At 53.5% G+C, this 89683-nt stretch carries 154 protein-coding genes (1 of these 154 only partly in view); 139 read left to right on the plus strand and 15 right to left on the minus strand.

Going from position 1 to position 89683, the window contains the following annotated elements; genetic code table 11:
- From ACODR9_RS04090 to ACODR9_RS04130, 9 genes are all read left to right on the plus strand, one after another.
- On the plus strand, window positions 1–41 hold the final stretch of the coding sequence (locus ACODR9_RS04090) for a hypothetical protein (RefSeq protein WP_488807752.1). 235 nt of this gene lie to the left of the window's left edge; only the last 41 of its 276 coding nucleotides appear in the window; its start codon lies off the left edge, out of view; the stop codon is at window positions 39–41.
- 196 nt (window positions 42–237) lie between these two features.
- Entirely contained in the window at window positions 238–762 is a 525-nt protein-coding gene (locus ACODR9_RS04095; RefSeq protein ID WP_488807753.1) for a hypothetical protein, read from the plus strand.
- The gene (locus ACODR9_RS04100; protein ID WP_488807754.1) at window positions 755–1303 is read left to right on the plus strand and encodes a hypothetical protein; all 549 of its coding nucleotides are present in this window, start codon (window positions 755–757) and stop codon (window positions 1301–1303) included. Before ACODR9_RS04095 ends, ACODR9_RS04100 begins: the two co-directional genes overlap by 8 nt.
- Window positions 1293–1592, plus strand: coding sequence for a hypothetical protein (locus tag ACODR9_RS04105; RefSeq protein ID WP_488807755.1), 300 nt, complete (start codon window positions 1293–1295; stop codon window positions 1590–1592). The genes ACODR9_RS04100 and ACODR9_RS04105 overlap by 11 nt, the downstream gene beginning before the upstream one ends.
- Complete coding sequence (locus ACODR9_RS04110) at window positions 1589–2002, plus strand: hypothetical protein (protein ID WP_488807756.1); 414 nt, start codon at window positions 1589–1591, stop codon at window positions 2000–2002. Before ACODR9_RS04105 ends, ACODR9_RS04110 begins: the two co-directional genes overlap by 4 nt.
- 238 nt (window positions 2003–2240) lie before the next feature.
- Entirely contained in the window at window positions 2241–3329 is a 1089-nt protein-coding gene (locus ACODR9_RS04115) for an ATP-binding protein (protein WP_488807757.1), read from the plus strand.
- Window positions 3329–3724, plus strand: coding sequence for a hypothetical protein (locus tag ACODR9_RS04120; protein WP_488807758.1), 396 nt, complete (start codon window positions 3329–3331; stop codon window positions 3722–3724). The genes ACODR9_RS04115 and ACODR9_RS04120 overlap by 1 nt, the downstream gene beginning before the upstream one ends.
- Window positions 3725–3822: 98 nt before the next feature.
- Window positions 3823–4374, plus strand: coding sequence for a hypothetical protein (locus ACODR9_RS04125; RefSeq protein WP_488807759.1), 552 nt, complete (start codon window positions 3823–3825; stop codon window positions 4372–4374).
- Window positions 4375–4418: 44 nt separating this feature from the next.
- Window positions 4419–4595, plus strand: coding sequence for a hypothetical protein (locus ACODR9_RS04130; RefSeq protein WP_488807760.1), 177 nt, complete (start codon window positions 4419–4421; stop codon window positions 4593–4595).
- 126 nt (window positions 4596–4721) lie between these two features.
- Here the strand turns inward: ACODR9_RS04130 and ACODR9_RS04135 are convergent, their stop codons facing one another.
- The 7 genes from ACODR9_RS04135 to ACODR9_RS04165 all read right to left on the minus strand — a co-directional run bounded on the left by ACODR9_RS04135 (window position 4722) and on the right by ACODR9_RS04165 (window position 7554).
- Window positions 4722–4922, minus strand: coding sequence for a hypothetical protein (locus ACODR9_RS04135; RefSeq protein WP_488807761.1), 201 nt, complete (start codon window positions 4920–4922; stop codon window positions 4722–4724).
- Complete coding sequence (locus ACODR9_RS04140; protein WP_488807762.1) at window positions 4892–5164, minus strand: hypothetical protein; 273 nt, start codon at window positions 5162–5164, stop codon at window positions 4892–4894. The genes ACODR9_RS04135 and ACODR9_RS04140 overlap by 31 nt, the downstream gene beginning before the upstream one ends.
- 234 nt (window positions 5165–5398) lie before the next feature.
- The gene (locus ACODR9_RS04145) at window positions 5399–5722 is read right to left on the minus strand and encodes a hypothetical protein (protein WP_488807763.1); all 324 of its coding nucleotides are present in this window, start codon (window positions 5720–5722) and stop codon (window positions 5399–5401) included.
- Window positions 5723–5726: 4 nt separating this feature from the next.
- Window positions 5727–6104 carry a hypothetical protein gene (locus ACODR9_RS04150; RefSeq protein ID WP_488807764.1) on the minus strand — a complete coding sequence of 126 codons (378 nt, stop codon included), beginning with the start codon at window positions 6102–6104 and terminating at the stop codon, window positions 5727–5729.
- The gene (locus ACODR9_RS04155) at window positions 6104–6919 is read right to left on the minus strand and encodes a hypothetical protein (protein WP_488807765.1); all 816 of its coding nucleotides are present in this window, start codon (window positions 6917–6919) and stop codon (window positions 6104–6106) included. Before ACODR9_RS04155 ends, ACODR9_RS04150 begins: the two co-directional genes overlap by 1 nt.
- Window positions 6919–7341 (minus strand): hypothetical protein, encoded by a 423-nt coding sequence (locus tag ACODR9_RS04160; protein ID WP_488807766.1) that lies wholly within the window; start codon window positions 7339–7341, stop codon window positions 6919–6921. The genes ACODR9_RS04155 and ACODR9_RS04160 overlap by 1 nt, the downstream gene beginning before the upstream one ends.
- A gap of 18 nt (window positions 7342–7359) precedes the next feature.
- Window positions 7360–7554, minus strand: coding sequence for a hypothetical protein (locus ACODR9_RS04165; RefSeq protein ID WP_488807767.1), 195 nt, complete (start codon window positions 7552–7554; stop codon window positions 7360–7362).
- Window positions 7555–7943: 389 nt separating this feature from the next.
- On the opposite strand from ACODR9_RS04165, the gene ACODR9_RS04170 reads away from it, so the two are divergent.
- From ACODR9_RS04170 to ACODR9_RS04290, 25 genes are all read left to right on the plus strand, one after another.
- A complete protein-coding gene (locus tag ACODR9_RS04170) occupies window positions 7944–8627 on the plus strand; it encodes a tyrosine-type recombinase/integrase (RefSeq protein ID WP_488807768.1) in 684 nt (227 codons plus the stop codon).
- Window positions 8628–8653: 26 nt separating this feature from the next.
- Window positions 8654–9031, plus strand: coding sequence for a hypothetical protein (locus ACODR9_RS04175; protein WP_488807769.1), 378 nt, complete (start codon window positions 8654–8656; stop codon window positions 9029–9031).
- 6 nt (window positions 9032–9037) lie between these two features.
- Entirely contained in the window at window positions 9038–10009 is a 972-nt protein-coding gene (locus ACODR9_RS04180) for a virulence RhuM family protein/type II toxin-antitoxin system death-on-curing family toxin (RefSeq protein ID WP_488807770.1), read from the plus strand.
- 342 nt (window positions 10010–10351) lie between these two features.
- A complete protein-coding gene (locus ACODR9_RS04185; RefSeq protein ID WP_488807771.1) occupies window positions 10352–10519 on the plus strand; it encodes a hypothetical protein in 168 nt (55 codons plus the stop codon).
- A 67-nt stretch (window positions 10520–10586) separates the two neighbouring features.
- Window positions 10587–10871 carry a hypothetical protein gene (locus tag ACODR9_RS04190; protein WP_488807772.1) on the plus strand — a complete coding sequence of 95 codons (285 nt, stop codon included), beginning with the start codon at window positions 10587–10589 and terminating at the stop codon, window positions 10869–10871.
- A 167-nt stretch (window positions 10872–11038) separates the two neighbouring features.
- Window positions 11039–11350 (plus strand): hypothetical protein, encoded by a 312-nt coding sequence (locus ACODR9_RS04195; RefSeq protein WP_488807773.1) that lies wholly within the window; start codon window positions 11039–11041, stop codon window positions 11348–11350.
- 20 nt (window positions 11351–11370) lie between these two features.
- On the plus strand, window positions 11371–11607 hold the full coding sequence (locus tag ACODR9_RS04200) for a hypothetical protein (RefSeq protein ID WP_488807774.1): 237 nt from the start codon (window positions 11371–11373) through the stop codon (window positions 11605–11607).
- The gene (locus tag ACODR9_RS04205; protein WP_488807775.1) at window positions 11604–12152 is read left to right on the plus strand and encodes a tyrosine-type recombinase/integrase; all 549 of its coding nucleotides are present in this window, start codon (window positions 11604–11606) and stop codon (window positions 12150–12152) included. The genes ACODR9_RS04200 and ACODR9_RS04205 overlap by 4 nt, the downstream gene beginning before the upstream one ends.
- An 89-nt stretch (window positions 12153–12241) precedes the next feature.
- Complete coding sequence (locus ACODR9_RS04210) at window positions 12242–12493, plus strand: type II toxin-antitoxin system prevent-host-death family antitoxin (RefSeq protein WP_488807776.1); 252 nt, start codon at window positions 12242–12244, stop codon at window positions 12491–12493.
- Window positions 12483–12785: a type II toxin-antitoxin system RelE family toxin gene (locus tag ACODR9_RS04215; RefSeq protein ID WP_488807777.1), complete on the plus strand. Its 303-nt coding sequence runs from the start codon at window positions 12483–12485 to the stop codon at window positions 12783–12785. Before ACODR9_RS04210 ends, ACODR9_RS04215 begins: the two co-directional genes overlap by 11 nt.
- Window positions 12782–13150: a hypothetical protein gene (locus tag ACODR9_RS04220; RefSeq protein WP_488807778.1), complete on the plus strand. Its 369-nt coding sequence runs from the start codon at window positions 12782–12784 to the stop codon at window positions 13148–13150. Before ACODR9_RS04215 ends, ACODR9_RS04220 begins: the two co-directional genes overlap by 4 nt.
- A gap of 25 nt (window positions 13151–13175) precedes the next feature.
- On the plus strand, window positions 13176–13394 hold the full coding sequence (locus ACODR9_RS04225; RefSeq protein ID WP_488807779.1) for a TrfB-related DNA-binding protein: 219 nt from the start codon (window positions 13176–13178) through the stop codon (window positions 13392–13394).
- Window positions 13395–13475: 81 nt separating this feature from the next.
- The gene (locus tag ACODR9_RS04230; protein ID WP_488807780.1) at window positions 13476–13763 is read left to right on the plus strand and encodes a hypothetical protein; all 288 of its coding nucleotides are present in this window, start codon (window positions 13476–13478) and stop codon (window positions 13761–13763) included.
- Window positions 13764–13835: 72 nt separating this feature from the next.
- Window positions 13836–14009 (plus strand): hypothetical protein, encoded by a 174-nt coding sequence (locus ACODR9_RS04235; RefSeq protein WP_488807781.1) that lies wholly within the window; start codon window positions 13836–13838, stop codon window positions 14007–14009.
- Between the two features lie 96 nt (window positions 14010–14105).
- The gene (locus ACODR9_RS04240) at window positions 14106–14330 is read left to right on the plus strand and encodes a hypothetical protein (RefSeq protein ID WP_488807782.1); all 225 of its coding nucleotides are present in this window, start codon (window positions 14106–14108) and stop codon (window positions 14328–14330) included.
- Window positions 14331–14365: 35 nt separating this feature from the next.
- On the plus strand, window positions 14366–14677 hold the full coding sequence (locus ACODR9_RS04245) for a hypothetical protein (RefSeq protein WP_488807783.1): 312 nt from the start codon (window positions 14366–14368) through the stop codon (window positions 14675–14677).
- Between the two features lie 31 nt (window positions 14678–14708).
- The gene (locus tag ACODR9_RS04250) at window positions 14709–14942 is read left to right on the plus strand and encodes a hypothetical protein (protein ID WP_488807784.1); all 234 of its coding nucleotides are present in this window, start codon (window positions 14709–14711) and stop codon (window positions 14940–14942) included.
- Window positions 14943–14961: 19 nt separating this feature from the next.
- Window positions 14962–15258 carry a hypothetical protein gene (locus ACODR9_RS04255; protein ID WP_488807785.1) on the plus strand — a complete coding sequence of 99 codons (297 nt, stop codon included), beginning with the start codon at window positions 14962–14964 and terminating at the stop codon, window positions 15256–15258.
- Between the two features lie 305 nt (window positions 15259–15563).
- On the plus strand, window positions 15564–15788 hold the full coding sequence (locus tag ACODR9_RS04260) for a hypothetical protein (protein WP_488807786.1): 225 nt from the start codon (window positions 15564–15566) through the stop codon (window positions 15786–15788).
- A 307-nt stretch (window positions 15789–16095) separates the two neighbouring features.
- Window positions 16096–16251, plus strand: coding sequence for a hypothetical protein (locus ACODR9_RS04265; RefSeq protein WP_488807787.1), 156 nt, complete (start codon window positions 16096–16098; stop codon window positions 16249–16251).
- 55 nt (window positions 16252–16306) lie between these two features.
- Entirely contained in the window at window positions 16307–16885 is a 579-nt protein-coding gene (locus ACODR9_RS04270; RefSeq protein ID WP_488807788.1) for a hypothetical protein, read from the plus strand.
- Window positions 16886–16927: 42 nt separating this feature from the next.
- A complete protein-coding gene (locus ACODR9_RS04275) occupies window positions 16928–17176 on the plus strand; it encodes a hypothetical protein (RefSeq protein ID WP_488807789.1) in 249 nt (82 codons plus the stop codon).
- Window positions 17177–17243: 67 nt separating this feature from the next.
- A complete protein-coding gene (locus tag ACODR9_RS04280; protein WP_488807790.1) occupies window positions 17244–17738 on the plus strand; it encodes a hypothetical protein in 495 nt (164 codons plus the stop codon).
- A 22-nt stretch (window positions 17739–17760) separates the two neighbouring features.
- Window positions 17761–18051: a hypothetical protein gene (locus ACODR9_RS04285; RefSeq protein WP_488807791.1), complete on the plus strand. Its 291-nt coding sequence runs from the start codon at window positions 17761–17763 to the stop codon at window positions 18049–18051.
- A gap of 239 nt (window positions 18052–18290) precedes the next feature.
- A complete protein-coding gene (locus ACODR9_RS04290) occupies window positions 18291–18464 on the plus strand; it encodes a hypothetical protein (RefSeq protein ID WP_488807792.1) in 174 nt (57 codons plus the stop codon).
- Window positions 18465–19214: 750 nt separating this feature from the next.
- Here the strand turns inward: ACODR9_RS04290 and ACODR9_RS04295 are convergent.
- Window positions 19215–19502, minus strand: a complete 288-nt coding sequence (locus ACODR9_RS04295; RefSeq protein WP_488807793.1) for a hypothetical protein — start codon at window positions 19500–19502, stop codon at window positions 19215–19217.
- 118 nt (window positions 19503–19620) lie between these two features.
- On the opposite strand from ACODR9_RS04295, the gene ACODR9_RS04300 reads away from it, so the two are divergent.
- The 19 genes from ACODR9_RS04300 to ACODR9_RS04390 all read left to right on the plus strand — a co-directional run bounded on the left by ACODR9_RS04300 (window position 19621) and on the right by ACODR9_RS04390 (window position 28662).
- Window positions 19621–19953, plus strand: a complete 333-nt coding sequence (locus ACODR9_RS04300) for a hypothetical protein (protein ID WP_488807794.1) — start codon at window positions 19621–19623, stop codon at window positions 19951–19953.
- A 130-nt stretch (window positions 19954–20083) separates the two neighbouring features.
- A complete protein-coding gene (locus ACODR9_RS04305; protein WP_488807795.1) occupies window positions 20084–20413 on the plus strand; it encodes a hypothetical protein in 330 nt (109 codons plus the stop codon).
- 385 nt (window positions 20414–20798) lie between these two features.
- Window positions 20799–21086 (plus strand): hypothetical protein, encoded by a 288-nt coding sequence (locus ACODR9_RS04310; protein WP_488807796.1) that lies wholly within the window; start codon window positions 20799–20801, stop codon window positions 21084–21086.
- A 20-nt stretch (window positions 21087–21106) separates the two neighbouring features.
- Complete coding sequence (locus ACODR9_RS04315) at window positions 21107–21418, plus strand: hypothetical protein (protein WP_488807797.1); 312 nt, start codon at window positions 21107–21109, stop codon at window positions 21416–21418.
- 180 nt (window positions 21419–21598) lie between these two features.
- Window positions 21599–21796: a hypothetical protein gene (locus tag ACODR9_RS04320; RefSeq protein ID WP_488807798.1), complete on the plus strand. Its 198-nt coding sequence runs from the start codon at window positions 21599–21601 to the stop codon at window positions 21794–21796.
- 65 nt (window positions 21797–21861) lie between these two features.
- Complete coding sequence (locus ACODR9_RS04325) at window positions 21862–22137, plus strand: hypothetical protein (RefSeq protein ID WP_488807799.1); 276 nt, start codon at window positions 21862–21864, stop codon at window positions 22135–22137.
- 141 nt (window positions 22138–22278) lie between these two features.
- A complete protein-coding gene (locus tag ACODR9_RS04330; RefSeq protein ID WP_488807800.1) occupies window positions 22279–22539 on the plus strand; it encodes a hypothetical protein in 261 nt (86 codons plus the stop codon).
- A 13-nt stretch (window positions 22540–22552) separates the two neighbouring features.
- Complete coding sequence (locus ACODR9_RS04335; protein WP_488807801.1) at window positions 22553–22735, plus strand: hypothetical protein; 183 nt, start codon at window positions 22553–22555, stop codon at window positions 22733–22735.
- Between the two features lie 482 nt (window positions 22736–23217).
- Complete coding sequence (locus tag ACODR9_RS04340) at window positions 23218–23559, plus strand: hypothetical protein (protein WP_488807802.1); 342 nt, start codon at window positions 23218–23220, stop codon at window positions 23557–23559.
- Window positions 23560–23590: 31 nt separating this feature from the next.
- Window positions 23591–23788 (plus strand): hypothetical protein, encoded by a 198-nt coding sequence (locus ACODR9_RS04345; protein ID WP_488807803.1) that lies wholly within the window; start codon window positions 23591–23593, stop codon window positions 23786–23788.
- Window positions 23781–24008, plus strand: coding sequence for a hypothetical protein (locus tag ACODR9_RS04350; protein WP_488807804.1), 228 nt, complete (start codon window positions 23781–23783; stop codon window positions 24006–24008). Before ACODR9_RS04345 ends, ACODR9_RS04350 begins: the two co-directional genes overlap by 8 nt.
- 100 nt (window positions 24009–24108) lie before the next feature.
- Complete coding sequence (locus ACODR9_RS04355) at window positions 24109–24330, plus strand: hypothetical protein (RefSeq protein ID WP_488807805.1); 222 nt, start codon at window positions 24109–24111, stop codon at window positions 24328–24330.
- A 60-nt stretch (window positions 24331–24390) separates the two neighbouring features.
- A complete protein-coding gene (locus tag ACODR9_RS04360; RefSeq protein WP_488807806.1) occupies window positions 24391–24900 on the plus strand; it encodes a P-loop NTPase family protein in 510 nt (169 codons plus the stop codon).
- A gap of 50 nt (window positions 24901–24950) precedes the next feature.
- On the plus strand, window positions 24951–25376 hold the full coding sequence (locus ACODR9_RS04365; protein ID WP_488807807.1) for a hypothetical protein: 426 nt from the start codon (window positions 24951–24953) through the stop codon (window positions 25374–25376).
- A 344-nt stretch (window positions 25377–25720) separates the two neighbouring features.
- Complete coding sequence (locus ACODR9_RS04370; protein WP_488807808.1) at window positions 25721–26455, plus strand: ATP-grasp domain-containing protein; 735 nt, start codon at window positions 25721–25723, stop codon at window positions 26453–26455.
- A gap of 12 nt (window positions 26456–26467) precedes the next feature.
- Complete coding sequence (locus ACODR9_RS04375; RefSeq protein ID WP_488807809.1) at window positions 26468–26833, plus strand: hypothetical protein; 366 nt, start codon at window positions 26468–26470, stop codon at window positions 26831–26833.
- 41 nt (window positions 26834–26874) lie between these two features.
- Entirely contained in the window at window positions 26875–27276 is a 402-nt protein-coding gene (locus ACODR9_RS04380) for a hypothetical protein (protein ID WP_488807810.1), read from the plus strand.
- Window positions 27277–28091: 815 nt separating this feature from the next.
- On the plus strand, window positions 28092–28316 hold the full coding sequence (locus ACODR9_RS04385; protein WP_488807811.1) for a hypothetical protein: 225 nt from the start codon (window positions 28092–28094) through the stop codon (window positions 28314–28316).
- A 52-nt stretch (window positions 28317–28368) separates the two neighbouring features.
- On the plus strand, window positions 28369–28662 hold the full coding sequence (locus ACODR9_RS04390; RefSeq protein ID WP_488807812.1) for a hypothetical protein: 294 nt from the start codon (window positions 28369–28371) through the stop codon (window positions 28660–28662).
- Window positions 28663–28722: 60 nt separating this feature from the next.
- On the opposite strand, the gene ACODR9_RS04395 is transcribed toward ACODR9_RS04390, so the two are convergent.
- Window positions 28723–29118 (minus strand): helix-turn-helix transcriptional regulator, encoded by a 396-nt coding sequence (locus ACODR9_RS04395; protein WP_488807813.1) that lies wholly within the window; start codon window positions 29116–29118, stop codon window positions 28723–28725.
- Between the two features lie 207 nt (window positions 29119–29325).
- Here ACODR9_RS04395 and ACODR9_RS04400 point away from each other — a divergent pair, with 207 nt between their 5' ends.
- The 81 genes from ACODR9_RS04400 (at window position 29326) to ACODR9_RS04800 (ending at window position 81788) form a co-directional block, all read left to right on the plus strand.
- Window positions 29326–30270 carry a hypothetical protein gene (locus ACODR9_RS04400; RefSeq protein ID WP_488807814.1) on the plus strand — a complete coding sequence of 315 codons (945 nt, stop codon included), beginning with the start codon at window positions 29326–29328 and terminating at the stop codon, window positions 30268–30270.
- A 277-nt stretch (window positions 30271–30547) separates the two neighbouring features.
- Window positions 30548–31606, plus strand: coding sequence for an ATP-grasp domain-containing protein (locus ACODR9_RS04405; RefSeq protein ID WP_488807815.1), 1059 nt, complete (start codon window positions 30548–30550; stop codon window positions 31604–31606).
- A 143-nt stretch (window positions 31607–31749) separates the two neighbouring features.
- Entirely contained in the window at window positions 31750–32157 is a 408-nt protein-coding gene (locus tag ACODR9_RS04410; protein WP_488807816.1) for a hypothetical protein, read from the plus strand.
- A 17-nt stretch (window positions 32158–32174) separates the two neighbouring features.
- Window positions 32175–32381 carry a hypothetical protein gene (locus ACODR9_RS04415; RefSeq protein ID WP_488807817.1) on the plus strand — a complete coding sequence of 69 codons (207 nt, stop codon included), beginning with the start codon at window positions 32175–32177 and terminating at the stop codon, window positions 32379–32381.
- 342 nt (window positions 32382–32723) lie between these two features.
- A complete protein-coding gene (locus tag ACODR9_RS04420) occupies window positions 32724–32954 on the plus strand; it encodes a hypothetical protein (protein WP_488807818.1) in 231 nt (76 codons plus the stop codon).
- Between the two features lie 183 nt (window positions 32955–33137).
- Complete coding sequence (locus ACODR9_RS04425) at window positions 33138–33377, plus strand: hypothetical protein (protein WP_488807819.1); 240 nt, start codon at window positions 33138–33140, stop codon at window positions 33375–33377.
- 30 nt (window positions 33378–33407) lie between these two features.
- Entirely contained in the window at window positions 33408–33986 is a 579-nt protein-coding gene (locus ACODR9_RS04430) for an NUDIX hydrolase (protein WP_488807820.1), read from the plus strand.
- Window positions 33987–34047: 61 nt separating this feature from the next.
- The gene (locus tag ACODR9_RS04435; RefSeq protein WP_488807821.1) at window positions 34048–34509 is read left to right on the plus strand and encodes a hypothetical protein; all 462 of its coding nucleotides are present in this window, start codon (window positions 34048–34050) and stop codon (window positions 34507–34509) included.
- 13 nt (window positions 34510–34522) lie between these two features.
- Complete coding sequence (locus tag ACODR9_RS04440) at window positions 34523–34741, plus strand: hypothetical protein (RefSeq protein WP_488807822.1); 219 nt, start codon at window positions 34523–34525, stop codon at window positions 34739–34741.
- A gap of 11 nt (window positions 34742–34752) precedes the next feature.
- Window positions 34753–34968, plus strand: coding sequence for a hypothetical protein (locus ACODR9_RS04445; RefSeq protein ID WP_488807823.1), 216 nt, complete (start codon window positions 34753–34755; stop codon window positions 34966–34968).
- On the plus strand, window positions 34968–35813 hold the full coding sequence (locus ACODR9_RS04450; RefSeq protein ID WP_488807824.1) for a hypothetical protein: 846 nt from the start codon (window positions 34968–34970) through the stop codon (window positions 35811–35813). The genes ACODR9_RS04445 and ACODR9_RS04450 overlap by 1 nt, the downstream gene beginning before the upstream one ends.
- A gap of 179 nt (window positions 35814–35992) precedes the next feature.
- Window positions 35993–36157: a hypothetical protein gene (locus ACODR9_RS04455; protein ID WP_488807825.1), complete on the plus strand. Its 165-nt coding sequence runs from the start codon at window positions 35993–35995 to the stop codon at window positions 36155–36157.
- A gap of 257 nt (window positions 36158–36414) precedes the next feature.
- Window positions 36415–37101 (plus strand): hypothetical protein, encoded by a 687-nt coding sequence (locus tag ACODR9_RS04460; RefSeq protein ID WP_488807826.1) that lies wholly within the window; start codon window positions 36415–36417, stop codon window positions 37099–37101.
- 273 nt (window positions 37102–37374) lie between these two features.
- Window positions 37375–37623, plus strand: coding sequence for a hypothetical protein (locus ACODR9_RS04465; RefSeq protein WP_488807827.1), 249 nt, complete (start codon window positions 37375–37377; stop codon window positions 37621–37623).
- A gap of 15 nt (window positions 37624–37638) precedes the next feature.
- On the plus strand, window positions 37639–37869 hold the full coding sequence (locus ACODR9_RS04470; protein WP_488807828.1) for a hypothetical protein: 231 nt from the start codon (window positions 37639–37641) through the stop codon (window positions 37867–37869).
- Window positions 37870–38149: 280 nt separating this feature from the next.
- Entirely contained in the window at window positions 38150–38437 is a 288-nt protein-coding gene (locus ACODR9_RS04475; RefSeq protein ID WP_488807829.1) for a hypothetical protein, read from the plus strand.
- 170 nt (window positions 38438–38607) lie between these two features.
- A complete protein-coding gene (locus ACODR9_RS04480) occupies window positions 38608–39039 on the plus strand; it encodes a hypothetical protein (RefSeq protein ID WP_488807830.1) in 432 nt (143 codons plus the stop codon).
- A 2-nt stretch (window positions 39040–39041) separates the two neighbouring features.
- Window positions 39042–39329, plus strand: a complete 288-nt coding sequence (locus tag ACODR9_RS04485; RefSeq protein ID WP_488807831.1) for a hypothetical protein — start codon at window positions 39042–39044, stop codon at window positions 39327–39329.
- Between the two features lie 115 nt (window positions 39330–39444).
- On the plus strand, window positions 39445–39732 hold the full coding sequence (locus ACODR9_RS04490) for a hypothetical protein (RefSeq protein ID WP_488807832.1): 288 nt from the start codon (window positions 39445–39447) through the stop codon (window positions 39730–39732).
- Window positions 39733–40124: 392 nt separating this feature from the next.
- Window positions 40125–40499 (plus strand): hypothetical protein, encoded by a 375-nt coding sequence (locus tag ACODR9_RS04495; protein ID WP_488807833.1) that lies wholly within the window; start codon window positions 40125–40127, stop codon window positions 40497–40499.
- Between the two features lie 41 nt (window positions 40500–40540).
- On the plus strand, window positions 40541–40873 hold the full coding sequence (locus ACODR9_RS04500) for a hypothetical protein (protein ID WP_488807834.1): 333 nt from the start codon (window positions 40541–40543) through the stop codon (window positions 40871–40873).
- 233 nt (window positions 40874–41106) lie between these two features.
- Window positions 41107–41250, plus strand: a complete 144-nt coding sequence (locus ACODR9_RS04505; protein WP_488807835.1) for a hypothetical protein — start codon at window positions 41107–41109, stop codon at window positions 41248–41250.
- Between the two features lie 39 nt (window positions 41251–41289).
- Window positions 41290–41655: a hypothetical protein gene (locus ACODR9_RS04510; protein ID WP_488807836.1), complete on the plus strand. Its 366-nt coding sequence runs from the start codon at window positions 41290–41292 to the stop codon at window positions 41653–41655.
- 168 nt (window positions 41656–41823) lie between these two features.
- Complete coding sequence (locus ACODR9_RS04515) at window positions 41824–42117, plus strand: AbrB/MazE/SpoVT family DNA-binding domain-containing protein (RefSeq protein ID WP_488807837.1); 294 nt, start codon at window positions 41824–41826, stop codon at window positions 42115–42117.
- The gene (locus ACODR9_RS04520) at window positions 42110–42613 is read left to right on the plus strand and encodes a type II toxin-antitoxin system VapC family toxin (RefSeq protein WP_488807838.1); all 504 of its coding nucleotides are present in this window, start codon (window positions 42110–42112) and stop codon (window positions 42611–42613) included. The genes ACODR9_RS04515 and ACODR9_RS04520 overlap by 8 nt, the downstream gene beginning before the upstream one ends.
- A gap of 187 nt (window positions 42614–42800) precedes the next feature.
- Entirely contained in the window at window positions 42801–43778 is a 978-nt protein-coding gene (locus ACODR9_RS04525; protein WP_488807839.1) for a hypothetical protein, read from the plus strand.
- Window positions 43779–43820: 42 nt separating this feature from the next.
- Window positions 43821–44657 carry a prepilin peptidase gene (locus ACODR9_RS04530; RefSeq protein ID WP_488807840.1) on the plus strand — a complete coding sequence of 279 codons (837 nt, stop codon included), beginning with the start codon at window positions 43821–43823 and terminating at the stop codon, window positions 44655–44657.
- Between the two features lie 14 nt (window positions 44658–44671).
- Window positions 44672–45298: a hypothetical protein gene (locus ACODR9_RS04535; RefSeq protein ID WP_488807841.1), complete on the plus strand. Its 627-nt coding sequence runs from the start codon at window positions 44672–44674 to the stop codon at window positions 45296–45298.
- The gene (locus ACODR9_RS04540; protein WP_488807842.1) at window positions 45295–45753 is read left to right on the plus strand and encodes a hypothetical protein; all 459 of its coding nucleotides are present in this window, start codon (window positions 45295–45297) and stop codon (window positions 45751–45753) included. The genes ACODR9_RS04535 and ACODR9_RS04540 overlap by 4 nt, the downstream gene beginning before the upstream one ends.
- 15 nt (window positions 45754–45768) lie before the next feature.
- A complete protein-coding gene (locus ACODR9_RS04545) occupies window positions 45769–45972 on the plus strand; it encodes a hypothetical protein (RefSeq protein WP_488807843.1) in 204 nt (67 codons plus the stop codon).
- Entirely contained in the window at window positions 45969–46664 is a 696-nt protein-coding gene (locus tag ACODR9_RS04550; RefSeq protein WP_488807844.1) for a hypothetical protein, read from the plus strand. The genes ACODR9_RS04545 and ACODR9_RS04550 overlap by 4 nt, the downstream gene beginning before the upstream one ends.
- A gap of 2 nt (window positions 46665–46666) precedes the next feature.
- Window positions 46667–47065, plus strand: coding sequence for a hypothetical protein (locus ACODR9_RS04555; RefSeq protein ID WP_488807845.1), 399 nt, complete (start codon window positions 46667–46669; stop codon window positions 47063–47065).
- A 59-nt stretch (window positions 47066–47124) separates the two neighbouring features.
- A complete protein-coding gene (locus ACODR9_RS04560; RefSeq protein ID WP_488807846.1) occupies window positions 47125–47640 on the plus strand; it encodes a hypothetical protein in 516 nt (171 codons plus the stop codon).
- A 2-nt stretch (window positions 47641–47642) separates the two neighbouring features.
- On the plus strand, window positions 47643–47867 hold the full coding sequence (locus ACODR9_RS04565; RefSeq protein WP_488807847.1) for a hypothetical protein: 225 nt from the start codon (window positions 47643–47645) through the stop codon (window positions 47865–47867).
- Between the two features lie 208 nt (window positions 47868–48075).
- A complete protein-coding gene (locus ACODR9_RS04570; protein WP_488807848.1) occupies window positions 48076–48270 on the plus strand; it encodes a hypothetical protein in 195 nt (64 codons plus the stop codon).
- Complete coding sequence (locus ACODR9_RS04575) at window positions 48257–48517, plus strand: hypothetical protein (protein ID WP_488807849.1); 261 nt, start codon at window positions 48257–48259, stop codon at window positions 48515–48517. Before ACODR9_RS04570 ends, ACODR9_RS04575 begins: the two co-directional genes overlap by 14 nt.
- Window positions 48518–48554: 37 nt before the next feature.
- Window positions 48555–48800, plus strand: a complete 246-nt coding sequence (locus tag ACODR9_RS04580) for a hypothetical protein (RefSeq protein ID WP_488807850.1) — start codon at window positions 48555–48557, stop codon at window positions 48798–48800.
- Between the two features lie 13 nt (window positions 48801–48813).
- On the plus strand, window positions 48814–49179 hold the full coding sequence (locus ACODR9_RS04585; RefSeq protein ID WP_488807851.1) for a hypothetical protein: 366 nt from the start codon (window positions 48814–48816) through the stop codon (window positions 49177–49179).
- A gap of 57 nt (window positions 49180–49236) precedes the next feature.
- Window positions 49237–49431: a hypothetical protein gene (locus tag ACODR9_RS04590; protein WP_488807853.1), complete on the plus strand. Its 195-nt coding sequence runs from the start codon at window positions 49237–49239 to the stop codon at window positions 49429–49431.
- Between the two features lie 1134 nt (window positions 49432–50565).
- Window positions 50566–53151 (plus strand): CRISPR-associated helicase Cas3', encoded by a 2586-nt coding sequence (gene cas3 / locus ACODR9_RS04595; RefSeq protein WP_488807855.1) that lies wholly within the window; start codon window positions 50566–50568, stop codon window positions 53149–53151.
- A 2-nt stretch (window positions 53152–53153) separates the two neighbouring features.
- On the plus strand, window positions 53154–54668 hold the full coding sequence (casA, locus tag ACODR9_RS04600; RefSeq protein ID WP_488807857.1) for a type I-E CRISPR-associated protein Cse1/CasA: 1515 nt from the start codon (window positions 53154–53156) through the stop codon (window positions 54666–54668).
- Window positions 54665–55231: a type I-E CRISPR-associated protein Cse2/CasB gene (gene casB, locus ACODR9_RS04605; protein WP_488807858.1), complete on the plus strand. Its 567-nt coding sequence runs from the start codon at window positions 54665–54667 to the stop codon at window positions 55229–55231. The genes casA and casB overlap by 4 nt, the downstream gene beginning before the upstream one ends.
- Window positions 55224–55862, plus strand: coding sequence for a type I-E CRISPR-associated protein Cas6/Cse3/CasE (gene cas6e, locus ACODR9_RS04610; RefSeq protein ID WP_488807859.1), 639 nt, complete (start codon window positions 55224–55226; stop codon window positions 55860–55862). The genes casB and cas6e overlap by 8 nt, the downstream gene beginning before the upstream one ends.
- Window positions 55863–55882: 20 nt before the next feature.
- Window positions 55883–56902 carry a type I-E CRISPR-associated protein Cas7/Cse4/CasC gene (gene cas7e / locus ACODR9_RS04615; protein ID WP_488807861.1) on the plus strand — a complete coding sequence of 340 codons (1020 nt, stop codon included), beginning with the start codon at window positions 55883–55885 and terminating at the stop codon, window positions 56900–56902.
- Window positions 56903–56911: 9 nt separating this feature from the next.
- Complete coding sequence (gene cas5e / locus ACODR9_RS04620; protein ID WP_488807862.1) at window positions 56912–57625, plus strand: type I-E CRISPR-associated protein Cas5/CasD; 714 nt, start codon at window positions 56912–56914, stop codon at window positions 57623–57625.
- 1008 nt (window positions 57626–58633) lie between these two features.
- A complete protein-coding gene (locus ACODR9_RS04625) occupies window positions 58634–58894 on the plus strand; it encodes a hypothetical protein (protein WP_488807863.1) in 261 nt (86 codons plus the stop codon).
- A gap of 245 nt (window positions 58895–59139) precedes the next feature.
- Complete coding sequence (locus tag ACODR9_RS04630) at window positions 59140–59364, plus strand: hypothetical protein (protein ID WP_488807864.1); 225 nt, start codon at window positions 59140–59142, stop codon at window positions 59362–59364.
- A 146-nt stretch (window positions 59365–59510) separates the two neighbouring features.
- Window positions 59511–60209 carry a hypothetical protein gene (locus ACODR9_RS04635; RefSeq protein ID WP_488807865.1) on the plus strand — a complete coding sequence of 233 codons (699 nt, stop codon included), beginning with the start codon at window positions 59511–59513 and terminating at the stop codon, window positions 60207–60209.
- A gap of 127 nt (window positions 60210–60336) precedes the next feature.
- A complete protein-coding gene (locus ACODR9_RS04640; protein WP_488807866.1) occupies window positions 60337–61281 on the plus strand; it encodes a hypothetical protein in 945 nt (314 codons plus the stop codon).
- A 152-nt stretch (window positions 61282–61433) separates the two neighbouring features.
- Complete coding sequence (locus ACODR9_RS04645) at window positions 61434–61958, plus strand: hypothetical protein (protein WP_488807867.1); 525 nt, start codon at window positions 61434–61436, stop codon at window positions 61956–61958.
- Between the two features lie 44 nt (window positions 61959–62002).
- Window positions 62003–62530, plus strand: a complete 528-nt coding sequence (locus ACODR9_RS04650; RefSeq protein ID WP_488807868.1) for a hypothetical protein — start codon at window positions 62003–62005, stop codon at window positions 62528–62530.
- 236 nt (window positions 62531–62766) lie between these two features.
- Entirely contained in the window at window positions 62767–63009 is a 243-nt protein-coding gene (locus ACODR9_RS04655; protein ID WP_488807869.1) for a hypothetical protein, read from the plus strand.
- Window positions 63002–63256: a hypothetical protein gene (locus tag ACODR9_RS04660; RefSeq protein WP_488807870.1), complete on the plus strand. Its 255-nt coding sequence runs from the start codon at window positions 63002–63004 to the stop codon at window positions 63254–63256. The genes ACODR9_RS04655 and ACODR9_RS04660 overlap by 8 nt, the downstream gene beginning before the upstream one ends.
- A 115-nt stretch (window positions 63257–63371) precedes the next feature.
- Window positions 63372–63794: a hypothetical protein gene (locus ACODR9_RS04665; protein WP_488807871.1), complete on the plus strand. Its 423-nt coding sequence runs from the start codon at window positions 63372–63374 to the stop codon at window positions 63792–63794.
- A gap of 66 nt (window positions 63795–63860) precedes the next feature.
- Window positions 63861–64355: a hypothetical protein gene (locus tag ACODR9_RS04670; protein WP_488807872.1), complete on the plus strand. Its 495-nt coding sequence runs from the start codon at window positions 63861–63863 to the stop codon at window positions 64353–64355.
- 203 nt (window positions 64356–64558) lie between these two features.
- The gene (locus ACODR9_RS04675; RefSeq protein ID WP_488807873.1) at window positions 64559–65398 is read left to right on the plus strand and encodes a hypothetical protein; all 840 of its coding nucleotides are present in this window, start codon (window positions 64559–64561) and stop codon (window positions 65396–65398) included.
- Between the two features lie 46 nt (window positions 65399–65444).
- Window positions 65445–66530 carry a hypothetical protein gene (locus ACODR9_RS04680; RefSeq protein ID WP_488807874.1) on the plus strand — a complete coding sequence of 362 codons (1086 nt, stop codon included), beginning with the start codon at window positions 65445–65447 and terminating at the stop codon, window positions 66528–66530.
- A complete protein-coding gene (locus ACODR9_RS04685; RefSeq protein ID WP_488807875.1) occupies window positions 66527–66907 on the plus strand; it encodes a hypothetical protein in 381 nt (126 codons plus the stop codon). Before ACODR9_RS04680 ends, ACODR9_RS04685 begins: the two co-directional genes overlap by 4 nt.
- Window positions 66908–66930: 23 nt before the next feature.
- A complete protein-coding gene (locus ACODR9_RS04690) occupies window positions 66931–67485 on the plus strand; it encodes a hypothetical protein (protein WP_488807876.1) in 555 nt (184 codons plus the stop codon).
- Window positions 67478–67744 carry a hypothetical protein gene (locus ACODR9_RS04695; protein ID WP_488807877.1) on the plus strand — a complete coding sequence of 89 codons (267 nt, stop codon included), beginning with the start codon at window positions 67478–67480 and terminating at the stop codon, window positions 67742–67744. The genes ACODR9_RS04690 and ACODR9_RS04695 overlap by 8 nt, the downstream gene beginning before the upstream one ends.
- 56 nt (window positions 67745–67800) lie before the next feature.
- Window positions 67801–68961 (plus strand): Fic family protein, encoded by a 1161-nt coding sequence (locus ACODR9_RS04700; RefSeq protein ID WP_488807878.1) that lies wholly within the window; start codon window positions 67801–67803, stop codon window positions 68959–68961.
- A gap of 75 nt (window positions 68962–69036) precedes the next feature.
- Window positions 69037–69324, plus strand: a complete 288-nt coding sequence (locus tag ACODR9_RS04705; protein ID WP_488807879.1) for a hypothetical protein — start codon at window positions 69037–69039, stop codon at window positions 69322–69324.
- 103 nt (window positions 69325–69427) lie between these two features.
- On the plus strand, window positions 69428–69658 hold the full coding sequence (locus ACODR9_RS04710) for a hypothetical protein (RefSeq protein ID WP_488807880.1): 231 nt from the start codon (window positions 69428–69430) through the stop codon (window positions 69656–69658).
- Window positions 69659–69801: 143 nt separating this feature from the next.
- A complete protein-coding gene (locus tag ACODR9_RS04715; protein WP_488807881.1) occupies window positions 69802–69984 on the plus strand; it encodes a hypothetical protein in 183 nt (60 codons plus the stop codon).
- A gap of 10 nt (window positions 69985–69994) precedes the next feature.
- Window positions 69995–70192: a hypothetical protein gene (locus ACODR9_RS04720; RefSeq protein WP_488807882.1), complete on the plus strand. Its 198-nt coding sequence runs from the start codon at window positions 69995–69997 to the stop codon at window positions 70190–70192.
- 232 nt (window positions 70193–70424) lie between these two features.
- Window positions 70425–71453 (plus strand): GSU2403 family nucleotidyltransferase fold protein, encoded by a 1029-nt coding sequence (locus ACODR9_RS04725; RefSeq protein WP_488807884.1) that lies wholly within the window; start codon window positions 70425–70427, stop codon window positions 71451–71453.
- A gap of 38 nt (window positions 71454–71491) precedes the next feature.
- Entirely contained in the window at window positions 71492–72460 is a 969-nt protein-coding gene (locus ACODR9_RS04730) for a DNA sulfur modification protein DndB (protein ID WP_488807885.1), read from the plus strand.
- A gap of 112 nt (window positions 72461–72572) precedes the next feature.
- Window positions 72573–73553: a DNA sulfur modification protein DndB gene (locus ACODR9_RS04735; RefSeq protein WP_488807886.1), complete on the plus strand. Its 981-nt coding sequence runs from the start codon at window positions 72573–72575 to the stop codon at window positions 73551–73553.
- Between the two features lie 1016 nt (window positions 73554–74569).
- Window positions 74570–75406: a hypothetical protein gene (locus tag ACODR9_RS04740; protein ID WP_488807888.1), complete on the plus strand. Its 837-nt coding sequence runs from the start codon at window positions 74570–74572 to the stop codon at window positions 75404–75406.
- A gap of 1112 nt (window positions 75407–76518) precedes the next feature.
- On the plus strand, window positions 76519–76773 hold the full coding sequence (locus ACODR9_RS04745) for a hypothetical protein (RefSeq protein ID WP_488807890.1): 255 nt from the start codon (window positions 76519–76521) through the stop codon (window positions 76771–76773).
- Entirely contained in the window at window positions 76763–77236 is a 474-nt protein-coding gene (locus tag ACODR9_RS04750) for a hypothetical protein (RefSeq protein ID WP_488807892.1), read from the plus strand. The genes ACODR9_RS04745 and ACODR9_RS04750 overlap by 11 nt, the downstream gene beginning before the upstream one ends.
- A gap of 145 nt (window positions 77237–77381) precedes the next feature.
- On the plus strand, window positions 77382–77924 hold the full coding sequence (locus tag ACODR9_RS04755; protein WP_488807894.1) for a hypothetical protein: 543 nt from the start codon (window positions 77382–77384) through the stop codon (window positions 77922–77924).
- The gene (locus tag ACODR9_RS04760) at window positions 77921–78193 is read left to right on the plus strand and encodes a P-loop NTPase family protein (RefSeq protein WP_488807895.1); all 273 of its coding nucleotides are present in this window, start codon (window positions 77921–77923) and stop codon (window positions 78191–78193) included. Before ACODR9_RS04755 ends, ACODR9_RS04760 begins: the two co-directional genes overlap by 4 nt.
- Before the next feature lie 54 nt (window positions 78194–78247).
- Window positions 78248–78580 (plus strand): hypothetical protein, encoded by a 333-nt coding sequence (locus ACODR9_RS04765; RefSeq protein WP_488807897.1) that lies wholly within the window; start codon window positions 78248–78250, stop codon window positions 78578–78580.
- A 129-nt stretch (window positions 78581–78709) separates the two neighbouring features.
- A complete protein-coding gene (locus tag ACODR9_RS04770; RefSeq protein ID WP_488807898.1) occupies window positions 78710–79093 on the plus strand; it encodes a hypothetical protein in 384 nt (127 codons plus the stop codon).
- A gap of 27 nt (window positions 79094–79120) precedes the next feature.
- Window positions 79121–79438 carry a hypothetical protein gene (locus ACODR9_RS04775; RefSeq protein ID WP_488807900.1) on the plus strand — a complete coding sequence of 106 codons (318 nt, stop codon included), beginning with the start codon at window positions 79121–79123 and terminating at the stop codon, window positions 79436–79438.
- A 65-nt stretch (window positions 79439–79503) separates the two neighbouring features.
- The gene (locus ACODR9_RS04780) at window positions 79504–79845 is read left to right on the plus strand and encodes a hypothetical protein (protein WP_488807901.1); all 342 of its coding nucleotides are present in this window, start codon (window positions 79504–79506) and stop codon (window positions 79843–79845) included.
- Window positions 79846–80001: 156 nt separating this feature from the next.
- Entirely contained in the window at window positions 80002–80661 is a 660-nt protein-coding gene (locus tag ACODR9_RS04785; RefSeq protein WP_488807903.1) for a hypothetical protein, read from the plus strand.
- Between the two features lie 100 nt (window positions 80662–80761).
- Window positions 80762–81001: a hypothetical protein gene (locus ACODR9_RS04790; RefSeq protein WP_488807904.1), complete on the plus strand. Its 240-nt coding sequence runs from the start codon at window positions 80762–80764 to the stop codon at window positions 80999–81001.
- Between the two features lie 65 nt (window positions 81002–81066).
- Entirely contained in the window at window positions 81067–81264 is a 198-nt protein-coding gene (locus ACODR9_RS04795) for a hypothetical protein (protein WP_488807905.1), read from the plus strand.
- Window positions 81265–81428: 164 nt separating this feature from the next.
- The gene (locus ACODR9_RS04800; protein ID WP_488807906.1) at window positions 81429–81788 is read left to right on the plus strand and encodes a hypothetical protein; all 360 of its coding nucleotides are present in this window, start codon (window positions 81429–81431) and stop codon (window positions 81786–81788) included.
- 297 nt (window positions 81789–82085) lie between these two features.
- Here the strand turns inward: ACODR9_RS04800 and ACODR9_RS04805 are convergent, their stop codons facing one another.
- From ACODR9_RS04805 to ACODR9_RS04830, 6 genes are all read right to left on the minus strand, one after another.
- Window positions 82086–82493, minus strand: coding sequence for a hypothetical protein (locus ACODR9_RS04805; protein WP_488807907.1), 408 nt, complete (start codon window positions 82491–82493; stop codon window positions 82086–82088).
- 122 nt (window positions 82494–82615) lie between these two features.
- Complete coding sequence (locus ACODR9_RS04810; RefSeq protein WP_488807908.1) at window positions 82616–83233, minus strand: hypothetical protein; 618 nt, start codon at window positions 83231–83233, stop codon at window positions 82616–82618.
- A 59-nt stretch (window positions 83234–83292) separates the two neighbouring features.
- Window positions 83293–83934, minus strand: coding sequence for a hypothetical protein (locus ACODR9_RS04815; protein ID WP_488807909.1), 642 nt, complete (start codon window positions 83932–83934; stop codon window positions 83293–83295).
- 100 nt (window positions 83935–84034) lie between these two features.
- Window positions 84035–84889 (minus strand): hypothetical protein, encoded by an 855-nt coding sequence (locus ACODR9_RS04820; RefSeq protein WP_488807910.1) that lies wholly within the window; start codon window positions 84887–84889, stop codon window positions 84035–84037.
- Window positions 84890–84939: 50 nt separating this feature from the next.
- Window positions 84940–85695 (minus strand): hypothetical protein, encoded by a 756-nt coding sequence (locus ACODR9_RS04825; protein WP_488807911.1) that lies wholly within the window; start codon window positions 85693–85695, stop codon window positions 84940–84942.
- 41 nt (window positions 85696–85736) lie between these two features.
- On the minus strand, window positions 85737–86735 hold the full coding sequence (locus ACODR9_RS04830) for a DUF6012 family protein (RefSeq protein WP_488807912.1): 999 nt from the start codon (window positions 86733–86735) through the stop codon (window positions 85737–85739).
- Between the two features lie 415 nt (window positions 86736–87150).
- Between ACODR9_RS04830 and ACODR9_RS04835 the strand changes: the two genes are divergently transcribed.
- From ACODR9_RS04835 to ACODR9_RS04855, 5 genes are all read left to right on the plus strand, one after another.
- Entirely contained in the window at window positions 87151–87399 is a 249-nt protein-coding gene (locus ACODR9_RS04835) for an AbrB/MazE/SpoVT family DNA-binding domain-containing protein (RefSeq protein ID WP_488807913.1), read from the plus strand.
- Window positions 87393–87713 (plus strand): type II toxin-antitoxin system PemK/MazF family toxin, encoded by a 321-nt coding sequence (locus ACODR9_RS04840; protein ID WP_488807914.1) that lies wholly within the window; start codon window positions 87393–87395, stop codon window positions 87711–87713. The genes ACODR9_RS04835 and ACODR9_RS04840 overlap by 7 nt, the downstream gene beginning before the upstream one ends.
- A 39-nt stretch (window positions 87714–87752) precedes the next feature.
- On the plus strand, window positions 87753–88241 hold the full coding sequence (locus ACODR9_RS04845; protein WP_488807915.1) for a hypothetical protein: 489 nt from the start codon (window positions 87753–87755) through the stop codon (window positions 88239–88241).
- 877 nt (window positions 88242–89118) lie between these two features.
- The gene (locus ACODR9_RS04850) at window positions 89119–89337 is read left to right on the plus strand and encodes a hypothetical protein (RefSeq protein WP_488807916.1); all 219 of its coding nucleotides are present in this window, start codon (window positions 89119–89121) and stop codon (window positions 89335–89337) included.
- A gap of 36 nt (window positions 89338–89373) precedes the next feature.
- The coding region (locus ACODR9_RS04855) for a hypothetical protein (RefSeq protein WP_488807917.1) at window positions 89374–89683 on the plus strand (310 nt) is incomplete at its 3' end.

Consider the following 89683-nt stretch of genomic DNA (forward strand, 5'->3'; position numbering starts at 1 on the left):
CCGATATGGCGACTTACTTCCAGTCGGTATTGCCGGCTTAACCGATCACCGTATACAACCCATCCGCCCCATAGGACAGCAGACCGTCCTTGGGGCGGTTTTTTATTTGTGTGGCCGCTAATCAGGATGGCTCACCCAGCCAGCATGGCGTGGCTTTTCGGTTTAATTTGCACCATAGAACGGTGGTGATACATTCCCGCTTTAGATGAGTGTTTTCAATTCAGAGAGTGAGTGATCATGGGGTGGCGAATCGTCAAACAGCCCGATGGCCTGTTGGCAAGATTTTCGGATATCGTCGATAACTTCACCGATTTGAACATGACCGAGGACGAGGCCGTCAGCATGTGCATGCATGAGTATGGCCTGTCACTGAGCGAACCCCAAACCAAGGTCAAGGCTGGTGTTGAAGACTGGCGTCCCTATACCAATGGGGCCAAGGGAAACGGGCTGGATCGCTGGGACGCTGCGATCAAGTCCATCAACTTCAGGCATGGTGAAAAGGCCTGTCGCGACATCCTTTACAGTATTGGCAGTGCATTTGTCGCTCCGAGTGCAGAGCAAAAGAGGTCGCAGGTAGAGGATCTTCTTGTGGCACGGTACAAGGCCAACGAGGCAGATACCGGCTTGTACTGGGTAGGCACAGGCTATGTGGTTTTTGACGTGGTTGATGATCAACCAGCATTCACTTGGTTTGATGATGCGTTACCGTTACCGGGTAACGTAATTAGCGATGCTGTAGCGGAAGCGAGGGTGGATGACTAAATCGATCAATTCGCAGGCGCATACAAATACTGATGTACTACGGCACCATGTCACGGAAGGCATCTCTAGCCAGCAGCATTACCATCTGTCCCTTGTTGGTATCAATGGCAAGGCCTTGTGCGGCTCCGATACCATGGCTACCAGCGTTCCCATGTCAGCATGGGGCGTCAGCGGGGAACTGCGAGAGCATTGGTGCGCGGATTGCAAGGCAATAGCTGATGCCGCGAACAGTCTGCCAGGCGGACCACTGATCCCACGGACTATCCCGGAGATACGGCGAACCGCTTGGGCCCGGCGCTTCAAGCGTGGTTGCCCTGATCAGTACGAGGATGCAGTCCGGATCGCATTTGACACAGGCCCGGTCACGATTGAGCAGCGCGATGACCACAGCAGCAAGGGCGATTTTGTTTGGGCCATCATCTCTGATGCCTATCCTGCGTTCTGGCTAGATGGCTTGGCTACGAAGGATAAAGCCATCGATGTGTGCCGCAAGATGGGCTGGGAAGTCAGGGCAATCAAGGAGGATTCTAGTGCGTGTTGAATTCACCCAGGAAGGGCTGTGGAATGCCAGGAATGCGGCTGTAGCATGGTGTCGAGAGCATGGCATATCCGTTGGTCAGTCTTCAGCAGGTTTCCCGTCAGGCCTGCTTTTTGGTGATTACGCGTGGATTGCCAAGTGGAAGAATCTCACCAAGCGTGAGGTGGGGGAGTTGCACGGCTCAATTTCCGGCAATTTCCGGGATGGACCGGTCGTCATCACACTGAAGGATGATGCCGTTGCCAAGTATGCGCCTCAACTCTCCAATACACTCTGCAAGGAAGCAAGATGACACAGGATTTCACCGCCGAGCTGGTCAAACTGATGGTTTTCACAGGCGAAACTGCAATTGCTATCCGCATGTACAGCGCCTATTCGAATGGCAGTCCGTCATCCTATCTGCACCGGAACGCATCTCCCGAGCAAGAGCAAGTCGAGCTTATGTATCTCGCGGATGCATTGCACCACTTCTCCCAGCTTGGACGCATCATCCAGGTCGGCACTCCATCTGAAATTGCACAGGCTGCATCGGATCTTCTGGAAGCATTTGGGGAGTACACCGAGGACCGGCCAGAACGGGGCGTGCGCAATGCCAAGAAGACGTTCGAGAGTTGGGCCGGGACTGTTCGTTTGCAAGAGGCCATGGATGCCATAGGGGCAATCAAGGGTAAGGCCACCTTGTTCCAGGATTCATCGGCCTGAGACAGTAGGCATCTTCGGTACGTCGAACAAACAGCACCAACCCCGGCTCACCTCAAGTAAACCGGGGTTTTTCGTTGCCTGTCGATCTGGGTAAATACGGGGTAGTGGGTTGGCTAGGTCACGATTGCCCGTCGGATGCCATGATCTGCGGTGGTGCTACGAAAGCAAAGAAAACGGATTGACTTATACATCTTTGGTGTATATTGCAATATATACACTCTATGTATAAGTGAAGCGAATGATCAACTGGCACTACTCACGCACTCAGATGGCCGTGCGGCACCTTGAAATGCTATTCGACAACAACATTCCCCGGCTGGTTTTCTTCGGTCGGCGTCGGATTGGCAAGACCGAGTATCTGCAGCAGGACTTGATACCGCAGGCCGTTGAGAGGGGCATCAGTACTATCTATGCCTCGTTCTGGGAGAACAAGGATCAGCCGCACCTTGGCTTCATCCGAGCGCTGCAGAGCGCAATTCCTGAGGGCGTCTGGAAGCCGAAGTTCAAGGTGGGATTCAGCGCAGGGATTGAAGCCAGCGTCGAGATCGAAAGAGCCGACCGGCCCAAAGCCGCGCTGCCTTCTGAGCTGTCGATAGCTGCCAATCTTTTCAATGAATGGATAAAGCACCTGAATGGCAAGCCAGGCCTGATCATTCTGGACGAAATCCAGCACCTTGCAACCTCAAGTTACTTCGCGACGTTTGCGGCCAGTCTTAGAACACTTCTGGACATGGCCCCGCCAACGATTCATGTCGTCTTTACCGGTTCTTCTCAGGCCGACCTGCAGCGACTATTCCAGGACGAGAAGGCACCGTTCTACAGCTTTGCCACTGTGCAAGACTTCCCTCCGCTGGAGTTCGGCTACATCGAACACCTGACCTCCATTCATACCCGCATCACCGGCAAAAAGGTCGATGCTCATGATCTGTGGTCTGTGTTTGATAAGGTTGGCCGAAATGCTCAGATATTGTCGGGTTTGGTGCAGCAGATGGTGCTGCAAGATACTGATGACTGGGGTGCGCTCTGGGAGCGTATGAAGGAGGATCTGACTGGAAACGATGGTTATTGTGAACGGTTGTGGCAGGAATTAAACAATGCTGATCGGGTCGTTTATCTCCGATTGCTGGAAGGGAAGGACTTGTTCTCTGATGAGTCGCTGGCGCTGTATGAACACCAGGGCTTTACCCGGGGAACAGCCCAGCAGGCAATCAAGCGACTGGTAAACAAAAGCCTTGTTCAGCGTACTGGCCACGGCGAGTACCAGCGTTTGGTGCCGCTGCTTGATGAATGGCTCACACAAGCCCAGCAGACTTCGGGTGATATCTAATGTCGGAAGATCAGAGGCAAGAAGCGGAAACCGTCAGCATGGATAGTTCGACTGATACGATTGGGCAGCGGGTCAAGATCGCCCTCACCGCGTTGGAAGTGCACAGCGGGAAACCGCACACCGCCAACTGGCTGGCCGTTCAGATTGGAATTTTCCGTGCCGCAGTGTACAAGTGGATAAAGAATCCGTCTGCCAGGATTGAGGGAGATAATCTCAACAGAGCAGCACAGGCACTCCAGGTGGATACTGAGTGGCTTGCCATCGGGCGTGGCCGAATGCGGCAGACTTTTGGTGGAATGTATCTTCGCGCTGAATCGTTTGAGGAAGCAGTGAAGCAGATACGGCAAAAAGGCCAGGGAGTGGTACTTTGGTTCATTCGTGCATTGGCCGAATGAGCAGAATGCACTGCTATTGAACAATGCAGTATCCACCCAGTAAATTTGACTTTATGCTTGAATGCGTAATGATCTTCTGAATTTTAGAGGAAATAGAGATGAATGCCGAATTGCAAGCGCTTCTGAAAAATAATGTGCAAATTATCAATAATAAAAAACAGATGGAAAGTAATGAGAGGGATCTGTTTGTAGCGATGCGAAAGAGATATGCAGACGCGCTGAATAGTCTCTACGCAGAAATTAAAGAATGGCTTGTAAAAAACGGGCTGTCTGCAGCTAATTTTTCGACAGAAAACAATGATTGTAATGGGGGGAGCTGGAGTACTCCACATATACTACCGGAACTCACGATTGACATGATGACGAATACTGTAATTCTGGAGCCGCAAGGGGCATGTCGCCCAGCCTTGGGCGCTTTGGGTCGAGTATTGGTTTTGCGCGGCGGTTATAGTGATACAGCTCCAGCTCTGGCCGTTATTGACTTTGTTCTTGAAAAACGAGGCGATGCCAAATCTGCATATGCTCCTGTCTGCACGCTACGCAATGTGATTGGTGGCTTGGAGAGCGGAGATTATATTCAAGATAGATTCGAACTAACGGAAGAAACACTTAGTAAGTTACTTTCTCATGCGCTAGGTACTAATGCATGAGAAAGCGCAATCTTTCCCGACTCGACCAGTAAGGAGCAATGTTAATGAGTATTGATAAATTCAACGTTCGCAGCGTGGAGTCAACCGTCAGTGTTTCTGAGGTAAATGACCTTCTAAAGAAGGGATGGGTTTTACTTGAAACCGCACCAGGCCAAGATGAGTCTGGTAGTGCATACGTTTTATTTGTATTGGGCTTGGTCGAGTCAGATAAGCCCTTTTGAGGCTGCTCATAAAGGTATGCGATAATGCCCCGTTCATCTTGCAAGAAACGGGTCTTTTCGTTTGGTAGCTTCGCGAAACACGGCTCAACGCCACCAATTATGTTGATGGCAGAATGAGTAGGGTGTTTAGGATATCTTCTTCAATGATTTGCCGATGGCAATCAGCAAATCTGGAATTTGGTCAGGTTTTTTGGATATCAGAAATTTCGCCAGGCGTTCTGGGCTGGTTTGCAACAGCCATTTCTCGAAGTCCGCTTCACGCTTCACTGCTTGGGTATTTTCGACGATCCGGCCACCTATAATGGCTGCGGATTGTTGAATATCCATCTCCCACGACCAGTCATTAACCAGTCGAACGAAACCTTGGCTTGCATGGCAATCTGAACGCCTTTGGCTGTATCGGGATACCCGTCGCCGACAAGCCACTTTCTTGCAGCTTTTTGGGTAACACCAAACATCGTACCCAAGGCTTCCTGACGGTTTTTTCCGGCAGGCGGTATCTGGAGCAGGTCACATACGATGCTCATTCGCGTGGCAAAGGCTTGCCGCAGGGTGTTTTTTTCTTCCATCAGCGGACTTTAACGTGTGGGCAGGCTCTTGTCAGCCCTTGGGTGTCGGGCAGATATCGGCAGGCCCTGTGCTATTCCATGCAATGCGCGCTTGGTGGGCGTGGCGGTAGGGCTTGGTGATAGGCATCACCGGGCAGGCTGACACTTTGCAGGCCACGTACCAGGATGAGTCGCCGTCCTGATCCAGCTTGGGTTCCGATTGGCACCATGGGCACCGGCGCAACTCTCGCATGGCTAGGCCTTGTTCCGGATGGCGATGCAGGCCATCTCAACGTACCCGCTCCCATCGGTCGCATGCCGGAACTCCGGTGAAGATTCTGCGGCCTGCAGGCTGGCAAAGCAATCTCGGGGGCGGACGTACTGCCCGAGCGATACAACCGTGTGGCCATCACTGATCTTGGCCGTGTAGCTCAGGTATGTGCCATCTGCCTGTATGAGTTCCTGTGGCACTGTGTTGCTCGGTGCCGCCGGCATGTTCCGGACTCCTGCAGCATTGGCTTGCGTGGACAGCAGGCCCAGCGCCATGGCCAGGGCGGTGAGGGAGTGCTTGCGTGCCATGCCCTTAGCTTTTCTTCTGAATGGATTGCTTCAGTTCGTAGCGTTCCTGCTCAACCGACTTCTTCATCTCGGAATCGGGCATCACCGGCTCACCGTCCCGGGCCACCTTCACGAAGAGGGGGAAGACCACGTCGGAGTATTCTTGCAGCGTGATCTTGCCATCAGAAAAAGCGGCCAGAATCCGGGCCTTCTGGTCTGCCGAGCCACGTTCGTAGGCAACCCGTGCTTGGTAGTAGGAAGCCGCGCCGGCCTCCATGAAGCGTTCTAACGGGTTCCACTTCACGGCGGTGAACATCACAAGTGCCAGGCCGCTAAGCCACCAGATGATATTGGTAGGGGAGCCGGCCACAGGCTTGGTAGATGGGTGAGTTGTCTGGGACATTATTTGTCACCTTCCAGAATGAAGTTCTTATTGCCCGACCGGCGCATCACCAGCATTTGCTGATCGTGGATTGTGGTGCAGCGGGCCGAGGCCTCTTTGTATTCTTCCCAGGTGATCATTTCGCTGCTCACGTAGGCGTCCAGCAAACCCAAGGCCATCCCGTAGTTGAACTCGACGTTGTGGTTGGGTAGAGCCTGCATGGCAGTGATGGAGTCTTCCACCTTTGCCAAGGCTTTAGCGTGGTTGTTGTTTCGCGCAGTATCTGCATCGCTGGCCACATTGCGCAGCAACTGGTCTGCAGTCTCGATGCACTGTCCTACCGAGGACTGGGAGAGAAGGCTGAAACCATGTTTGTTGATGACCGCTTCGGCATCACTCAGGGTCGAAGAGCCGGCCGCATTGGTATGGCCGACACGAATTGCTCTCCCCAATGTGGCTAGGTCGTTGCTGTTACTGGTGCCTAAATAGTCCGGGTGCAAGCGGCCCAGGTCCTGAACGATATCGGCAAGCATTACCCAGTGACGGTGCCCAAGTTCTGGAGGTGTCGATTCCTCTGCCGTATCCGGATTGATGCCAACGGATGCTGCGTTCTGATCCTCTGCCACTTTCAGCCAGCAAGGGGGTTTCGCGCCATCCATCTTCTTGACGTATCCGGCATCTTCCAGTTCGGTCAGCCAGCGGCCTACCGCTGCAGAGTGAGTCCTGTTGTCGGGTCCGAACTTGGGGTACACATTCTTGGCGATATCGCCCGTGACAAAGCCGGCTTCAATGCTGAGAAGGGCGAGGATCTTGTGATGGTGATCGGCGAGGACCATTACAGACTACCTTTCGGTGTACGGCTGTCGCCGGGGGTGTGCGTGCTGCAATTTGGGATGCTGGCTTCGATTGGAGCTTCTGGTTCCGCTGGCGGCACCAGTCGCATCACCTTCGAAATCATGAAGGCCACACCCGCGATCTTGTGATCATGATCCGGACTGCACGATGTCAGGTGAGCCCGAACGCAACGGTTGATGTCAGGGCCTGCTTGTTCGTCTTTGAAGTCTCCGAGAAACACGATATGGCAGTCCGGCATGGGGTGATTGAACATCAGCGCCGAGGCAAGCCGGGTGTACAAGTTCGATGATCGGGTGAACTCTACCGGGATGTCTTCGAGAGCCGGCAGAAGGCGGGTGGTGCCAAAAGCCGTCTCAGGGTCGGTAATCGTTGTGATGTCTTTGCGTGTCAGTGCGTAGGCCATTTTGCGTTCAGTGTTCTGTTAAGGGGCAGCGTACTCTATCCCGGCAGTGGTGACGCGGGCCAGGCCATTACCTATCCATTCCATGAGACCAGCTGACGTGGCGATATCGACCGCTTGGGCATCAGGGGAGGGCACGTACACTTCCACGATGCCGGAGCGGCATTGGGCGGCCTGCATGACCACGGCCTTGATTCGGGATATATCGGACGACATGGCTATATTCCTTTCAAGAATGGTTTGTGTCTTTGCGGTTATTTGTTTGGTGGAGAGTTGGCTATCCAATAGAGTGAAGGTAGGTTACGACAAAAGAGGGGGAATGCAAGTCGGCCGTGAAATCGCATATGAATTGTGTTGACCGACAACATAAAGAACTTTATTCGCAGAGAAAGGACTTTGTTGATCGGACAAAAATTGCACTCTTCGATATCCAAACCGGATTTTAATGGCTTGACGAATGACTGGCTATCCGCACAGCCAGAATTGAATTGCGGATTATGTTTTTCCGAGGACACGAGGAAAGACGGGATGATACTCTTGCAAAAGAGCCATCCCGTTGCTCTCTCTGAAATGGCCGCAAAGCGGCACTATTCAGAGAGGTTCACATGCCACCGATCAAGCGAGCGCCCACGCTCACCCCTTCTCAGCTCCGCCATGTTCTCGCCGTCACGCAAGCCACCAGCCGGCATCCAGAGCGGGATTGCCTTGCCATTTTGTTGACTCATTGTGCTGGCTTGCGCTGTACCGAAACTGCACGACTTGAGGTGCGGGACATACTGGTACAGGGCAGTGGCAAGTTGCGTGACGAAGTGTTGTTGCGGTCAGCAACGACAAAGAACTGCCGCAGCAGGGTTATTTTCCTCACCAATCCGAAGTTGCGTGACGCGCTCGAAGTCTATCTTTCATATCGGCTGCGCAGCAGGCTTGGCTGTGTGCTCTCCGCGCCTGAGTGGCGCGGGCTGATGCCGTTCACAAAGTTGCTCTTGACGCACCGGGGCGGAGGTTTTGAGCTAGTGAAGAAACGCCGCATTCTGCCTGATGGCCGCAAGGCCGAGTATTGGGCCGCAGACGCCTTGGAGGCTCGATTCAGAGAGCTTTACCGTGCAGCGGGAATCAAGACCAGTAGCCACGCTGGCCGGCGCTCTTTCGCGTCAGCACTGCTCAAGAAAGGCGTGTCGCTGGAACAAGTAGCGATTCTGCTCGGTCATCAGGACACCGAGGTAACGTCTGCCTACATCCACGTCGAGAAAAAGCAGCTTCGCGCCATGTATGAACTCGCATTGTTATAGTGCGCAACATACTTCATACTATGCAAATGGCTAATCTGATTAAAACACCCTGGCATTACCTGGCGTGGCACCCTCCGAAACTCGAATGGCAGGCTGAGCACAACCTTGCCAGCCTCATGCGGCGCAGAAGCTGGCTGTGGGCGCTTTTGCTTTTCTGGGGCGTCACTGACGGCGCCGCCGTCCAGTTCGGCAGACTGAGAGTTTTTGTTGGCTACAACTACACCGGCTTGATTGCCTGGCTGTTGGCGTGGCTTGCCCCGGAGCTTGGGCTTGGTACGGGCTGGGGTGCCGTGATCGCCACTATCGGCCTTGGCTGGCTCGTGACTGTAGTGTGGGGCACCGCAAGATACGTGGGCTGGCTGGCCGCCATTCTTGGCCGGTGGCCGCCCACTGGAAGGGTATAGAAGAACATGAGTGAAATGGTGATCTACCAGCACGAGGCTGGTGAGCCGGTCACGGTACGGCTGGAGGGGGATACCCTATGGCTGACCCAAGACCAGATGGCTGAGCTGTTTGGTCGAGAACGGTCGGTGATTTCCAAGCACCTTCGAAACATCTTTCTCGAAGAGGAACTTGAGGCTAGTTCAGTATGTGCAAATTTTGCACGAACTGCGGCTGACGGTAAAAACTATAAGACGCTGCACTACAACCTCGATGCCATCATCAGCGTCGGCTACCGGGTCAACTCCCGGCGTGGCACGCAATTCCGCCAGTGGGCAACCGGCGTGCTGCGCGACCACCTGACCCAAGGCTGGACACTGGATCGTGTCCGGCTTGAGCGTAATGCTGCCGAGCTGGAAGCGGCGCTGGCGCTGGTCAGGAAAACCGCCCAAGCACCCGAGCTGACCGCCGATGCCGGGCGCGGCCTGGTTGAGATCGTCAGTCGCTACACGCAAACCTTCCTGCTGTTGCAGCGCTACGACGAGGGCTTGCTGACTGAGCCGCAAGGGACGCCTGGCGGCACACTTCTGACGCCTGCGGAGGCCCGGCACGCCATCGCCACCTTGAAGGCCGACCTGATGACGCGGGGAGAAGCCAGCGAGTTGTTTGGCCGCGAGCGGGAGGAGGGTATCGCCTCCATCCTGGGCAATCTCGACCAGACGGTGTTCGGCCAGCCGGCCTACGCCACGCTCGAAAGCAAGGCGGCGCACCTGCTGTACTTCGTCATCAAGAACCACCCGCTGGCGGACGGCAACAAGCGCAGCGGCGCGTTCCTATTCGTGGACTTCCTGCATCGCAACGGGGCGCTGCTGCGCGACGGCCAGACGATAATCAACGACGTGGGGCTGGCGGCCCTGGCGCTGCTGGTGGCCGAATCCGCCCCGCCCCAGAAGGAAACCATCATCCGACTGATCGAGAACATGCTTGCGAGGCCGCTGTGAGAGTAAGGATTGACGTACAACCTCTGGCCAGGATGACCCCAGAGGAGTTCAAAGAGCTAGTTCGTGGCAAGGGCTGGACCTACCGCGCCCTTGCGGTGCGCTGGGCTATGTCAGAAACCCGCGTGAGCCAGATTGCACGGGACGCGGAGCGTCCGCTGTACTACGACGATGCGATCCGGGCGCTGCCGGAAGTGCAACGTGGTAAAAGCGCAAAAGCATGAAGTATATTTCTTAATCTATATTGCATTTGTGCGAACTATGTTTCATACTTTGAACATCAAGAACACGTTTGGATAACCATCGGAAAAGCGCCCAGGGCGGCTGGGTATAGGGGAATAGCGTATGGGGTTCGTCATTGGCTGTGTTGGCATGATCATTGTGTTGGTCTTGTATGCCGCTTTTCAATTTCTTCACTTGAGAGTCAATCAAAGCAACGAGGAGATTCTTGAGAGCGAAATCAAGCTTCTTGAGCTGCGTCGTCAAGAACTTGATCGCAAGATTAAGCGCTAACTAATCACGGGAATGCGCCATGAGCGCCCGTGACGGCCGTTAGCCGGCATAATGAGGGAAATACCACATGATTTGGAAGATTCTGAACTGGTTGGTTTTGGGGCTGGCTATCTTTGCCTACAAATCCGGCTCGCTGGTCGCTGCCATTGCTCTCGGTGTTCTTACTGCCCTGATGCTATGGGCTGACACCTATGCCGCCGCTGTCGAAGCAAAAGGAGCCCAATCGAATGGGCTATTAGCTCAAGCTTTACAGCCTGGCAGCGGTGTTTCGAAGTTGTTGATGTTCGTAGTTGGGGTGTTGATTTTCACCGGGACTATGCTGGTTCAGCACCTCATTCAGTGGCCACAGTGAAGATCGATATGAATTTGAGTCATGTGCTGTTTTTTATTGGTGGAGTGCTGGCGGTTGGAAATTTCATCCACGGCCTACGGTGGGGGATGGCTCGAATGGGAATCCTGTCCCTCGTTGCAATCGGCTTTCTACTCGCAGCCTATCTAACCAAATAGTCGGGAAAGATCATGACATTTATTGAGCAAAAGCGGTTTCCCCTACTGGTTTCGATGCTCCTTCTTTTTGCGTTCGCATTTGTGTGGTTCTTGTTTTTTGGCCCAGCTTATTCTGTTTTTTCGACATCAAGCTATCAACGCACTACTCAATTTTTACTGGTGATCCCCGCAACTAAAGGAGAGGTAAACACAATTATTCAGCACAAGGGTTATATAAGCATTGTTGAAACTAGGCGCATTATGGAGCGAGCGATACCTGCCAATGATTCGGATGCTATTGCGGTATTTCGAGCCTCCCAGGAAGAGTCCAAGCAAAAGCTGTAACGATTAACCGGGAATGCACAATGAAATCCATCAACCCAGCACCAGGCACCTATAGCGATAGACGTGGGTGTGTTTGCATCATAACCCAAGAGTTTTCGGTGGAGTGTGACGTGATCAGCGTTGGACCTGCCCAAGTTGCCACTGATGTAGAAGATGAAGATGGCAACAAACTGACAACCCTTTTGGCGGAGGGTGAAATGGCCGTGGAAACGCCGAAAGATGGGCTGCTGTTCCTGCTCCCCTTGTCACAGGATTGATAGCGGAAAATGCGCGCCTTGAGATGAGGGACGTGCTCACACCAATGGGCAGATTGCGCGACGAGTTGCAATTGCGGGCAGCCATAACCAAAAATTGCAGCGCACGAGTCGTGTTTCTCACGAATCCGAAACTACGTACCGCCATCGAAACCTATCTTGCTTACCGGTTGAAACACCGGCTTGGCTGTTCTCTGGATTCCAGCGAGTACCGTGGGCTGATGCCTTATACCAGGTTGCTTTTGACTCACCGTGGAGGCGGTTTCGAGTTGGTGCGTAAGCGCAGAACGCTGCCGGATGGCCGCAAGATGGACTACTGGGCGGCGGATGCGCTAGAGGCCCGATTTCGTGAGCTGTATCGTGCCGCCGGTATTTTTTCTAGTAGCCATGCCGGGCGCAGAGGGTTTGCTAGTGCGCTCTTGAAAAAGGGTCTGGAACTGGAGCAGGTGGCCATCCTACTGGGGCACAACAGTGGCATCGATGTGACGGCTGCTTATATCCAGGTCGAAAAGAAGAAGTTGCGAGAGATGTACGAAATGGCTATTTAGAAGATCTGTTATCTGGTCTTGAGCTGTGCAGGCAGGCCAAAAAAGCCCTATACTTAGTCCTGTTTGAAGTACGCTTAAAGGTATTAATCATGCACAACATCCTGGCAAACAAGGCGGTCGGCATCAGCGAGCTGAAGGCAAACCCCGCCGCTATCCTGACTGCCGCCGCCACAGAGCCGGTGGCCATTCTCAACCGCAACAAACCAGCCGGGTACATCATCAGCCCAGAGGTGTGGGAGGCACTTGCCGATCGCTTGGAAGACATGGATCTGGCCACCATTGCCAATGAGCGCCTGAATGATGGCGAGCAGCCGGTCAAGGTGACGCTGGATGAGCTATGAGCTGGTTTTTCACCCCAAGGCACTGTCCGAGTTCAAGAAGCTGGATCGTGCGACTGCCGAGCAGTTCAAGGCCAAGCTGAAAGAACGGCTGGAAGTGCCTCGGGTACCTAGCGCACGGGTTAGCGGTGGAACTGATCTGTACAAGATCAAGCTGCGCACGGTCGGCTATCGCTTGGTGTACCAGGTGCAGGATGAGCGCGTTCTGATTCTGGTGCTGTCCGTTGGCAAACGGGAGCGCAATGCCGCGTACAAGGCAGCACTGGAGCGGGTTGATGGCAAGGGGGAGCAATGAAAACCCCGTGGCACTACCTGGCGTGGACGCCGCCGCAACTTGACCCAAAAGCCGAGCGCAACCTTGCCGCCATGACGCGCAGTAAGGGTTGGATATGGGCTGTCCTGCTGTTTTGGGGGCTGCCTGACGGCATTTCTGGTGTGGCCTTTGGCAAGGTCCGGCTTTTTATCGCGTACAACTACATGGGCATTCTGGCAGGCATAGCCGCATGGCTAGCAGTCCGGTTCGGTAGTGATCCAGGCTGGGTGGCTGTTATTGCGGTGATCGGGCTGGGCTGGTTGGTTACGGTCGCTTGGGGGACTGCAAAGTACATTGGTTGGCTGGCCTCAATCTTGGGCCGGTGGCCGCCGATGGGGCGAGCGTAAGGGCATGACAAGACAGGAGCAGAGATTGACCGAAGACATCTTCAACTACATCACCACGATGACCAGGGGCAAGACCGACAGCCCTTCCTGTCGTGCCGCGCATGCCGTGTTGCTGGAAGGCATGAGCCAGGCCGAGGCAGTTGAACGTTTCAAGATCAGCAAAGCGGCAGTGTCCAAAACGGTGCGGCGCTATCGTGAGGCCGAGGCCGAAGGCCGGCGTGTCTTTGTGCAACAACAGGCATGACAGGCGCAAATATAGGTTGCAAGTAAACCCCTAGAGGTTTACTATTAAGCCATCAACAACGTGCCAGCTAGGAGAAATCCCATGAGTGCAAAGAATGCTGCTGCCGCCCTGATGACCTTTGACACAACGCTGAAGGATCAAGTCCAGAAACTGTACGAGGGGCATCAGCACCACTCCTCCGTTCGCACGGAGGACAAAGCCGACCTCATTCGAGAAGTGGCCGGTACGTGGACCTTGTCTTTGGCAGCATCTGCTGCCGGGGTGAGCGAGCAACAGGTACTAACTGCGCTGGCACGCGACTACCTGCATGCTGGAACACCGATGGCTGCTGGTGGATTTGTTTCAGCGGCCCTGGCTGGCCGCATTTGAATCGGAAAATATTGCGGCCCAGTCCGCCCGAGCCGACCGGATGTCGGAGCTAAGATTTTGGAGAAAAGGCAAATGTCGCAGCAAGAAAATATGACCAAAGAAGAGATGCTGGTAAGAATCAACCAACTCTCTGCTGAAATCGATGCAAATGAGCAGGAGAACAACGCTATGGAAAAAGAGATCGAAAAACTCTATGCCCGTATCGATGAAATGAAGCAAGCGGAGAGCCAGCCTGTAGTTGCGTAGGCATAGGCTGAAAGCCTGTTGGCCGCGGCCGAGCGTGTCCCGGCAGCAACGAGCAGACTCAAGCCCCCACATGGGCCAAACAGAACGGAAAATTCTATGGAAACGCATGTAAAGAAGCTGGTTGATGAAAAACAGGCCGCTATTCGTAAAGCGACTTTGCAAGGCATTGGCGCAGCAGCACTGGTCATCATTGGTGGTGCGATGCGTCACACATGGGGAGTACCAGGAGAGCTTGTTGCTGCTACTGGCCTGTTGATGTGTGGTTGGTTCGCCCGCTGCCTGTTCGACACGAGAAAGATTGACACCCGGTTTAATGGGTAACGCCTCGGAAAATTCAATTACAGGAGAGCGAGACCATGAAGGTCGTTGAAACTGTTCAAGTAGAGCGCGAAGTGGTTGTTGCCCCTTGTCTGAAGTGTGGCGGCACCGATATCAAGATTCACGATTACGGGTATTGGGAAGGCAACAGCGGAGGTGGCACCTGTAAGGTGTGTGGTGCTGAAACGGTGAAGGCGTGCGGCCCCGATCCCAAGGTGGATACTCTGGTCGCGATCTGGAATGCCGGCAACGACATTCCAGGGCTGATCGCAGCAGAGCAGCAGAAAATCGACATCGCTAAAGCGCGAATCGCTGAGCTGACCGCCTTGGGCGATAGTCGTAGCAAGTAAAGCTCACCAGCGGAAAACGGGAGGAGTGGTGATGCGCGATCTGGCTGGCTACGTGGCAAATGAAGCCGACTTGACGGCAGCGGCTCAGGAATTCCACGAGGGAATCGGCCCCGCGCACGACGCCCTGAATCGAATGAAAGCCGCTTATGAGGCTGGCCGTGGGGTGAGGCTGTCGTGGGATGAACTGTCGGCCCTGAGCCGTACCATCCTCGGAGAGATTTGGAGCCAGCCGGACCCACGCCAGAGCGCCGGCAGCACCGACTAACCGCTACACGGAAAAGAAAATGCAACTTGATCCAGTCGTAACAACGTTTCTTGCTTTGCTCTACAAAGCCAACTCGGTGCGCGTGGATAGTCCGCTGCTGACCTACTGGGACACCTTTGACCCAACGGGCGAAGCTAACAATGTAGTTGTGGACTTTAGCTGGAGTGAGTCCGGTACAACCTACAGTGTGGTACTTACCGAAGGTGGTATCGCCAAAGGTAAGTGGATTGGGGAATCCTTTTTCTGCGAGGACAGCGAAGGTAACGGTGTTGAGATTTCGCTGTTCCAGCATGTCGCTATCGTGCCAGGCGAGTGATCGAAAAGTTTCGCATGCGAAAGGAGCCCCACGTGGCTGACAAACCGATGACCGCCGAGGCATACAAAGCCGCTGTTGAGAGACTGCAAGAACTCGAAATGCGGCAAGAAGTTGGGGCTCCGGACTCAGAAGACATGATTGAGCTTCGCCGACACATCGATGAGGCCCCGTTCCAGGGATGCCCTAACTGTGCTTTCAAGCATGAGCCCGATTGTGACTGCGAGCTGTGCCACGGGGATGGCTTTATCCCTGACCCCGCATAACCGGAAACTGCCCGCTAGGGCGGAAAAGTTGAAGGAGCGGCAATGGCAGAGTTTGCAGTCGGTCAAGTAGTCAATTTCACATTCGAGACGAAAACCCGTTCTGGTGGCCGCACCAACAACTACGCAACGGGTGAGATTGTGAAAGTCGGCAAGCGGCTCTCGGTCAAAATCACCGATGGCCATGACCAACATCACTACTGGCGGGATGAGTATATCGGCAAGGTGAAAGTGATTGATCCACGCCGCGTGTATGAACCCCTCAAGTAGACCGGAAAACACCATGGAAGCCAAAGTGGAGACGTGTCCGTCCTGCCACGGGGCAGGAAAGCTTGATATAAGCCAGCATGTCTCTCCGATAGCATGCCGACGCTGCGCAGGCACAGGCCAAGGCGTGTACAAGTGGATCGATTGCCCTTGCTGCCAAGGATCAACCGGACTGCCTTGCAGTCATTGTCGAGGAGGTGGGCGATACAGACAATTCCAGTCCCTGCCTGTCAGCGGCAGTGGCCGTTAACCAACAACCGGAAAATGCCAGCATCAGCCACAGAGTCGAAATAGGAAGGAAAGGGCAGCTATGAGCAAAGTACATCTCGCAGAAAATATTTACTTCGACTCCTTGACAGGAGATCTACAAGAACTGATTGCAGTTGACCGTGGCGTTGTTAATGAAGACTTGGGAAACGGAACCGGGTATGCGACGCTTGGGTGCTTAGAAAACGATAATGGTTAGTTTCTCCGTAAGGCGCAATTCCCAGCGGTAATTTCGTGTGGCGATGAACGAGCGCATGGCAAATCAGTCGGCTCTATCGCTGATCTTAAAGCGCTTTTCATTTAAAAAACTCTCGGAAAATAGCCATGGACTTCATTATTGGAGACTTCGAGGAGGATACGATATGCGCAATTATGAAAGCATGGTGAATGCACCAAGCGATCAAGGGAGGCTCTCTCGTTTTGAAGTAGAACGCTGGTGGGATGTTTTGGAAGAGCTGGAAGTCGAAAGCTTGTCAGTCCCTGGTGGGGGCTGTTGTAGCGATGATTCTCAGCAGTTCTTCTCGTATTGCGAGGAGATCGAAGAGATGGTCTCCGTTCTTGATACACCACGTCGCCTTCATGCGCTCAAGATCGCTGCTGATTTTGGGTATCTCCCGCCTGAGTTGCGAAACAAAAATGTGTATTCGTTGATAAAAGGGCTGATGAACGTGAAAGCGTGGACTGTATATGAGGTGACTCTCTCAGATGAAGCACATCGTTACTATGACGGAGAGTCTGGGGTAATTCAGTATGGCTGGCTTTGGGTATGTACGTTTACGAGACAAATACTACGGGTCGCCCGTTACGGCTATGTTGGCATACCTACTCCGTAGTGATATCGACAAATCTGCGACTGCTCCGGCACGGAAAATATCATGACGCTTAAAGCATCCCTTACCCTAAATGCCTTTTTGGCTGCGGCATTCATCACCGCTCTGGTAGCGCTATTCGTGGTGAGATCAGCCGCTGACCAAGCGACTGCTGACGCGAGCAATTGGAAGCACGTTGCGGCTCAAGGTTCAGCGGCTTACGTTGCTTCGCATGACGGCAAGCTGCCTAAAGGGACTCGCGTCTTGAGCGACAACGGAGCGTTGTTTGTCGTTGGGTTCACTAACTCTAACTGAGCCACCGGAAAATTATCGCGGCTTGGTGCCGCCCGCGCCGGCCAGCAGACAAAAAAAGGAAGTACCCATGCAAATGCTATCTCTGAAGGCAACCTTGGTAGGTCGGCAGTTTGACCTCAAGCAGGTGCAAGAGCTGAACGGCTGTGAAGTGCTGCCACCAGCGCAGTTCTTTGGTGAGTTTGCCTGCCGTCGGAAGCAGGAACCCATTGGAACGCAATTGAAGGCAGATATGGCCGAAGCGGTGTTGGCCATCTATGCGCACCAGGACGTGCCTGAAGACGCCTTCTATGTTGGTGTGCATATTAATCCTGAAAATGGGGCGCTTACAGGTGGGCTTGAAAAGGGTGACAGAACCTGGGTCGTTGGCGAGATCCTTGAAGAGACGCTGATGCTAGGCTGTTCCTGGCGCGTTTACCTGGCACGCTGGGCGAATGCCGAGGGGGAAAAGTTTGATTTCAAATGGGCACCCTCTGTGAACAAGTCCGAGTTCAATGAGCTGCTTGAACGGGCAGGGATTTTGGTTCTGGGTGAGTGGTCGTCGCCTACAACTGCCTCAAGCTAAGAATTCACGGAAAATAATTGCCATGAAATACAGCGAAATTACTTATCTCGCCCTGAATGACCAGGGCCACGAAGTCGAACGCCAGGTGCAAATCATTGACGACCTGCCAACTCCGAAAACGCGATTGGCCGCATGCAAGCAGGCAACTAAGCATTTAGCTAGGCTGGTTGGCCGTTCTGCTTCTACCCCCATCAAGTTTGGGACCGATGCCTATTTGGCTTTTGGCATGTCCAGGGTAGAGGCGAAGAATCATGAGCATGCTGCGGTTTTGCTGAAGCGCGGCTGCGACATCCCGCTGAGCTACTGCCAGTAATCGGATCGGAAAATAGCCATGATCGTTTCAGGATATAGCCTGCACCTTTACTGCGATGGGGAGTCCTGCCCGAACAGATGCAAGACCGGTACGGCTTGGGCTGGTGGTCAGGCCGAGTATCAGGGCGAGACTCGTGGCGAATGCGGCTCGCAGGCTCGTAAAGATGGGTGGCGAATTGCCCATGACTGGACCAAGTGCCTTTGCCCTTCGTGTGTAAAGCTGGAAAACGCTTACAACACTTGGACGAAGGCAATCGAATTGCCGATATGGTGGCTGGCTTCTATGCGGATGGTGAATATGCCGTAGGGACAACCTTTGCCGGCAATTCTCTTGAAGCTGGTGAAGTTGTTCGGTATTGGGCCAAACCTACTTGGCCAGCCGGATACGACGAAAACGGCATTTGGCAGAGTTAGTTTGGAAAACAGCAGATTGCCTTCTGGAATCAGAATCAAACAAGGGAAGGGGGGGTAGAGTGTCAAAACGAATCACTGGGAAAGTGTTTCGAATTGGGGGAAGCATCAATACCCGGAATACCATAGAGCATTTCATCCACGATGTGCACTTGATATTAGAAGTGTCGCCAGGTGAGGAGTTGGTTCTTTATCAGTTTGCGCAGCCTCAATCTCTCCCGTCAGCAAGAGCGCTATGCCTCACGCAGCCGGGCGATCAGGTCGCGTTTGAACTAGCAAAAGACGAAAACAGCAACTGCTGCTGCACCATATTCGAGAACCTGAGCCTGCCAAACTATAAAGTGGGCTGAGCAACTTCGTTCCATTGGTTGTCAGCCAGAATGCGCTGACAGAAATTCAGGAGTGCTTCGCGTCATTATTGCAGGAACATTACTTGCTGGGGCGTTCTCCTGAGGATAGAGACTCTCGTATCCAACATGACATGGCGGCCTTCAACGACACCACATACATGCGGTGGCTTCGAACGCCGAATCTAATGTTGGAAGGGATTACCTTTCGCCTTGCTCAACTCCTTGTATGACAACAATGTCGCAATCTATGCGATTTACTACAACGGAGGTTGGTACAACTTACCCCGCTGGCAGTCCCCTTTTCGGAAACAAGGATCATGCCAAATTATACCGCGCCGTGGCACGAGAGATTGCTGCTCTGACCAAGCAAGGGCATGAAGTTCAGTATGAGGATGTTTTGTAATCACCTTGGCAAAGCCGAGAAAATAACAAGGAAATAGTAATGCTCCGAGTAAGTGAACAGCATGTTGGCAAATTGGTCGTCGATGGCGAAGTAGAGGTTATCGCCCAGGTAACAGGCCTCACGCATGTTTTGGCTGGAGGTGTGCTTGTCGCGAAAGGGCAATTGGCTGGTGGGCTTATCATTGAGCCAGGAGGCCGAGCCATTGTGCATAGCCAGGTTGCCAGGAACGTGATCAACAAGGGTTGCCTTGAGCTTCACGGACAAGTTGCAGGAAAAGTGATTGGTCATCTACCCCAAAATCCTGTTCGGCCTGAGCAGATTGTTGGCAATGACCTTAAGGTGCCGTTCAAGGGGCGCACGTATTCATGGAGTAGCACTTCTCGTTTCGATTAGCTCGGGAAAGAACATGGAGCTTCTAAACATCGTTATTGGGCTTATCGTGTTCGGAGTAAGCGCAATTTGTGCGCTTTGGGCAACGCGGAAGATCGATCAATGGTTTCCGGTAATCAAACAATATTCTCTCCTTGCCTTGGTAGGAAAGAGCATTGTCGGTATATGCACGCTAGCTGTCGTGGGTATAACGCTGTCGATTTGGCGCATACGCTTTGGTTTAGTGCCGCAAGGGGCAGACCCGGATTTCCCAGGGCCTTACCTAGAATGTTTCGTTGTGCTTCTTTTGGTTAGCTTTGCGCTCGTTGCTATCGCTTCTTGGTGCTTGAAGAATCATCACTTGAAATAGCGGGAATTTGCCATTAGCGCGTTTGAAAACTGCCAAGTTTGCGACAAGGTGCAGCAGGTTAACCTCGACAGTCTGTACTGATCGGAACAGATTTTCCTACAAAACAGCCTATCAAAAAAAGGAATCCAGTATGAGACTGAGCCAAATCATTTTGAGTGTAGCCCTTGCGGGCGCTTACCTCGCGGCAAATGCCGCAAGCGTATCTTTCGTTGAGAATCAAACTGAGGCACAGCAGATGAAAGAATCTGCTGTGAAGGAGGCTACTAAGAGCCTGCTAAAGGTGGACGATCCGTATTACGACCCGAAGGATCATAACCGCGCCATCATTCGTGTGGACTCCAAAATACCGAATAACGGTGGTCGCACCCCCAGCCATTGCTTAGTGCTGTTGAGCAAACTTCTTGTGCAGGGCACGACTGACAAGGGTACTTGGGTCCCTGAAAAAACCGAGTGCAAGTAGATCGCGGAGAATGATTATGATCCAGCTCCTCTCCATTCTTTTGGGTGTGGTAGTGATTTGGACGCTTGTTAGCATGATCTTTATGGCTTCAAGAATCGGAGACAAGCATACCAGGAGCCCATGGTGGCACTGGCCCCTTTGTGCCCCAGCACTTGTGATTGCTACTTGCATCGGGCTTCTGCTAAAAACTCGTAAATAATACTAGCTGAAAACAGCAGAGTGCCTTCTGGAAACAGAATCAAACGAGGGAAGGGGGGTGTAAAGTGTCAAAACGAATCACTTCCAGGACTGAGGCGAAGACTCATGAGCATGCTTCGGCTTTGCTGAAGCGCGGCTGCGACATCCCACTGAGCTACTGCCAGTAATTCAATCGGAAAATTACACCATGAAGAAACTTCTTTGGGTGCTAGCGCTCGCTAGCGCAGCTACAGGTACGATGGCTGCTGGGAGTGTCGCGGTTGAAGGACACGCGTGCCGCAATCTGAACGCCGTGGCCAAAACGAAGGGCGGCGCACTGGTGATGTGCGTTGACGCTCATACGAAGAATGTGTGGAAGCTCGCTTCAGATCCCACTGCCAACCACCCTTGCCAGAAGAGCGGTAAGGCCACGAATCCAGACGGGACTTTCGTACAGTGCCGCATCGATGGCGGCAAGTTAGTCCCGATTAACTGAGACCGGAAAAGAACATAGACATGAGTATGGACACGCAGCCGCTGAAGATTGAGGGTTTTCCGGTCGATGATGGGGCGTATTGGTATTACAAGATGGGACAGGATATGCCCAGCCTTGTTTGGATCGGCACCTACAAAGGAGAGCGAGCCATTAAAGATGGCCCCGCTATTCAACGGTATTGGATCCCCGGAGAGTTTTTTGTCGGACCCATTCAACCTCCGTTTGCTACCCCGGCTGACCTGTCCGCCCCTACGGATGAAACGTGGGCGAGAGCCCACGAGAATCCCCAAGCGCTAACCAGTGTAGCTGGCAAGGCAGTCGAACTGAATTGACGGACAAAAAAATCATGTGGACCACAATTGTTGAGCTTGAGTTTTACCACCTGCCGACTGTGGCAAGTGAAGTTCCGCACGTTGCGGCTACTGCTGAAAACGACTAGAAAACGACTATTAGCCAGGAGGTAAAAGAATGGCAAGCATTACCATCAAACTTGAAGATCGAGCAGACGGGGCATGACCGTTCAGTTCCAGGCGGACAATTTGAAAACATCGGCAACAATGCATTCGAATACTATGGCACAAAACGCCGCGATTCTGCTGTCTGTTATCATGCGCGAGCACGGATTGATGGCTCCCGATCTGGAGAATAAACAGTCGCTTAATGTTTGGCTGGCAGAACAGAGGCGGTTGTCACAAACGACAGCTCGCTGACCATCTGAATATAAACCGGCGCTAAAGCGCCACGTACAAGGCCGGAAGCCTTTTGGAATAGAGCAATGGAAAAGTGGTTAGAAAGATTCTGCAAGGACGTGTTTGTTGATGAGCACAAAGCAAGCTATGCAGCAAGGATAGTGAGCGGTGGTGTAGACGGTTTCCTTGCACGACATGATTTGAGTGTAGCTGAGGCTGAGCACAAGCATTTGCTGGAGCAAGGGATCTGGTTTTCATATGACAAGAATCTTCTTGATATTCAGCAAAGTGATGAGGACAAGCGAGTTGCAATCCTTGAACGACTCGAAGAGGCAAACAGAATCCGGCTTCGTTTGAGTTGACCTAATACAATCAGTGGTTGTCCGAGTTGACCGAAGAACCCGAACGTGGCGGGGTGATTGATGGCATGAAATGACCGGGATCGGTGGATGTTGTTGAGCGCCGAGCCAAAGAAAGCTCCGCCATGTAGCCAACGGAATAATATGGAAATCGAAAAGGCTCAAAAAATGATGGCTGAAGCCATTGAGGCGATGATCGACTGCGGCCAATACCAGGCTGTACAGGCAGTTGCTACCCGGATGATGGTACATGGCCAACTGGAAAACGTTACGTGCCTGATATTTGGCCGCTCGCCGGATGTGTTGGAAACGGTGGCCTGCCGTGTCACCGATATATCGATTGATGAACGCATCGCAGCCTCCATCGCCAATGATGCGATTGTGCGAGCCGCTGGCCGACGATAACGGAAAGAATGACATGACAACCGAATTGGAAGTGACTTTCAAGGTTCAAATTCCTCAATCTGCTGCAACGTATGAACAGATGGAAGAGTGGATCAAGTATAAGCTCGGCATCATCGGATGTAGTGAAAGCAATCCTCTCTTCGATGAAGAACTTCAGGTTAGGCCTCGAAGTGTTTACGTAAGTCAGGGAAAGTGACAGGTAAATTACCCATAACTTCAAGGCTTGGACCGATCCAGAAAAAACTTGTCCAATGGGCAACTGAATACGGGCGCATTCATATCGGCGTCGCTACGGTTCCCCCGCATCATTTAGGGCTTTCTGGATATAGCATGGATGAAGTTGGGCCGGCCCTAGACCGGCTTGTTCGGCGAGGCATACTGGAAAGTGACAAGCCGGATTTCTACAGTCTCCCGGGTTGGAAACCTTCACCGGAATGGCTCAACAGTTAACGGAAACTTCTATGAGCGCATAGTTAGCGGTGCCTGTGAATTCTCTGGACACGCAACCAAATAGCTCATGTCTGAGACACCCCGCGATGTAAGAGTAGCTTCAGCGGGTTTTCATGATTTCCTCATTAATTTGACTTGAGATTCTGGCTCGTTACATTGGCTGAATATGGGTAGGAATGTGATGCCCAGTACGGACAATGGAAGGGCACAGATAGCTTTATGAATCTCATGGATCGAATTGCCAAACGATTGGGGTATGTCAAAGCCCCTTTGTCTCAACCTGCGCTTGCTCTAACGGACAGCAGGGAAGTCGAAGTTGAATCACCGGTGCCAGTCTGTCGAGCACCGCAACCGGGTGATTTCGGCCTGCCAGGTAATGTCACTTTCGAAGTGCAGAGAGGGGACCTCAAAGCCTCTTCTCCGGTTAGCTGGGAGGAGGCTGTGGACTTTCTTGATGCATGTGGTGTTGATATCAACACCCTTTCAGGAGAAGCAACGTTTGCTGGCATCCTCTCTGGAATCCCGATTTACGTTGATGGTGCGGATGTCACGATCAAACCCATCTTCTAGTCAAGGCTGTCTCAGGGGTAATGATTAAGCAATGGTTTCGATAGGTAAGGGACTCGCATTTGCGGCGCTGGTTATGGCCGGCACTGTTTTAGAACTGGCCGGCAAGGAGGATGGAGCCTTCCTTCTGATCGTGGCAGTTTTCTGGATTATCTGGGGCGATTGTAAAACGGGCGAGTCTTGTCATTGCAACAAGTCGGAACACAAGCGCAACGAGCAAAAGCATGGCTGACTTGGATAATCATCACCAGAGGACCAAGTACCAAGTAGGCCTGCTGCTTCAGCTCGATGTGGCAGACCCTGAGATCGAAACCCTGCAGTCGGCCACGCAACTTGCACTCGCTGAATCTCAGCGAAATGACATGACGCCATTCGGTGTCTGGACTGGGCAAGACGATGGCTCCGAGTTGGTTGCTATCGCATATCAGGGCCAGCTGTTTAGAGGCGTCTAATAGGGAGATTTGACCGTTGCAAAATTCTACACAAGCGAGCGAACGCGTAATCATGGAGGCCGTCACGGCTAAGACAAATTCGTGGGAGATCGGTAGTGCCTTGAGCGTTCTGCTTGGGCTGGCAGTTCTTTTGGCTATCTGTACTGCATTTCTGACTGTGCTGAACATTCAAAGTGGGCTGAGAACTGAAAGCCGCATGCATATCTGCCGGGCAACCATCAAAGAAATACAGGAACGACCCGCCAGTACAACGCGGGATAAAGACCTCGCAGAAGAAGCGCTTAAGACAACGACCTCGCTGTGCAGCCAGGTTCTGCAATAACACCGTGAAGCCTTCGAATATACTGAGCAAAAGGCGAACTGTTGTTTTTGGAAGGCACGGATGACACAAAGTCGGAAAATGCACGACCCCGCCACACTAGCCGACCATATTGCCAATTGTTTGGGAATGCCCGGTATTCGTGTTTTATGCGTGATAGGAGGTCCCGCCACCGGGAAAACCCGTGCTATCAATGCGTGGCTAGATCATGCCAAAAGAAGCCTGTCTGTTTCTGCAGCGTATATAGACTGCAAGGGCCTTGCTTGGGGCTTGCAGAACTGCGTTTCTCGCGGTGAAGTAACTAGCCAGCATCCTCGTGGCCACTACCCCATGTTTCTACTGAATGGAGAAGAAGTTGTGGTGGTCGATGAGGCGCAAATGGACCCCGAGTTAGTCAATCGGATCGCAGTACATACTTCAAAAGTGCCGAGTGCATTCACGCACCGACTGCTGGTGCTGGTGTTCCAGAACAAAGAGGCTTTTTCACTCTTTGATCTGCCATTGGATGGAACTTTGGTCTGTGATACGGATGGGTCCCTTTGTTACGTAAATCAAATGGGTAGACGCTACTGAAGCAGTTTGGCGACTGTCAGAACCGCAGTTGAATCTGGGAGAAAATGTCCGTGCGAACACTTGAAGAAATGACCAAGGACGAAATTCTTGCAAGGATATCCGTCCTCTCTGGCGAGATTGAAGCGAATGAGCAGGAGAATTCCATCATGGAAAGTGAGATTTCCAGGCTCTATGCCCGCATTGATCAGATGAAGACCAAGGATGACCATAGTCAACAGCCTCTTGATGAAAAGCTTCATACGGAATATCGGGGTTATCTAATCACCACTTCTTGTGTAATCAAGACCGATACAAATAAATTGCATGGACGGGCCATGATCACCCCGTTCCAGGCGCAATTGCCGCAGTATCCGAAGATCATTCGGACTCATGATGATAATGGGCACAGGGATAAGGCTGATGCTCACTCTTCTGTCACTGAGACAGCTAAGGCTGTTATTGATAGCGTATTAAGTGGTCTGACAGACAAAAATTAGGGGAATGAACATGCCAGCCATCGAGCTAATTCGGCAAGAAAGACAGCGGCAAATTGATGTCGAGGGCTGGTCCCCGGAGCATGACGATAAACATGGGTCTGACCTTCTAGCCAGGGCGGCATTTTGCTACCAGGAGGCACTTGCAGCTGATGCGCCGCTACCCAAGGATTGGCCGTGGGATCCCAAGTGGTGGAAGCCGAAAGAGCGACAGCGGAACTTAGTAAAAGCCGGAGCACTGTACTTAGCGGCTGCTGAGACTGCTGTGCGGGCGAATACACCGAATCAAGCACTAATCTTTGTGGCTTCAGCCAATGACTGCGCGAAATCTCTTGATAGAGAGTGCAATGATCGTACTGATTGAACATAAATCCGGCTTCCGTTTGGATCCCGAAGAGTCGCTGGTAGCAGAAACACTCAAGGCCAATGGGCAGGCGTTTGCAATCGCGTCTTTATCCCAGGTGCGGCGTAGACGACGTGATGCAACAAATGTTGCTCTTGCTGTCGGCGGGATAGATTTTATGGCCGCTGCACTCAATCAATGCGGGATCAGTCTGCCACTCATTAATTCCTACCCGGCTGCGCTGGCTGAGTTTTTACACCGACGAGTCTGGCGTTCAACACTCAGGCACGTTCTCGAATGTGTAGAGTATGGACAGGGCGCTGTCTTCGTAAAACCGGCGTTGCGGGCGAAGAGATTCACCGGTATCGTCATCGAGCATGAGCGTGATTGGAGGCTTCAAGGCGTTCCACTTCGGGAACCCGTCTGGTGCAGTGAGCCCGTGAAGTGGCTTAGCGAATGGCGGGTGTATGTTGTGCGAGGAGAGGTGCGCTTCATTGCGCATTACGTAGGTGACGCGTCAATAAGGCTCGATGTTGACCAGGTTCAGATGGCGGTAGAGCGTCTAGCAGAAAAACCGGAATCACCAAGGAGTTATGCAGTGGATTTTGGCGTTTTGGCCGGCGGCAAGACCGCATTGGTTGAAATGAATGATGGTTTCGCTATCGGGGCGTATGGCATTGACGGACAAACCTATATAGCCATGCTGCAAGATCGCTGGGATCAGCTCGCAACAGGATAGCGATCAGGAATCATGGACTCTCAAGACGACAACATCACAAGGCTGAACAACGAAAGCCGGCAAATCATCGCCCAGCAGAAGAGTCGTAAGCGTATCGGTGAGCGGCTGCGTAGCCTGGCTGATTACATTGAGGGTGGCAATACTGAAACCGATCCATTTGCTGCGATGGTCACCCTTGTGGGTCGTGAGCAAATGGAGGTGCTAGTGTTTGGATTGGGTGCCTCTGTGGAGATCTCGGAAGTGGCCACTACAACCTACCGGCATGCGATCGATCCCCAGGGCGATAGGTATCATGGTGTCTACCCCCGCAATATTGGGCAGTTTGTTCGTCACTTTAGGATTGTCGAGTCACACATATCGAAGGCAAAGACAGACTAATTGATGGCAAAAGGCGACTATTTTTTCGTGAAGGATGCAGAATGTATACCTATGAATTCAAATTTTCAGTATCTCGCAATGGCCTGAATTATACCTATGAACTTCTTCTTAGTTCAGATGTTAGTGGCTATACATTGAGAATTTATGAATTATCGGCAGGAGGAATCAAAGAGCAAGTCCATATTCCAGGTTTCAAATACAAGATTCCTCCTTTGAGCTTCTATGGTGCAAGACTTTATTATCGTGGTTATCTTATCGGAACAGTACTTTCAGAACTTCGTCACGGAGTAGTTCACCGTCATGGCAGTTTTCAACCCTCGGCTATGGTTGATGAAAGCCTTGATTCATATGTTCGTGCAAATCTTGATGGGTGGCCTGATGGCTTTCCAGGTGCATGTGATGACGAACTTAAAGATGTAGATGTTTCATTATTGAGTTTTTAGGTTATATCCAAAGCCTGATTCCCAGATTGGTTAAATACGTATTGAGGTTGCATCTATATTGTTTCTCAGTATCGTATCGGTTGGACGCTACTTTTCTGTGGTGTGATAGAGACCGAAGCAGGACTAAACCTATGGAACCTACAACGCAATCACATCAATCCCGAGCTGCAGCAAGAACTGCTGGATACAAAGCAGGACGATATGCGGACTGCCCGTACATCAGTGGCCAGCGAATCATGAACGATTGGCATGCCGGTTTCGTGGCCCGCTGCGTGGAAACCGGTAATACCCCATCAGACACCCCGATGTATTTGCTAGGCCAAATTGGCTACCTGCAGGGGAAGACGATCACCGACTATCCCGAAGGGGAGGTGGCCTCAGGACGGTGGGTATCTGGATGGCTAATGCAAAGGGATGCCGACCAGGGCGCGAAGCCCTGAGTGGCCTGTCACTTCGGTTTGTAGCAAGGTCCATCAGCACCTTGCCCATTCATGCATTTCATTCTTCTAGCTCAATATAGGTGGGCGATCTGCACTTCCTCTCACGCTAGTTGTAGACCCCTTCATGGTTAGCATCGTTGTTTTCCGTAAGTCGAGAAGGCTAAAAAAACAACAAAGTCTGTGCGTAAAGGCCGTGTGGCTGATGTAGTATTACTCCGATTTACATCATTATCAGATTTGCAATGTTGCATAACCTGATGTATAATCGCTTTTGTTTTAAAGTAATTGCATCCAAAATTACTCTTGGAGTCATTCAGGGAAACTCAATTTGCATCTTGCCATCGTAAAGATGGGATAGAATACTTAGAGAACATTATGACCACCGAAAAGAAAGCTACCCGTGTCCAATTTGATCTTCCTGAAAAGTCCATGACTCGACTTATCGAAATCAAGGAGAGAACTGAGGCAACTTCATATGTGGAAGTGTTTAAAAACGCACTTAGATTGTACGAAGATCTGATGAATCAATTCGACAGCGGCAATGAGTTTATTGTCAAAGAGAAAGCAACGGGTAAGGAATACATTTACCGCGTTTTTTAAGACCCCAGCTAGCCCAGGTCGCGAAGCCCTGATATAAACCTGTGGAGTGTCAATGGACATCAAGGTAGTTCAAGGCACGATTGAAATCGTCGCCATTCTGAGTGCAGTTGTTGGGCTATTAGCGTACATCTTTATCCGACTGGATCCGTTTCAGGCCAGAGGATGGCACGCGATGGGCACGACATGCCTTTGCTGTGCTATCGGAAAGTGCGTGTGGGTGTTGCTTGAGCCCGCTAGAAACCCAACCGTGGTTGCCATCGCCATTCTGTCCATGCTTGGCATGGGGCTTTCTCTACGGTTTGTAGCCAGGCGCATGGAAGTTTCTCCCAGAGAGACTATGCGATGAAGTGCCGGGCAAAAGACGGTCTATTCCAAGTCGGGCCTACCCAATTAGTCGCAGGCTTATCTATCCCAGCCTAGATGGCTCGTGGCAATTAGTTTCGCGGACTAGCCGCTCGTACACCGCCCGCGCACTCTCAAGCTCGGCCAGAGCATCCGATATGGTGTGGAGAGATGCACCGGTCGTGGACCTAATTGCACGATTCAGCCTAAGCCATGCTTGGCCTACATCCCCCTTGACGGAATCGTCGCCGAAGAAGAGATATTCCACCGTGGTGCCCAGCAGGACCGCCAACTTCTTCTGCTTGTCCAGGCCCCGGGGCAACCCATCCACTTCCCACTTACGAACGGCCTGAATCCTCGTTTCTACCACGGTGGCGACTTGCTTTAGGGTGAGGCCTTTTTCAGCACGCAGGCGCTTGAACCTACTTTGGAACGAGGATTCTTCGATGTTTGCAGTCATAGAGCAGTGTGCCCCTCTTCGTTTGTATTAGTCTCAGTCGTAGGCCGCACTTGGTGCAAGACGCGGGGATGTTGTCACACATTTTGCAGAAGTCGATGCGGATCGTACTGAAGGACGCTGGGCCGACGAAATGAAACGCGAAATCATTCTGAGAACGCGGGAATAGTCACCAGCTCGGTGATTATGTGGTTTGCTAGACAGCTGGTTATGGATCGGCATACTTTAGTTCATCACTATTTCAATGACGGGCCATGTCCTGATATGCCAACACTTTCCTTGCCGATATCCGATCGAATGGTGCTAACCCCCATTGGTCTGTACGTAGATGGAACCAACGTCGAGCTGGGTAACTATCAGCACTTCAGCGCATTCGTACTCAAAACGCAGGCCCAGGTTGGAACAGTGATCGCAACACTGTTCTCTGAGACCATGGCTATACCTGATATCGATGGTGGATGCACGCCTAGTAAAGAAGAGCCTTGGAACCACTATGTGCGTCACGCAAATGCGCTGACCACCGAAGGGGAGATCGAGAGGTTGGCGAATGGCATTCCCGTGCTGCAGTGGTGCGTAGCTGCATACTTTGTGGCCAAGGCACTTGATCATGCCATTCTGCAGTCTGAAGATTTCCTTCCGGTTGCCTATCTTGCTTACGAGGGAGCAAGGAGCCTCGCTTGCTCGATGGCCGACTGGGATGAGTACCAGAAGTGGTGCAAGTGGAGTGTAACCAAGGAAGCTGTTATCGCACGGCTCAATGGCACCGACAAGAAGGACCCACGGCCTCGCGCCGTTGCAGTCACCGTTGCATGGCCGGGCCAGCTCGGCGCTGAACTGGGGCAGCCGGATCAGGCGTTGGCACATGCTCTTCGCGGTGCATCCGACATTATGATTTCTCGCAATGTGGCTCATTTGCGTGTCGGTTCTCATCGTATCCAGTTTGGGGATGCATCCCCACTTGTCGAAGCATTTGATGCAAGTCAACCAGTAGAGGGGGATTCCACGTCGGCAGGCATGGACCTGTCCTTCATTCTGGAAGGTGTCCAGTCCCGTGTTCAGCGTAATATTTGGGCGGATTCTTCCAGGTATTATTGCTTCCGGCTGTACCGCCCATCTCGTGTATTGAGCTTAGAAGAGGAATTTGCCGAGCAATGAGCCTTAACGTATATCGCGTTCTACCATTCAGCACACCCAGGTTCAGCCAGAACGAGGCCAAACTCAAGGATGGTGAGACTCCATGTGCAATTTGCGGCAAAGCGGTCGCTCAGCCCTTCGAGCACCCCGTGACCATCGTTGGTGGTGGTGATTGGGCCAGAACCGAGGAGGAAGCCAATAACGACGGGGATGCTGGCTATATGGGTGTATGGGGCATCGGCCCAGATTGCCACAGGAAGTACCTTGTAAAAGCCCCGGGGCGGGCGGATGCCGGGGAATGAATCTCGCAAATTCTCACCTTCCCGTGGTACTCAATCTTCGGTTTGGCACAAACGCTATCACCTTCGATGGAACACTCGGTCTCGACCGGTTGCTGAAGTGCTGGCAGGACGCAGTGCCGGAAGCCCAGGCATCCCCTGATGTTGATCGAGAAGACTGGATTGAAATGGCCGTGCGTCTGGCCAGTGCCATGCAAATCTGCCCTGACCGAGTAGCGCTTCTCAACGGGGTAGGCCAGGCCATCATGCTGCAGTCTGCTGCGGTGATCACGCCAGGGGCGTCCATCATCTACTTGGGGGCATGGAGCCGGGGTGGCGGTGAGTTTGCCGCGTACAGAGTGGCAAACATGACCTCCAAGAATGCCGAGTTGGCTGAGCGCTATGCAAGCCTTGCTACATTCCAACGATTTGCCGGCCGGCAGCTTCGCCTGTGTGGTCTGCTAGGCACGTCAGCACCAGGGCAGCACCTGTTCGATGCCGTGGCCGAGTTGTCCAGCGATGCGCCCCATGGGCTGATGATCAAGGTTAATCGGGCAAAGTACGCACCCTTGACCCGTATCACCGTACCTGCAGGATGTACCCGTGAGGTAGCCGGGGAGTGCATCAGTCGCCAGGCCGATGATATCTTGTGGGCTGGTGTTCATCACGAAGGCGATGCAGACGCCTTTCTTGTACAGCAGTTCCAGCCCATGAACGCCGAGTACCGCGTATTTGTCATCAACCACCAGCCGGTAGCCGGTGCAGGGTGCATCGAGCACCACACGCCGCTCAACAACAAATCCACTTGGGATCAACAGGTGGAGTGGGTGCGCGGAGATGGCGTCGTTCTCAGCCGGCCAGATCTTGTTAAGCCCTACCAGGCATTTGCCCATGACTTCGTTCAGGCCCTTCGTACAGAAGCGCCGGAATGCCGAAACTACGTGCTTGATCTGGCAACCAAGGATGATGGCTCAGTTTGCGCAATCGAGCTTAATCCGAACAAGAACGCAGGGCTGTACGCACTGGATTATCTTGCGGTATTGAGAGCCGAGTTGGGCCAGGATTTGTCTTGGGTCTAGCTATCTTCGATGCAGTGGACCAAAGATGGTGGTGTTGCCATCAAAATGTAGTTGTGTACGATGGAATCTTAATAGAGCCAACGGCCCTTGCCGGGCAACGATAAACTGGCTGGTAACAAACTCAACCTTCGAAAGTACCCCTCATGAGCCATTTGCAGGCCGCTGTTGAAGCATCCGAACAAGACCGAGTTGAAGAAGTTTGTGTCTACAACGGTATGTGCTGGGCACTGAATTTCGTGGAGGCATTGATCCCGAAACTCAAGGGCACGGGCATTTCCGTTTCCATATCCGGGTGGAATTCCGCTCACTCAACCGGCTTATTTCTGCAAGATGAACTGCAGGAGAAATGCATTCGCGTTGGTTCCAACGCGTCAGCTGGTTGTGGACGCATGTACTGGGGCTACCGCCAAGATTTCGAGTTCCCATCTCGGGAGCCCAAGGATCGGCTGTTTCAGGACTGGATGATGGACTTCGAGGACGAAGAAGAAATGTCCCAGGCGATAACACAGTGCCTTAAGTTTCTAACCCCTACTAAGGCCACCGGCAAGTAGCCAGGAGGAGATGATCGATGGAGTCTATTGAGATTCGGAAAGGCAACACCTATTGCGGCAAGCGCTGGAAGGGCAACCGCAAGGTGGTAGATATCACGCGCCAGAGCAGTGAGCCTCAGCTGGTCCATTATATAGATTTGCGGACGTTCCGAACCGGGAATGCCCCGCTTGTAGACTTTGCCAAGGGCGCAACGGCTCGTGTCGAAGATGAGCCGACGCGATAACCATCATTTTGCTGTGAATGCGTCCTGTATTCACCGCACATTCTGCGTCGAATGGTGGGGCCGGGCCGGTGAGCCTGCAGGCAGTACGGCTAACAAACCACGCTACTCAGTAAGCCAGGCCCCCTTAAGGACCATTCAATTATTGATGCACCAATAGTCGTTGAGTGGTGTCCTTAGGAAATGGCCGTATAAATTTCCTAATTTGGAAAATAGCCAGACCCGTCTTAGACTGCACCCCTCCAGTTCTACGACCATCAGCTGCAATAGAACTCACCTGCTTGCATTGCCCGCGATCTGCGATACCTTCGCTCCATCATTCATACCATTCAAAGAGAGAAATAAATGGCGACGACACGCGTGTGGGACGTGCAATACGTGGCGGGTAATCCGTCAATGTTCAAGAAAGTAACGACTGCAGCCGATGGTCCATACCGTCGCAGCGAAGCACTTGAAGTCGGTAAGTCCATTGCTGAGAAGTGCTCCGGATGGCGTGTGTGGGTGGTCCATGTAGAAACTGGTAAGCGTATCTTCGAAAGCCCGGTGGAAGTTGAGTACAAGCGGAAAGCGGTTTGAACTGGAAACCGTGATGGGCGAAGTTCAAGCCGGCCAATGAGTAAGTGCTACCTGTTTGCACAGCTTTACTTCCAGCTGGCCGTTTTCGGTTCTTTGGGTGGCTTGAATTCCTGAACTTCTGCTGTATGGTAACTTTCATCAATCGCTGCGGCATTGCCGCTCGGACAGTTGAATGGAGTTGTCATGGTAGAAGTCATCGACCTTTCATCTCTTCCCCTATGCTTGCAGCAGCTGGAAGAGAACTTGAAGCAGCAGATCAACGACACCCTCATTAACGACGATGTGTCGTCAGATGATGAGATTGTCGGATTCTGGGTTAGCGACTGCGGCATCCCGAAGGCTGCTGCTGATGCGGCAATTCAGTATCGCGACCAGGTGCTGTCCTCCATGGACTTTCTGCATCTCTTCGCACCGATCGTATAAGCCCGCAAATAGCGGTAGACGGAGGCCAGTGTGCTTAAGAGTTTGCAAACTGCGGGACCGCTCACAAAGGTGGTCGATTATCAGGGCACTGAAGAAAATCCGGTTGTGCTGCATGAAAACCGATTCTTCAAGATGCTTCATAATGGCCGGTTCCACTACGTCGAGGGCCTGCGGTATCAAAAGGGCGTTGTGATGATCCCCGTTCTTCCGAACGGCGATCTGGTAATGGTCAATGTGCATCGCTTGCCCGCGATAGGTTTGTCTCTTGAGTTCCCTCGTGGAGGTGTAGAGGCCGGGGAAGTCTTATGTCAGGCAGCAGAGCGTGAGTTGCAGGAAGAGACCAGTTATCTGGCCCGCACTGTTCGTCAGATAGGTAGGGTTGCGCCTGAGACCGCAACAGTAAATGGTGTTGAGGATGTTTTTCGTATTGATGTCCACGAAATTCCTCAGCAAACCGGATTTGATAAGGACGAAATTGATTCCGTACGGATAGTTTCACGTAGCGATTTTCATTCGTTGGTTTCGAGTGGTCAGGTAGTTTGCGGCCATACGCTTGCTGCATATGCTCAGTTGCTGATTGATGAGATGCGATCTGTGGAAGCCAGCTGAATAGCTTTAGTGTCAGTACTTTGAAAAACTAAAAAACAGATAATTAAGAGGTGTGCGGGGAATGGGAACACAAGCAGTAGTGTCGCAGGTTGTTGAGGGTCAGGTTCGTCTCAAGGCGGTATGCGGTTTCAATGGGCAGGTTGCCCAGGCGTTGGCATGGTGGCTAGCCGATAATCCATCTGCGACCGCGGCGCAGACTTTTGCTCAGGCGCGGAAGCTTTCCTTTGGTGGAGAGGATGACTTGGTAGTGCTGGATGCTGCTCATGCCATCTATGAGGGGGATGATGATCTCTCCCCCTTGTATCGGTCCAGCTTCGGTGATTCCAGCTTCAATCCGCGCTGGGAGTGCGGGGTAGCTGATTACATTTTTGTCGTAGCGTTCGGCGAGCCGGGTTACCCGGCCGGGAAGGCTTCAGTGAGTTCGCACCAGGTTTTCGAACCCAGCAGCAGCCGCACAGTGGCACCGCTGGATCTGGACAGTCTAGGAAGCCTTGATATCGTGGAGTCGTTCAGTAAGAAATAGTGAGGTTTGAAATATGATTCAAGTAAATAAGTCTCTCATGGTCTCGATGATGTTTTTCAACTTAGAGTCCTTGTTTGCAACGTGGGCGATAGTCGCCATTCGTTACCAGGAACCCCGCTTGTCGCATTGGGGAATTGGCCAGTTCGTCTTGTTCCTTGGTGTATGGATTGCCATCTTCGCGGTACTTATGGCGCTGATTTCCATGACCAAGAAGCGTTTGGGCATTTCCTGAGGGCTATCTTCATGAAGCTCAGTCTTCGCAGGAAGATACAAGCCATCGTTTTCGGCGTCCCGCTGGAAGTGTTCATCATGGCTTGGTCTGCTGCGGCGTTCATCTACCAGGTCCCGAATGTCGCGGATTGGTCCGGAGAAGGCCGGTCATTTTATTTGCTGGCGTGCATCCTGCTGTCTGGCGTGACGATTCCGGCGGCACTAAAAGTTGCAACGGGTGACTGGTGATGCCGAGCGATATACCTGCCATTCAGACCCATGCGGAACGTAGCCAGGCGCTGTCGAATCGAGCCGGCGAACTGCTCTCCAAGGTCGATGCGTTGCCCATTCATGCATTGCGTCTGGAGTTGGCCAGGATTGGCTGGACCTCAACGCTTGAGGTATCCAGCACCGGGTGGGGCAGTGCGCGGTATGGATTTGGTGTTCGTCTCCGTCGCTGGGACTGGCACGGCCGGCGCACATGCGGTGACCCGCACTTCATGGCTTTCGTTAAGGCCGACGAGCTGACACATGTCAGCGCTGAGCATGCCGTCAGGACGGTAGCCAAACGTGCCCTGACCGGGCTCCGGGATTTCGTTGACCATCTGCCTCGCTTCGAGGATGGTGGTCTGCGCGTGGACGCAATCCACGACTCTCTGTTTTCTACCCCCATGGAGTACTACCATCGGCCTGAATGGCCGACTGAGGACGTGCCAGACGATGCAATCGATTACGATGATGCTTCGTTCACCGCATTGCTGACCCATATGGAAGTGGTCGGCCGGCGGGGCTGGGACATTGAGCACGAACTGACATTCATGCGTTTCAACGTGTCTGACAGGTCAAGGGATCGGCGCTGGGGCCAGGCCGTGGATCTGACCATTCATGGCAAGTTCGGCCAACACAAGTCAGTCATGCCGCACTACATCAGGATCCGCATAGAGAGCCTGCTTGCATCCACCGGTTATCGACAGGTTCAGGGCGTGATCGAGGAAGCCGACAGCTTGTCGTTTTCCTATGGCCATCGCCTACCGCCAGGCATGCAGACAGTTGAGCAGTACCGGCAAGCCCAGGGGCCAGCCCGCGGCGAATAATGGCCACCGATGGCCTGCAGTGCATCCACATCTTCAACCCGCCATGTAGCTTCCGAGCCATGATTTCACGGTTCGCTTTTGACACCGCTTTTCTCTCGTTATCATTCCGGCTTATCGCCTCTGGCCTGTGCAGGTTTCAATGCAAGGGACGGGCTCTATTTCTCAATACTGGAAGCACCATGGACAAGCTTGCCGATGAAATCGCCCAGCATCTGGGCACTGATGAACGCGCCGACATTCGCGCCATTGAAGACTGGCTGCTCGAAGGCAACGATGATGGTAGCGGTATTGCCGAACTCGCGGACATGTTCGAAATGGAAGTTGGCCTGCCTTCCCGTCGCTGAGGTGCACAGGCGTGACCATTGAAAAGATCATCGATACCCAGGTTCGCTGCACGAAGTGCGGTGCCGTAGGCATTGGTACGTGCGACTGCTGGGAAGAATGCAGTTGCGGTTGGATGGCTGAGAAGGGCCAGCCCTGCCGGAATCCTGACACTGCGCGATGCTCGACCAAGCTCAAGTATGGCCAGTACAACCGCAAGACCAAGCGGTACGAATAATTTCTTGTTTGTGTTGTTCAGTTCGTTCGATAGCGGATATCCATGCGGATCAAGATCAATGGTGAAGTGACGGCCGAGATATTGGCTGAGGCTCTGTACGAAGCAACCCTAGCGTTGTCGGACCCTCAGGGGTCAGCGCGTTTTTTTAATGGCAACCTGTATCTCTCGGCATATTTGGATGGGGTGCCAATTTCCCGGAAGGGAGAAAACGGTGGTGAACTGGCCATTACTGTGGGTGATAGTCAACCTGCATATGAGCATGTGAACCACAGGAAAATTGTAGAGCCAGACAAGAAGAGTTTCGTTCCCGTACTGATATGGGCGAATACCACTTTCCCCATTTTGTTACTTCAAGGATTGGAAGCGGATTCGTTGCTGCAGAAGCAGTATGAGCGTATGAATGCGGCCACACTATTAATGTACCAAGCCGAACCTCTGAACTTCATTGATATGTTGAACGACATTGTTGAGGTTGTTTGGTACGAGTTGCGCCCGCTTCGCACCACCGGCTCTCGATTCGGCGAACCACTGGCCATGCCCCGCTTTTTCTGGGGTGTAGACGGTCTGGCCATCACGACGGCTGATCGCCAGGAACCCATGCTAGTTTATAATCCTCTGTTTGATTTGCGAGACGGGTTGGTCAGACTCCACTGGTCCAACCCTGCTTGGAATGAGGTGTGCCGCAGGGTGCTAGATGTCTACCGGGAGTACGCGCTTAGTATTCGTTGATGGTGGAACATCTGAGTTTCTGGCGCACACCACAGAATGGAAAAAAGCCCGAATTGTCGGGCTTTTTGGTTGAGTGGCTTATCGGTCAGGAAAGGCCGATGAGTTACTGGCTGAAGGTAGACGACAGCCGGCCGGCCAACTGGTCGAATTTTTCAGCCTGCGTGTTGTTGTGCTCGGTAACGACACGGTTCTCCTCGGTCACATGCGCTAGACTTTTCGTGAATAGCTAGAACCTGTTCATGTTCAATACATCAAGAAGATAGAGGATTAAGGATGGCAATCAAATGCGTTCGCGTTCGCTCTGGCATCTTTCGCGACAATGTACTTTTTCGTGCAACGAATGAGCACTCAGCCATCTTCAGCACGATGTTAGGCGACAAGGAATTCTGGATGGAAGCTGGCGATGAAGTCGTCTTGAAGATGCCCAAAAGCGAAATGTGGGAGCGCGGCGATAAGGCCAGAAATCTATCCGTCCTCATCACCACAACCAATCAGCACAAATTCAAATGGCAATGGGCTTAGAGCCCGGGAGTATGCATGACTCAGCTAGAACACCTTGACGAGATTGCCCGTGAAGCATGGGCCGGTAACTATCAGCGCGTGGGCGTGCTTTCCAGCGGTGAGCGACGCTACGTCGCACTTGCCTCGGGCCGGATGCGCGAACTGTGCCCTTCTGATTCGATAGCCTATGCTGTGGATTCGCTGGAGCCAGGCTGGATGGAGCACATGACTTCCGTATGGCGCAGCACCACACAGCCCAAAGACTGAAAGCCGTTTGGCAAACCCGGCGTCCACAAGAGATAAACGCCCCGGTTAGCCGGTGTACCCGGAGCCGGGGCGTATTCTGACTGGCAACGAATCGTTCACCACGTCTCGGTGGCATGTATTCAGCTTGAATCCCCGAAAGGGGATTTTCGCTTTGTAGGGCAGGGCATCAATTCCCGGTTTGCTGGACTAGCCATTAAATCTGGGTAGAGTGTGGCAACCGTCATCGTGATTGGACTTGGCGGGCATGCATGAACCAATACAGGAATACGGAGCAGCCCCAATGAGACGAATCGAAATCATTGCTGACGTGCAGCAACGACTTGAGGCACAAGGATTTGGCGGCCTGTACAGCCCTGATGCGCCTTGCGGTTGTGTCATTGGTGATCTTGCACCATGCGGTGAGTGCCACGTTGAGCATGATGACCAAGAGGCAGAAGAGTGGATCAACGGGTGCGAGGCCGGCTTCAAGCACATAGACGAACGGAGCCCAACGGGCGAATGGATCGTAAGCAGCTGCAAGGAGCATCCATCGGCTGAGGAGTTCAACGCTGTGTACGCGCAATACTGACCGGAATTCTCGCCGGTGCTTCTGAGGTACACGGGCAGTTGCGCCAGGATTGAATCCCCGAAAGGGGATTTTTGCTTTTGTGGGACCGGGCATCATTTCCCGGTTTGCTGGACTGGCTGATGAATATGGGTAGAGTGAAGCAATCATTCATTCAGTTGGACAGGTCATACATGTTTGCAGCCATTAAGCGGTCGCTCGATCTGATGCTGGTCATTTCTGATCGTGCTCACCTTGCTCAGGCACTGAGTACTGCCATGGGCCTGCCCATGGAGTTGATGTACGACCATGGCTTGGACGTGAAGGCCTGCGACATGATGCCCGCCTACTCGCAGGGAATCCCGACCCCCGACCCGGACGTTGTGTACGTCGTCGCGGAGGAGGTGGCCCATGGTGGATTCTCGACCCGCTTTTATTGCAAGTACGATTCCAACAGTGATTCGTGGGTGATGGAAGACAATCACAAGCGCCGGCAGAAGGACGACTTCTGGCTGCCTGCATCAAGCGAGAAGCAAGCATTCATGGATGCCTGCCTGCGCGCCGCGGCACGCAAGACGGCCGAGAGCACTTCAGGCCGGTCACCAATTCAACACACAGGGAAATGAGCATGCGAGCACGCAATTTCTACCCGGTACAGGCAGTGCGCCAACTGTCGGGCGAACATCAAGGCATCTCGGCAAAAGACAGCGCAATCCTCAAGTATGCGATGCGCAAGAGTCGCAAGTTTGGCTGGACGGTCATTGCCGGGCCGGCGATTAGCCAGGAAGCCTACGTCGCAGCAGCAGGTGCCGGGCCTGCAGCTGTTACTGCTTTGCAGGCGGGAGCATCCATCAAAGTACGCATCTTCGGCGACAGCACCAATGGATTTGCCCAATTCAACCAGGGTGCCGTGTAGGTCGATCTGGCAGGTGCATTCTTGCATTCAATTCGATGCCCGGTAGGCTGGTGCCATTCCCTGTCGCAGGCCGTGAACCAGCCGATATCGGCGACAATTTTTGAAAGGACGTGCCATGCAATTCATTCCCTTCGACTACAACAATCCGCCTGAGGATGGCCTTTTGTGGGTCTGTGTATCCCGCCAGGAGTGGGATGGTGACACAGGCAATGATGGCCAGGCTGTCGGCACTCCCACCGGCAATGAGGTGCGCACCACGGCGCTGATCAAGCTCGAAACCGAGCCCGATGGCACCCTTCGCTTCGACCCGGTCGATGAAGTGAATTTCGGTGAAGTCGGTGACGATGGTGTTGTCACGCATTATGCAGAAGTGGTGCCGCCGGCACTGCCTTCTGTGAACTGATACCCATGAGGGTCGTGTTATGACGAAACCTATTATTCCACTTAGCAAGTGGCCTTCATGGGCTAAGTTTCACGCCAATGACAGTAGTGGATTTGGCCGGTTTTCAGTGACAGGCCCATGAAGGATGCGAAGTCCAGCGTGCCGCATCCGCCCTGTGGTTGCCTTCCTGCAGCCTGATCGTCTCCAAATCTAGCATCGTGAGCCAGATAGCTACGATCACGCCCAGGCTGGCAATTTCACTGAATGATTCAAGCCCTCAAACGCCCCTTTGCCGGGGCGTTTTGCATTGGTCTTCACCAGCAACAGGGAGCACCTGCCGCATGATTTAGCGATTCACTGGACTCAATTATTGGCATGAGTAGAGTGGGGTTGTTATTCATACTGGACTACCCATGGAACGGACAATTGAACAGTACGGCATCGACGAAAAGTCATACCGCCAAGCTCATGGCGATCGTGCACTCTTCGTCGTTGAATCCCGACGTACACGCGTGCTCTGCATCGTTAAACGGTCATCAGCCAGTGAAGTGGTACTGGCACCCGTATTCAAGGGCGTGGAGAAGACGATTTCGCGCCAGCAGTTCGATGCTGAATGGCACTTCTGGGTTCAGGACGAAAGTGTGTTCGTGTTCGGTACAGACGAGGCCAAGAAGGCTGCACACGCCATGCACAAAGCCCAGAGTGATGCAGTCCAGACGCTGATCTATGGGCTACCCATAACGATCACCTTTCCAGAGGGCGTGGCGTATTCATTGCCGCGGGCGTAATCAGCAACACCAATCCACTCCATTCCGAAGCAGAGGTGCAAATGGCTTTGACTTTCGACCAGGTAAAACGTGATCACGAGAAGTATCGCAAGGAACATGGCGAGAAAACACTTTTCCCCTACGGCTACCGTAATTCCGGCTCGATCTATGTGATGAAGACATGGGGGCCGGAAGTTGTGATGATCCACGTTCCTGATGGGAACGAACGAGTGATCACCCAGGCAGAGTTCGAGGCCGACTACACGTTCCTCTATCTGGATGAAATGCAGCTGCATTTTGGCTGCGCAGATGACAGGGAAGCGGCAAGGAAAGGCTTCAATCACATCACCGACTTAATCAACTCGTTGGTGTACGGCCGATCCGTGGTTAGCTGATCATGCCCTGCTATGTTGTTCATGCCAGGCCGCCTACGAGGGAAGAATTCGCCCTTTGGAAGCAGATGGGCTTTCAGAGTACATGGGAGCACTACTGCGCTATCAAGAATCGCGCCGCTGGCGACAAGGTGACCATCTGCGGGGACCTTGGCGCGCACTGTCACCGGTGTGCGGGGGTCGGTGAGCTGCTATGTGACTTCCCGGTAGGTGATGGCAAGACATGTGATGCAGCGATGTGTGAACAGCATGCGCATGAGATCGGGCCGGAACTGCACTACTGCCAGGCTCACTACCAGATGTGGGTCGAGTACCGGGATAGTGGTGCACTGGGTGAGGATCTTGGCAATGTGGTGGCATTTCGTCGCGGAGCGGAGTGAACAGCTCATAATGCCAAACAGCAACTAATTGGAAACAGCATGACACCGCAAGAGTTTGCCAAGCAATGTGAACTGTTAGCTATCACCCAGGGTATGAATTCTGTCGAATGGATTGGGAAGGTTTCATATCCCACTTATCGGTATGTTTCTCCATCCATCAAGGTCGTGCTTCAGGCGGGACATTTGACCGTCACTGGCGTTGGGAAGCGCGAGCACGAGCAAGCAGCACAGGACTACATCCTGTTGCAGCGAGCAAGCGGTAAGATATCACTCAGCTTCGGCGAGATGTATTTGCGATGGACAGAGTGCGTTGCGGAGGGCATGCGTGGCGCTCCTTCTGCATATCCGGTCAATCTCGGATGCTTGGGCTCCCTCGCGCCAATGACGGTTCAGATTGAATGCTAGAGAGTGGGTGCGGCGCGGATCTTGGCAATGGGGTGGCGTTTCGTCGGCTGAAGTGATTGTTGCTTGTTTCGTTGGATCTTCTTCAGGTTGTCCTTGAACTGCACGCAGGTGGTGTATATACTCACGTTGCCGATGTATATACGGCAGACTTCCTACAAGGAGCACCTGATGCCAGTCATCAATAAATTGCAGACAACGGTTTTCCAAAGCGGTAACTCGCAAGCCGTTCGCATCCCTAAAAGTCTAGCCTTTGAGGGCGATGTCCGTAAGGTGTTAATTAGTAAGGAGAAGGGTCGGATTGTTATTGAGTTGGTAAGCGACTCTGATGATGAAAAGCCTCGCACTCTTTTCGATGCAATGAAGTTAATGAAGATTGAAGACCCGAAGGTTATTGAGGCATTCAGGTCTTCCTCTGAGTTCATAGATATCCGAGACGATTTTGCAGGTAATGGCGATGCCTAAGTATTGTTTGGACACGAATGTTATTATTTATCTTTCTACTATAGATTCTGAATGCCCAAGGGACGATAGAGAACGTTCGTTCTGTGAGCAAATGAAACAAATACCTATGGAAGAGTTCTGTATAACAGGTATAACTCTTGCGGAGTATCATTTTGCTTTAAGCAACGGGAGTGAGGAATACGCCGAATCAAACAAGTTGCGTATTGATTTCGTTAAGAACTTTCCTCGGCTTGACTTTGATTTGAACGATGAAGATGTTCTCTCTACATATGGTCGATTCAAAGCTAACTTTGTCAAGAAAAAGGGTTTGGAAAAGGCCCAGCTTAAAGCGGCAACTGAAGAATCTGGTGGTGTTTTTGATGGGCGAATTCTTCAAACCAAGTCGGATAATGATATATGGATTGCAGCAATTGCTAAAGTGAATGATTGTGTATTGGTCACGGCTAACAAAAAGGACTTCGATGTTTTTGAAGGTTTAGTAGCTCTTTTTGTTTGAGAAGTTCTAGTTAATGTAGATTTTTTAGGTATATGCAAACCGACAAAGCCCTTTCCAAAGGGCTTTTTTTGTTGGTATCAGAAAATCTCTTTGCAAAATTTACAGCCATGATTTCGCGGTTCGCTGGACTGAGAACTGAGGATAGGTAGAGTGTGCGCATTCTTTGATGCAACACGCGACCCTATCCATGAAATTCAAGTCCGAAGCAGAGTTGGCAGCTGTTGTCATGCGCCGCATGAAGGCCATTGGCTGGGACTGCTTTGCCGAAGTGCAGCTGGACCAGGCATCCAAGCGGGCCGACCTGATCTGCACGTCGGGCCGTAAGGTCATGGTCATCGAGACAAAGCTATCGCTTTCCATTGATGTCGTCTCCCAGGCCATGCTTTGGTTGGGGCAGGCGCACTTCATCGTTATTGCCGTGCCGGCACCTACACAGCGCTCGGCCCAACGCATTTCCTTCATCACCGACTATCTGCGAAGCAAGGGTATTGGCCTGTGGTGGATCACGCCAGGTGAGGTATTCGAGCATAAGACCCTCGGCAGGTATGAGCATTCTCGGCTTGATGTGGTGGTTCCGGAAAAGCTCCACCGCTATGCCGACTGGAATTCAAGAAAGATTCACGCGGTTCTGGTCGATGAAATGCGCGAGGCCATTGCCGGTTCAAAGGTTGGCGGGGAGGCGAGTACCACGTTCAAGCGCACATGCCTTGAGCTGAGCAAGTTCGTGGCCAAGTATCCAGGCGTTGGCTTCAACGAGGCCTTCCAGCATATCGACCACCATTATTCCTCTGTCCGCTCTGCACGGTCCAATCTCGAATTCATTGCCAAGACTGCGGATCTTGATTTCCGGTCTGGCCGACTGTTCCCGCGAGGCTTTGTCGAGGACGTTCCTGCACCCAAATTGCCACCGGCACCGAAGAAGGTAGTGGCCGGCCCCACGTACGCCGACACCAACGTCATTCGCTGTGGAGATTGTCACGGTGCGCTGGCCATCCTCAAGCATCACTGCGTTGGCATGGCGTTGCTGCCTGTGGTTAAGGAGCGCATGGAGGAGAACGGCGACTACTCGGAATGGGAGAAGTCGAGCGAGATGCCACCCATCAAGATGTGCGGTTGCTCACGCCGTAAGCCGTCCCTGCTTTCGTACGGGGACATCAAACGATGATTGCCCCATTCCACATGCCCCCCGCTTACAAGACGAGACAGCATGCCTGAACTGTTCATTCTCCTGTGCGCTGCCGCTGGCGTGCTCATTGGTGCCTTTCTGAATCATCTGATTCATCGCCTGCCGCAGTTGATGGAGCAGGGGTGGCAGAGAGAGTGCGATGACTATCTTGGCAAGCCACCTTCTGACCGGCCGGCGATTTCGTTTTTCTCTCCGGTTACATGCTGTGCAGCTTGCGGTGCCAGGGTTGGTGGTGCCCACTCGGTGCCCTTGATCGGTAACTTGCTTCGCCGCGGTGCGTGTCCCGCTTGCCATGTCACGGTCAGTAGGCGGGAGCCCGTTGTCACGGTAATTACCGGGCTGATGTTTGGTCTGGTGGCATGGCGCTTCGGCATGACGGCCCAGATGGTTGGGTTTCTTGGGCTGACCGCAGTACTGGTTGCGCTGACCTTCATTGACGCGGACACGATGCTCTTGCCGGATGTTCTGACCCTTCCGCTGATTTGGGCCGGACTGCTGTTCAACATCATCACGCACGCAGTGCCGCTCCAGGACGCAGTACTGGGTGCAGTCGCAGGTTACACCAGCCTCTGGCTGATGTTCTGGGGGTTCAAGCTGGCAACCGGGAAAGAGGGCATGGGCTACGGCGACTTCAAGCTGCTGGCCGCAATCGGTGCATGGCTGGGCTGGGCTGCTCTCCCTACCGTCATTCTGCTTTCGTCTGTTGTCGGTGTTCTTGCCGGACTGGTGTTGATGGTGCTGGCGCGTATCGGTCGTGGCCAGGCGTATCCATTCGGTCCCTATCTTGCTGCTGCCGGCTGGCTGGCGATGCTTGCTGGCAACCGGGCCAGTGAGTGGTTGTTTTCGTTGTATTCCTAATTCTGGAGATTTGCATGTCCACACCTGCAAAGTTCGATGTACCTGCATGGGTCAAGCTCTGCGTTATTCCGTTTCTGATGATCGTTCTTGTGGTACTCGCGTGGATCGATACGCGTGATTACCGGAGGGAGTCCGAAGAATTGGAGCATTCGTACAACGCCCACCAATACAGCGCTTTCCAGACCAAGATCAAGAATGATGTCAATTTTATCGTGGGGTGCGGGCAACTCCTGATGCAAGACGGTCAGAGCAGAAAGCGCAAGGTTATACCCGAGGGGCGTGCATGTCTGGTGAAGGGCTTGAGTCAGTCGAGTACTTCGATGGGTGCGACTGTCGGTGCAGCCTTCGCCCACGAGGTATTGCTGGTAACCCCAGATGATGAAGAGTTGCGCATCACTGCACTTGAGGCAATCGATCGGGGACGTGCCGAGTTGGTGGCGAACAAGTCGTGGTTGTACTCACCTGTAGACCGTCTGATTAGCGCGCATGACCACTCAAAGCTCTATCGCCTCTTCGAAGGTGAATTTAGCGACAAGAGTTCGATACGCAAGCAAGCGGAATTGCTGGATGAGGCGGAATACGGCGTTCTTCTGCCAGAAGAAACAGAGAAAAACAAAATCTGGCTGAGGAAGGCGTTATGACCCCCGCAGACAAAGATCAGATGCACCGTAAATTCATCGCCGCGTCACTCTACCTGCAAGTGATGAATCCAAAGCACCAGCAATTCTTACTGTATTCTGCGACGCCTGAAGAGCGTGCCGTGCACATGAAAACGTATAGCCGGCGACTTCTGGCAGGAATGGTTCTTGTAGTTGTCCTTGTCGCGATTGTTTCACTCTTCCCACACAGAGTTGGCACCGTTGAGCCGGCACATGAAACCATCCCGGCCGGACATGTGGTCAGTGTCGATCTTCATGTTTCGAGTTTCAGCACAGCGACATCGGTAGTTACCTCGGCCGGAACTTTCCAAGTGTACGGTGGGGTTACTGCCGCAGTAGGAGACAAAGCGGTACTGAAAAAAGCTCGTTCTGCGGGAGCATCTTCCGAGCTTTGTATCGAGTCGCAGTTGAAGTCTGCTTGTTATCCACTGCAGTAAAGTCAGGAACAGAACATGTCTTGGGTTCTTATTTTCTACATCGCAACCAGTATGGGCACTCAATCGACGGGAGGTCCTGCTGTATTGCCAAGATTTGCTACCGCTGAAAAGTGTAAGAGTGCTGGCGAATCGATTCGTCAGCGGGTGAAGGACTTCGAATGGTATGTGTGCGTCAAGGCGGACTTGCCGCCTGCGACTCAGCAGGGAGCCGGTAAATGAATCAAGCCCAGGAAGTGACCGAAGAACGTGTATTTCGGCTGAGCAAAGTCGATGGCAAGCCACGGGTCGAGACAGACATCATGGGTGTGCCGCATGTTCTGACCGCCGAGGGATGGCAAGTAGTAACGGATAGCGTAGCGCCGGCGAGTTTCGATGAGGCAGTACTCACACCAGCTCAGGCCGAAACCTTCGCGAAGGTAGTTGCCTTGATCAGTTCTGCGACGACTGTTGAGGACATACAGGCTGCGCGGCTGCTCGCCATCATCCCAGGTCCCGGCGATCTTACGGATGTGCCGGACGCTCTTGCTGCAGCATCAAGCTTTGCTGAATCCAACCATCTGCTTGGGCGTTTGGTTTTGACCGATATTCGCGAGGCTGTGAAGTACGCCGGTATTGGCCATGCGATGTCGCCTGTTGATCCCGGCAATGGGCGAGGCAGACCCGAGTGGGCAGCGCCGGTGGATCTGGTCGATATGGACGGAAAACACGTATCAGTCGGCGACAAGCTGTCGTGGGATTTTGCCGACCCCGTCTACCAGGGCGACAAGATTGAGCCGTGGATGCACCAGGCCTGCTTTGTCGTAAAGCAGCGGGAAGATGGCCATGGTCTGTATGGGGATGGCATCAACAATGTCTTGTACCTGCATGGTTTCCGGTTCAAGTACTGCCGGCTCATTCAAGGGGAGAGTTGAGTATGGTGCAACAAGCCTCTACGGGCATTGAGGGCTTGGGAAAAGCAATCAAGGCAGACCTCTTGCGAATGGATATGTCTATCGATCAGATGGCCCGTCACTTTTCAGTTTCTCAGCAAGCTGTATCTGGGTGGATTACGCGCAATCGGATCCCGGCGGGGCGGTGGGGTGAGCTTGCCAGTTTTTTTGGGGGAGAGTCTGAAACAGTCAGGCTCTTGGGAGAGAGTTCACGCCAAGCCATCGCATATCCATTTGCGTCGATCGTTCCATCAGCACTCGGGCAGGCTGCTATTCAGGCATTAAAGGAAGCCCTCGCTTCAAACCGGGTGTCAGACCAGCAGTTGCTGCTCTACATCGCTGAATGGAAGGGTTTGGCGATGCCTGCGTTGAAGCAGGAATGAAGCACGCAGTACCGAATCATGACCACAGAAATCCAAACTTTGACTGGAAAGAAAACCGTATGAAAAAGCTGCTCTTGGCCATCCTGGCTGTTTCCCCCCTCACTGCATTCGCTGCTGACCCGGCCCAGGTGTTGAAGGTCGATTTCCGGATGATGGAGGGCGGCAAAGAGGTGGGGATGGCGCAAACCTACACAGTTAATGGTGCGGCTGTTCCGTTCGAAATTGCCACTGAGAGGACGTACATAGCCAAGGCAACCAAAGACGGCGATAAAGTCGTCAAAACCCAGGGGGCGGTGAAACAAGGGATGACGCTCAACTTCACACCGACCATTCTCAAGGGGGGCAAGATTGACCTTGGGTTCAGTGTTAAAAGGGCAGAGATTGACGCTATCTACACAGTTAAGCAAGAAGATGATCTTGAGGTTCAGTTGCCGCAAGTCACCAGGATAAGCCTTGAGGGGGATGTCATCGTTGCAGAAGGTAAGGAATTTCTGATTCCCTTCGGGCCGTTCAATCAAGAAGTCCCGCCGAAGCCTAAATATCAGCTGAAGTTCGTCGTCACGAAGAGCAACTGACAATGAGTTGGACACGGAAAGACTGGCTCGATCTCGTTGAAATGCTGATGGGCGTGGTGGTGGGTTTGCTCAGCTTCTACTTCGTCATTGCCCCTCAATATGACATCGATTTGGCGCAAATCGGCCCGGGCATTGAAGTTGTGATTGTGGCCGGCAGCGTACTGTTTGGCTACGCACTGCGGTGGGCGACCAACAGGCTTCTGGCCAGGTACGCAAAGACACCTTGATTCTGTGGTTGGCGACAAATGTTCAATAAACTTGATGTTGTCCACGATAAGACCCAGTTTATTGCATCCTGCAAAGTCGGACTTCAAGTTCGGCTTTTTCATTTGTAGTGATGGCAAGAGCAATCCAATGCGATGAGATATCTTGCGTGGACTTGCAACATCGTCCATCTCGGATAGCCTATGTCCAATAACCAACTCAGGAGGCATTATGACCAACGCGGAATACATGAAGCGATGGCTGGCCAAGGGCGCACGGGGAGCCAACCATACACTGGTACGTGCCAAGATCGCCGGTGATGCGGCTGGTGTCGAACGTGCGCGTGCGAACCGTGCAGAAGCGCTGCGCCAGGCGCGGCTATACAAAAATGACGAACGTCTGGAGGTACGGCATGAATCTTGGTGAAGAACTGGCCTATGCAGCCAAGGACATGCCGATGGGCCATGTGATGGTCACTGATGGCGTGGTGAAAGCCGGAGATCTGCGCTGGGATGAAATGTGCTCCGTCTGGGTGCCGGTCAAGGCAGAGCGCCAGGCGCGACCGGGCCGCAAGAGTAGCCCGCTTGCAAGGCCTGTCGATGTCGGGTGCGATGTGCGTCGGTTCACTGCCGTCTGCCGGAACCCGAATTATCTACCCGCCTTGCTTCCGTGAATTGCCGGGGCGAGGAGCATTCGTGTGAGGAGTCAGCATGTCTGATCTGATGGTGCAAATATCCGGAACGCAACTGAGTGGCAAGTCCACTGTTGCCCAGCTTATCGCCAGCGCTCTGGCTGAAGCCGGGATCGACGCGCTGGTCATCGACGATAACGGCGTTGGCGTTCAAGAGAACCGCCCCGGAGCTGTGGCGGGCACGCTGGATGCGCGGCTCGCCTCGTTGCGACACCGGGCAATCGAAGTGAGCGTCCGCACAGTTCTTTCTAGCAACCAAGATTAACTGGAGTACTGCTGTGAATCAGAAGTACTGCGAATCCTTGCGCGGGTCACTGAAGAAGACCGCCAGAGGCAAGGTCGTTACCCGCCAGGCGGTCATCCGTGCTTTCACTACGCCAGGCCGGAAGCGTCGTGATGTGATGGAGCAGGTGTCGCGTTATATGAGCGACAGCACAGTGCCACCGCAATGGACCTACGTGTCCGTGAAAGAGGTGTTCGGTCGCGTCATGGCAAGGGCGTGGGCGCGTCATATTCGCGGCCTGCAGCCCGCATCAGAGAAGCAGGGCACGCGAACGGTTTTTCCCGTGGTTCAAACGATATGGGACTTTGGGTATACGCGAGCCCAGGTTGAAGAACTCGCAAGCCGGGCCATTCAGGTCTGATAGGTCGGTTCGTTTTCAGATTAGTGCTGGAGTAACTTTTTTACGTAGGAGGTGAGTATGGAAAAGGTGTTTGTGGCTATTGAATTAGGGCCGGATTTGACGAGTGGTTTTGTGGTTGAGGGCACTCCTGCCGTAGATGAGGTGGTCACCATTCAACAGTACGATGAAGCCGGCCAGATCGTTCGTCACACGGGCAAGGTTGTCCAAATACTGGACCGGTTCAATTGCGACCAGCTGGAAGTTGGTGCCTGATTCAGTCGGGATCCGTTGTTCGTATTGTCATCAAGTGCAAAATGCTGGAATATTCCCCGCGCTTGTGGGGGTGAGCGGCCTGTAGCATGACTCGTGTGCAGCGCTTACCGTATTCCCGGCGTGTGCGGGGGTGAGCGTAGGTGACAAAACTTGTAGTTCAATACTAAGACGTATTCCCCGCGCATGCGGGGGTGAGCTGCGGACTTAGTAGCGCACTACGCTGCCAGCCTAGCATTCCCCGCGCACGCGGGGGTAAGCGGATGATCTGCAACTGAATTGGTAGTGCATTCAGGTATTCCCCGCCCATGCGGGGGTGAGCGGCGTTTAGAAAAAGTACTCCATGCAGCTGGCGTGTATTCCCTGCGCATGTGGGGGTGAGCGGGGAAACTTTTACCAATTTGGTACTTGTATGCAGTATTACCGGCGAAAGCGGGGGTTAGTGAGCAGGCACGGGGCGCTACATGACGGCGAGTTGGTATTCCCTGCGTCAAAGATCGGCAAAATAGAGGCAAAATTCTTACGGTGCAAGCTGGTAAGTTGCTGTAAATACAAGCTTTAAGCTGCCAAAACATCGGCAGCAAGATCGGCAGAATGTGTGCTGGGTCCGTAATGTTTCGCAAGCGCCATCACAAATATTCGATGGTTTGGAATCGGGGTGTTGCTGAAAATTTCGTTATCCGGATGCAAATTTGATTATATTTGGCCTGTTTTGTGAAAATTTGATTATCTTCAGTGATCTGCTGATCAAGATCTGACTACCTTCCCCACGCGGGTGGGGGTGTTTCTCATGGTTGCATGTGCATCACTCAGCGTCTCTCATATTCCCCACGCGAGTGGGGGTGTTTCCCCGCACCAGCCGTCCAGCAAGGGCGTGGCCATATCTTCCCCACGGGAGTGGGGGTGTTTCTCATGGTTGGTTGGGCATCAGTCAGCGTCTCTCATATTCCCCACGCGAGTGGGGGTGTTCCTTGTTAGTCATAGGGAGTCGGTGTTTCCCCACGCAAGTGGGGGTGTGGGCGATGTGCCCGGTGTTTTGAAAGTGGACCATTGGTCCATTTTTTTTTTGCGATTTCGAATTGCACAAACTGTTATTCATATTTAAGATTCAAGCCATCTTATCGGAAAGCATTTGTCATGTTTGGTCGCAAGCCCACAGCCGTCAAGCCGCAGCAAGCAGTACCCGCCAGGCAGTGCCCGGCCAAGACCCGCGTAGTTGACGGTGTGGTCTGTCGTGGGCTGGATGTCTACACCCATACCCTTATCGTAGGGCAGGTGGCGCAAGCACTGATCGCAAGGATGCCTGTATCGCTGGCGTCAAAATTTCCGTCTGGCGTGGCGCTGCTGGCGGCGCTGCACGATCTGGGCAAGGTGAGTCCGTACTTCTACGAAAAGCTGCGCCGTGCTTATGACCCCCAAGGCAAATCGACCCTGCCGGTTGGTATGGACCCGTCCCGCGAGAGCGATTGGGGTGGTCATGCTGGTGTGAGCTTGGAAGCCGCCGTGTCGATGGGCATCGACCCACTTTTGGCCGAAGCGATTGGCCAGCATCACGGCTTTCGCCCGCCTACGGATAGTGTGTGGGGTGATTGTCCGGTTTTCGGTGGTCCCGAATGGCAGGTCGAGCGTGTGCGGTTGGTTGATGACCTGTCGCAGGCGCTGGGTGAGACTCTTCCGGCCGATGTTGATTCGGGACTTGTTCGCCTGTGGGCGGGACTTGTGTGTGTTGCCGACTGGATTGGCTCTGGCGAGCTTTTCGAGGATCCTCCTTCCAGCTGGGAAGCACTCATTCCGAAGGCATTGGACAGTGCCGGGTTCTTTCAGCCGCGCTGGAAGGCAGGCCTGTCGTTCGATGAAGTGTTTCCGTTCAAGCCTCACCCCGCACAGGTGGCATTGATCGACCAGGTCAAAGGCCCCGGCGTGTATGTATTTGAAGCGCCCATGGGACTGGGTAAGACAGAAGCTGCACTGTACGCAGCCTACAAGTGTGTGAGTGAGTTCGGCGCGTCGGGCATCTACTTCGCACTGCCGACACAGCTCACATCCAACGCAGTGCATTCACGCTTTACCCCTTTTCTTGAACGCATCACAGACGGCCTTTCGTCTGCCCACCGTACCCAGCTGCTGCATTCAGGTGCATGGCTTATCGATACGGAAGTGGGCGAGGAAGGCACGCCCGGTGGTTCGTGGTTTGCGCAGGGTAAGCGGGGGATTCTTGCACCCACGGCAGTCGGCACCATCGACCAGGCTTTGATGGCCGTCATGAACGTCAAGCATGGGTTTGTGCGCGCATTCGGTTTGGCCGGCAAGGTGGTGATTCTGGACGAGGTTCACTCATACGACCTGTATACCGGCACCATCCTGAAGCAGCTTGTTTCCGAACTGCGGAAGTGGGGCGCAACGGTCATCATCTTGAGCGCCACGCTGGCGTCATCCCGTCGTGGTGAGTTGGTCGGTGGGGTGACCGCAAAGTCGGGCTATCCGCTTATCACCGCTTCGGGTGCTGATGGGCTGGTGGAGGAAGTCGAAGTCGAAGAGGTCTCCGCGGCGAAACACTCCGCTCAGGTCGGCATCCAGTGGGAACGGTCAGACGATCAAGCCTTGCAGCTGGCAGTTGAGAAAGCGAAGGCCGGTCAGCAAGTGCTATGGGTGGAAAACACCGTTGCTTCCGCCCAGGATGTCTATTTCAGGCTCAAGACCATGGTGGCCGGTACGCAGATCGACTGCGGCTTGCTGCACTCCCGCTTTACCAAGGCCCACCGGCAGAAGAATGAGAAATGCTGGGTAGACACCTTCGGTAAGGCTGGAAAAACCGCCCGCCACGAGCGTGGCCGGATACTGGTCGGGACTCAGGTCGTGGAACAGTCCTTGGATATCGACGCCGACTACCTGTTTACCCGCTTTGCCCCTACGGACATGCTGCTGCAGCGCTTCGGCCGTTTGTGGCGTCATGGTGAAACGAAGAGGCCGCAAGGCGCATCGCGGTCGGTCACCATCCTCGCCCCCGAACTGGATGCCGCAATCCAAGCCCCCAAAGGCGAGTTTGGCGTGTCCGCGTTTGTCTATGCTCCCTACGTGCTTTGCCGCAGCCTCGAAGTGATGTCCTGCCGGCAGTCAGTCGCTCTGCCAGGTGACATCCGGGAACTGGTTGAATCCACCTACACGGAACGCACCGAAGACGGGGCCATGAGCCGGTGGCTTCATGTCTTGGATGAAGGTGAGCGCGGGCGTCTGGGCCGCAAGGCCCAGGAACGTATCGCATGTGCCACCTTGGCCACGACTGGTAATGAGAAGCCTGACACACCAGCTACTACCCGCCTTGTGGAGCAAGACAGCATTGAGACCCTGCTGACCAGGAAGATCGATCTTCTGGGTGACGGCGCAATGCTGACCCTGCTCGATGGCGCAGAAGTGCGGATCTACAGGGACAAGTCTGTGCTGACAAAACGGGCATGGCGTGAAATCGCCGTTCAACTTCACCAGCAAACAGTCACGCTCAGACCGAGCAATGCCCCGGGTGCCAGCCCAAGACTTGATCTTCTCAAGCATGGCTTCGGGAATGTTTTTTATCTGGGCCATGGCGGGCAGAAGGATGCCGAGGTACGCATCGGCCTTGTGGCACCGGATGGCCGGGTGTCGGGACTGTCCGAACAGGCATCCCCAAAGAAGAATTCGATGTACTCCGATGATCTTGGATACCAGGTCATCCTTACCAAGGACTGAAAATGGAAAATCGTTTCAACCTGATCGATGAGCCGTGGATACCCATCGTAGACAAAGGGCGAGTCAGCTTGCTGCAAGTCTTTTCCGATGCAAGTCTGACCGCGCTCGGTGGCAGTGCTACCCAAAAAATGGCTGTCATGAAGCTTCTGCTGGCCATCGTCCAGGCCGCTTCGCCGGTCGAGAGTGAGAAAGACTGGCGCTTGAAGTCAGTCGATCAGTTGGCCCAGGATGTCCGGGACTATCTGGTGAAGTGGCATGACCGCTTCTATCTGTACGGTGATAAGCCGTTCTTGCAGATGCCTGCTATTCATCACGCAGAGGTCAAGAGCTTCGGCACGATTTCGCCGGAAGTGGCAACCGGCAACACGACCATCGTGATGAATAGCCAAATTGAAAATCAACTTTCGGATGCCGAAAAGGCCGTGGTGCTTGTTCAGCAGATGGCATTTTCTCTTGCCGGTAAAAAGGTCGATAACTCGGTGACCTTGACGCCGGGGTATAACGGCAAGAAGAACGAAAAGGGAAAACCATCCAGTGGCAAGGCTGGGCCCGCGACCGGCTTCGGTGGCTATCTGCACACCATGCTGATGGCTCAATCGCTGCTTGGCACGCTCCATCTGAATCAACTCACCGAGGCGCGAGTAAAAGCCTGCGGCCTGTATCCGGACGGTGTCGGCACTGCACCGTGGGAGCAAATGCCGGCAGGTGAGTGCTGCCCGGTTGCCCAGACGCTTCAAAGGACGCTGATGGGCCGACTGGTGCCGTTGTCACGCTTCTGCCTGTTTTCCGAGGACGGGCAAGGTGTGCATTTCAGCGAAGGTATCCAGCACCCGGATTACAAGTCGGGCGGTATTGATCCGACCATATCCATTGACCGTCGTGGCAAGGACCCGAGGGTGCTTTGGACCCGGACTGACAAGCGGCCATGGCGTGAGCTGTCTTCCCTGCTGAGCTTTCTGTCTTCCTCTGGCAAAGGTGGCGTCGAGACCCTGCAGCTCTCCATGGCTGTGGAGCGGGTCAAGGGCCAGGAAGCGGCGTATACCATCTGGTCCGCCGGCCTGAGTCTGTCTCAAAACGCCGGGGAGCACTTCGCTTCCGGCCAGGATGATTATGTGGACTCGACCTTGCCCATCTGTCCCCGCAATCTTGGAGAGGATTGGTTTCTCTTGCTCACCGAAACGCTTGAAGCGACCGAAGACATTTCCAAGGCTTTGTACGCCGCGATATCGCACTATCGCCAGGACATGGGCAATGACAGCAAATCGGCCAAGCCGGTGACACAGAAAGCGCTGGCCTCCTACTGGCGCTCTTGCGAGGCATTCAAGCGGGACATCGTGGCCAGTTGCGATACCACAGAGAAAGCGCAGGCACTGCGCAGTTCACTCCGTCGCCGGCTCATCGCTACCGCCATGGCCACCTATGACCAGGCTTGCCCCAATGGCACCGCAAGACAAATCGCGGCATGGGCCAAGAACAAACCGAACCTTTCACGTTTTCTTCCGAAGGAGGTCGCATGAGCACCCCTGAAAAAAAAGAATCGCCTTTCCAGGCCTTCGTCAGCTATCTGATCGACCGCTGTGAGCGCGACACCGGTTTTGCTGCCAGGATGCGCCGGGCAGACTCAGATACAGCCCACCATGAGTGCTGGGAAACGTTGGTCAGATTCGGGGTGCCGTTGGAATTCGAAAGCCCCCGACTGGCATACCAGCTGATCTGCGCGGCGGTTGCGCGGACGAAGGTGGAAGGCGGCAAGAAGTATGTCACCGGCACGCTCCCGCTGGGTAAGGCCTTGTATCTCTCTTTCCCTGACGTGAAGGCTGATAGCAAGTCTGATCCCGCGCTTGCTCGCCTCAGACGCCTGTTCGCGTGTGACAGCCTTGAAGAAGTCTGCATGGTGCTGCGCCCGATGATCCGCTTGATCCAGAGCCGGGTGAAAGAACCGCTCGACTACGCACAGCTGCTGACACAGCTGGCATTTTTTGAGCGTGATACCGAAAAGACCAAGGCAGAGTGGGCCACCGCCTTCTTCCGCTCTTCCACTAGCCAGGCTGACAAGCCTGAGGAGAAGGCTGATGTCTGATCGCATCTATGCAGGTGCCTTGCACCTGACGCTTGCTGAGTGCGCCGCCCTGAAGTTGACCGATGCGTATTCCTTGCACCGGGTCGTATATGGCCTCTTCGAGGATACCCGCACGGAAGAGGACAAGAAGGCCTCTGCACAGAGCGGGTTCCAGTATGCAGACATGGGTAGCACGGCTGAGGGCCGTAGCATCCTGCTGCTGTCCAATCGCAAACCGAGCCTGAAGACTCAGTCGGGACACGGGCGGGTGGTCATCAAAGAGATTCCTGACCACTTCCTGTCTGCGGACACGTATCACTTCGAAGTGACGGTCAATCCGGTACGTCGCAATGGTCAAACCAGAAAGCTGGTGCCAGTCAAAGGCGCGGCAGAAATTGCCCAATGGTTTGCCGAGCGGGCAGTAAGCAGCTGGGGGTTTGAGGTAGACGGTCAGTCTCTCCAGGTTGGCACCGTCAATGTGGTCCGCTTCCAGAGCAAAGAGCAGCAGGAAGTCACGCTGGCCCAAGTGAAAGTGGCTGGCGTTCTGACGGTCAAGGACCGTGAGCAATTCAAAACGTCTTTTTCTACCGGTATCGGCAAGGGGCGAGCCTTCGGGTGCGGCCTGCTGAAAATCGTCCCAATCCAAAAGTAAATTCAAAGGTAATCTGAGCCATGACCATGCAAAAAAAGATCATCGAACTGCACATCCTGCAATCCTTTCCCGTTACCTGCCTCAACCGTGACGATGTGGGTGCCCCGAAGTCCGCGATTGTCGGCGGCGTAAACCGCTCCCGCGTGTCCTCGCAATGCTGGAAGCGCCAGGTTCGCCTTGCACTCCATGACTCCGGAATCAAGCTTGGCATCCGGACCAAGAAGGTCGCCGAGGTGGTGACCGAATCGTTGAAAGCCGTGGGTGCCACCGAAGACCAGGCGCTTGCATGCGCAGAAGCCATCGCCACCGCGCTGGCCGATAACACGCTGCTGTTTTTCAGTAAGGCAGAAGCAGATGCCTTTGCGGAATTCGCCAAGTCCAAGGACTTCGATCCCACTGCGATGAAGGACAAGGAACTGGCCAAGGTGGCAAAGAAAGCCATCAACCCGGCACTTGAAGCACTGGATATCGCACTCTTTGGCCGGATGGTCGCCAAGGCAGTTGATATGAATGTCGAGGCCGCTTCTAGCTTCAGCCATGCCATCACCACCCACAAGGTAGTCGTAGACCAGGACTTCTTCACCGCGCTGGACGACAAGCCGGAGGAGCAGGGTTCGTCGCACATGGGCGCTATCGAGTTTTCTTCTGGCACCTACTACCGCTATATCAGCCTCGACCTCGCCCAACTGGAGTCCACGCTTGGTGAAGGTGCCGATATCGAGGCAGCAGTAAGAGCATTCTTCGGCGCGATCTTTGATGCGGTGCCGGCGGCACGTCAGACCACCATGTCCGGCGCTTCGCCGTGGGACTTTGCCCGCGTGTATGTCCGTACCGGCCAGCGCCTGCAAGTACCCTTTGATGAGCCGGTCAAGGCCGATGGCGGTTACCTCGCGCCCAGCATCAAGGCACTCAAATCGTATCTGGACAAGAAGGAAGCGCTCATTGGTTGCCGTTTCGGCAAAGTTGCCAGCTACGAATGGGGTGAGAACGAAGGCTTCTCCTTTGACGACCTGGTCGCCGGTCTGGTCAAGCACATCTAAGTGAACGACATGGCGAACGCTTACATCCTTTTGTGGCTTGAGGGGTCCCTGCAGTCGTGGGGGCATGACTCACGCTTCTGGCAGCGCGACACGCTGGAATTTCCCACCAAGTCCGGAGTAATGGGCCTTGTGTGCTGCGCCCTCGGTGCCGGTGGTGAGCAGTGCGAACTGCTGGCGGAGTTCGCACCGCTTGACCTCCAGGTCGCAGCCTATGAGAAAGAGAAAGTCAGTCAATCAGTGATGACTGACTTCCATATGGTCGGTAGCGCCTATGACGACAAAGACCCATGGCAGAGTCTTCTGATTCCGCGCACGAATGAAGGCAAGAAGGCGGTTGGCGGTGGCGCGAAGCTGACGTATCGGTCGTACTTGCAAGATGCCACCTTTGCCGTCGCTCTTGAGGTGCCGGCCGGAATGGCAGACAAGGTGGCCGAGGCCTTGCAGAACCCAGTATGGGATCTGTATCTGGGCCGCAAGTCGTGTGCCCCAACCGAGTTCATCTACCAGGGCATTTACACTTCAGCGGAAGCGGCGCTGGCCGGTGCAGAGGACTTTGCGAAAGCCAAGGGCAAGCACCGCACCAAGATCATTCTGCAGGGAGAGCATGACGGGGAGGTCATTTCTCTGACCGATGTGCCACTGCGGTTCGGGCCTGCGAAGCTGTACGGGGACCGGAAAGTGACCATCCTGCATGAGGACTACGTAGAACCCCTAAAATCCTGACTTCCACATCATTTTGTGGAGTAGGAAGGGTGTGGTCGCAAGATGCTGGTGTCTTCCCCACGCGAGTGGGGGTGTTTCCAGGGTGTAGCGAAGGCCTCCAACCATCATCAGGTCTTCCCCACACGGGTGGGGGTGTTTCCTTCGAGAGCTTCACCGCTGGCAACACGTCCGCGTCTTCCCCACGCGAGTGGGGGTGTTTCCAGCTAAACTTTGAACGTGAAAAGCGCCAGATGGTCTTCCCAACGAGAGTGGGGGTTTTTCGTCGCCATTCTTGACCCGTAAATGGATACACCAGTTTTCCCCATGCTAGTGGGGGTGTTTCTTCGATCATGGCCAGCTTGAGAAACAGGCTCTTGTCTTCCCCTCGCGAGTGGGGGTGTTTCTTGCGTCCACAAGGTATTTTCTGTGAAATAAGTGTCTTCCTCACGCCAGTGGGGGTGTTTCCCAGATTCGCATTTCTGCGCTGTGGTGCGATTCGCCTTCCCCATGCGAGTGGGGGTGTTCCCGGTGCAGCGACGACGATCAAGTCGCCGTTGGCTTCTTCCCCACGCGAGTGGGGGTGTTTCCAGGGCTGTATTCTTCTCGATTGCCTTTAGCAAGGATTCCCCACGCGTGTGGGGGTGTTTCCCCGCATCGGCACGACTACTTCTCGCCGGCCAAGTCTTCCCCACGCGAGTGGGGGTGTTTCCGTTCGCAAGCCCAAATCTCCTCCGGGCCGGGAGTCTTCCCCACGCTAGTGGGGGTGTTTCTATGTTCCCGCTGGGCATCCCCGGCGCGTACCGGTCTTCCCCACGTGAGTGGTGGTGTTTCTCGTTGTCTAAGTGTTTATATTATACGTTTACAGTCTTCCCCACACTTGTGGGGGTGTTTCCTTAAACGCTGAAGCGGAATACATCGCTGAAGAGTCTTCCCCATGCGAGTGGGGGTGCGCCTGCGTAGTTAGTCTTGCCAGGAGCAGGCTCTGGCTTCATGTTACCTTGTACCAATGACCAACACTAAGGAGTGGCTATGACCATGCGAGAGCGTTTGCTTGATGCCGTGCTTGATGGAGAAATCGGCACAGGCCTTGTAGTGACAAGACAGGAAGTGATTCAGCATTTTCGCGATGTGAGCGAGTCTTATACTGGTGTCTTGCTGTCCAATGCAGAACTGGTGACCGGAGAGCATTCGCCGACATGGGAAAAGTACACCCAGCGCTTAGAGAAGGGGCGTTATCGCATCCACCCAGAAGCTTTGGCAAGGCGGCTTGCAGAGCGCGAGAACACATAGTTTTAGGTAAAGCCACAAGGTATCGATGCGACGTTTCCCGAGTGAGAAATTGCTATGGTCTTTCGACTCATGGTTCTAGGTGTGTGTTCTTGTGCGTTCCAGGATTGAAGGCGTCGCGTCGATGATTCAACTCAGCATCGGTGGGGGCTGTTTCATTTCGATTCGTCGTGATTGGCAGGTCATCAGAATGCGTTCCCAAACGAGTCGATGTGTATTGCAGGCTGATTCTTGTAGGAGATAGGACCATGGAAGTGCTCATCGAGTTGGAACCGGATGCCGAGTCAGCATTGCGTGACCTTGCGGCTCGCGAGGGCATTTTGCCGGAAGAGCTGGTGTCACGAATTATCCAGGGATGGCTGGAGGATCGGGCTGACTATGTCGCGGGATCAGCTGTCCTTGAACGAGTGAGGGCAGGGACCGAAGCCATCCATACCGGCTCTGCTGTCAGAAGTATCGTTGGACTTGATTAGCATTACGACGTATTTGCCAAGGCAGTCCAAGGCATCATAAACTGACAGTTCTTCATGCCATCTGGCATCGCGCTTTCTGCGCATTTACTTTTCGTTAACCCATCGGGACCAAGCCCGGTGGGCATGGTCCTTCTCAAGGAATGATCATGAATCAGACGAACCCCCAAGTCACCCAAGATCAGATCAATCGGCTAGCTGGCGGAGCTGAGGTTAGCGGCATTGAGCATTATTCATGCGGTGCAGCCTATGTCACGCTTATTCGCGATCTGACTCCCGATCTCTATCTGCAGGCTTTTGTCTCTTGGGAAGGGACGCCGGCAGTTTTCAAGGCTTCTGTTGGGGTCTACCAAGCGAAGGGGAAGATTCACATCTTTGCCCAGCTGCGTTCATCGGACCTCGAAGCCATCATGCGCGACGTGGCCACGGCTTTTGCTTCCCGCACTGCGGTGGCATGGCGCGGAGATCTCGATGCGACGACGTGGTGGCATGCAACCTCGATCAAGAACCTGACCAGTATTCTTGGAGAAGGCTTAAAGGCCGGATCCTACTGGACCGACTCACCGTCCGTGCTGGAGTACTACGTTGACACGATTCGCGACGACGGGGAGGTTCCTGTTGTCATTGCAATCACCTCGACCGGCATTCACCCCGGAGACCGCTCACCTGACATGCCGGGTATCGAAGAGCCCATTACGACTTGCATAGGCATCTCCGAAGAAGATGTCCAAGCAGAGTGGGCTTCCAGTACCCAGGACGCGGATGCTTCGCTTGCCATCGTGCGTAGCGTCAAGGTGCTCGCGCCCATCCCACCGCATATCCTCAAACTCTGCCAGCAGGCAGCGTGATTCATCGGCCCCAATCGGGGCCAACGTTACGCCAATTCTCGATCGCTACAACGCGACTCTTTCAACCAGGGCTTTGCCCGTATGCCGTTCTTCCCAAATGGGGTGAATGGTCCATAAGGAAACTTTCATGACTCAATCTAAAGAAGTAGTTCTGACCTTTTTTGCCAAAGTTACCGACGCTGCAGGCGTCATGGCTCAGGCTGAAAGCGTACAAGGGTCACCCGTAGGTGATATCAAAGAAGCGCTGTGTTTTGCCCTTGTAAACCCCAATCGTGCTCCGCTGGATGTCGGCTACGAGATCATGAGCAAGGATGCCTATCTTCTGGCCGATTCGTTCTTCATGATCGTGGTGAAGTGCTCTGTTATTCACGAGCATTTGCTGAATGCTGAAGCAGAGGAGTGCTATGAAACGGTTTGGCAAGAGCATGGATGGACCCCGGCAGACCTCACGACTGCACTGTGGGAGGTGCTTGTTGCTTCATCCGCTGGCCCTGCTTTCAACGCGATCGGTGTTGAAGTTCAAGAGCACAGACTGCGTGAAGGTGCGAAGCCACTTTCTAGTCAAAATGGTGAGCATCTGAAACGCGGCATGATCTTCTGGACGGTTGCTGGTGAACTGGTGCGCCTCTTTGGTCGCGCCGCCGGTGATGCCAATCAATGGCTGGTTGAAGACTGGGATGGTGAGTGGAGTATTTATGGTTCCACTGTCGATCTGGTTGACCTTGCCATTCTTGTTTCGCCTGAAGTGGCCACTTCGGACACTGCGACCGTCGATGCTGTTTTTTTCGACATCAAGGACGTAGCGCCGGCTGACTTGCGTCTGGACTATCATGCGTCCGAGAAGCATATCTCGCTGGAACTGCACCACGCCGCGGACTTTGAAGATGGCACCGCTGGTGAGCGTATGGAAGTCCATCGCGTGCTTTTCATCGATACCATCAATACAAATCACCATGATGCCGCTGAAGAACTGGCGATCGCGCTTTGTGCAACGGTCAACGAGCAGCCCTATCTTATGGCCAAGGTCAAAGCACTGGCCATGGCCGCGCTGCCGGTTGTTGCAGCGAATTAACAGCTGATACATCACACCCCACGCCCCGCACTCCTTCCAGGATGCGGGGTTTTTTTCATTTCGGCTTCGTCGTGATTTCGCGGTTCATTTTGGGGATGCTCCCGGGCTTGCTAGAGTCTGCCTCGAACCCGACATCTCTTGAGGCGTGATGAGTGTCTTACTGGCAAGGAGAATCTGGATTGCCTCGTTTTTATTTTCATCTGACAGGTATCACTCTGCTGACGATCAGCCAATGCGCCTTTGCAACCGGCGAGGAAGGTGCCGTCCTCTTGATGATGGACTCAGGGTCGTCGTCGGAGTGCAAGTCGGTTGCCCACGGACCGTATGCAGTTGTCAGCTTCCCGACACCTCACATGGTGGAAGTGATCGGCAAAGAGTCACGGCCGGCGCTTTTGCACATCCATAACTGGCCAGATAGCGAAGTCACCTATGCCGGCTTTGCTGAAATGGCGAAGTGCCAGCGGTGGCGTGTAGCTGCAAGGGAAGAGGCAAGCATGGTCTTCCGGCTCACACTTAAGAGCTTAAAGTGTGATGCCACTTTGAGCCTCAGTGTGCCCAAGCACAAGACACAGCCCAGGCCGCCAGTCGTGGGCGATGCAATGCAGATTGCCAGGCAGCAGGATGGATCCGTTCGCGTGGGGAAGGGTGACGATACCTATTTGGTGATTACGCCCTGACGTGAGATTGGCATACCGACACTCAATCAAACAGGATGAAATGAATGAAGAAACTACTTATAGCCGCTGTTGCATATCTTGCCATGGGTTGCGCAGGTGTGAGTGCTGGTCCCGTAGCTAATCCCGTGCCTGAGTACAAAGAAGCCAAGTTGCATGCGTCATGCCAAGATGAAGATACGCTGAGCAGCATGCATGTTGCGAAGCCTTTAATCTGTATCGATCATAAATGGCAGCAGGTTGTATTTAAATCGAATGAAGAAGGTACGACTCAGCGGCTTGAATACAACGGCAAATGCTCGTTTCGGTTTGCTGATGGTCAGGAGCAATCCGGGGCGATCAATATCAAGGCTGGGCAAATCGCGGATGTATGCATTCCTGCAGGGTGGAAATACCAACTAGCCGTAGCATCGAATACTCTGGACTGGGCGTTCACACAATTAAACCCTATCGAAAATGTGATGGTCCTAAAGTCTCGAACCCCCGGGGCTAATTCTACTGCTTGGTTCTATGTGACATCGCCAGGCAGCAAGGAAGCTCAAAAGATCGTGGTGAACCTGCGCACTCTCAAGTAATTGGGAGCGGATGCCAGTGCAGGCCAGGCCGATTGCTAATTAGGCGGATGTCCAGGTTCTGAGAGAGTCCGAAGCTAAAACCTGACCACTCAATCAAACGTGTCATTTGCCTAAAGCCTCGTTCCCATCTGGAGCGGGGCTTTTTCCATGCTACGGCAGTCATGATTTCGCCGAAAAGTGGACGCGATTTTCCAGTCAGCTATCGTTGCCCCGTCATATTCCCATAGGTGGCCATCATGTCAGAACATTCATCAGTTGAAAGAGAAACCGGCTCAGCAAATAAGGCGGATGCTGCGCAAAGCTCACACCTGATCGTAGCCGAAGTAGGTAGCGCCGGACTGCAGGGTGTTGCGGTGACCGAACTGGTGCACGTTTTAGGAGACACGGTTGATATCGTCCAAGCAACCGTGCGCGCCCCTGCTGTGCGTGCCAAGCCCTTCCCGGCCAGCCGGAGCAAGAAAGGGCGTCGTCATGCTTGATGACATCAGCAGCTTCGACGGGTTCGATGGGCTGGGCACGCTACTGATGCTTGGCGGATGGGGCGTCGTGGGGTACTTGGCCTACGTGATGGGCTATCAGACCGGTCTGGACAATGCCGCCACATGCATGAAACAAGCACCTACTTGTGTGATCACTCTAAAGAACGGGGCACATGTTATTGCCTCGGCACCGGTGGTGGTGATCAAGAAGGGCGATACCAGTGCGCCAGCCACTACTCACCATTAATTGCGAAGAATGTGGCCGGAAGGGTGCGATTCCTTGGCCTCTGGGATTGCGTCCGACGTTCTACCGTTGCCGGGCATGCACTGCCGTTCACCGAATTGCCGCCGGCCAGGTTGCAATGATTGGCGCGTCGGCAAGCGATGTCCCGTTCTGGGAGCGATTTCGGCTCGATCTGGAAGCGGATGCACCAGCGGGCATGGCCAGGGTGATCTGGTACGGCACGGGCCGTGCCGGTCAGCCGGTACTGGTTCCGGTTGTCGTGGCCAATGAAGCGCTGGTACTTAAGACACTTGCCCGGGGATTCACGATTGTGCTTACGGATGCCGGCATGTCTGAGTACCTGTCACTGAAATCATCAATCTTCGCGCTCGTAGAGCCATTCCTGTCAGGGACTGGAGATTTGGGGAATGCCAGACCGCCGATCAGCAAGGTTGGAAGTCCTGCAGCAGTGCCCGGCAAGGTTGCTCAAACATCCTCTCAGGCTATCTCCGGCTTGTCCTCATTGCTGGGCAAATTCATTCCATGGAGAACGCATGGTTAGCAGAAGTGTTTTCCATAATATTGGATTCATTTCTATATATTTGAAATATTAATTTGAGAGGTATGTATGTCCAAAAAAGGGATTTCCGATGTTCTTTATTATCTTTTATTGGGATTTGTTGGGTGTGCGTTTGTTGGTATGGCTGGAGCCATTGTATTTTATGACCATGCTAATGATGAGCATGATGATAAAGTCAGAGTTGAAGTTAATAAGCGTATAAAAGGCATTTTACGTATTCATGCAGGAAAGTATGAGTTTCAAGGCCGCGATCTGATGGCCGAAAGAGGTGATGACTTGGTCGTTGCGAGTGAATGGCAATGTAATGTTGCTGGTCGGTATAGCAAAAACCCGTTCGAAAAGACAATTATTGAAGTTTCTAGTGGCGTAATTGAAGTGTTGAGGTTGCAGCCTGAGATTGATACTGAATTGGACCGAGAGACAGTTCAGCAGTGTCTTGTGGGTTATCTTGGCCACATTAATGAGGCACTAATACTGCAAGGCTTGAAGGACATCAAAGTCAATGAATCGGAACGGAATAAGATGAAGGATAGCTGGCGCTAATTGTATTGGAGAAGCAAGAGTTGCCTAGTCTGAAGGGTGCTGGTGCTTTTAATGTTGAATCTATGTTTAATGATTAAAAAAAGCACAAAATCAGGCAAAGCAGAAGATTAACAATAGCTGGAATTGAATTCTTTGATGAAAATTGCTTGCATTGGTTTGTCTTAGTGGTACTGTCGGGAAATTGAAACTGCTGAGAATTTTAAGTGAGCAAAGGAACTTTTTCGCCGCCTTCCAAGATCAAGTGGAATCTGGTTTCGAAGGTTGGCCTGCCGCCCCAGGAATTGTGCGTCACAGAGAGCCAGGCACCTCGCCAGTTTCTCTGCCAGGGTAGCTACTCGCTCTTCACAGCATGGATGTTTGACGATTTTTCTGGCTTCGATGTTCCAGGCGACGATCCTGTCGAGGCATGGGCAATCATTGAAGGATTTTGTTCGGACTACGCAATGAATACAGTCATAGAAAAGGCGGAAGCACTCTACCGGTCATTGGTTGGGTGCAAGGATGACGCCGAGAAGATGTACGAAATCATGAATCTGGCCGGGTGTGATCGCGGCCTGCTTTCTGAGCAGCAGTTACGCATTGAACAAGCCAAGATGGCACTGGCCAACTTTGAACCGCTCATCAACCCGGGACTGGCGTCGCAAGGTGCAGGGGCGGGTGACGGCGGGGACCCGACCCGAGCCACATGGACGAAGATTGGCCAATCCGGTGATCAGGCATCAGCCCCACCCGTACCGGCAGGCCTTGTTCTTTCCAAGGGCGAGACTGAAGTGTTTGCAGCCCGCCTGCGCCGGCTGTGCAATTTTGTGGGCTATGAAGCGCCATCGCACCAGGATGACATTCTTGTGAGTGTCGGGCCTACCATTATCGCCGAATGCCTGCGTTTTCTGGCAACGCGAAAGCTACGTTGTGGGGACGTGCGCGCTCAGCTGGAAGGCATTCTCTCCAGCCTTACCGATGTCAGCGAGTTCTCAGTTGAGAATGCACGAAAGCAGATTCAGACCATGCTTGAACAAATTACCGAGCGGGTTGATCTGGTCTAGCTCTGGACTTTAATTCACCCGCGCACTAGACAATTCTAGGATGGCCATGACAGAACCAGAAATCTTCGTTAAGGGCGACTCCCTCTTTCACTCTGCCGACTGCACTGGCCGGCCTGTCGCGGATGTCGTGGACGGCATTTGCAACATTGATGGTGTCAATGTGACCGCAACCAGGCTGGCGGCAAGTTGGAACCTGTGTAAGGACATCCCACTTGGCCAGATGCTGGGTCGTCAGTTGTCGGACTATGTAGCAGAAGAAGCTTATTTGGGGGCGATGCAGCCGGTAGGGGACGGGCTTGGGGTGCATCTGAGCGGCCTTGCCTGCCAGATGCTTGCTGAGAGCTTTGCCGGCCAGTTCGTCGGTTCTGGCGCAATTAACTTTTTGGAAGCGCATATGGTGCATCCAGAGATTGGCGAGTTCAACGTCACGATTCAGAGGAAAGAAGGGAAGACCCCCGGCGAACTCAAGGCAGAAGTCGAGGTTGAACGTGACCGACTAGCTGCGGCATTGCAGCAGATCGTTGCGTTGGGGGCTGAGGCGAATTCGGTAGCCATTGCCGGTGCCGCGCTCTCAGCAAACTCTGCCCAGGGCGTCTGCCGCTGGTGCGGTCATTCAGGTGAAGGCCTTAGTCCCGGATTCTGCACTGCCTGTAGCCGTTTTCAATTGCCGGTCACCACTTATACGCCAACCAAAGGAGCTTCGATGCCTTCATTCCAGGACTTTACCGATCAGCTGGCCGAGATCGGCGTCAAGATCGTTGATGAACCAGCTTTGAAATCTGCCACCAGCCAGGGCGTTGACTGGGTTGCCACCGTAGTGCGCATTGCCGCTCAAGGACGCAAGGCCGGGTGCTGGTTCAAGCGGCCTGCAAAGGACATCCCATCGGATGCCAAGATGCATGTGCTTTTGTCTGGATACGGCTTCACTGAACAACAACAGCGCATTTTTATCCAGAACATGCAGTGTGCTGGTGATGAAGTGGAATCTGACCCGTACGCCGCTGGCTTCGATGCAGGCCAGCAGGGTTCTGATGTAGGGCAGATGCCCTACCCGGAGCGAAGTGAGCGCGGAGAGGACTGGTTGAGTGGCTTCAAGGCTGGCAAGGCCCGTATGGAAACAGCAGCCAAATGACTGAACACAGCGCATTCCCGAGTCTTACGATGCCGGCCACCCCGTTTCATTTCAACTTTCACGATGTGGAGCGTGAGATGGGCCACCAGGTTGTGATTGCACCGCTGGGAGCAGTTACCCATGGCAAGTCCGTGCTGTCACACGAGCTAATGAATGTCTCCATGAAGCAATCCCTCGACCAGGGCAAATCGCTTCCGGCCTTCATAGCGACCATCCAGAAAATGATGAAAAGGGTTAACCGTCTGTGCCGCTACAGTTCGCGGCACGTCAAAGTCCTGATCAAACGGTCGGGACATCTGCCCATTGATGATCTTCTGCAGGTTGTTTCGCATGACCGAGCAATGCGGCGTCATCCGGACATCCCCGATTCGCTGTAGCTACAGATACCCAAAGAATAGATATGCAAGAAACCATGAGCAGGAACGGTGAGCCGGATTCTTTCCAGGCGCGTGTGCAGCCGTGGATGCAGGCGTGCTTCGGCCCGGTTATTTCTGCGGATAGCGTTGAGCGCAATCACAGATTTTTGGAAGAGGCAATTGAGTTGGTCCAGGCCTGCGGCTGCACCCAGAGTGAGGCACACCAGCTAGTCGATTACGTATTTGGCCGGCCGATCGGGGAGAAGCAACAAGAGGTGGGTGGGGTAATGGTCACCCTCGCCGCGCTTTGCCTTGCCCAGCAGCTGGATATGCATGCTTGTGGCGAAACCGAGCTTGCACGAATTTGGACGGTCGTTGAGAAAATTCGTGCGAAGCAAGCTGCCAAGCCAGCGCATTCTCCTCTGCCTCAGGCAGTCGAAGGGGCGAGTGATGCCAAGGTCCTGTCTCAAATCCGCGCCATGCTGCAGCCGGGAGGGTTTGAATTGTCCGACAGCCCCCAGTCCTTTATGGAGAACTGTCGAAAGCTCTGCTTCCCTGATAGTGCAGCCAGTACCTATGAAGAGGCCAAGAATGATTGAGCGCAGTGTTCAAGAAAATGCGGGTTGCCCGGTTAAGATTTCGTCAGGCGTCGAGCGCCGTTGGACGGTGCTTGGTCGGGTGGTGGTCATGCTGCCCGTGCTGCTCTTGTATGCAGCTACCGTATTCGCAGTTGAAGAAGGCGTACTAATCGCAACCAGGCTCACTTGGGTAGCACTACTGATTGCTGTTGTACCGGCGATTCAGGTTGCTTTCTTCTTGCCACCGGCAAGGTTCGTGCCCATCTGGATGGCACGGTAGATATACAGGCCCTAATGCGAAAATCCGATCTTCATGCTTCCCTCCAGAAAACTGCCATGCCCGTTCCAGATTGTGGTGGTGTTTTTGCCGTTGTACCGTGCGTAACCCCGCACCTCGTTGACATCACCGGGTGCGAATCCCTGTTTGCCACGGCAGCGGAAGAACTGGCCGGCCTTGCCGCTGATCTGAAGGCGTTCCCGCAGGCAGAGGGCCTGCAGCGCCTGCTTACCTTACGGGAGGCAGTGGATAGCAGTGTGATGGAGGGCGGCATAACCGGGTTTTCCAGCCTGCTTATGTATGAGTTGGACGGGGCGGTGGAGGGTGGGTTAGCCAGGAAGAATGATGCAGTCGAAACACTGGACTGTGCCAACGCCTACACCATGGCCCGCAAGCACGTTGACCTGCATGGAGTGCAGGGCATAGGCATCCCTCTCATCGAGGCGATGCATCGCGTCTTGATGGCCGGGTCACCGGTAAAAACGCCAGGGAGGATCCGGACAGAGCAGAACTTCATTGGCCACTCGTTTGCTGAGGCCCGATTTATTCCTCCTCCACCAGAGATGGTTCCGGCACTGCTGACTGACCTAACGAAGTTCATGCGGTGGGATTTCGATGACGAGATGCAACCATCGCTCTTGATGCGTACTGCGGTCGTGCACGGCCAGTTTGAGGCGATTCATCCCTTTTTGGCCGGAAACGGGCGGGTGGGGCGCATGCTGGTGCCCTTGATGTTTGCAGCCGATCAGGAAGTGCCGGTCTATGTGTCGTCATTCCTACAGTTGCGGCAGGACGAATACTATTCCGCGTTGCTTGCCGCCCATATTCAAATGTACTGGACGCCATGGCTTCACCTTTTCCTTGAGTGCGTCGTTGCGTACTGCCGGCACACTCGCGGACTGATTGTGAAGTACCAGGCTTTGCGTGCGAAGTGGGAAACCACCCAGCGGGCGCGTAGCCATGCCAGCATTCGCAAGGTTCTGGACGGATTGCTGGCGTCGCCCTTCGTCACGGCACCTGCCGTAGCCAAGAGCCTGCAAATCAGCTTTTCTGCGGCAAAGAGCGCCCTCGACCAGCTGGTTGCATACGGCACCTTGCGAAGATGCAGTCGGAAGATTAGTGGCAGCAGTGCATACTACGCCCATGAGGTGGTCACCATGCTTCACGCTGGTCTGGCTGAGGAAATGCGCAGATCGACGACGGACTTGTGCAGGCATTGATCCCACCCAGTATTTGACTTCGGCGGAGGGGTGATCACAATACGCTTTCAAGCAATAAAACTACTGGGTGGTGCAATGGATATCGATCAACCGTACCAAATCGAGCTTGCAAATGAATCACTGGCCATCGCACAGAAGATGCTGGGGAAGTTTATCCAGGGGCCTTGCTTCGCGAATTTGAAGCAAGTGCCAGCTGAGTCAAGCCAAGCAGGTCAGGTCTCGCAGCAAATCAATCACTGGCTGAATGTGATTGATCTCGACCCGCTGAATAGAATCGAACTCTCCTATGAATCGTTGGCCAAGGCCAAAAATATGCTGAGCCAGTACCTTTGTAGTTCGAATCAAGCCTTGAATTTGGCTTGACCTCGGGCGGATTTAACTGCAGAGGTCGGAGGGTAGGATGTACCCCCAATCAATCAACTGATCGGCATGCTTATAGCTCAAGCCGGCAGGATGTAGGCTCGTAATGCAAACTCTTACCCCTGAACAGCGCCGGGCGCGCATTGCTGAACTTGAAGCCGAATTGGCCGAGTTGCGCCGACAGGATGCTGCTGAACTGCAAGTAGATATCGACTCCCTTCGCGCCAAGTGTAAGGTGCTGGTTTCGGCAGGAAAAACCGTCGATGCGGTCAATCATTACAAAACTGCGATGCGCTGCACACTTCGTGAGGCGCACTCAGCCGTGGTCTCTCTTTAACCTGACATTCAACTATGGGAGTGTCCCGACATGGTACAAGCTGTTCAGTGGGTTGCCAGTGAATCGCGTAAGCGGCTTATCTCTGCCATGCGAGCAGCCAAGCGGATGATCGGGCAGGGCCTGCTGACCAAGGCTGTTGCCTGATGGCCGACACCATCACCATTCAGCCGGTTTGCAGGAAATGTCACGCCGTACTCACGCTGGCAGAGATGCACTACTACGACCGTGGTGATGGTACGGCCACCTGCAATGCCTGCGAGCTTAAGTGGTCGAATGATATGGAAGCATGGCGATCTGGACAGACGCCAGATATGCCCGAGCGTTGAGGAGAATGCGATGGCGCAAGGAAAACCTGCTGCAGTCCCTCTGAAAAGTCGTTGGAAAGCCAACGGAACAGAACGCGTATTCAAAGTGGTCGCAAAGCTTCCGTTCGGCCGTGTCACCCTGCAAGAGGAAGGGCGAGCCTATCTCGGCGAGTGCCACCAGCGATCGTTGCTGGCCACGTTCACGCGGGTGATGGAAGCCAAAGAATGACCGCAATGGGTGACTTAAATCTGGCCTAGCAGCTCGGCCTTGACCTTTTTCCCTGCATTTTTCTTGAGAGTCCACTGTCCATGGACGGAGGAGTCGCCAGCACCACCACCATTCTTTCTTACAATCAGCCCAGGAAAGGACTGGCGTTTTGGGTAAATCCTTCGCGTAGCTTATTGTTCAATAAGTGGTTTTCCTGTAATTTTATATTTCACGATTTTAAAGGAAAACGGCCATGATTCCGCTGACCGACCAGCAGCGCATGTTCCTCGTTGAGTCGAGGCAACTAAGCGAAGCTTGGCGCGAAGTGTCCCGCCAGGTGGCCAGCTACCGTTTCGGGATGAAGTGGGTGAAGAGCAAGGGGAAGGAATATCTTGTCCGGCTCAGTGATTCTCGCGGCAACGGGCGCTCAATGGGTGTTCGCTCTCCCGAGACTCAGGCCAAGTATGAAGCGTTCATGGACGGCCGTGAGCGCGCAAAAGAGCGCATGAAGGGAATCGGCTCCAGGTTGAAGGAGCAGGCCCGCCTCAATCGTGCTGTGCGGCTCGGAAATCTCCCTGCCATTGTCGGTGAAATCTTGCTTAGTATTGATAGCGCCGGTGCTGCCGGCGACTTCAGGGTGATCGGTACGCATGCCATCTTTGCCTATGAATCCATGGCTGGTGTCCGCTGCCCCATGGACCTACTGGCAACGGGTGATGTCGATATGCTGTACGACCCACGCAAGCAACTGTCCATCGTGGCCAGAAAACTAGGGCAGGAAGGGCTAATCGGGCTTTTGCGCAAGGTGGACGATACCTTTGAGCCAATGCGTAATGAGAGCTTCAGGGCGGTCAACAAGAATGGCTTCATGGTTGATCTGATTATCCCGCCGGCCGACATGAGGGAATCAGCCAGGGTTCAGTTTTCGCCTGATGATTTACTGGCGGTTGAGGTGCCGAGTCTGCAGTGGCTTGCCAACTCCCCACGGGTGGAGGTGGTGACCGTGGCTACGAATGGCGTGCCTGTACTGATGCCAGTCCCAGATCCTCGCGCCTTCGCGATACACAAAGCATGGCTTTCCCAGCAGGATGATCGCGACCCAATCAAGAAACAGCGCGACCTTGGCCAGTCAAAGTTGGTTTTTGAAATGCTGGCCAGCTACCTGCCCCAGTACCCAATCGACACCAGCCGGGTGAAGTACTTGCCGGCTGCGGTCGTGAACCAGGCGGCAGTTGCCCTTGAGCAAGTCTCGGACATCAGACTGCCCGGCATCGATTTCTAAATTAATGATCTGAACAGATTTGAATACTGAGTTACGCAATGGAAAAAGTCGCAGAACATCCTAGCCACGTAGGTAGCACCCTGACCCTCTTGCAGCACACCTTCTACCAGACGCTGGAGGTGATTGAGGATGCCCTTTCTCGCAGTAGTGGCGGTGAGTTCTACACGGCTGAGTCAGCCTGTTATTACATCAAGGAACTGGCCGAAAAAGCATCTGTAATCACGGATGCACTTATCAATACCCCTGAAGACAATGAAGCTGTTTTAGGGCCCATGCGTGATTTGCTGGAGGTTCTGGCGAAAGGGGGCAGCAAAAGGCAGGACGGCACGAGTACAACCATCAGTAAGAAAACTGTTGTGGTGGGCAAGGGGGCGAAAGTGTCGCCGGGTAAAAAGCGCCAGAGAGCGGATGTGCATGAGAACCAGGGTGAGGTTTTTGATCTGGTAAGTGTGAATGGCAGGCATTCAACTACGGAAGCACTAGAAAACCTGTCTGAACGATTGGTTGTCCACTCTGAAGTTTTTTTTAATTACACCTCTCCGCATTATCTTCCGAGCGAAGAGCGTCGTTTCCTGTTTTCAAAATCTTCATTGAGAATGGCAATTAAAGCGCTTCTATCCAAGGAAGAACTTAAATACTCTGACCCATCCTTGACCAAGTTGTTGGCATTCTGGAAAGCAATTGATGGCAACTTGCCAGGTTGGAAAGATGTACGAGAAGGCAATCTGTCTGTTTACGATTTCCACAAAACGTACGTTCATTCGCATCAAGTTTTCCTGCAAGTTTTCGCCTCGCTAGGTCATTTCTTATATAACAATGACAAGGGTTACAGCATTGAGATGCTGGACGGCCTGCAAACAATTGATTGGCGCATCTCTAATGATCAGTTGTGGGGACATGGTTTTTTTTCCAAGGTAAAGGATCTTCGAAGAAAGGATCTACCCATCTATCTGTGCGACCTTCTCAAGCGAGAGCTGGGAATTGATTGCGATGCTGAACAGAGCTAGGTCGCATTGACACTTGTAAAGGCCCGTCATGATTTCGCGATTCAACGGAGTTGTGGTCACCCTTGTTGTATATTCCACTCTTCATGAATGTCAGCAGGATGCGTAGGCTGTAATGATTGCGGTAGAACGAATTGAGAAGTTAATGGGCCAGGTCGAGTTGATGTCTACCCAGATTGTCAAAGTTGCTTCTGAAGGCCTTGAACCCAGCAGCAAGACTCCGCTCTACACACCAGCTGCGGCCTGCGAGGTCATCCGGTATCTTGCGAATGAAATGAAGAACATGGCTTCCGAGATTCGCATGGCCGGCGGTAATGTTGGCATGGTTGAAGCCTCCATAAGCAAGATTGAAAAGGTCGTTCGCATTTTTGCTTCACCGGTCATGCTCAGTGATCAGTTGCCTGCTCCAGCCAAGGACCAACAAGCACCAGCAGAGGCAACACCAGCCCCAGCCCCTTTGCAAGCCCCTAGACGCAAGTCCGCGCCGAGGCCGAAAAAGACGCGCATTTCACGAGAAGATGCACTGGATGTCATCCTCTCCAACCTCATTGCTGACATGCCCATGTTTCTGCAATACACCGCGCCGCACTCGCGTGCGCTCCAGGCGGTGAATCATATTTTCTCGCCATCTGCTCTTCGAAAGAGCCTGATTGAGCTACTGGATCTTGATGAGATCATGAACCCCGGCCCGGCACTGGAGAAAATGAAGCGATTCTGGACGGCAGTGGATCAACACCTTCCGGAGTGGGAAATGGTGCGTAAGGGCGAGATGAAGGCTATTGATATGCGAACCAATTTCTACCATACGTCATCGCTCTTTGTTGCTGCGGTGTCCAAGGCAGGGAAGTTCCTGTATCTGAACAATCCAGAGGGAGACCTGCACAAGTTGGCCGGATTGCGGAACATCGATTGGAGTCGCAGTAATCTGGAGCAGTGGGGTGGGCGGTACGCCCCGGTGATCGGAACGGGTAATTACCGTGCGGAGAGCGTTACCCTGATATCCAACCTGATCAAGCTGGCCATGGGGTTGGAGTTGACGGATGAAGAAGAGGCGGCAGAAGACCAACTGATCGCCACTGTCGGGGATGATGTATGAGTGGGTTCATGCCTGATGACGGGCGAACGGCAATTCGGCGTCGTACAAAGCGTTCGTGTTGGATTGTTTGGCTCAGTCGGCTTTGCGCCGGAATCGCACGCTTTTAGTTGAGCACCGTTTCATGCGGGCTCTGTTTGCGGTGCCGGTCACCAACGTTTGGAGTGAATCCAGGCACCATTCGATGTGGTGTTGGGATCTGTTAGCACAGTATTTTGGAGTATTCCCCGCGCATGCGGGGGTGAGCGTTGTTTCTGGCAGACAGCGAGTCCGATGCGGCCGTATTCCCCGCTCATGCGGGGGTGAGCGGAGGACTGCACTAATGCGGTGTTTGAGGAGTCGGTATTCCCCAGGTCGCGGGGGTGAGCGGCAGCATAAACGACCCGTTCAAGGTGTGCGCTTGTATTCCCCACGCCGGTGGGGGTAAGCGGCGGATAGTGGCCTGTCCAATCTCAGCCACCCAGTATTCCCCAGGACGCGGGGGTGAGCGGAAGGACCCGGAGTGCTGAGACGATAATGTGCAGTATTCCCCACGCGAGTGGGGGTGAGCGAGCGTCATTGATCTGGGCGCGGATCTTACTGCGGCATTCCCCGCGCATGCGGGGGTGAGCGGAACCATGGCAGCGACGCTGTGACTGTGCTGATGTGTTCCCCGGCCTTGCGGGGGCGGAAGACGAAAGCGCCAACTCGATTGGCGTTTTTCCATGTGTGGCAGACAATACGTCATTCTTATAACTGACCAGAAATCTCAATGAAGTACGCAATTTCAGTACTTGTTCTATTCGTAGCCTGTGTAGGCGCTCAAGCCGGGATCTGGAAGCTTATCGACGAAGTCGGCTGAAAGGGGGTGAGCCATCCCTGTACTACCATCTGAATGACTGGGGTGAGCTTTAACCAGTGGCTGTCACCAGTGATGCCCTGCTCAATGCCAGTCGTGGTTCCTTTGGCCCCATGTGGCTGAAGCCAGGCGAGCCCGGCTAGCCCCTCGCAATTTATTTTCTACTCTGAACACTTACCCAATGAAACACACTCTTGCGGCGATGCTACTCGCCATTGCCCTCGTGCCCGGGAACGCAATGGCCAGCACCCGAACTGAATACGTTGGCGATTTCCAGGCCATATCAACGCTCAAGGACATTGAAGCATTCGAGAAAAAGTATGCTGGTGATGATCCGGATCGGTTAATCCCACAATTGGCCCCAGTCAAAGAGAGGCTGCGTCTGCAGGTCGGTCAACCAGACAGCAAGCCTGCAATATCATCGGCGGTCACAGAGAGAACAATCTCTACCATCGCAGAGTACGATTTTGAACACCAGTACAACAAGGTAATGGCTGGTGTTCCCCAGGTGAAACCCCCTCTGCATCCAAGCCAGAACAATGCGCAGGACAATTCGAGCGAAGAGCAATGGAAGAAGGATCTGCAAGAAGAGCCGGAAACCGCTGAGCGCACCCAGAAGCGGCTAGAAAACATCCGCGACTTACAAGCCAAATACTCAGCGAGTATCCAGGCCGACACACCTGAGACTCTTCGTAGAGTGCTGACAGTAAGCATTGAATGCCATCACCCAGATCACCGAGTTCTTCCGTTGGAGAATGCGATCTATATCTCCATACGTGAGATAACTCGCTCTGGATATTCCGTGGTTTTCAAGGTCAGGAACTCCGGACCACAGATACAGATTTATGCCGAAGTCTCGAAGGATGGTCGTCCCTATGGTGCTCCCTTTCTTTCATACCAGCTCAATGAGAAGGGTCAGCTGACATCGTTATCTGTAAGCAGAAAGGGAATCACGAATGCGTGCAGAGGAACCTACGGCCCTGTTTGGCTGATGCCAGGCGAGCCCGGGTATTATTGAATACATGTTTTTGCTGAAAAAATGACAGGCCCAATGTAATGCCTATACTCGCTGACTATCAGCATTCCCCGCGCAGTCGGGGGTGAGCGGTCTGCTTTCACGATTTTGCCCATGCTGCTTCCGTATTCCCCGCGCAAGCGGGGGTAAGCGGAAGCTGGTGGCCTCCATCGTGCACCGCGCCGGGTATTCCCCGCGCACGCGGGGGTGAGCGGTATTTAGGGTGTAACCATGGCTTTGTGCACGCGTATTCTCCATGCAAGTGGGGGGGGGGAGCGGTTCGCACGCAGAGCTTACGCTACTGTTGCGTCGTATTCCCCGCGCATGCGGAGGTGAGCGGTTTTTCTGGCAGACAGCGCGACCGATGCGGCCGTATTCCCCGCGCATGTGGGGGTTAGCGGCCCTAGCGCTTGCCGAATTCGGATTGCTAAAGGTATTCCCCACGAGAGCGGGGGTGAGCGGCCATCAATCGCTTCCCTAATGGCATTTTCATGTATTCCCTACGTTAGTGGGGGTGAGCGGGACAGACCCGCAACAATCCTGCTGCACCCGGCGTATTCCCCGCGCTGTCGGGGGTGAGCGGGTGACACCGCTCTTCAAGACAGCCTGACACCATGTATTCCCTACGTATGCGGGGGTGAGCGGAGGGAGGCAGCAGGACCCTCGCGGAAACTAGAGTATTCCCCACGCGAGTGGGGGTGAGCGGACCGCATCTCGGTTTCCGGCAGCCAACTGCCGGTATTCCCGGCGCATGCGGGGGTGAGCGGGACGGCCTGCGCATTAATAGCCGCATCATTGCTGTGTTCCCTGCCCAGGCGGGGGTGAGCGGGCGGTGTACAACCATGCTGAATACATCGATAAGTGTTCCCCGGGGTATCTGGGGGTAGTGGGACCCAAAATTCGTCAGGAACGTGAAGTTATGGTGACTTATGCTGCGCACCATAAGTTTTACCAGGCCGGATCCGATGGGCCTTATGGCGTGGTGCCGGTCATAACGTCGCTGTAGGCAGGCCCAGTATGATTTCGCCAAAGAAATGACAATCTCGCACCGGTCCCTATAATCCTCAACATCACGCTGAAGGCATCCGCCTTGACGAATCAAGTGAGGAAAAGAAGTGGTAACCCTGCTCATTAAAAAGCTTTGCAGTACCCCCAAGATGCGGGCATTGAGTTATCTGCTTGCCTTTAGTCTTCTGCCTCTAGCCCTTGCTGACGTTGCGTCGATGTATGCAAAGCCGATCAAGGACATACCCCATCCGTATTTCCAGGTTCTTATCTTTTTCGTCCTCATTTTTTTCAGCATGTTTTTTTTTGGCATCAGTATATCGAGGCCTATCGCAGAATCCGGAAAGGCTGATCATGAATTTTGATGATGCAGCAGTAGCCGTAATGGCTGAAGCGCTGACCAAGGCCGGCTGGCAAGGTGATGAAAAGCAGCTTGTTCAGCTGATTGAAAAGGCGAATCTCTCAACCGCCGTTCGTTTGTTCATCGCGGGCCTTGACGCCTATGCGACACGACTGCTCAAGGATATGCAGGTTCCGCCCCAGGTCCGGGAAGAGGGTGCTGCGCGACTAAAAGAGGCAGCGTCTCAAGTTGAGAAGTCTTCAGTGGATTTTTCATCAGGGTTGTTCAAACCCCTTGGTGCCCGTGGTGGACCATATCTCTTGCTGGCTCGACAAGATCAGCAGATTGAGGTTTCGATTGATCACGGTTCATCTGCCGGGCACAACGGAAGTTGGGGCGAAGACGCTATCGTCATCCGGACAATCACGGCGGGCAGCGAGCCTGAACAGTCCAGAGTCATCGTTGTGCCGCGCCTGCCGATGAACTGAGCGAGTTCGCCAGGTTTAATTCTCCTGATCAGACAGCTTTGCAAGTTGAGCGACGTGGCGGTATTTGCTGCAGCGTAGGTCAGGACTTCTGTGGCCAGGCCTGATATCTGTCGGCACAGGCAGTACAACTGATTTGGAGAGTGCAATGAAAAGCATGGGTAGGGTAATGCCGACCATCTTGCTGGCAGGCCTGTTGGCCGGGTGTGCCAGCACTACGCGGGTGGAACACCAGCAGCTTTTCGGTGGCCGGTTCGAGAGTGTGGACCGCGAGCTGGACCAGGCCGGGTGCGACACGAAAGACATGCAGGCATGTGATGTGCGCGACACCATCATAGGCGTCGAGACCGGCGGCAAAGTTGCAGCTCTGCGCGTGACACAAGGCCCGAAAGCGCTGTGGGATGCCACCGACGAGGCGAACAACGTCCGGCTGGTGATTGGCCGGCAGGGTGGCGCACCGGTGATAGTTGTTGAACGTGCCGGGGCGACTGATCAATGCACCGAGTCCGTGAAGGCTGAGGCTGATAAAGCAACTTCCGTAACGCTACCCGCCTGCGGTCGCTATCCGGCCATCACCGCCAAGTGGCGGTACATGAATGATCGAGAGACCGCGATTCGTCACGCCCTTGATCGCTTGCGGACGAATGCCTACCTACTGATGCTGGGCATGGGGGGTGGGGAATTGCCATGAACAAGGACCAGAACATGAACAAGGAGCAGAGCATGATCAATGCTGAATGCCCGGGTAACGCTAGTGCCGATGCTAATACCCAGGCCGGACAATCTAGCACGAACCAGCGCGTCTTCGCCGAGGCGGCACGTAAGCTTTTGCGAATGAAATTTGAGCCTGACCGGCTTCTGGTCGGTGAGCTACGGGATGGAGCGATGGCCGGGACGCTGAATGCGCTCAACCTAACTTCCGAAGACCGGCTGGACAAGACTTCAAGCAGCAGTCAATGACCATTGGGCGCTATCTGCACCTATTCCTGCAATCCATCTGAAAGGGCCGATGGCGTGGATGCCATTAACACAATCAAGATCGGGGCTTTAATTTTGGCACTTGTACTGGTGATGTTTGGCAAGTACAAGGCCAGCATTTCACTGTTCTTCCTCATGCTCAGCCTCGCGGGCATTCAGTTAGGGTTGCCAGAGGGCGTTACCCTTGAAGAGATTTTCGCTCGACGCTTGACCGATGATGAACTGATTAAAAGCTTCTTCGGCATGATGTTTATTCCAGGCGCGTTTGTACTCATGTGCTTGTTCATTGCGCCAGACGTTATGCGAATCGTCAGCAGAGCCGAGCGACTACACCACAAGCGCGGACGTGAGCATGGCCATCATGACTAATACAGAGCGACCTCGCGAAATTGGCTCTCCCGTTATCGCCTGGTCGCGGCAGGAAAGGGCCAAGCAGATTCAGCTGATGGAAGATGCCGGCCGGCTGTACAAGCCAACTATTCAGGAGGATGCCTCTAAATGCTGAATCTTCTCACCATGCCTTCCTGCAGTGCGTCAGGGGCCAACACTCAAAGCTTCTTCGTCAGTCCATCCCTGTCATTGATTGCTGCTGCACTTCTGCTGATTGGTATCCTCAAGCTATCAAGCCAGGTTCAGCGGCAGAAGGATATGGGCGGGGGCATGATCTGTGGTGGGCTTTTGGTTGTTGCCCTGCCAGTCTTGCGCTCAATGCTTGGTTTTGCTGTGGACTGCGACCAGACAATGGTCGTTGAAAGAGTCCGCGCCGCAATGCCGATTTTTAACGCAATGGCTGCATCCATTGTCACGCTGTTGACGGTTGGTGTCGTCTGGGCACTCTGGCTGGTGTTGAAGCCGCAATCGGCCGGCAAGGCAGGGGTGTAATCGCCATGGCCAATGCTGAGGGCTTCTATGTTTAAGAAATCGTCTTTGCATCCACCGCCTGAGGTGCAGAGTTTTATTGAGAAGTTCGATGAATTGCAGCTCGTTGAGCCGTTTCGTGCATTTGGCGCTTTGGTCATCACTACATTCGCGGTGGCTCTTAAAGAGAGCGGCTTGCCCGTCGATCGTGAGCATTTACTCCGTGCCATAGAGACTCAGGGCGCTTCAATTCCCAGCGACAATTGCAGCCCCGATGTACAGGTGTGTTTGGACAGTATTCGCATTCACAACGCACTGCACTTTCAGCGGGTCGTGGTTCATGCGGTGTGTGCGATTAGCACGCCTTAGCTTACTGTCAAAAGGGTTGCCATGAAGTTCATGAAATTTTCGGCCGTGCATGCAGAGGACTTTCAATGACCGTAACACGCTTCGAATCGCTTCTTCAGCAGGTAGGGGGCGCGATTACACGAATCAAAGCGGCCCATCCGGAGCCGGCGCACGTTCAGGATCGCGTGCCCAATGATCAGATGGTCACCTTCCACAAGACCCGTGCCGCTGCATGGCTTGCCCAGGCCAAAGAAGCAGACGCCTTGGCCCGTACAGAGATGGACGCCGGCAATGCGGAACTGTCCAAGGCGCTCAACGAGTGGAGTGGGCGGCTGACCACCATGGCCAGGCACATGGAAACATCCGAGTACAAGGAATGGCTGCAGGGCAGGCAGAGGTATCTGGATGCCGAGTCCTCGACTAGCTGATTGACCGAACAAGCCCCGCAGATGCGGGGTTTTTTGATATAAGTCGATCCGGATCGTACATGTAAACGTGCTAGAGCAGGTATTTGTCATTTTGCGTTCCCGAATCCGGGACACATGAAGCCACTTTAATGCGCACCGGCATGCAAGGATTTCGCCATGTTCAAGAGAGCAGTTGTCGCAGTGTTACTAACCTCCATTTCTTCACTTTCGCTGGCCGAAGACATTCAGCCATCACCTGAGTTGATCAAGTTTTCTGCCTATGTTTCGGCGGTGGCCAGGACTCTGACTCACAATAAACCGCTGGTTGTGAACAATGAGTGGAAGAAAAACGAAGAGGTCATTGCATACAAGAAATTCACACCGATAAAACGTGCTGCAGGGATTTTTGCCTTATTCAAGCTCCAGGATGATTTCGATAAAGTATCGCTACCTCAACTGGCAACAAATGCGGATCAGCAGAAAATCAGCTTGTTCACTCGACGAAATACCTTCATTCAGTATGCGGATATTCTCGGGGATACCGTTCAAGATGCAGTGGCGAAGGAATTTCTTTATGGGGAAATTGCTGACCTGACCGATGTTGTAACAGGCAAGAGTACTGTAGATGCGTACAAAATAAACAGCAGCGCCAGGCAAGACCGCGTCATTGTCTTGCTGAACAATACTTCGTTTATTACTGATGTAATTAAGCTCGAAGAAGAAAACAAGGGGAGTGGGAAGACGGTTGCTACCTTGGGGAAAAAAGCCTACCTCATAGGGCTAAATCAAAGCTGCCGAACAGGCATTAGTTTCTGTCTGAAGGCACTGGGAAGGTAGGTGGGCAGGTTATCACAAGCCAGTTGAGTCCTGCCCTGATTTGCTTACCTCGCTGCAAAAGTTAGAATATGCCACAACAATTACTAATCAGTGAGTAGCGATGAAAACCACAATTGATGTAACAATTATTGACACCCCCAGTAACCAGGTTCGGGGGATGGTGACGGCCTTCGCTCTTATCAATGGCAAGAATAAGCGAGTAGCGCATGCGGTCTTGCTGACTGATCGCCCTGCTGAACTCACGATTGAAGTGCCGAAAAGGCTCAGCCTCGATGAGGTACGCACGGTATCTAATGTGCTTGACCAGTTTGTAGCCAAAGTTGTGGAGAACGGCGGTTAGGACGGCAACGCTTTGCCATGGACTTGAAGGTGAGTCAAATACAAACAGGGAAGGGAATGTAGAGCATGGATACACTGACAGAACTGGATGCCAAGGTAAGCGCCAGAAAGCGTCGAGGTGTCGTCATGCTGGTCGATCTCGGTATATCAGTGGTGCTTTCAATGGCCGTTCTTGCTAAGTATGGGGTGGTCCCTGCAATTGCAGCGATGATTGCCACCACGACTGTTTTCCATGTGCTCTGCAAGCGACTCGACTTGAATTAGAAGCACCACACCGTTGCGGAACAAATCAGGTTGGGGCATGACTTGGCTGTAAACACTTCTACATGATTTATCCCAAAAAGCGATTTTGTTGGTAGGCCCGGTATAATCCCTGCCTGAACTGAGTCTGAGCGCTTTCTGCTCTAGTTCACTGCTGGGTAGGCAGCTTGGAAATCGTTAGCGAGATCAATACCAATCAACACACTGTTCACTGCCGTGTAGGCAGCTTTGCAATCGTCACCGCACTCACTCAACCCCCCGATCTGGTTCACTGCCGCGCAGGCAGCTTGGAAAAACTACGTTTATCTGCTGTTAATGGACTTGCTGCTCACTGCCGGGAAGGCAGCTTGGAAGATGTAAGTACCCTAGTGAGTCAGCATCCAGCATTCTCACTGCCGGGAAGGCAGCACTACTTGTCCGGAATTTGTCGTAGTTCTTCGGACATAACTCATGTGCCAAATGTAGGCTTGGTCATGCGTTTTCATGATGTGCCAGAAAAAGGGTTTTTCAGTGCAAGGCCGGTATAATCCTTGCCTGAACTGTGTTTGAGCGATTTCTGCTCTAGTTCACTGCTGGGTAGGCAGCTTTGAAATGGCCCAGGTATCTGGTTAGCAAAATGATGGCGTTCACTGCTGGGTAGGCAGCTTTGAAACCTCCATGCGAGGGGCTTTGTCTTTGAACTAGGTTCACTGCTGTGTAGGCAGCTTAGAAGTCAGGGGTTGAATTTTTCCAGATTTGTACCGTTGCATTTAGGGTTCTCTGCCGCGTAGGCAGCAAAAAGCCCCGCGAACCCGGGGCTTTTGTTTTGGGCTGGCAAGGGCTGATCAGAGGCCGTAGCGCTTCATTTCACGCTTGTAGTCAGTAGGTGTGATGTCCGACTTGATGAAGCCGGTGAGCAGCTTGGAATCGCGCATGGTTTTCCAGAAGGCACGCACGTAGCTGTCAGCCATGTTGGTGACCACCGGCACAATCTTTTCGCTCGGATACTCCTGATGAAGCCAGAATACCAGCGCTGCGGCGTAGTAGCGCCGGCGATGCGTCTCGGCCACTTCTATTTCATGCATGTGCACACCACTTGGCATGACCGTGATTTTCCCCTTGGCCACAATGTGGGTTGAGGTCGGATCCGTTACGACCAGGTCGTAATCCTCGTTCCCCTTGTACTCCATCTCAACCGTGATTTTCGGCAGAGCGCTTTGAGGCGCGATGAGAAACTTCAGATGGTCAACCATGTGCATAGGCATTTCCTGTGAAGGATGGACGGTCGGGTCGGGCAAGGCTGGTGTGATTACAGTGCAATCAGACGGTCAGCCGCATCCCATGCCCAACCTGAAAGTGTGGTTAGTGGACCAGGCTAGCTGCGCCATAGGGCTTCGTGCTCATGGAAGTCACTTGGTATGCCATGCGGAGAAGGAACAACAACACCGACAGCGAAGTCGGGCGGGGCCGGCAGGGAGGCATCTTGTCCGCACATGCTGCTGCAGCGAATTTGTTCCGGATTACCCTCGCACGAATGCTCTTGAGGGTCTATTTCCGGCGTGTAGCGTTCACCCTCTTTGGCGCAACCAGGAGTGGTGAACAGCTTTTCCACGATGTTCTTGTCTGCGTAGACGCCAGGGCGCGATTTAAAGGGCTTCAGCGCGTCGGATAGGCCCTTGCATGTCATGGCTGTAGAAAGCGGCGCTATGGCCGGTACGTGGCCGTGCAAATGGGCAATGTACTGCAGGGCAGCATCGCATGCCGAAATCAGGGAGTGAATCGGGCTGGTGTCCACGTTGTAATGCTGGCGAATCAGCATTGCTTGGTTCGGGTCCCGGCTCATCTTGTCTACGACGTAAGCTGCCATGGCTGCAGATGCAGACGGGTCATTGGCCACGTCCATGCTAAAGAATATGGGGGCCTTGTATTTCGGCGGCTCAGAAACTGCAGCTTCGTCTTGCAGACCGTGCGGGTCTTCTTTTTGTTGTTCCATGGTGATGACTAATTGCTGGGAGGTTTACGGGCCAGCTAAACGGTATTTTCTTCAGGTTCTTATTTTGGGGCGACGGGTGTTTCAGGTTCGTTGAACGCCCGATCTTTTTGCACGACAACCATAAACTCATAGATTCTGGTCCGGCACAGTCCATAACCTAAGATGCCCGATTTCCCGACCGGGTTCTTGTAGAGGACAGCGCCAGTATTCTCATCTACCCACAGCTGGTGGCCATGGGCTTGAACGGATTCACCATTCGAAATTTGCTGGGCAATTGTATTGGCTTCATTCAGTAGGCGCTTCAGGTGACCGATGTCGATCATGTCAGCGACTGGGTTGAATGCCAACTGTTCTTCAGCCAGGGCTTTCTGCCTTTTCAGGTACGAACACCACTGTTCATTGTCGTGGCCAGGCACCTTGTCACTGATCAGGTAGAGCAGGCTTTGAAGAGCGCCCTGCAGGTAGTGGGCCTCAAGGCCATGGTGGTTCAGGAACAACGGGGGGAGCGGTTCAAATGCCCCGCCATTGTTCGTCGTGAACGCGAACCCTTCCTGCATGGCCAGGCTCAGTGCCTTGTCATTATTGCTATGGCTGATCTGCTCCATGCCCTCAATCGGCGCGAATGAGCGAGAAGCACCAAGAAAAATCCTTGCTTCCAGTCCTCTGAGCGGGGGTGCCGATTTAAAGCCAAGCCAGTCCATTACGCAGTTTGCATTCCAAATGAGCCAAATGACCGCGTGCATTATGCCATTGCAACGCGATTTGATTGAGGTCTTTACATATTCACTCTGCTGATTTGAATCAATTGTTTCGAAATCCGATGTCCGGCGCTTCGCCCTTGGCCGGCATCAGGTGCAGTGTACCTTCATGGGGGATGAAGGTACGGCGTACTTCGTTCTCCAGGCATTGAGCCATGGCCCAGTCAGCAACTTGGGCGGGATATTTTGCCAGACCATTCATCATGGCCACACACAGGATGATGGCCAGGTACGGCACCCATAGTGCTGGATTGACCGGCACGAAGAAGCCATGGGAAAGGATAAATGGCCCACTGGTGAGCAGACCCACGATCCGCTCGGAGTCAGAAAACATCTGGTAGGCAATGCTGGCGACAATGACATAAAGGCTGACGGTGCCGGCCACGAAACTGAACAGATGGGACATGAAGCGTGGGAACCACATCAGGAAGGGAGCCATGCTATTTGCCGTGCGCAGCAAGCACCCAGCCAATTCTGAGTCCTGAATACGACGGAAGTCGTCATCCACCCACAGATCCCACTCTGCCGTGCCAGTCGAACCGTGATCGCTGGTGTTGGCAAACAGAACGTCTGCAGCACTGAATAGGCCACCTTCCTGTAGTTCGCGAAGGGTAATGTAGCGGGCATCCCCATGGCTCATGGCGTCTTTCAGGGATTCGCAAGTGTGGTACGCGCTGTTGCTCCAGTAGAAGCCATTGGCAATGCCGCCAGATATCGTACTCACACCAGCAACGACCATCACCAGCAGTGGCCCGAATGAGTTTTGCAGCACCAGGGGCAGAATGATTGCCCAGAGAAGAAGCATGGCCACCATGCCGATGGTTGTTCCAATCAGGAAGGCGCTCGGGCTACTGCTCAGCCCCGTGTTCTCAATGTGATCCGGTTTGTTCGTGCTCATTCGGGTTACCGCTAATGATGGATGGTCAGTGCTAGTGCGCTGGTGTGGCCTTATTGGCTGGAGGAAGACTGCAGCTCGCAGGCTTTTCCCGGACGTGCCGGCCAAACATTAATGCGGCCTTCAATGGGGCACGACAGGATGCTGCGGATGCGCTGATCGCATGCACGTTCGAACACGTTGATGAAGCCCAGACGAGGGAAGTAGTTGACCCCCATCGCGGTACACAAGAAACCACCCATCAGGCCAACATCACCGAAAAACAACACGATTCCGATGATGTCATGCGGGGTTGCCGGGTGCAGAGCAAGGTAGTTTACGTTTTGCAGGAACCCCTCTTGGTCGCCAACGTAGTAGGCCAACACCAGCCAGAAGCCAATGGCAGGAATGCCGACGATCAATTGGGAAATCAGGTTGCAAGCGACTGTCAGAATGTTCAGCCCTTGCTGGCCATAAAGGCGACCATCGAACGTTGTCTGCAGCAGGATCTTGGCGTACGTGGCGTCATTCATTTCGCACTTCATTTCGCGGTACGTGACACCGTTGATCACGACTTCGACCTTCGGGCTGCTGGTCCCGGCCGCAATGCGCGCTTTCAGCTGGTGTTCGAACGTGGCCAGCATGCCGATGCAGAACAACGCCAGGGGCGGGGTCTGGACGATAAATCCGAGCCAGGACACATGGGTATGGTTCCACACCAGAAAGAAGCTAGTCAGTGCAGAGATCAGCCAGAAGATGGCAGATTGCAAAGGATGGGCCTTGTGGAACGGCAGCAGCAGGCTGAAGGGAGAGGTTTTCTGTTGGGTCATATATTCACCATGTGTGTGAGGGTGGGGTTTGATGGACACGCTTAAGAAGTCGTAACAGGGTCCGCAGGGGCGGACTTCTGAAAGGCGCAGATGAGTTCGGTGGGGAAGAGGCCATATCGCCCCATGATGTCCCAGCCCTTGTCGTCGATATCGATCAGGTCGTCGGCGTCCAGGGTGAGGTCATCCGAGATGTAAGCCGAATCGTCCGCCGAGATGACATTGCCCCATGGCACCCAATCCGCGATGAGGCGACCATCGCGGTAAAAGGACAGATACACGTCGGGGTAATCAGAGAGGCTTTCTTTCCGGTGGCGTTTGTAGCTGCCCGACACATCAGGTTTCGGGAGCATGGAAATCGACAACTTGACTGTCAGCCCATTGGAAATCTGGAAGGAGTTTTCAGGCACCTGCACGATCTGGGCCTTGAATGCATCGGCGATGTCTGGAATGCGCCGATCTGCGCTGGCATGTTGGGACAGGCGTTCTGGTTCAATCGTATGCTGCAGGAAGCGCTCGACACGCAGAGCGATATGATCGCCCGACATGTAATCAATCACTTCCACTGGCTTTTGCAGGCCACCGAGGGCGTGCGGCACCAGGTCCATGCAGGGCTGACGATACAGCGGCGCTTCATTCTGGTACGCATCGGGGAATCGGGGTTTCCATTCCGTGCCGTGCCGGGTGTACCACATGGTCATGTCACCGCTCACTGCAGTGAAATCATCATCCAGCACCTCGTACTCGGTTATATGGGTACGCACATCGCCATTGACAATCCAGCGGGTAATCACCGTATAGGCCGGCAGGAATCCATCGACATCGATCAGGAATCCATCGACATCGGGCAGGATGCCGCAGATTGCCTTCTGGCCCTTTTTGCGGCAAACGACCTCATAGCGCTTATTGGGGTAGGGCCGGCCGATGGTGATGTCTTTGTCGCCCACCAGATGCACCCCACACTCAGGGATGGACACATCCAGGATGGACAGGCTGAACTCATACTTTGCTGAGTAGAACTTCGGGATGATGTGAATCAACATTCTGCTTTCCTTATCGACTGTGCAAGTGCGCTGGTGCGGCTTACAGGTTTCGGTTGATCCGCGCCGAGAGCCACCCAACGCCAGGGCCGTGGAAAGCGCGATTACCGGACCATCATTCTGGAACATCAGTCAGAAGCGGAAAGCGGGGTAAAAGGGTAGTAACTAGGTGTTCTCAGCAACGAGATAGCTAATTGACGGGATCATTATTTACGGCAGTCGATGGGCCGGGTGTCGATCTTGCTGGGCCACCAGGACACCGAGGTGACTTCACCGTATATCCAGGTCGAGAAGAAGATGCTGAGGGACAAGTACGAGCATGCGTTGCAAGATTGCTTAAGTAGACACAAAGTAATAACATTCGCTCGACATGCCAAGCCGCACGGATTAACATTGTGCTTACATTGAGGAGCAAGACATGAAGGCCGCTCTTAGGAAAATGGGCAACTCGCAGGGGGTGATTATTCCCAAGGCTTTGATCACCCAGTTTGAATTTGAAGGTGAGATTGAAATGACGGTTACACCGGATGGGATCATGCTGGCCAAGCCAAAAGAGCAAGCCAGGGCTGGTTGGGCAGCTGCAAGTCAAGAGCTTGTGGCAGCCGGTGACGATGGTCTGGTCTGGCCTGAGTTTGGCAATGAAGGCGACAAGGAGCTTGCATGGTAGTGCGTGGCGAAATCTGGCTGGCCACACTGGACCCTACAGTGGGGAGCGAAATCCAGAAAACTCGACCTTGTGTAGTCGTGTCGCCCGCCGAAATGCACGACTACCTGCGAACCGTGATAGTCGCACCGATGACAACGGGCAACAAGCCTGCGCCGTTCCGCATCCCGGTGACGTTCCAAGGCAAGAAGGGCCTGATCCTGCTCGACCAGATGCGGACTCTGGACAAAGCTATGCTGGTCAAAAATATGGGGGCTGTTAGCAGTGAGACGCTGACGGCCACGCTCAAAACGCTGCAAGAAGTTTTTGCTGAGTAAAACCGGAAAATTCCATTTACATCTGTGAAAGGGCTTCGCATGAAAGCCTCTGAATTTGCTAAAACGCACTCCGCTGACCATGACTGGGTCGGTCTGATGGATGCACAAGGGCTGGACGTTCCCGTCCTCATGCCAGGTCGAAAAGGAATGTATGGCGATTTCCGTGCTACGGTGCAGGGGCATTACCATAACGGGATGTACAACGTACAACTCCCCGGAGGTCTTGTTTGCATTGCTGGCGCGGATTTCATTCCGGACCCGAAGCTGCCGCGTAGCCAGGTAATTGCTGACATCGACGCCAAGCTTCTTGCGCTGGGCTACCGCATGGAGCCTTCTCTCGGCGCTTTGGATGGCTTTGGCCATTCAATTATTGACATCAATACTGACGAAATGCCAGAGGACTATCCCGAGGCCGAAGTCCTGAAACTTGCCTTCCAATGGGATGCATTGAATGATGCTCTTTTTGATTCCAATGAGGAATTAAAAGAGGCAGCAGAGTTCATTGCCAACATCGATATGGATGCATAGTTAACTGGACACCCCCCCCGAGCGGCTTTTGTTGACGGGGGTCTTTATTGGGCGGCACAGGCAGGCTGCGAAACTTCGCATCTGATTCGTAAACTCGACTGGTTTTGACATTCCAATGTCCTGTGGCAAAGTCGTTTTCATCATGTTTACTGATTAAGTTCTCACCGAGAGCACTATTTTTCAAAATCACTGCTGTCGTTGAGATCAAAGTTATTTGCGGAAAAGGAAATTGAGTATGCCGAAAACCCACTTCAAGATTGCTGGGGAAGACTGCCGGAATCAAGGTCAGACCGAGTATGAGTACACGCACCAGGCGGCGTGCGGCTATGTTCGTGAGCGCGTGACCGCAAACGCCGACTCTGTAGATTGCAAGTTGTGCTTGCGATCAGACCACATGGCCCACTACCAGGCGATCAATGGGAATCTCTCCGACTCTCAAGGGTGCTACTAGGCAACGCGGCAAATTTTCTAATCATTAGCCACATTTCTGGCCGCGATGTCATCGACTCAAAGACGTAAATTGAGCAAGCTGGATAAGTACTAAGCAAAAGATCGGAAGAGTAAATGAACCTAATGACCCCCGAAGAGCTTGAGCATGTACTGACAAGAGACTTCCCACCCAACGCCAATTGCTGGAGCCAAGCAACTGATGAGGTTAGAGATATGTGCAGGGAAGCACGAATTCTTGCGGACGTGCCGGATAGTGACGCTTTGAATTTTCGTGCACTCTCCAGCCCAGCTCAATGGAATAGCCAAGGCGTCGCTGCCATAGTCAGGTGCTACAAAATGTTGGATTCAACGAGGCAACAGCAGTTTTGTGACCGGTTCGAATCTTGGTTGATTTCAGAGTTGTAACTTACGGAAATGGAGCACTAGCATGGTTGCTTTGACTGACCTGATTTGCGCTGAGAGCCAAGAGGAGTACAACGAGCTGCAAAGTCAGTTTCGTGCCCAGCAGGCTGCAAAACCGTCCGATTCTGAAGTACTGACCGCCTTCATGCGCGATTGCGTTGATGAAACCGGCAATCCGCTGCTTGGTAAGAGCGAATACGCCATTCTCGACGGTGACAAGATCGTCGCCAAGAAACTGAACTGACACCCCGGGGGACGCCGCGGATAACCAGGAGTCGAGATGCCCTCGAATATAACCATTAGAGCCCTCGAAATGGCCGAGTTCCAATTGCTTGGTTTCGGCCAGGCGAGAGCTGGCTATAGCGTAACTCAGTTAGCTGAAAGTATGAAGCTGACTGCAGATGAATGGCTTTCACTGCGCGGTCTGCCACACCTGTCAGATGCAGATAAGCAAGAGCTTGATGATTATTTCGCCATGCTGAACCAAAGCAAACTGACTACTGAAGAAAATCCTGAAGAAATTTCATGTTTTAAGGGGTATGCGGAAAAACCTGTTGGTTTTGGGCCTGAAGCCTACTTGTCACAATCAC

It is taken from the genome of Aquitalea sp. FG25 (assembly GCF_057809375.1).

Coding starts and splice junctions, on each gene's coding strand:
- ACODR9_RS04370 (WP_488807808.1), top strand. CDS start 25,721: ATGATCGTACTGATTGAACATAAATCCGGCTTCCGTTTGGATCCCGAA.
- ACODR9_RS04810 (WP_488807908.1), bottom strand. CDS start 83,233: ATGGAACAACAAAAAGAAGACCCGCACGGTCTGCAAGACGAAGCTGCA.
- ACODR9_RS04715 (WP_488807881.1), top strand. CDS start 69,802: ATGGCCGACACCATCACCATTCAGCCGGTTTGCAGGAAATGTCACGCC.
- ACODR9_RS04250 (WP_488807784.1), top strand. CDS start 14,709: ATGCGCGATCTGGCTGGCTACGTGGCAAATGAAGCCGACTTGACGGCA.
- ACODR9_RS04625 (WP_488807863.1), top strand. CDS start 58,634: ATGACCATGCGAGAGCGTTTGCTTGATGCCGTGCTTGATGGAGAAATC.
- ACODR9_RS04580 (WP_488807850.1), top strand. CDS start 48,555: ATGTCTGATCTGATGGTGCAAATATCCGGAACGCAACTGAGTGGCAAG.
- ACODR9_RS04235 (WP_488807781.1), top strand. CDS start 13,836: ATGTCGCAGCAAGAAAATATGACCAAAGAAGAGATGCTGGTAAGAATC.
- ACODR9_RS04490 (WP_488807832.1), top strand. CDS start 39,445: ATGCAATTCATTCCCTTCGACTACAACAATCCGCCTGAGGATGGCCTT.
- ACODR9_RS04635 (WP_488807865.1), top strand. CDS start 59,511: ATGAATCAGACGAACCCCCAAGTCACCCAAGATCAGATCAATCGGCTA.
- ACODR9_RS04190 (WP_488807772.1), top strand. CDS start 10,587: ATGATTTGGAAGATTCTGAACTGGTTGGTTTTGGGGCTGGCTATCTTT.
- ACODR9_RS04110 (WP_488807756.1), top strand. CDS start 1,589: ATGACACAGGATTTCACCGCCGAGCTGGTCAAACTGATGGTTTTCACA.
- ACODR9_RS04385 (WP_488807811.1), top strand. CDS start 28,092: ATGACCACCGAAAAGAAAGCTACCCGTGTCCAATTTGATCTTCCTGAA.
- ACODR9_RS04270 (WP_488807788.1), top strand. CDS start 16,307: ATGGCAAATCAGTCGGCTCTATCGCTGATCTTAAAGCGCTTTTCATTT.
- ACODR9_RS04560 (WP_488807846.1), top strand. CDS start 47,125: ATGAAAAAGCTGCTCTTGGCCATCCTGGCTGTTTCCCCCCTCACTGCA.
- ACODR9_RS04730 (WP_488807885.1), top strand. CDS start 71,492: ATGGAAAAAGTCGCAGAACATCCTAGCCACGTAGGTAGCACCCTGACC.
- ACODR9_RS04280 (WP_488807790.1), top strand. CDS start 17,244: ATGCAAATGCTATCTCTGAAGGCAACCTTGGTAGGTCGGCAGTTTGAC.
- ACODR9_RS04130 (WP_488807760.1), top strand. CDS start 4,419: ATGAGTATTGATAAATTCAACGTTCGCAGCGTGGAGTCAACCGTCAGT.
- ACODR9_RS04665 (WP_488807871.1), top strand. CDS start 63,372: ATGATTGGCGCGTCGGCAAGCGATGTCCCGTTCTGGGAGCGATTTCGG.
- ACODR9_RS04515 (WP_488807837.1), top strand. CDS start 41,824: ATGCCAGTCATCAATAAATTGCAGACAACGGTTTTCCAAAGCGGTAAC.
- ACODR9_RS04725 (WP_488807884.1), top strand. CDS start 70,425: ATGATTCCGCTGACCGACCAGCAGCGCATGTTCCTCGTTGAGTCGAGG.
- ACODR9_RS04460 (WP_488807826.1), top strand. CDS start 36,415: ATGCGGATCAAGATCAATGGTGAAGTGACGGCCGAGATATTGGCTGAG.
- ACODR9_RS04315 (WP_488807797.1), top strand. CDS start 21,107: ATGAGTATGGACACGCAGCCGCTGAAGATTGAGGGTTTTCCGGTCGAT.
- ACODR9_RS04790 (WP_488807904.1), top strand. CDS start 80,762: ATGAAAACCACAATTGATGTAACAATTATTGACACCCCCAGTAACCAG.
- ACODR9_RS04550 (WP_488807844.1), top strand. CDS start 45,969: ATGAATCAAGCCCAGGAAGTGACCGAAGAACGTGTATTTCGGCTGAGC.
- ACODR9_RS04555 (WP_488807845.1), top strand. CDS start 46,667: ATGGTGCAACAAGCCTCTACGGGCATTGAGGGCTTGGGAAAAGCAATC.
- cas7e (WP_488807861.1), top strand. CDS start 55,883: ATGACCATGCAAAAAAAGATCATCGAACTGCACATCCTGCAATCCTTT.
- ACODR9_RS04640 (WP_488807866.1), top strand. CDS start 60,337: ATGACTCAATCTAAAGAAGTAGTTCTGACCTTTTTTGCCAAAGTTACC.
- ACODR9_RS04125 (WP_488807759.1), top strand. CDS start 3,823: ATGAATGCCGAATTGCAAGCGCTTCTGAAAAATAATGTGCAAATTATC.
- ACODR9_RS04735 (WP_488807886.1), top strand. CDS start 72,573: ATGATTGCGGTAGAACGAATTGAGAAGTTAATGGGCCAGGTCGAGTTG.
- ACODR9_RS04440 (WP_488807822.1), top strand. CDS start 34,523: ATGATTCAAGTAAATAAGTCTCTCATGGTCTCGATGATGTTTTTCAAC.
- ACODR9_RS04335 (WP_488807801.1), top strand. CDS start 22,553: ATGACAACCGAATTGGAAGTGACTTTCAAGGTTCAAATTCCTCAATCT.
- ACODR9_RS04170 (WP_488807768.1), top strand. CDS start 7,944: ATGCCACCGATCAAGCGAGCGCCCACGCTCACCCCTTCTCAGCTCCGC.
- ACODR9_RS04325 (WP_488807799.1), top strand. CDS start 21,862: ATGGAAAAGTGGTTAGAAAGATTCTGCAAGGACGTGTTTGTTGATGAG.
- ACODR9_RS04350 (WP_488807804.1), top strand. CDS start 23,781: ATGGCTGACTTGGATAATCATCACCAGAGGACCAAGTACCAAGTAGGC.
- ACODR9_RS04115 (WP_488807757.1), top strand. CDS start 2,241: ATGATCAACTGGCACTACTCACGCACTCAGATGGCCGTGCGGCACCTT.
- ACODR9_RS04805 (WP_488807907.1), bottom strand. CDS start 82,493: ATGGTTGACCATCTGAAGTTTCTCATCGCGCCTCAAAGCGCTCTGCCG.
- ACODR9_RS04420 (WP_488807818.1), top strand. CDS start 32,724: ATGGCGACGACACGCGTGTGGGACGTGCAATACGTGGCGGGTAATCCG.
- ACODR9_RS04375 (WP_488807809.1), top strand. CDS start 26,468: ATGGACTCTCAAGACGACAACATCACAAGGCTGAACAACGAAAGCCGG.
- ACODR9_RS04165 (WP_488807767.1), bottom strand. CDS start 7,554: ATGTCGTCCGATATATCCCGAATCAAGGCCGTGGTCATGCAGGCCGCC.
- ACODR9_RS04695 (WP_488807877.1), top strand. CDS start 67,478: ATGATTGAGCGCAGTGTTCAAGAAAATGCGGGTTGCCCGGTTAAGATT.
- ACODR9_RS04740 (WP_488807888.1), top strand. CDS start 74,570: ATGAAACACACTCTTGCGGCGATGCTACTCGCCATTGCCCTCGTGCCC.
- casB (WP_488807858.1), top strand. CDS start 54,665: ATGAGCACCCCTGAAAAAAAAGAATCGCCTTTCCAGGCCTTCGTCAGC.
- ACODR9_RS04500 (WP_488807834.1), top strand. CDS start 40,541: ATGGCTTTGACTTTCGACCAGGTAAAACGTGATCACGAGAAGTATCGC.
- ACODR9_RS04465 (WP_488807827.1), top strand. CDS start 37,375: ATGGCAATCAAATGCGTTCGCGTTCGCTCTGGCATCTTTCGCGACAAT.
- ACODR9_RS04415 (WP_488807817.1), top strand. CDS start 32,175: ATGGAGTCTATTGAGATTCGGAAAGGCAACACCTATTGCGGCAAGCGC.
- casA (WP_488807857.1), top strand. CDS start 53,154: ATGGAAAATCGTTTCAACCTGATCGATGAGCCGTGGATACCCATCGTA.
- ACODR9_RS04655 (WP_488807869.1), top strand. CDS start 62,767: ATGTCAGAACATTCATCAGTTGAAAGAGAAACCGGCTCAGCAAATAAG.
- ACODR9_RS04255 (WP_488807785.1), top strand. CDS start 14,962: ATGCAACTTGATCCAGTCGTAACAACGTTTCTTGCTTTGCTCTACAAA.
- ACODR9_RS04140 (WP_488807762.1), bottom strand. CDS start 5,164: ATGGAAGAAAAAAACACCCTGCGGCAAGCCTTTGCCACGCGAATGAGC.
- ACODR9_RS04405 (WP_488807815.1), top strand. CDS start 30,548: ATGAATCTCGCAAATTCTCACCTTCCCGTGGTACTCAATCTTCGGTTT.
- ACODR9_RS04650 (WP_488807868.1), top strand. CDS start 62,003: ATGAAGAAACTACTTATAGCCGCTGTTGCATATCTTGCCATGGGTTGC.
- ACODR9_RS04565 (WP_488807847.1), top strand. CDS start 47,643: ATGAGTTGGACACGGAAAGACTGGCTCGATCTCGTTGAAATGCTGATG.
- ACODR9_RS04210 (WP_488807776.1), top strand. CDS start 12,242: ATGCACAACATCCTGGCAAACAAGGCGGTCGGCATCAGCGAGCTGAAG.
- ACODR9_RS04450 (WP_488807824.1), top strand. CDS start 34,968: ATGCCGAGCGATATACCTGCCATTCAGACCCATGCGGAACGTAGCCAG.
- ACODR9_RS04495 (WP_488807833.1), top strand. CDS start 40,125: ATGGAACGGACAATTGAACAGTACGGCATCGACGAAAAGTCATACCGC.
- ACODR9_RS04305 (WP_488807795.1), top strand. CDS start 20,084: ATGAGACTGAGCCAAATCATTTTGAGTGTAGCCCTTGCGGGCGCTTAC.
- ACODR9_RS04445 (WP_488807823.1), top strand. CDS start 34,753: ATGAAGCTCAGTCTTCGCAGGAAGATACAAGCCATCGTTTTCGGCGTC.
- ACODR9_RS04685 (WP_488807875.1), top strand. CDS start 66,527: ATGACTGAACACAGCGCATTCCCGAGTCTTACGATGCCGGCCACCCCG.
- ACODR9_RS04475 (WP_488807829.1), top strand. CDS start 38,150: ATGAGACGAATCGAAATCATTGCTGACGTGCAGCAACGACTTGAGGCA.
- ACODR9_RS04570 (WP_488807848.1), top strand. CDS start 48,076: ATGACCAACGCGGAATACATGAAGCGATGGCTGGCCAAGGGCGCACGG.
- ACODR9_RS04150 (WP_488807764.1), bottom strand. CDS start 6,104: ATGTCCCAGACAACTCACCCATCTACCAAGCCTGTGGCCGGCTCCCCT.
- ACODR9_RS04545 (WP_488807843.1), top strand. CDS start 45,769: ATGTCTTGGGTTCTTATTTTCTACATCGCAACCAGTATGGGCACTCAA.
- ACODR9_RS04540 (WP_488807842.1), top strand. CDS start 45,295: ATGACCCCCGCAGACAAAGATCAGATGCACCGTAAATTCATCGCCGCG.
- ACODR9_RS04230 (WP_488807780.1), top strand. CDS start 13,476: ATGAGTGCAAAGAATGCTGCTGCCGCCCTGATGACCTTTGACACAACG.
- ACODR9_RS04380 (WP_488807810.1), top strand. CDS start 26,875: ATGTATACCTATGAATTCAAATTTTCAGTATCTCGCAATGGCCTGAAT.
- ACODR9_RS04265 (WP_488807787.1), top strand. CDS start 16,096: ATGAGCAAAGTACATCTCGCAGAAAATATTTACTTCGACTCCTTGACA.
- ACODR9_RS04260 (WP_488807786.1), top strand. CDS start 15,564: ATGGCAGAGTTTGCAGTCGGTCAAGTAGTCAATTTCACATTCGAGACG.
- ACODR9_RS04760 (WP_488807895.1), top strand. CDS start 77,921: ATGAACAAGGACCAGAACATGAACAAGGAGCAGAGCATGATCAATGCT.
- ACODR9_RS04145 (WP_488807763.1), bottom strand. CDS start 5,722: ATGGCACGCAAGCACTCCCTCACCGCCCTGGCCATGGCGCTGGGCCTG.
- ACODR9_RS04310 (WP_488807796.1), top strand. CDS start 20,799: ATGAAGAAACTTCTTTGGGTGCTAGCGCTCGCTAGCGCAGCTACAGGT.
- ACODR9_RS04850 (WP_488807916.1), top strand. CDS start 89,119: ATGGTTGCTTTGACTGACCTGATTTGCGCTGAGAGCCAAGAGGAGTAC.
- ACODR9_RS04100 (WP_488807754.1), top strand. CDS start 755: ATGACTAAATCGATCAATTCGCAGGCGCATACAAATACTGATGTACTA.
- ACODR9_RS04435 (WP_488807821.1), top strand. CDS start 34,048: ATGGGAACACAAGCAGTAGTGTCGCAGGTTGTTGAGGGTCAGGTTCGT.
- ACODR9_RS04360 (WP_488807806.1), top strand. CDS start 24,391: ATGACACAAAGTCGGAAAATGCACGACCCCGCCACACTAGCCGACCAT.
- ACODR9_RS04535 (WP_488807841.1), top strand. CDS start 44,672: ATGTCCACACCTGCAAAGTTCGATGTACCTGCATGGGTCAAGCTCTGC.
- ACODR9_RS04775 (WP_488807900.1), top strand. CDS start 79,121: ATGTTTAAGAAATCGTCTTTGCATCCACCGCCTGAGGTGCAGAGTTTT.
- ACODR9_RS04295 (WP_488807793.1), bottom strand. CDS start 19,502: ATGACCAATCACTTTTCCTGCAACTTGTCCGTGAAGCTCAAGGCAACC.
- ACODR9_RS04155 (WP_488807765.1), bottom strand. CDS start 6,919: ATGGTCCTCGCCGATCACCATCACAAGATCCTCGCCCTTCTCAGCATT.
- ACODR9_RS04275 (WP_488807789.1), top strand. CDS start 16,928: ATGACGCTTAAAGCATCCCTTACCCTAAATGCCTTTTTGGCTGCGGCA.
- ACODR9_RS04525 (WP_488807839.1), top strand. CDS start 42,801: ATGAAATTCAAGTCCGAAGCAGAGTTGGCAGCTGTTGTCATGCGCCGC.
- ACODR9_RS04470 (WP_488807828.1), top strand. CDS start 37,639: ATGACTCAGCTAGAACACCTTGACGAGATTGCCCGTGAAGCATGGGCC.
- ACODR9_RS04320 (WP_488807798.1), top strand. CDS start 21,599: ATGACCGTTCAGTTCCAGGCGGACAATTTGAAAACATCGGCAACAATG.
- ACODR9_RS04770 (WP_488807898.1), top strand. CDS start 78,710: ATGCTGAATCTTCTCACCATGCCTTCCTGCAGTGCGTCAGGGGCCAAC.
- ACODR9_RS04680 (WP_488807874.1), top strand. CDS start 65,445: ATGACAGAACCAGAAATCTTCGTTAAGGGCGACTCCCTCTTTCACTCT.
- ACODR9_RS04820 (WP_488807910.1), bottom strand. CDS start 84,889: ATGAGCACGAACAAACCGGATCACATTGAGAACACGGGGCTGAGCAGT.
- ACODR9_RS04750 (WP_488807892.1), top strand. CDS start 76,763: ATGAATTTTGATGATGCAGCAGTAGCCGTAATGGCTGAAGCGCTGACC.
- ACODR9_RS04720 (WP_488807882.1), top strand. CDS start 69,995: ATGGCGCAAGGAAAACCTGCTGCAGTCCCTCTGAAAAGTCGTTGGAAA.
- ACODR9_RS04160 (WP_488807766.1), bottom strand. CDS start 7,341: ATGGCCTACGCACTGACACGCAAAGACATCACAACGATTACCGACCCT.
- ACODR9_RS04590 (WP_488807853.1), top strand. CDS start 49,237: ATGGAAAAGGTGTTTGTGGCTATTGAATTAGGGCCGGATTTGACGAGT.
- ACODR9_RS04195 (WP_488807773.1), top strand. CDS start 11,039: ATGACATTTATTGAGCAAAAGCGGTTTCCCCTACTGGTTTCGATGCTC.
- ACODR9_RS04400 (WP_488807814.1), top strand. CDS start 29,326: ATGGATCGGCATACTTTAGTTCATCACTATTTCAATGACGGGCCATGT.
- ACODR9_RS04340 (WP_488807802.1), top strand. CDS start 23,218: ATGGATCGAATTGCCAAACGATTGGGGTATGTCAAAGCCCCTTTGTCT.
- ACODR9_RS04485 (WP_488807831.1), top strand. CDS start 39,042: ATGCGAGCACGCAATTTCTACCCGGTACAGGCAGTGCGCCAACTGTCG.
- ACODR9_RS04240 (WP_488807782.1), top strand. CDS start 14,106: ATGGAAACGCATGTAAAGAAGCTGGTTGATGAAAAACAGGCCGCTATT.
- ACODR9_RS04505 (WP_488807835.1), top strand. CDS start 41,107: ATGTGTGAACAGCATGCGCATGAGATCGGGCCGGAACTGCACTACTGC.
- ACODR9_RS04785 (WP_488807903.1), top strand. CDS start 80,002: ATGTTCAAGAGAGCAGTTGTCGCAGTGTTACTAACCTCCATTTCTTCA.
- cas6e (WP_488807859.1), top strand. CDS start 55,224: ATGTCTGATCGCATCTATGCAGGTGCCTTGCACCTGACGCTTGCTGAG.
- ACODR9_RS04700 (WP_488807878.1), top strand. CDS start 67,801: ATGCCCGTTCCAGATTGTGGTGGTGTTTTTGCCGTTGTACCGTGCGTA.
- ACODR9_RS04840 (WP_488807914.1), top strand. CDS start 87,393: ATGGTAGTGCGTGGCGAAATCTGGCTGGCCACACTGGACCCTACAGTG.
- ACODR9_RS04630 (WP_488807864.1), top strand. CDS start 59,140: ATGGAAGTGCTCATCGAGTTGGAACCGGATGCCGAGTCAGCATTGCGT.
- ACODR9_RS04815 (WP_488807909.1), bottom strand. CDS start 83,934: ATGGACTGGCTTGGCTTTAAATCGGCACCCCCGCTCAGAGGACTGGAA.
- ACODR9_RS04245 (WP_488807783.1), top strand. CDS start 14,366: ATGAAGGTCGTTGAAACTGTTCAAGTAGAGCGCGAAGTGGTTGTTGCC.
- ACODR9_RS04390 (WP_488807812.1), top strand. CDS start 28,369: ATGGACATCAAGGTAGTTCAAGGCACGATTGAAATCGTCGCCATTCTG.
- ACODR9_RS04185 (WP_488807771.1), top strand. CDS start 10,352: ATGGGGTTCGTCATTGGCTGTGTTGGCATGATCATTGTGTTGGTCTTG.
- cas5e (WP_488807862.1), top strand. CDS start 56,912: ATGGCGAACGCTTACATCCTTTTGTGGCTTGAGGGGTCCCTGCAGTCG.
- ACODR9_RS04755 (WP_488807894.1), top strand. CDS start 77,382: ATGAAAAGCATGGGTAGGGTAATGCCGACCATCTTGCTGGCAGGCCTG.
- ACODR9_RS04200 (WP_488807774.1), top strand. CDS start 11,371: ATGAAATCCATCAACCCAGCACCAGGCACCTATAGCGATAGACGTGGG.
- ACODR9_RS04670 (WP_488807872.1), top strand. CDS start 63,861: ATGTCCAAAAAAGGGATTTCCGATGTTCTTTATTATCTTTTATTGGGA.
- ACODR9_RS04410 (WP_488807816.1), top strand. CDS start 31,750: ATGAGCCATTTGCAGGCCGCTGTTGAAGCATCCGAACAAGACCGAGTT.
- ACODR9_RS04220 (WP_488807778.1), top strand. CDS start 12,782: ATGAAAACCCCGTGGCACTACCTGGCGTGGACGCCGCCGCAACTTGAC.
- ACODR9_RS04660 (WP_488807870.1), top strand. CDS start 63,002: ATGCTTGATGACATCAGCAGCTTCGACGGGTTCGATGGGCTGGGCACG.
- ACODR9_RS04135 (WP_488807761.1), bottom strand. CDS start 4,922: ATGGATATTCAACAATCCGCAGCCATTATAGGTGGCCGGATCGTCGAA.
- ACODR9_RS04285 (WP_488807791.1), top strand. CDS start 17,761: ATGAAATACAGCGAAATTACTTATCTCGCCCTGAATGACCAGGGCCAC.
- ACODR9_RS04480 (WP_488807830.1), top strand. CDS start 38,608: ATGTTTGCAGCCATTAAGCGGTCGCTCGATCTGATGCTGGTCATTTCT.
- ACODR9_RS04845 (WP_488807915.1), top strand. CDS start 87,753: ATGAAAGCCTCTGAATTTGCTAAAACGCACTCCGCTGACCATGACTGG.
- ACODR9_RS04345 (WP_488807803.1), top strand. CDS start 23,591: ATGGTTTCGATAGGTAAGGGACTCGCATTTGCGGCGCTGGTTATGGCC.
- ACODR9_RS04530 (WP_488807840.1), top strand. CDS start 43,821: ATGCCTGAACTGTTCATTCTCCTGTGCGCTGCCGCTGGCGTGCTCATT.
- ACODR9_RS04825 (WP_488807911.1), bottom strand. CDS start 85,695: ATGACCCAACAGAAAACCTCTCCCTTCAGCCTGCTGCTGCCGTTCCAC.
- ACODR9_RS04690 (WP_488807876.1), top strand. CDS start 66,931: ATGCAAGAAACCATGAGCAGGAACGGTGAGCCGGATTCTTTCCAGGCG.
- ACODR9_RS04830 (WP_488807912.1), bottom strand. CDS start 86,735: ATGTTGATTCACATCATCCCGAAGTTCTACTCAGCAAAGTATGAGTTC.
- ACODR9_RS04180 (WP_488807770.1), top strand. CDS start 9,038: ATGAGTGAAATGGTGATCTACCAGCACGAGGCTGGTGAGCCGGTCACG.
- ACODR9_RS04705 (WP_488807879.1), top strand. CDS start 69,037: ATGGATATCGATCAACCGTACCAAATCGAGCTTGCAAATGAATCACTG.
- ACODR9_RS04120 (WP_488807758.1), top strand. CDS start 3,329: ATGTCGGAAGATCAGAGGCAAGAAGCGGAAACCGTCAGCATGGATAGT.
- ACODR9_RS04575 (WP_488807849.1), top strand. CDS start 48,257: ATGAATCTTGGTGAAGAACTGGCCTATGCAGCCAAGGACATGCCGATG.
- ACODR9_RS04215 (WP_488807777.1), top strand. CDS start 12,483: ATGAGCTATGAGCTGGTTTTTCACCCCAAGGCACTGTCCGAGTTCAAG.
- ACODR9_RS04330 (WP_488807800.1), top strand. CDS start 22,279: ATGGAAATCGAAAAGGCTCAAAAAATGATGGCTGAAGCCATTGAGGCG.
- ACODR9_RS04095 (WP_488807753.1), top strand. CDS start 238: ATGGGGTGGCGAATCGTCAAACAGCCCGATGGCCTGTTGGCAAGATTT.
- ACODR9_RS04455 (WP_488807825.1), top strand. CDS start 35,993: ATGGACAAGCTTGCCGATGAAATCGCCCAGCATCTGGGCACTGATGAA.
- cas3 (WP_488807855.1), top strand. CDS start 50,566: ATGTTTGGTCGCAAGCCCACAGCCGTCAAGCCGCAGCAAGCAGTACCC.
- ACODR9_RS04835 (WP_488807913.1), top strand. CDS start 87,151: ATGAAGGCCGCTCTTAGGAAAATGGGCAACTCGCAGGGGGTGATTATT.
- ACODR9_RS04300 (WP_488807794.1), top strand. CDS start 19,621: ATGGAGCTTCTAAACATCGTTATTGGGCTTATCGTGTTCGGAGTAAGC.
- ACODR9_RS04780 (WP_488807901.1), top strand. CDS start 79,504: ATGACCGTAACACGCTTCGAATCGCTTCTTCAGCAGGTAGGGGGCGCG.
- ACODR9_RS04395 (WP_488807813.1), bottom strand. CDS start 29,118: ATGACTGCAAACATCGAAGAATCCTCGTTCCAAAGTAGGTTCAAGCGC.
- ACODR9_RS04795 (WP_488807905.1), top strand. CDS start 81,067: ATGGATACACTGACAGAACTGGATGCCAAGGTAAGCGCCAGAAAGCGT.
- ACODR9_RS04710 (WP_488807880.1), top strand. CDS start 69,428: ATGCAAACTCTTACCCCTGAACAGCGCCGGGCGCGCATTGCTGAACTT.
- ACODR9_RS04425 (WP_488807819.1), top strand. CDS start 33,138: ATGGTAGAAGTCATCGACCTTTCATCTCTTCCCCTATGCTTGCAGCAG.
- ACODR9_RS04510 (WP_488807836.1), top strand. CDS start 41,290: ATGACACCGCAAGAGTTTGCCAAGCAATGTGAACTGTTAGCTATCACC.
- ACODR9_RS04520 (WP_488807838.1), top strand. CDS start 42,110: ATGCCTAAGTATTGTTTGGACACGAATGTTATTATTTATCTTTCTACT.
- ACODR9_RS04175 (WP_488807769.1), top strand. CDS start 8,654: ATGGCTAATCTGATTAAAACACCCTGGCATTACCTGGCGTGGCACCCT.